Origin of the sequence: Streptomyces sp. NPDC005791, assembly GCF_042871485.1 — a bacterium.
Taxonomy (GTDB): Bacteria; Actinomycetota; Actinomycetes; order Streptomycetales; family Streptomycetaceae; genus Streptomyces.
In genome coordinates, this window is sequence record NZ_JBIAIP010000002.1 from 1 (window position 1) to 115343 (window position 115343).

The 115343-nt window shown below is 70.4% G+C and carries 98 protein-coding genes, 2 pseudogenes and 1 riboswitch (1 of these 101 running past the window's edge); of the genes and pseudogenes, 37 read left to right on the forward strand and 63 right to left on the reverse strand.

Annotated features, from left to right (window positions below; all coding sequences use genetic code 11):
• Window positions 1-400: 400 nt before the first annotated feature.
• The 3 genes from ACFYSH_RS04295 to thyX form a co-directional block, all read right to left on the reverse strand.
• Window positions 401-2086: a ribonuclease J gene (locus tag ACFYSH_RS04295; RefSeq protein ID WP_359475322.1), complete on the reverse strand. Its 1686-nt coding sequence runs from the start codon at window positions 2084-2086 to the stop codon at window positions 401-403.
• A gap of 139 nt (window positions 2087-2225) precedes the next feature.
• Window positions 2226-3125: a 4-hydroxy-tetrahydrodipicolinate synthase gene (gene dapA, locus ACFYSH_RS04300; RefSeq protein ID WP_359475325.1), complete on the reverse strand. Its 900-nt coding sequence runs from the start codon at window positions 3123-3125 to the stop codon at window positions 2226-2228.
• Window positions 3126-3276: 151 nt separating this feature from the next.
• Window positions 3277-4014 carry an FAD-dependent thymidylate synthase gene (gene thyX / locus ACFYSH_RS04305; protein ID WP_359475328.1) on the reverse strand — a complete coding sequence of 246 codons (738 nt, stop codon included), beginning with the start codon at window positions 4012-4014 and terminating at the stop codon, window positions 3277-3279.
• 175 nt (window positions 4015-4189) lie between these two features.
• On the opposite strand from thyX, the gene ACFYSH_RS04310 reads away from it, so the two are divergent.
• Window positions 4190-4429: a hypothetical protein gene (locus tag ACFYSH_RS04310; RefSeq protein ID WP_359475331.1), complete on the forward strand. Its 240-nt coding sequence runs from the start codon at window positions 4190-4192 to the stop codon at window positions 4427-4429.
• Between the two features lie 93 nt (window positions 4430-4522).
• Entirely contained in the window at window positions 4523-5074 is a 552-nt protein-coding gene (locus ACFYSH_RS04315) for a hypothetical protein (protein ID WP_359475334.1), read from the forward strand.
• A gap of 56 nt (window positions 5075-5130) precedes the next feature.
• Here the strand turns inward: ACFYSH_RS04315 and ACFYSH_RS04320 are convergent, their stop codons facing one another.
• The 6 genes from ACFYSH_RS04320 to eccD form a co-directional block, all read right to left on the reverse strand.
• Window positions 5131-5583, reverse strand: coding sequence for a hypothetical protein (locus tag ACFYSH_RS04320; protein ID WP_359475337.1), 453 nt, complete (start codon window positions 5581-5583; stop codon window positions 5131-5133).
• A gap of 14 nt (window positions 5584-5597) precedes the next feature.
• A complete protein-coding gene (gene dapB, locus ACFYSH_RS04325; RefSeq protein WP_359475340.1) occupies window positions 5598-6350 on the reverse strand; it encodes a 4-hydroxy-tetrahydrodipicolinate reductase in 753 nt (250 codons plus the stop codon).
• 22 nt (window positions 6351-6372) lie between these two features.
• The gene (locus ACFYSH_RS04330) at window positions 6373-7752 is read right to left on the reverse strand and encodes a pitrilysin family protein (protein WP_359475343.1); all 1380 of its coding nucleotides are present in this window, start codon (window positions 7750-7752) and stop codon (window positions 6373-6375) included.
• Entirely contained in the window at window positions 7749-9962 is a 2214-nt protein-coding gene (locus ACFYSH_RS04335; RefSeq protein WP_359475484.1) for a polyribonucleotide nucleotidyltransferase, read from the reverse strand. The genes ACFYSH_RS04330 and ACFYSH_RS04335 overlap by 4 nt, the downstream gene beginning before the upstream one ends.
• 271 nt (window positions 9963-10233) lie before the next feature.
• On the reverse strand, window positions 10234-10524 hold the full coding sequence (gene rpsO, locus ACFYSH_RS04340; RefSeq protein ID WP_003965855.1) for a 30S ribosomal protein S15: 291 nt from the start codon (window positions 10522-10524) through the stop codon (window positions 10234-10236).
• A gap of 176 nt (window positions 10525-10700) precedes the next feature.
• Window positions 10701-12203, reverse strand: coding sequence for a type VII secretion integral membrane protein EccD (gene eccD, locus ACFYSH_RS04345; RefSeq protein ID WP_359475487.1), 1503 nt, complete (start codon window positions 12201-12203; stop codon window positions 10701-10703).
• A gap of 244 nt (window positions 12204-12447) precedes the next feature.
• Here eccD and eccCa point away from each other — a divergent pair, with 244 nt between their 5' ends.
• From eccCa to ACFYSH_RS04375, 6 genes are all read left to right on the forward strand, one after another.
• Window positions 12448-16416, forward strand: a complete 3969-nt coding sequence (eccCa, locus tag ACFYSH_RS04350) for a type VII secretion protein EccCa (protein WP_359475346.1) — start codon at window positions 12448-12450, stop codon at window positions 16414-16416.
• Between the two features lie 154 nt (window positions 16417-16570).
• A complete protein-coding gene (locus tag ACFYSH_RS04355; protein WP_388750861.1) occupies window positions 16571-17047 on the forward strand; it encodes a hypothetical protein in 477 nt (158 codons plus the stop codon).
• Complete coding sequence (locus ACFYSH_RS04360; protein WP_359475352.1) at window positions 17047-19356, forward strand: hypothetical protein; 2310 nt, start codon at window positions 17047-17049, stop codon at window positions 19354-19356. The genes ACFYSH_RS04355 and ACFYSH_RS04360 overlap by 1 nt, the downstream gene beginning before the upstream one ends.
• A 3-nt stretch (window positions 19357-19359) precedes the next feature.
• Window positions 19360-19983, forward strand: a complete 624-nt coding sequence (locus ACFYSH_RS04365) for a hypothetical protein (RefSeq protein ID WP_359475355.1) — start codon at window positions 19360-19362, stop codon at window positions 19981-19983.
• A gap of 160 nt (window positions 19984-20143) precedes the next feature.
• A complete protein-coding gene (locus tag ACFYSH_RS04370) occupies window positions 20144-20746 on the forward strand; it encodes a hypothetical protein (protein ID WP_359475358.1) in 603 nt (200 codons plus the stop codon).
• 470 nt (window positions 20747-21216) lie between these two features.
• A complete protein-coding gene (locus ACFYSH_RS04375) occupies window positions 21217-22287 on the forward strand; it encodes a (+)-(1(10)E,4E,6S,7R)-germacradien-6-ol synthase (protein WP_359475361.1) in 1071 nt (356 codons plus the stop codon).
• Between the two features lie 132 nt (window positions 22288-22419).
• Here the strand turns inward: ACFYSH_RS04375 and ACFYSH_RS04380 are convergent, their stop codons facing one another.
• The 7 genes from ACFYSH_RS04380 to eccB form a co-directional block, all read right to left on the reverse strand.
• A complete protein-coding gene (locus ACFYSH_RS04380) occupies window positions 22420-22719 on the reverse strand; it encodes a WXG100 family type VII secretion target (protein ID WP_351276343.1) in 300 nt (99 codons plus the stop codon).
• Window positions 22720-22782: 63 nt separating this feature from the next.
• Entirely contained in the window at window positions 22783-23157 is a 375-nt protein-coding gene (locus ACFYSH_RS04385) for a WXG100 family type VII secretion target (RefSeq protein WP_359475365.1), read from the reverse strand.
• Between the two features lie 76 nt (window positions 23158-23233).
• On the reverse strand, window positions 23234-24493 hold the full coding sequence (locus tag ACFYSH_RS04390) for a S8 family serine peptidase (RefSeq protein ID WP_359475368.1): 1260 nt from the start codon (window positions 24491-24493) through the stop codon (window positions 23234-23236).
• Window positions 24494-24518: 25 nt separating this feature from the next.
• Window positions 24519-26240: a hypothetical protein gene (locus ACFYSH_RS04395; protein WP_388750864.1), complete on the reverse strand. Its 1722-nt coding sequence runs from the start codon at window positions 26238-26240 to the stop codon at window positions 24519-24521.
• A complete protein-coding gene (locus ACFYSH_RS04400) occupies window positions 26240-26692 on the reverse strand; it encodes a hypothetical protein (RefSeq protein WP_388750866.1) in 453 nt (150 codons plus the stop codon). The genes ACFYSH_RS04395 and ACFYSH_RS04400 overlap by 1 nt, the downstream gene beginning before the upstream one ends.
• A 164-nt stretch (window positions 26693-26856) precedes the next feature.
• Window positions 26857-28110 (reverse strand): type VII secretion-associated serine protease mycosin, encoded by a 1254-nt coding sequence (gene mycP, locus ACFYSH_RS04405; RefSeq protein ID WP_388750868.1) that lies wholly within the window; start codon window positions 28108-28110, stop codon window positions 26857-26859.
• Window positions 28111-28121: 11 nt separating this feature from the next.
• Window positions 28122-29654 carry a type VII secretion protein EccB gene (eccB, locus tag ACFYSH_RS04410; RefSeq protein WP_359475379.1) on the reverse strand — a complete coding sequence of 511 codons (1533 nt, stop codon included), beginning with the start codon at window positions 29652-29654 and terminating at the stop codon, window positions 28122-28124.
• 183 nt (window positions 29655-29837) lie between these two features.
• On the opposite strand from eccB, the gene eccE reads away from it, so the two are divergent.
• The 9 genes from eccE (at window position 29838) to ACFYSH_RS04455 (ending at window position 41531) form a co-directional block, all read left to right on the forward strand.
• On the forward strand, window positions 29838-31178 hold the full coding sequence (gene eccE / locus ACFYSH_RS04415; RefSeq protein ID WP_388750870.1) for a type VII secretion protein EccE: 1341 nt from the start codon (window positions 29838-29840) through the stop codon (window positions 31176-31178).
• Window positions 31175-31885, forward strand: a complete 711-nt coding sequence (locus ACFYSH_RS04420; RefSeq protein ID WP_359475384.1) for a hypothetical protein — start codon at window positions 31175-31177, stop codon at window positions 31883-31885. Before eccE ends, ACFYSH_RS04420 begins: the two co-directional genes overlap by 4 nt.
• A gap of 84 nt (window positions 31886-31969) precedes the next feature.
• A complete protein-coding gene (locus ACFYSH_RS04425; RefSeq protein ID WP_351276327.1) occupies window positions 31970-32203 on the forward strand; it encodes a DUF397 domain-containing protein in 234 nt (77 codons plus the stop codon).
• A 366-nt stretch (window positions 32204-32569) separates the two neighbouring features.
• A complete protein-coding gene (locus ACFYSH_RS04430; RefSeq protein ID WP_388750872.1) occupies window positions 32570-35404 on the forward strand; it encodes an SCO5717 family growth-regulating ATPase in 2835 nt (944 codons plus the stop codon).
• 196 nt (window positions 35405-35600) lie between these two features.
• Window positions 35601-37475: an ABC transporter substrate-binding protein gene (locus ACFYSH_RS04435; protein ID WP_388750874.1), complete on the forward strand. Its 1875-nt coding sequence runs from the start codon at window positions 35601-35603 to the stop codon at window positions 37473-37475.
• 3 nt (window positions 37476-37478) lie between these two features.
• Window positions 37479-38570 (forward strand): ABC transporter permease, encoded by a 1092-nt coding sequence (locus ACFYSH_RS04440; RefSeq protein WP_359475394.1) that lies wholly within the window; start codon window positions 37479-37481, stop codon window positions 38568-38570.
• The gene (locus ACFYSH_RS04445; protein ID WP_359475397.1) at window positions 38567-39487 is read left to right on the forward strand and encodes an ABC transporter permease; all 921 of its coding nucleotides are present in this window, start codon (window positions 38567-38569) and stop codon (window positions 39485-39487) included. The genes ACFYSH_RS04440 and ACFYSH_RS04445 overlap by 4 nt, the downstream gene beginning before the upstream one ends.
• The gene (locus tag ACFYSH_RS04450; protein ID WP_359475400.1) at window positions 39484-40545 is read left to right on the forward strand and encodes an ABC transporter ATP-binding protein; all 1062 of its coding nucleotides are present in this window, start codon (window positions 39484-39486) and stop codon (window positions 40543-40545) included. Before ACFYSH_RS04445 ends, ACFYSH_RS04450 begins: the two co-directional genes overlap by 4 nt.
• Window positions 40542-41531 carry an ABC transporter ATP-binding protein gene (locus tag ACFYSH_RS04455; RefSeq protein WP_359475403.1) on the forward strand — a complete coding sequence of 330 codons (990 nt, stop codon included), beginning with the start codon at window positions 40542-40544 and terminating at the stop codon, window positions 41529-41531. Before ACFYSH_RS04450 ends, ACFYSH_RS04455 begins: the two co-directional genes overlap by 4 nt.
• Here ACFYSH_RS04455 and ACFYSH_RS04460 read toward each other — a convergent pair.
• From ACFYSH_RS04460 to rimP, 10 genes are all read right to left on the reverse strand, one after another.
• The gene (locus tag ACFYSH_RS04460) at window positions 41528-42667 is read right to left on the reverse strand and encodes an XdhC family protein (protein WP_388750877.1); all 1140 of its coding nucleotides are present in this window, start codon (window positions 42665-42667) and stop codon (window positions 41528-41530) included. The two genes, ACFYSH_RS04455 and ACFYSH_RS04460, sit on opposite strands and share 4 nt — an antisense overlap.
• Before the next feature lie 79 nt (window positions 42668-42746).
• Window positions 42747-43700, reverse strand: coding sequence for a bifunctional riboflavin kinase/FAD synthetase (locus ACFYSH_RS04465; protein WP_359475408.1), 954 nt, complete (start codon window positions 43698-43700; stop codon window positions 42747-42749).
• A gap of 41 nt (window positions 43701-43741) precedes the next feature.
• Window positions 43742-47311, reverse strand: a complete 3570-nt coding sequence (locus ACFYSH_RS04470) for a trypsin-like peptidase domain-containing protein (protein ID WP_388750879.1) — start codon at window positions 47309-47311, stop codon at window positions 43742-43744.
• Window positions 47312-47520: 209 nt separating this feature from the next.
• Window positions 47521-48417, reverse strand: coding sequence for a tRNA pseudouridine(55) synthase TruB (gene truB / locus ACFYSH_RS04475; protein ID WP_359475413.1), 897 nt, complete (start codon window positions 48415-48417; stop codon window positions 47521-47523).
• Entirely contained in the window at window positions 48414-48878 is a 465-nt protein-coding gene (gene rbfA / locus ACFYSH_RS04480) for a 30S ribosome-binding factor RbfA (RefSeq protein ID WP_359475416.1), read from the reverse strand. The genes truB and rbfA overlap by 4 nt, the downstream gene beginning before the upstream one ends.
• Window positions 48879-48901: 23 nt before the next feature.
• A complete protein-coding gene (locus ACFYSH_RS04485; protein WP_359475419.1) occupies window positions 48902-49198 on the reverse strand; it encodes a DUF503 domain-containing protein in 297 nt (98 codons plus the stop codon).
• A 166-nt stretch (window positions 49199-49364) separates the two neighbouring features.
• Window positions 49365-52481 carry a translation initiation factor IF-2 gene (infB, locus tag ACFYSH_RS04490; RefSeq protein WP_359475422.1) on the reverse strand — a complete coding sequence of 1039 codons (3117 nt, stop codon included), beginning with the start codon at window positions 52479-52481 and terminating at the stop codon, window positions 49365-49367.
• A 148-nt stretch (window positions 52482-52629) separates the two neighbouring features.
• Window positions 52630-52908, reverse strand: coding sequence for a YlxR family protein (locus ACFYSH_RS04495; protein ID WP_014153747.1), 279 nt, complete (start codon window positions 52906-52908; stop codon window positions 52630-52632).
• Window positions 52909-53053: 145 nt separating this feature from the next.
• A complete protein-coding gene (gene nusA / locus ACFYSH_RS04500) occupies window positions 53054-54094 on the reverse strand; it encodes a transcription termination factor NusA (protein ID WP_359475425.1) in 1041 nt (346 codons plus the stop codon).
• A 2-nt stretch (window positions 54095-54096) separates the two neighbouring features.
• The gene (gene rimP / locus ACFYSH_RS04505; protein ID WP_359475428.1) at window positions 54097-54594 is read right to left on the reverse strand and encodes a ribosome maturation factor RimP; all 498 of its coding nucleotides are present in this window, start codon (window positions 54592-54594) and stop codon (window positions 54097-54099) included.
• A gap of 171 nt (window positions 54595-54765) precedes the next feature.
• On the opposite strand from rimP, the gene ACFYSH_RS04510 reads away from it, so the two are divergent.
• Genes ACFYSH_RS04510 through ACFYSH_RS04520 form a run of 3 tightly spaced genes read left to right on the forward strand, consistent with a single transcriptional unit; the run spans window position 54766 to window position 56744 of the window.
• Window positions 54766-55290: a hypothetical protein gene (locus ACFYSH_RS04510; protein WP_359475431.1), complete on the forward strand. Its 525-nt coding sequence runs from the start codon at window positions 54766-54768 to the stop codon at window positions 55288-55290.
• A 5-nt stretch (window positions 55291-55295) separates the two neighbouring features.
• Window positions 55296-55790: a ferritin-like domain-containing protein gene (locus tag ACFYSH_RS04515; RefSeq protein ID WP_359475490.1), complete on the forward strand. Its 495-nt coding sequence runs from the start codon at window positions 55296-55298 to the stop codon at window positions 55788-55790.
• A 36-nt stretch (window positions 55791-55826) separates the two neighbouring features.
• Window positions 55827-56744: an aminoglycoside phosphotransferase family protein gene (locus ACFYSH_RS04520; protein ID WP_388750882.1), complete on the forward strand. Its 918-nt coding sequence runs from the start codon at window positions 55827-55829 to the stop codon at window positions 56742-56744.
• A gap of 63 nt (window positions 56745-56807) precedes the next feature.
• Here ACFYSH_RS04520 and ACFYSH_RS04525 read toward each other — a convergent pair whose 3' ends face one another.
• From ACFYSH_RS04525 to ACFYSH_RS04585, 13 genes are all read right to left on the reverse strand, one after another.
• Window positions 56808-58508 (reverse strand): proline--tRNA ligase, encoded by a 1701-nt coding sequence (locus ACFYSH_RS04525; RefSeq protein ID WP_359475437.1) that lies wholly within the window; start codon window positions 58506-58508, stop codon window positions 56808-56810.
• Window positions 58509-58658: 150 nt separating this feature from the next.
• Window positions 58659-59234 (reverse strand): GNAT family N-acetyltransferase, encoded by a 576-nt coding sequence (locus tag ACFYSH_RS04530; protein ID WP_359475440.1) that lies wholly within the window; start codon window positions 59232-59234, stop codon window positions 58659-58661.
• A gap of 29 nt (window positions 59235-59263) precedes the next feature.
• On the reverse strand, window positions 59264-60109 hold the full coding sequence (locus ACFYSH_RS04535) for a GNAT family N-acetyltransferase (protein WP_359475443.1): 846 nt from the start codon (window positions 60107-60109) through the stop codon (window positions 59264-59266).
• A 141-nt stretch (window positions 60110-60250) separates the two neighbouring features.
• Window positions 60251-61408 (reverse strand): flavodoxin-dependent (E)-4-hydroxy-3-methylbut-2-enyl-diphosphate synthase, encoded by a 1158-nt coding sequence (gene ispG, locus ACFYSH_RS04540; protein ID WP_359475446.1) that lies wholly within the window; start codon window positions 61406-61408, stop codon window positions 60251-60253.
• A gap of 190 nt (window positions 61409-61598) precedes the next feature.
• Window positions 61599-62909, reverse strand: coding sequence for a site-2 protease family protein (locus tag ACFYSH_RS04545; RefSeq protein WP_359475449.1), 1311 nt, complete (start codon window positions 62907-62909; stop codon window positions 61599-61601).
• Window positions 62906-64168, reverse strand: a complete 1263-nt coding sequence (gene dxr, locus ACFYSH_RS04550; protein WP_359475493.1) for a 1-deoxy-D-xylulose-5-phosphate reductoisomerase — start codon at window positions 64166-64168, stop codon at window positions 62906-62908. Before dxr ends, ACFYSH_RS04545 begins: the two co-directional genes overlap by 4 nt.
• A 125-nt stretch (window positions 64169-64293) precedes the next feature.
• Window positions 64294-64929, reverse strand: a complete 636-nt coding sequence (locus ACFYSH_RS04555; RefSeq protein WP_359475452.1) for a hypothetical protein — start codon at window positions 64927-64929, stop codon at window positions 64294-64296.
• A 33-nt stretch (window positions 64930-64962) separates the two neighbouring features.
• Entirely contained in the window at window positions 64963-66201 is a 1239-nt protein-coding gene (gene aroA, locus ACFYSH_RS04560) for a 3-phosphoshikimate 1-carboxyvinyltransferase (RefSeq protein WP_388750886.1), read from the reverse strand.
• Window positions 66202-66279: 78 nt separating this feature from the next.
• Window positions 66280-68226, reverse strand: a complete 1947-nt coding sequence (locus ACFYSH_RS04565) for an acyl-CoA dehydrogenase family protein (protein WP_359475458.1) — start codon at window positions 68224-68226, stop codon at window positions 66280-66282.
• Window positions 68227-68545: 319 nt separating this feature from the next.
• Entirely contained in the window at window positions 68546-68767 is a 222-nt protein-coding gene (locus tag ACFYSH_RS04570; protein WP_359475460.1) for a hypothetical protein, read from the reverse strand.
• A 153-nt stretch (window positions 68768-68920) separates the two neighbouring features.
• Window positions 68921-70366, reverse strand: a complete 1446-nt coding sequence (locus ACFYSH_RS04575) for an aldehyde dehydrogenase family protein (RefSeq protein WP_388750888.1) — start codon at window positions 70364-70366, stop codon at window positions 68921-68923.
• Between the two features lie 159 nt (window positions 70367-70525).
• On the reverse strand, window positions 70526-72103 hold the full coding sequence (locus ACFYSH_RS04580) for a PucR family transcriptional regulator (protein WP_388750890.1): 1578 nt from the start codon (window positions 72101-72103) through the stop codon (window positions 70526-70528).
• Between the two features lie 103 nt (window positions 72104-72206).
• Window positions 72207-74576, reverse strand: a complete 2370-nt coding sequence (locus ACFYSH_RS04585; RefSeq protein ID WP_388750892.1) for an ATP/GTP-binding protein — start codon at window positions 74574-74576, stop codon at window positions 72207-72209.
• A gap of 245 nt (window positions 74577-74821) precedes the next feature.
• Here ACFYSH_RS04585 and gabT point away from each other — a divergent pair, with 245 nt between their 5' ends.
• Both gabT and ACFYSH_RS04595 read left to right on the forward strand, forming a co-directional pair.
• The gene (gene gabT / locus ACFYSH_RS04590) at window positions 74822-76162 is read left to right on the forward strand and encodes a 4-aminobutyrate--2-oxoglutarate transaminase (protein WP_359475472.1); all 1341 of its coding nucleotides are present in this window, start codon (window positions 74822-74824) and stop codon (window positions 76160-76162) included.
• A 421-nt stretch (window positions 76163-76583) separates the two neighbouring features.
• On the forward strand, window positions 76584-77120 hold the full coding sequence (locus tag ACFYSH_RS04595; RefSeq protein ID WP_388750894.1) for a phosphatase PAP2 family protein: 537 nt from the start codon (window positions 76584-76586) through the stop codon (window positions 77118-77120).
• Here the strand turns inward: ACFYSH_RS04595 and ACFYSH_RS04600 are convergent.
• A pseudogene (locus ACFYSH_RS04600) lies at window positions 77105-77338 on the reverse strand (chitinase); the annotation flags it as partial. The gene ACFYSH_RS04595 and the pseudogene ACFYSH_RS04600 overlap by 16 nt on opposite strands.
• A 253-nt stretch (window positions 77339-77591) precedes the next feature.
• On the opposite strand from ACFYSH_RS04600, the gene ACFYSH_RS04605 reads away from it, so the two are divergent.
• Together ACFYSH_RS04605 and ACFYSH_RS04610 are read left to right on the forward strand one after the other, a co-directional pair.
• A complete protein-coding gene (locus ACFYSH_RS04605) occupies window positions 77592-77747 on the forward strand; it encodes a hypothetical protein (protein ID WP_359475478.1) in 156 nt (51 codons plus the stop codon).
• A 121-nt stretch (window positions 77748-77868) separates the two neighbouring features.
• Window positions 77869-78291 carry a hypothetical protein gene (locus tag ACFYSH_RS04610; protein ID WP_359475481.1) on the forward strand — a complete coding sequence of 141 codons (423 nt, stop codon included), beginning with the start codon at window positions 77869-77871 and terminating at the stop codon, window positions 78289-78291.
• Here the strand turns inward: ACFYSH_RS04610 and ACFYSH_RS04615 are convergent.
• The 7 genes from ACFYSH_RS04615 to ACFYSH_RS04645 all read right to left on the reverse strand — a co-directional run bounded on the left by ACFYSH_RS04615 (window position 78270) and on the right by ACFYSH_RS04645 (window position 86458).
• Window positions 78270-79049 carry a helix-turn-helix transcriptional regulator gene (locus tag ACFYSH_RS04615; protein WP_359475496.1) on the reverse strand — a complete coding sequence of 260 codons (780 nt, stop codon included), beginning with the start codon at window positions 79047-79049 and terminating at the stop codon, window positions 78270-78272. The genes ACFYSH_RS04610 and ACFYSH_RS04615 overlap by 22 nt on opposite strands.
• Before the next feature lie 245 nt (window positions 79050-79294).
• Window positions 79295-80710, reverse strand: coding sequence for an FAD-dependent oxidoreductase (locus ACFYSH_RS04620; RefSeq protein ID WP_359472805.1), 1416 nt, complete (start codon window positions 80708-80710; stop codon window positions 79295-79297).
• Window positions 80711-80731: 21 nt separating this feature from the next.
• Window positions 80732-81535: an ABC transporter permease gene (locus tag ACFYSH_RS04625; protein ID WP_359472807.1), complete on the reverse strand. Its 804-nt coding sequence runs from the start codon at window positions 81533-81535 to the stop codon at window positions 80732-80734.
• Window positions 81535-82449 carry an ABC transporter permease gene (locus ACFYSH_RS04630; protein ID WP_359472809.1) on the reverse strand — a complete coding sequence of 305 codons (915 nt, stop codon included), beginning with the start codon at window positions 82447-82449 and terminating at the stop codon, window positions 81535-81537. Before ACFYSH_RS04630 ends, ACFYSH_RS04625 begins: the two co-directional genes overlap by 1 nt.
• Window positions 82446-83597, reverse strand: a complete 1152-nt coding sequence (locus ACFYSH_RS04635; protein WP_359472811.1) for an ABC transporter ATP-binding protein — start codon at window positions 83595-83597, stop codon at window positions 82446-82448. Before ACFYSH_RS04635 ends, ACFYSH_RS04630 begins: the two co-directional genes overlap by 4 nt.
• A 50-nt stretch (window positions 83598-83647) precedes the next feature.
• The gene (locus tag ACFYSH_RS04640) at window positions 83648-84895 is read right to left on the reverse strand and encodes a spermidine/putrescine ABC transporter substrate-binding protein (RefSeq protein WP_359472813.1); all 1248 of its coding nucleotides are present in this window, start codon (window positions 84893-84895) and stop codon (window positions 83648-83650) included.
• A gap of 48 nt (window positions 84896-84943) precedes the next feature.
• Complete coding sequence (locus tag ACFYSH_RS04645; RefSeq protein ID WP_388750899.1) at window positions 84944-86458, reverse strand: gamma-aminobutyraldehyde dehydrogenase; 1515 nt, start codon at window positions 86456-86458, stop codon at window positions 84944-84946.
• A 219-nt stretch (window positions 86459-86677) separates the two neighbouring features.
• Here ACFYSH_RS04645 and ACFYSH_RS04650 point away from each other — a divergent pair, with 219 nt between their 5' ends.
• On the forward strand, window positions 86678-87217 hold the full coding sequence (locus tag ACFYSH_RS04650; protein WP_388751253.1) for an NADAR family protein: 540 nt from the start codon (window positions 86678-86680) through the stop codon (window positions 87215-87217).
• 49 nt (window positions 87218-87266) lie between these two features.
• Here ACFYSH_RS04650 and ACFYSH_RS04655 read toward each other — a convergent pair whose 3' ends face one another.
• Window positions 87267-87977 carry a DUF4190 domain-containing protein gene (locus tag ACFYSH_RS04655; RefSeq protein ID WP_388750900.1) on the reverse strand — a complete coding sequence of 237 codons (711 nt, stop codon included), beginning with the start codon at window positions 87975-87977 and terminating at the stop codon, window positions 87267-87269.
• A 118-nt stretch (window positions 87978-88095) separates the two neighbouring features.
• Between ACFYSH_RS04655 and ACFYSH_RS04660 the strand changes: the two genes are divergently transcribed.
• The 6 genes from ACFYSH_RS04660 to ACFYSH_RS04685 all read left to right on the forward strand — a co-directional run bounded on the left by ACFYSH_RS04660 (window position 88096) and on the right by ACFYSH_RS04685 (window position 94001).
• Window positions 88096-89130 (forward strand): adenosine deaminase, encoded by a 1035-nt coding sequence (locus tag ACFYSH_RS04660; protein WP_359472821.1) that lies wholly within the window; start codon window positions 88096-88098, stop codon window positions 89128-89130.
• A 23-nt stretch (window positions 89131-89153) separates the two neighbouring features.
• Window positions 89154-89858 carry a glycerophosphodiester phosphodiesterase gene (locus ACFYSH_RS04665; RefSeq protein ID WP_388750902.1) on the forward strand — a complete coding sequence of 235 codons (705 nt, stop codon included), beginning with the start codon at window positions 89154-89156 and terminating at the stop codon, window positions 89856-89858.
• 51 nt (window positions 89859-89909) lie between these two features.
• A complete protein-coding gene (locus ACFYSH_RS04670) occupies window positions 89910-90716 on the forward strand; it encodes an SAM-dependent methyltransferase (RefSeq protein WP_388750904.1) in 807 nt (268 codons plus the stop codon).
• A complete protein-coding gene (locus ACFYSH_RS04675) occupies window positions 90716-91969 on the forward strand; it encodes a sensor histidine kinase (protein WP_388750906.1) in 1254 nt (417 codons plus the stop codon). Before ACFYSH_RS04670 ends, ACFYSH_RS04675 begins: the two co-directional genes overlap by 1 nt.
• Window positions 91966-92697 (forward strand): response regulator transcription factor, encoded by a 732-nt coding sequence (locus ACFYSH_RS04680; protein ID WP_359472827.1) that lies wholly within the window; start codon window positions 91966-91968, stop codon window positions 92695-92697. Before ACFYSH_RS04675 ends, ACFYSH_RS04680 begins: the two co-directional genes overlap by 4 nt.
• Window positions 92698-92786: 89 nt before the next feature.
• Window positions 92787-94001, forward strand: coding sequence for a serine hydrolase domain-containing protein (locus ACFYSH_RS04685; RefSeq protein WP_388750908.1), 1215 nt, complete (start codon window positions 92787-92789; stop codon window positions 93999-94001).
• Window positions 94002-94065: 64 nt separating this feature from the next.
• On the opposite strand, the gene ACFYSH_RS04690 is transcribed toward ACFYSH_RS04685, so the two are convergent.
• Window positions 94066-94602, reverse strand: coding sequence for a hypothetical protein (locus ACFYSH_RS04690; protein ID WP_359472831.1), 537 nt, complete (start codon window positions 94600-94602; stop codon window positions 94066-94068).
• Between the two features lie 108 nt (window positions 94603-94710).
• A complete protein-coding gene (locus tag ACFYSH_RS04695) occupies window positions 94711-96150 on the reverse strand; it encodes a gamma-aminobutyraldehyde dehydrogenase (protein WP_359472833.1) in 1440 nt (479 codons plus the stop codon).
• Between the two features lie 162 nt (window positions 96151-96312).
• On the opposite strand from ACFYSH_RS04695, the gene ACFYSH_RS04700 reads away from it, so the two are divergent.
• The 5 genes from ACFYSH_RS04700 (at window position 96313) to ACFYSH_RS04720 (ending at window position 101445) form a co-directional block, all read left to right on the forward strand.
• A complete protein-coding gene (locus ACFYSH_RS04700; protein WP_359472971.1) occupies window positions 96313-96819 on the forward strand; it encodes an Lrp/AsnC family transcriptional regulator in 507 nt (168 codons plus the stop codon).
• Window positions 96804-98183, forward strand: a complete 1380-nt coding sequence (locus ACFYSH_RS04705; RefSeq protein WP_359472835.1) for an aspartate aminotransferase family protein — start codon at window positions 96804-96806, stop codon at window positions 98181-98183. Before ACFYSH_RS04700 ends, ACFYSH_RS04705 begins: the two co-directional genes overlap by 16 nt.
• Window positions 98184-98409: 226 nt before the next feature.
• Window positions 98410-99147, forward strand: coding sequence for an ATP-binding cassette domain-containing protein (locus ACFYSH_RS04710; protein ID WP_359472837.1), 738 nt, complete (start codon window positions 98410-98412; stop codon window positions 99145-99147).
• Window positions 99129-100292, forward strand: coding sequence for a hypothetical protein (locus ACFYSH_RS04715; protein WP_359472839.1), 1164 nt, complete (start codon window positions 99129-99131; stop codon window positions 100290-100292). Before ACFYSH_RS04710 ends, ACFYSH_RS04715 begins: the two co-directional genes overlap by 19 nt.
• Window positions 100293-100326: 34 nt before the next feature.
• A complete protein-coding gene (locus ACFYSH_RS04720; protein ID WP_359472841.1) occupies window positions 100327-101445 on the forward strand; it encodes a Rossmann fold nucleotide-binding protein in 1119 nt (372 codons plus the stop codon).
• Window positions 101446-101468: 23 nt separating this feature from the next.
• Here the strand turns inward: ACFYSH_RS04720 and ACFYSH_RS04725 are convergent, their stop codons facing one another.
• The 9 genes from ACFYSH_RS04725 to rpsB form a co-directional block, all read right to left on the reverse strand.
• Window positions 101469-102491 carry an ABC transporter ATP-binding protein gene (locus ACFYSH_RS04725; protein WP_359472843.1) on the reverse strand — a complete coding sequence of 341 codons (1023 nt, stop codon included), beginning with the start codon at window positions 102489-102491 and terminating at the stop codon, window positions 101469-101471.
• A gap of 2 nt (window positions 102492-102493) precedes the next feature.
• Window positions 102494-104107: an iron ABC transporter permease gene (locus ACFYSH_RS04730; RefSeq protein ID WP_359472974.1), complete on the reverse strand. Its 1614-nt coding sequence runs from the start codon at window positions 104105-104107 to the stop codon at window positions 102494-102496.
• Between the two features lie 44 nt (window positions 104108-104151).
• On the reverse strand, window positions 104152-105246 hold the full coding sequence (locus ACFYSH_RS04735; RefSeq protein ID WP_359472845.1) for a thiamine ABC transporter substrate-binding protein: 1095 nt from the start codon (window positions 105244-105246) through the stop codon (window positions 104152-104154).
• 71 nt (window positions 105247-105317) lie between these two features.
• Window positions 105318-105434: riboswitch (TPP riboswitch) on the reverse strand.
• 77 nt (window positions 105435-105511) lie between these two features.
• Complete coding sequence (gene rlmN, locus ACFYSH_RS04740; RefSeq protein ID WP_359472847.1) at window positions 105512-106618, reverse strand: 23S rRNA (adenine(2503)-C(2))-methyltransferase RlmN; 1107 nt, start codon at window positions 106616-106618, stop codon at window positions 105512-105514.
• Window positions 106619-106721: 103 nt separating this feature from the next.
• Window positions 106722-107807, reverse strand: a complete 1086-nt coding sequence (locus ACFYSH_RS04745; RefSeq protein ID WP_359472849.1) for a phosphatidate cytidylyltransferase — start codon at window positions 107805-107807, stop codon at window positions 106722-106724.
• Window positions 107807-108364, reverse strand: coding sequence for a ribosome recycling factor (gene frr / locus ACFYSH_RS04750; RefSeq protein ID WP_351276217.1), 558 nt, complete (start codon window positions 108362-108364; stop codon window positions 107807-107809). Before frr ends, ACFYSH_RS04745 begins: the two co-directional genes overlap by 1 nt.
• 115 nt (window positions 108365-108479) lie before the next feature.
• A complete protein-coding gene (gene pyrH / locus ACFYSH_RS04755; protein WP_359472852.1) occupies window positions 108480-109256 on the reverse strand; it encodes a UMP kinase in 777 nt (258 codons plus the stop codon).
• Window positions 109257-109414: 158 nt separating this feature from the next.
• Complete coding sequence (tsf, locus tag ACFYSH_RS04760) at window positions 109415-110251, reverse strand: translation elongation factor Ts (RefSeq protein WP_359472854.1); 837 nt, start codon at window positions 110249-110251, stop codon at window positions 109415-109417.
• 101 nt (window positions 110252-110352) lie between these two features.
• Window positions 110353-111294, reverse strand: a complete 942-nt coding sequence (gene rpsB, locus ACFYSH_RS04765) for a 30S ribosomal protein S2 (RefSeq protein WP_359472856.1) — start codon at window positions 111292-111294, stop codon at window positions 110353-110355.
• A gap of 278 nt (window positions 111295-111572) precedes the next feature.
• Between rpsB and ACFYSH_RS04770 the strand changes: the two are divergent.
• A pseudogene (locus ACFYSH_RS04770) lies at window positions 111573-112061 on the forward strand (peptidoglycan DD-metalloendopeptidase family protein); the annotation flags it as partial.
• 158 nt (window positions 112062-112219) lie between these two features.
• Here the strand turns inward: ACFYSH_RS04770 and ACFYSH_RS04775 are convergent.
• The 4 genes from ACFYSH_RS04775 to ACFYSH_RS04790 form a co-directional block, all read right to left on the reverse strand.
• Window positions 112220-112777, reverse strand: a complete 558-nt coding sequence (locus tag ACFYSH_RS04775) for a helix-turn-helix domain-containing protein (protein ID WP_359472979.1) — start codon at window positions 112775-112777, stop codon at window positions 112220-112222.
• A gap of 97 nt (window positions 112778-112874) precedes the next feature.
• Window positions 112875-113711, reverse strand: coding sequence for an RNA polymerase sigma factor WhiG (gene whiG / locus ACFYSH_RS04780; protein ID WP_359472858.1), 837 nt, complete (start codon window positions 113709-113711; stop codon window positions 112875-112877).
• A gap of 260 nt (window positions 113712-113971) precedes the next feature.
• Complete coding sequence (gene dprA, locus ACFYSH_RS04785) at window positions 113972-115180, reverse strand: DNA-processing protein DprA (protein ID WP_388750914.1); 1209 nt, start codon at window positions 115178-115180, stop codon at window positions 113972-113974.
• Window positions 115177-115343, reverse strand: the final stretch of a protein-coding gene (locus ACFYSH_RS04790; RefSeq protein WP_359472860.1) for a YifB family Mg chelatase-like AAA ATPase. It continues 1456 nt past the right edge of the window; the window shows 167 of its 1623 coding nt (coding positions 1457-1623); the start codon falls outside the window, past its right edge — the gene reads right to left on this strand; it ends in the stop codon at window positions 115177-115179. Before ACFYSH_RS04790 ends, dprA begins: the two co-directional genes overlap by 4 nt.

Here is a 115343-nt window from a genome sequence, read left to right on the forward strand (position 1 = left end):
CCGGGGCCCTCCGGGCGCTTCCCTTCGTTCTTGCGTTTCCGACTCTATCAGACTCTTTCGTGTCCGATTCCCGGCCGAAGCGGGTTCCTGCTGTTTCGCTTTCCAGTTCTTCGCTTTCGCGTTTCCCTTTCCAGCGGTTCCAACCTTACCAGACTCATTTCGTTCCGTTTCCGGTCCGAATTTGATTCCGGCGGCCTTTGGAGTGGCCTTTGCCTTTCGGCTGATCCGACTTTATCAGAAGTTCTGAGTCGAATTCCCCGCCCCCTCGAAGGGCTCCCGGCGCACACGTGCGCCGCGTGCTTCCCGTTCAGGCGGAATCGCAAACGTACTGGAGCGGGGCGCCTCGATGCAAATCGAGGCGCCCCGCTCCTGGTCGGTGGCCTGACGGGAGCCGTCGGGGTCAGACCTCGACGACGACCGGAAGGATCATCGGGCGCCGGCGGTAGGTGTCCGACACCCACTTGCCCACCGTGCGCCGGACCAGCTGCTGGAGCTGGTGCGGCTCCATCACCCCGTCCTGGGCCGACTTGTTGAGGGCGTCCTCCACCTTGGGCACCACCGCGGTGAACGCACCGTCATCGATGCCGGAACCGCGGGCCTGGATGTGCGGACCGCCCACGATCTTGCCGGACGAACTGTCGACCACGATGAAGACCGAGATGATCCCCTCGTCGCCGAGGATGCGGCGGTCCTTGAGGGACGTCTCCGTGACGTCGCCGACCGAGAGGCCGTCGACGTACACGTAGCCGGCCTGGACCTTGCCGACGATCTTCGCCTTGCCGTCGACGAGGTCGACCACGACGCCGTCCTCGGCAATGACGATGTGGTCCTTCGGCACGCCGGTCAGCGCACCGAGTTCGGCGTTGGCCCGGAGATGGCGCCATTCGCCGTGCACCGGCATCAGGTTCTTCGGCTTGCAGATGTTGTAGAAGTACAGCAGCTCGCCGGCCGACGCGTGGCCCGAGACGTGGACCTTGGCGTTGCCCTTGTGGACGACGTTGGCGCCCCAGCGGGTCAGGCCGTTGATCACGCGGTAGACCGCGTTCTCGTTGCCGGGGATCAGGGACGACGCCAGGATCACCGTGTCGCCGGGAACGATCCGGATCTGGTGGTCCCGGTTGGCCATACGGGAGAGAGCGGCCATCGGCTCGCCCTGGGAACCCGTGCAGACCAGCACGACCTCGTCGTCGGGCAGGTCGTCGAGGGTCTTGACGTCGACGACCAGGCCTGCGGGCACCTTCAGGTATCCCAGGTCGCGGGCGATCCCCATGTTGCGGACCATGGACCGTCCGACGAAAGCGACCCGGCGGCCGTACTCGTGGGCGGCGTCCAGGATCTGCTGGATGCGGTGGACGTGGCTGGCGAAGCTGGCCACGATGATGCGCTTCTGCGCGTTGGCGAACACGGTCCGCAGGACGTTGGAGATGTCCTTCTCCGGCGGGACGAAGCCGGGGACCTCGGCGTTCGTCGAGTCCGAGAGAAGGAGGTCGATGCCCTCCTCGCTCAGCCGGGCGAAAGCGTGCAGGTCGGTGAGACGTCCGTCCAGCGGGAGCTGGTCCATCTTGAAGTCACCGGTCGCGACGGCCAGGCCCGCGGGAGTGCGGATGGCGACGGCGAGAGCGTCCGGGATGGAGTGATTGACCGCGATGAACTCGCAGTCGAACACGCCGATGCGCTCGCGCTGCCCCTCGATCACCTCGAGGGTGTAGGGGCGGATCCGGTGCTCCTGCAGCTTGGCCTCGATGAGCGCGAGGGTCAGCTTGGAACCGATCAGCGGGATGTCCGGCTTCAGCCGGAGCAGATACGGGACGCCACCGATGTGGTCCTCGTGGCCGTGCGTGAGCACGATGCCCTCGATGTCGTCCAGGCGGTCCCGGATGGTGGTGAAGTCCGGCAGGATCAGGTCGATGCCGGGCTGCTCCTCCTCGGGGAAGAGCACGCCGCAGTCGACGATGAGCAGACGGCCGCCGTACTCGAAGACCGTCATGTTGCGGCCGATTTCGCCCAGGCCGCCCAGCGGGGTGACCCGCAGGCCGCCCTTGGGGAGCTTCGGCGGGGTACCGAGTTCAGGATGCGGATGACTCAAAAGACTCTCCTTACCACGCGCGCCACGTACCGCTGAGGGCACGTGGCGCGTGTGTCATTCGTGCACTTGCTGTTGTCAGGTGGTGTTTCCGCCGCGAGTGTCCTCGCGTATTCAGTTGTGAAGTCTGTGTGGCCCGTGATCAGAGCTGTACCCCGCCGGCGGCCAGATCGATCTTGAGCTGGGCTGTCTCCTGCGCCGTGAGTTCCACCAGAGGGAGGCGCAGCGGACCGGCGGGCAGGCCCTGCAGGGTGAGCGCGGCCTTGGTGGTGATCACGCCCTGGGTGCGGAACATCCCGGTGAAGACCGGGAGCAGCTTCTGGTGGATCTCCGTGGCCTTCTGCACATCACCGCCGAGGTAGGCCTCGATGAGCGCGCGCAGCTCCGGGGTGACGACATGGCCGACGACGGAGACGAAGCCGACTGCGCCGACCGAGAGCAGGGGGAGGTTGAGCATGTCGTCGCCGGAGTACCAGGCGAGGCCGGACTGGGCGATGGCCCAGCTGGACCGGCCCAGGTCTCCCTTGGCGTCCTTGTTGGCGACGATCCTGGGGTGCTCGGCGAGTCGTACGAGCGTCTCTGTGTCGATCGGCACACCGCTGCGGCCGGGAATGTCGTACAGCATCACCGGTAGTCCGGTGGAGTCCGCTATGGCGTTGAAGTGCCGGAGGAGGCCTTCCTGCGGCGGCTTGTTGTAGTACGGCGTGACGGCGAGGAGGCCGTGGGCGCCGGTGCGCTCGGCGGTGCGGGCCAGCTCGATGCTGTGCCGGGTGTCGTTGGTGCCGACGCCTGCGATGACGTGGGCCCGGTCTCCTACGGCTTCGAGCACAGCCCTTACGAGCTGGTCTTTCTCCGTGTCGCTGGTGGTCGGGGACTCACCGGTGGTGCCGTTGATGACCAGGCCGTCATTGCCTGCGTCCACCAGATGGGCGGCGAGCCGCTGGGCGCCGTCGAGGTCGAGTGCGCCGTCCGCCGTGAACGGCGTGACCATAGCGGTGAGGACCCTCCCGAAGGGGGTCTGCGGAGTGGAGATCGGAGCCATGGGTAACACGCTACTCGTTGCTCGGCGCGCCGCGCTCCCTCGGGGGACGAGGAAGAGGAGCCCGGCACTGCCTGCTCGGGGGTTCAAGCAGTGCCGGGTCCGTTTGATCAGCCTAGATGAACTTCATGAAACGCCGCAATACGGACACCGCCTACGGGGCTACCCGTCCGTTCTTGTTGAACGCGGCATGAGTGAGTGGCATCAGGGTCTGCCAGTGCTGTTCCATCTGCTCGCCGACCATCTCGATCTCGCGCTGGGGGAAGGACGGCACCTTGGCCAGCTCGTGCTGCGTGCGCAGACCGAGGAAGTGCATGAGCGAGCGGGCGTTGCAGGTGGCGTACATCGTGGAGAACAGGCCGACGGGGAGCACCGCGCGGGCGACCTCCCGGGCCACCCCGGCGGCGAGCATCTCCTGGTACGCGTCGTACGCCTGGCGGTACGAGTCCTCCATGGCGCGGCTCGTGAGCTCGTGCTGCTCCGGGGTTCCCCCGACGAACTCGTACTTGCCGGGGCGCCCCTGCTGGATGAGCTTGCGGGACTCCCCCGGGACGTAGAAGACGGGCTCGAGCTCCCTGTAGCGGCCCGATTCCTCGTTGTACGACCACCCCACGCGGTGCCGCATGAACTCGCGGAACACGAAGATCGGTGCGCTGATGAAGAAGGTCATCGAGTTGTGCTCGAACGGGCTGCCGTGCCGGTCCCGCATCAAGTAGTTGATGAGGCCCTTGGAACGCTCGGGGTCCTTGGTGACCTCTTCCAGGGACTGCTCCCCGGCCGTGGACACACGGGCTGCGAACAGCACGTCGGAGTCGCTGGCCGCTGACTTCACCAGGTCAACGGTGACATCGCTGCGGAAGTGGGCCTTCGTGGGCTCGGGGGTGTCGGTCACCGGCGGGGGTCCTTCCAATGGCGTCGCTCGGGCGGCGTCCACTCTACGGGCCTCAGGGGCAGCAGCCGTCAGCGGGAAAATTTGGACGGGTTCGGCGATTCGGGGCACCGATCGGGCCTCTCGTACGTCTGACTCATTAGCAGCACCCGTCACAGAGTTCAAGGAGAGTTTCCTCATGTTCCGCCGGCGTGAATCCGTCCCGTTCTCGTTCGTTGCCGAGGCCGACCGGTTCCGCAGTAATGTCACTCCGCCTCCCCGGCGACGCGCCAGTCGCTCGCAGCTGGCCTCTCAGTGGCTCGTAGGGCTGACGCTGGTCGCCGGCTTCGCCGGGTCGCTGCTCCTCGGCCTGCCCGCTCTCGACACCGACCGGACGCCGTCCCACAGTCAGACGTCCGAGGCTTCGCGGCACCGCTGACTCGTACGGGCCCCCTGGGGTGGTCGGCCGGGGGGCTGCTCGGTAGCCTCACCGGGCACAGCAATCGAGCGTGCTTGCGAGTGAGGAACAGTCGTGCCCCTGCCCTTCCTGACGGCCGACCGCGCATTCGACGCGGACGCAGAGGACATCGCGCTGCCGTTCGACGACCACGACAGCTGGCGGCGGCCCTACCGCCCCGGCCCGTGGCGGGTCGCTGCGGCAGCCACCCTGCTGCTTCTGGCATCGTTCGTGCTGCTCGCCGCAATGATCATCACATTCACCGGGTCACTGTCCGGCGCCACCGCGTGCTTCGTGCTCGCCGCCGTGATGATCGCCTGCGCGCTGCGGCTCCTGCGGGTCGGTGCCTGGGTGAGCCGGCACGGCGTACGCCGGGTGGGCTTCTTCCGTACGACCACCGTGCAGTGGAAGGACACCGCCGCGGTGCGCACGGTGCAGCAGCCGGTGAAATGGCTCGGTCTCCCGCGCACCGTCCAGGGACAGGCGCTGCTCGTGGTGCGCATGAACGGCGAGCCGTTGGCGCCGCTGCTCACCGATCACAACGGGGACTTCCTGGCCCGCGCGGAGGCGTTCGAGCGCGCCACGGACTCGATCGAGGCCTGGGGGGACGAGTACCGCGCCCCCTAGGAGGGCGCGGTACTTCCCGCTGAGCAGAGAACACGCACAAGCCGGTACGGCGCCGCTCAGGCGCGTACCGGCTTGTTCGTGCGCAGGGCGATGGCACGCTGCATCGCCTTACGGGCCCGTGGGGTGTCCCTCGCGTCCTGATAGGCGACGGCCAGCCGGAACCAGCAGCGCCAGTCGTCCGGGCTGTCCTCGGTCTCCTCACGGCGCCGCGCGAACACGGCGTCGGCGGAGTCGCGGTCGATTCGTCCGGAGGGGGTGCGCACCAGCTCGTCGACGGGAAGGCCGCCCTCGGCGTCCAGTTCGGCGGCCAGGGCGTTGGCCCTGCGGACGAACTGGGTGTTCTTCCAGAGGAACCAGATCCCGATCACCGGCAGGATCAGCACCGCCACGCCGAAGGTGACCGTGAGCAGGGTGCCGTGCCGGATGAGCAGGACGCCTCGGCTGCCGGCCAGGACGAAGTAGAAGACCAGGACGGCAGCGGTGAGGACGTAGGTGAGCTTTGCGCGCATGGGGTTGGGCCCAGTCAGTTCAGGTCGAGGAAGTGTTCCAGGCCGAAGGTGAGGCCGGGAGTGGTCACCACGCGGCGGGTGCCGAGCAGGATGCCCGGCATGAAGCTGCTGTGGTGCAGCGAGTCGTGTCGGACGGTGAGGGTCTCGCCCTCGCTGCCCAGCAGGACCTCCTGGTGGGCGAGGAGGCCGCGGAGCCGGACCGAGTGGACCGGGATCCCGTCGACGTCCGCGCCGCGCGCTCCGTCCAGTGCGGTGACGGTGGCGTCGGGCTGCGGCGCCGCTCCCGCCCTCTCACGGGCCGCGGCGATCAGCTGGGCGGTGCGCGTGGCCGTGCCGGAGGGTGCGTCGGCCTTGTTCGGGTGGTGGAGCTCGATGACCTCGACCGACTCGAAGTAGCGGGCGGCCTGCTCCGCGAACTTCATGGTGAGCACCGCGCCGATGGAGAAGTTCGGTGCGATGAGCACACCGGTCCCCGACGAACCGGAGAGCCAGGTGCGGAGCTGCGCGAGCCGTTCGTCGGTCCAGCCGGTGGTGCCGACGACCGCGTGGATCCCGTGCCGGACGCAGAAGTCGAGGTTGTCCATCACCGATGCGGGTGTGGTCAGCTCGACGACCACCTGGGCGCCGGTCTCCGTGAGAGTGTCCAGCGTGTCACCGCGGCCGAGGGCCGCCACCAGCTCCATGTCGTCGGCGGCCTCCACGGCTCGTACCGCCTCGGACCCGATGCGTCCCTTGGCGCCGAGAACGGCCACGCGCAGCTTGCTCATGTGCTCTTTTCCTTACGGGTGGTCAGGAGATCGCTTCCTGGAGACGGTCGGCCTGCTTGTCCTTCAGCGGGCCGATGACCGAGAGCGAGGGCCGCTGTCCGAGGACGTCGGCCGCCACGGCACGGACCTCGTCGGGGGTGACCGCCGCGATCTTGGCCAGCATGTCATCGACGGACATCTGTTCGCCCCAGCAGAGCTCGCTCTTGCCGATGCGGTTCATGAGCGCGCCCGTGTCCTCGAGGCCGAGGACGGTGGATCCGGCGAGCTGGCCGACGGCCCGGCCGATCTCCTCGTCACCGATGCCCTCGCTCGCCACGCGGTCGAGCTCGTCGCGGCAGATCTTCAGGACGTCGTGCACCTGGCTGGGCCGGCAGCCCGCGTACACACCGAAGAGTCCGCAGTCGGCGAAGCCCGAGGTGTACGAGTACACGCTGTAGGCGAGCCCGCGCTTCTCCCGTACCTCCTGGAAGAGTCGGGAGCTCATGCCGCCGCCGAGGGCGGTGTTCAGGACGCCGAGTGCCCAGCGGCGCTCGTCCGTCCTGGCGAGTCCGGGCATGCCGAGGACGACGTGGGCCTGCTCGGTCTTGCGGTTCAGCAGTTCGACACGGCCCGTGGCGCGCAGGGCGCGGGAGCCTTCCCGGGGCGCCGTCGGGACGGCATCGGTACGGCTCAGGGCGCCGGCGCGCTCGAACGCCGTGCGGACCTGTCGTACGACCGTGGCGTGGTCGACGTTGCCGGCGGCGGCGACGACCAGGTGGGTGGGGTCGTAGTGCTTCTTGTAGAAGCGCGCGATCTGGCCGCGGTTCAGCGCGTTGACCGTGTCGACCGTGCCGAGGACCGGACGGCCCAGCGGGGTGTCGCCGAGCATGGTGTGCGCGAACAGGTCGTGCACGCAGTCGCCCGGGTCGTCCTCCGTCATCGCGATCTCCTCGAGGATGACGCCGCGCTCGGCGTCGACGTCCTCGGGGGCGATCAGGGAGCCGGTCAGCATGTCGCAGACGACATCGATGGCCAGTGGCAGGTCGGTGTCCAGGACCCGCGCGTAGTAGCAGGTGTACTCCTTCGCCGTGAAGGCGTTCATCTCGCCGCCGACCGCGTCGATCGCGGAGGAGATGTCGAGGGCGCTGCGCTTGGCCGTGCCCTTGAACAGGAGGTGCTCGAGGTAGTGCGTCGCGCCGTTGAGGGTGGGCGTCTCGTCGCGTGATCCGACGTTGGCCCAGATCCCGAAGGTGGCGGAGCGTACGGAGGGCAGCGTCTCGGTGACGACCCGGAGACCGCCGGGGAGGACGGTGCGGCGGACCGTACCGATGCCGTTGCTGCCCTTGAGAAGCGTTTGGGTACGGGCGACGGCCCGCGCCTCCGAAGAGGTGCGGGCCGTCGTCACGGAACTACGGGACGTCACTTGTCGGTGTCGTCCTTCGTCTCGTCCTCTTCACCCTCGATGACGGGGATGAGGGAGAGCTTGCCGCGGGAGTCGATCTCCGCGATCTCGACCTGGACCTTGGCGCCGACGCCGAGCACGTCCTCGACGTTCTCCACGCGCTTGCCACCGGCGAGCTTGCGGATCTGCGAGATGTGCAGCAGACCGTCCTTGCCGGGCATCAGGGAGACGAACGCACCGAAGGTGGTGGTCTTGACGACCGTACCCAGGTAGCGCTCGCCGACCTCCGGCATGGTCGGGTTGGCGATGGCGTTGATCGTGGCGCGGGCGGCCTCGGCCTGCGAGCCCTGCTGGGCACCGATGTAGATGGTGCCGTCGTCCTCGATCGTGATGTCGGCGCCGGTGTCCTCCTGGATCTGGTTGATCATCTTGCCCTTGGGGCCGATGACCTCACCGATCTTGTCCACCGGGATCTTGACGGTGATGATCCGCGGGGCGTTCGGGGACATCTCGTCCGGGACGTCGATGGCCTCGTTCATGACGTCCAGGATGTGCAGACGCGCGTCACGGGCCTGCTTCAGCGCGGCGGCCAGGACCGAGGCGGGGATGCCGTCGAGCTTGGTGTCGAGCTGGAGCGCGGTCACGAACTGCTTCGTGCCGGCGACCTTGAAGTCCATGTCGCCGAAGGCGTCCTCCGCACCGAGGATGTCGGTGAGGGCGACGTAGTGGGTCTTGCCGTCGATCTCCTGCGAGATCAGGCCCATGGCGATACCGGCGACGGCGGCCTTGAGGGGCACACCGGCGTTCAGCAGCGACATGGTGGAGGCGCAGACCGAGCCCATGGACGTCGAGCCGTTGGAACCCAGCGCCTCGGAGACCTGGCGGATCGCGTAGGGGAACTCCTCGCGCGACGGCAGCACCGGCACGATGGCGCGCTCGGCGAGCGCGCCGTGGCCGATCTCGCGGCGCTTGGGCGAGCCCACGCGGCCGGTCTCACCGACGGAGTACGGCGGGAAGTTGTAGTTGTGCATGTAGCGCTTGCGGGTCACCGGGGAAAGGGTGTCCAGCTGCTGCTCCATGCGGAGCATGTTGAGGGTGGTGACGCCCAGGATCTGGGTCTCGCCACGCTCGAACAGCGCCGAGCCGTGCACGCGCGGGATGGCCTCGACCTCGGCGGCGAGCGTACGGATGTCCGTGACGCCGCGGCCGTCGATGCGGACCTTGTCCTTGATGACGCGCTCGCGGACCAGCTTCTTGGTCAGCGCGCGGTAGGCACCCGAGATCTCCTTCTCGCGACCCTCGAAGGCCGGGAGGAGCTTCTCGCCCGCGATCTCCTTGATGCGGTCCAGCTCCGCCTCGCGCTCCTGCTTGCCGGCGATGGTGAGCGCCTTGGCGAGCTCGGTGCTGACGGCCTTGCTGAGCGCCTCCAGGACGTCGTCCTGGTAGTCGAGGAAGACCGGGAACTCGCCGGTGGGCTTGGCAGCCTTGGCGGCGAGGTCGGACTGGGCCTTGCAGAGCGCCTTGATGAAGGGCTTCGCGGCCTCGAGACCGGCGGCGACGACCTCTTCGGTCGGGGCCTCGGCGCCGTCCTTGACGAGCTGGATGGTCTTCTCGGTGGCCTCGGCCTCGACCATCATGATCGCGACGTCGCCGTCCTCGAGGACGCGACCGGCGACGACCATGTCGAAGACGGCGTCCTCGAGCTCGGTGTGCGTCGGGAAGGCGACCCACTGGCCCTTGATCAGGGCGACGCGGGTGGCGCCGATCGGACCGGAGAAGGGCAGGCCCGCCAGGATCGTGGAGGCGGACGCTGCGTTGATCGCGACCACGTCGTACAGGTGGTCGGGGTTGAGCGCCATGATCGTCTCGACGATCTGGATCTCGTTGCGCAGGCCCTTCCTGAAGGAGGGGCGCAGCGGGCGGTCGATCAGGCGGCAGGTGAGGATCGCGTCCTCGGAGGGCCGGCCCTCACGGCGGAAGAAGGAGCCGGGGATCTTGCCGGCCGCGTACTGCCGCTCCTCGACGTCCACCGTGAGGGGGAAGAAGTCGAGCTGGTCCTTGGGCCGCTTGGAAGCGGTGGTGGCCGACAGCACCATGGTGTCGTCGTCCAGGTACGCGACGGCGGAGCCGGCGGCCTGCTTGGCCAGGCGGCCCGTCTCGAAGCGGATGGTGCGGGTGCCGAAAGTACCGTTGTCGATCACGGCTTCGGCGTAGTGGGTCTCGTTCTCCACTAGTGATTTCTCCATACTCGTCGTCTTTCGTCCTGCCGCCCGTGTGGCGGAGGACGGTGCGGAGAAGCACACCGTGTGTGCGGGCCGGTCTTCGATCGAAGCTCCCGGGCGTTGTCCCGGGGGCCACTACCGAGGACCGGCGGCGGCCGTGGGGTGCCTCTCCTCGTTCTGGTGTTGTGCGTCCAGGTTACTGAGCCTGACCCCGGTCCCGCACGTACAGCAAAGGGAGCGGCCCCCTGGAACCGGGGTACCGCTCCCTCTCACAGCGTCCTTACTTGGCGCCGCCGGCCGCGCCACGGCGGATGCCGAGGCGGTCGACGAGCGCACGGAAGCGCTGGATGTCCTTCTTGGCCAGGTACTGAAGGAGGCGGCGACGCTGGCCGACCAGGATCAGCAGACCACGACGGGAGTGGTGGTCGTGCTTGTGCGTCTTGAGGTGCTCCGTCAGGTCCGAGATCCGGCGGGAGAGCATGGCGACCTGGACCTCGGGGGATCCGGTGTCACCCTCCTTCTGGGCGAACTCGGACATGATCTGCTTCTTCGTAGCGGCGTCGAGCGGCACGCGTACTCCTCTTGATGTTCGATGCGCCCACGAGTGCCCCTGGTCTTGATCTCAGGGGAGCTTCCATGACTCGGAGGCGAAGGTCCGATGAGCGCAGCCCCCAGGATGATCCGGGGACGCGTACACAAACGGCCACTGGCCAGAGTACCAGTCCTTCGGGGGGCCTCCGACGGGTGTCAGCTGGTGAGCGCCCGGATCGAGTGGTAGACGTCGAAAACGGCGAGGCACAGCGGCAGCAGCGTCAGGAGTACGCAGGTCTCGGCGATCTCCAGGAAACGCCCCCAGAAAGGGGTGACTCCCTTGCGCGGCACGATCAGTCCGATCGCGATGATCACCGCGGCGACTGCGGCGACCGCGGCGGTGAGCCAGATCGTACGGATGTCGAGTCCCGCGCTGTCGCCCGTGAGCGCCTCGCGGATCAGCTCGGTCGGCGGGTTGAGCGACAGTCCCAAACCGAGGAGTACGAGTGCGGCGAGGCCCGCGCCCAAGGCGCAGCCGACCTGAGCCGTGTAGCGGAACAGGTGGGCGCGCATCAGCATCGCGACGCCGGTGGCGAGTGCCAGCAGCTGGCCCCAGACGCTGTCCGAGAAGCCGAGCACCGCCGCGGCCCCCACGGCGACCAGCGCGCATCCGCCGACGAGACCGACGAGCAGTTCATGGCCGCGCCGTGCCTGGGCGGTGATGCGCTCGGCGTCGACCGGACCCTGGGGCGCCGGGTCGGACGTCCCGTAGTCGCCGACGGTGGTGCGGGGCGGCTCGAAGCCGATCGGAAGACGGGCGAAGCGGGTGGAGAGCCCTGGCAGGAAGGCGAGGAGCCCCACCGACAGGGGTGCGCAGACGGCCGCGGTCTCGGCTGGCTCCATGCCGGTCATGATCGCGACGAAGGTCACCAGTACGCCGATGACGGAGGCGAACACGAACGCGACGAACGTGCCGTCACCTTCGGGGGCGGCGATCATCAGGATCACCGACGCCACCAGCACGGCGGCGCAGGCGAGCAGGAACTGGAGCCTGCCGATCCCCTGTCCCGCGCCGAGCGGGAGGAGCCCGGCCCCGGCGACTGCCGCGTTGGCGAGTGCGCCGATCCCCAGCGCGATGGACGAACCGCGGTCCGCGTAGACACGCGCGCGTACACAGGCCAGCGCGAGGAGGAGCAGAGCGGTGACGGCGGCCAGGATGCCCGGCAGGCCGTGCATGTCGTGCCGGACGTCGGAGGTCCACAGCACGAAGCCGAGCAGGGCCAGCAGGACCGAGCCGCCGAAGAGCCCGGCCGAACGCATGAGGCCGTCGCCCCACAGAGTGCGGTCCCGGGCGACGGCCGTGGCGACGGCGTCGGAGACGTCGTCGAAGACGGCGGGAGGCAGCGACTCAGCGAAGGGCCGGAGGGACAGCAGCTCACCGTCGAGGACGCGCAGGCCGGCCAGCGTACGGCCGCTGTCGAGGACCGTTCCGTCGCGGCGCACCAGGTGGTACCCGACCGGGGCGCCCTGGGCGGGGCTCTGTCCCGACAGCCGGAGGATCTCCGGGTAGAGGTCGGCGACGGGAATGTCCTCGGGCAGCGCCACGTCGACGCGGCTGTCAGGCGCGACGACCGTGACCCGGCAGAAGCCGGTTCCGTTGCCGGCCGGAACTCCGGAACCCGGCCGTCCGGATCCGGTAGCCGCCGTTTGGGCCGTCATAGTCACGTGCTGCTCCCCCTCATGGTTCTCCTGGACCTCCTGCGTACACACCCTGGGACACGGTCTCCGCACGCGTCCCGAATGACCCATTTTTTTGCGGTAGTTAGCGGATGCGTACACGCGTCGCGACACCCTACCGCCCTCGGGTCACCGGGTACGCCAGTAGGATCCTCCCGCGTACGGAACCCGTCGCCACGGGGGCGCCGATAGGAACAGTTCCGTCCGGCAAGGGAATTGGTGAGCTGTGAGCCAGATCGTCGTCAAGCGCCCACCGCGGGCCCTCCCCTCCGAAGTTCCGGGCGAGCAGGTGCAGTTGCAACCTCCGCCCGAGTTGCCCCGGGGGCAGCAGGAGGGGGTGATGATGCAGTTGCTGCCGATGCTCGGCATGGGTGGTTCCGTCGTCTTCTTCTTCATGACGCCGAACCCGATCATGCGGATCATGGGCATGATCATGATCGCGTCGACGGTCGCGATGGCCATCGCGATGATCATCCGCTTCCGCCGCGGCACCCAGGGCCAGCTCGCGGACATGCGGCGCGACTATCTCAAGTACCTGACGCAGACCCGGCGCGCCGTACTGCGGACCGCCCGGCAGCAGCGTGACGCGCAGTTCTATCTGCACCCGTCCCCGGAGCAGCTGTGGGCGCTCGTGGCCGAAGGCAGCCGGGTGTGGGAGCGCCGTGTCGGGGACGCCGACTTCGCCCACGTACGCATCGGTCTCGGCAGCCAGGAGCTGGCCACACCGCTCGTCGCGCCCGACACCGCGCCGGTCGATGAGCTGGAGCCGCTGACAGCCGGGGCGATGCAGCAGTTCCTGACGACCCACAGCACGCTGGACGGGCTGCCGATGGCGGTCTCGCTCCGCGCCTTCTACCACCTGACGATCAGCGGCGAGGCGGAATCCGCGCGTGCCACGGCCCGCGCGATGGTCGGTGCGCTCGCCTCGCTGCACTCCCCCGAGGACCTGGTCATCGCCGTCGCGACCGGCCGGGACGCCGCTCCCCGCTGGGAGTGGACGAAGTGGCTTCCGCACGTCCAGGTGCCGGGAGCGATCGACGGCGCCGGCAGCCGCCGCCTGATCAGCACGAGTGTCGCGGAGCTGGAGGAGCTGCTCGCGGGCCGCCTCGACGGCCGGCCGCGCTTCCAGCCGGGCGGTCAGCCGATCCTCGACCTGCCGCACGTCGTCGTCGTCCTCGACGGCGAGTCCGTACCGGCGACGTCCGCGCTGGCGGCGGCCGAGGGCCTTCAGGGCGTGACGGTCGTCGAGATCGTCACGGGCCAGGTCAACGGAGCGCGCGGCGGTCTCTCCATCGTGGTCGATCCCCACTCGCTGCGGCTGGAGTCGGGGCACGGCCTGGTGTACGACGGTCTTCCCGACCTGCTGAGCCATGAGGCCGCGGAAGCACTGGCGCGGCAGCTGGCCCCGCTCCACGTGGCCTCCGGCGGGGACGACGACGAACCGCTGCTCGCCAACCTGGAGTTCACCGATCTGCTGAATCTCGGTGACGCGGCGTCGGTCGACGTCAGCCGGACCTGGCGGGCACGCTCGCAGGCGGAGCGGCTCCGGGTGCCGATCGGCGTGGGCGAGGACGGCGGCCCGGTGATGCTGGACCTCAAGGAGGCGGCGCAGGAGGGCATGGGGCCGCACGGCCTGTGTGTCGGCGCCACCGGTTCCGGCAAGTCCGAACTGCTCCGCACGCTCGTACTGGGCCTTGCCGTCACCCACACCTCGGAGACGCTGAACTTCGTCCTCGCCGACTTCAAGGGTGGTGCCACCTTCGCCGGTATGGCACAGATGCCCCATGTCGCAGCGGTGATCACCAACCTCGCGGACGACCTGACGCTGGTGGACCGCATGGGCGACTCCATCAGCGGCGAACTCAACCGCCGCCAGGAGATGCTGCGCGACGCCGGCAACTACGCCAACATCCACGACTACGAGAAGGCGCGGGCCGCGGGCGCCCCGCTGCAGCCCATCCCGTCGCTCGTCCTGGTCATCGACGAGTTCAGCGAGCTGCTGACCGCCAAGCCGGACTTCATCGAGATGTTCGTGCAGATCGGCCGTATCGGCCGTTCGCTGGGCGTCCACCTGCTGCTGGCCTCGCAGCGCCTCGAGGAGGGGCGGCTGCGCGGCCTGGAGACCTATCTCTCGTACCGGATCGGTCTGCGTACGTTCTCCGCCGGTGAGTCCCGTGCCGCGCTGGGCGTTCCCGATGCCTATCACCTGCCCAACGTCCCCGGTTCGGGCTATCTGAAGTACGGCACGGACGAGATGGTGCGCTTCAAGGCGGCCTACGTCTCCGGGGTGTACCGCTCCGGAGACCGGCCGGCCGCGTCCTCCGGTCCGCTGCCGGTGGACCGCAGGCCCGTGGTGTTCACCGCGGCTCCGGTGCCGGTGCGTTACGTACAGCCGACGGCGCCGACCGGCGTACCCGACGCGCGTACGTCCGAGGACGACGCCCTGGCCGACACGGTGCTCGACGTGATCGTGCGCCGGCTGGAGGGCCGGGGGGCCTCCGCACACCAGGTGTGGCTGCCGCCGCTGGACAACCCGCCGTCGCTGGACGAGCTCCTGCCGGGGCTCTCCCCCGTCGAGGGACGGGGGCTGACCCAGCCCGGGTTCGAGGGCGCGGGGCGTCTCGTCGTACCGCTGGGTGTGGTCGACAAGCCGTACGAGCAGCGCCGCGACACGCTCTACCGGGACTTTTCCGGTGCGGCGGGCCACATGCAGATCACCGGCGGGCCGCAGTCGGGCAAGTCCACGCTGCTGCGCACGCTCATCGCGGGCTTCGCCCTCACCCACACCCCGCAGGAGGTCCAGTTCTACGGGCTCGACTTCGGTGGCGGCGGCCTGTCCTCCGTCGCCGGTCTCCCGCATGTCGGAGGGGTCGCGTCCCGGCTCGACCCCGAGCGGGTGCGTCGTACGGTCGCCGAGGTGTACGGGATCATGGCGCGCCGCGAGGAGTACTTCCGCAGCGCGGGCATCGACTCCATCGCCACCTTCCGACGGCTGCGGGCGCGCGGCGAGATCTCGGTGACGGATCAGCCGTGGGGTGACGTCTTCCTGCTCATCGACGGCTGGGGCAACTTCCGCACGGACTACGAGGCCCTGGAATCGGCGGCCATGGACATCGCGCAGCGCGGTCTCGGTTACGGCATCCATCTGATCGTCACGGCGTCGCGTTCCATGGAGGTCCGGGCGAACCTGAAGGACCACCTGATGAACCGGCTCGAGCTGCGCCTCGGTGACGTCATGGACTCCGAACTGGACCGCAAGGCCGCGGTCAACGTGCCCGCCGGCGTGCCCGGACGCGGTCTCACGCCGGAGAAGCTGCACTTCATGGCCGCTGTACCGCGGATCGACGGCATCAACTCCGACAGCGACCTCTCCGAGGCCACGGCCGCCATGAACCAGGAGGTCGCCCGGCACTGGACCGCGGCGCCCGCCCCCGCGGTCCGTCTGCTGCCCCGCGAACTCCCGGCCCGCGAGCTGCCGTCGGGCTACGCCCAGCCGGAGCGGGGCATCGCGTTCGGTATCGACGAGAACAACCTGGAGCCTGTCTTCCTCGACTTCGAACGGGACCCCTTCTTCCTGGTGTTCGGCGAGAGCGAGTCCGGCAAGTCCAATCTGCTGCGCCTGCTCATCAAACAGCTGACCGAGCGGTACGACGGGAGCGAGGCCAAGTTCTTCGTCATCGACAACCGGCGAGCGCTCCTTGACGTCACCCCCGCGACGCACCTGGCGGAGTACGTGCCCATGTCCAACAACATGGACCACCACGCGGACGCGCTGTACGACCTCATGAAGCGTCGTACGCCCTCGCCCGAAGTCACCGCCCAGGAGCTCCGCGACCGCAGCTGGTGGAGCGGTCCGACGGTGTACGTGGTCGTCGACGACTACGACCTGGTGTCGACGTCCAGCGGTAACCCGCTGGCCAAGCTCACCGAGATGCTGCCGTTCTCCCGCGATGTCGGCGTGCGGTTCATCATCGCCCGCAGCACGGCGGGGGCGGGCCGCGCTCTCTACGAGCCCTTCATGCAGCGCATGCTGGAACTGGGTGCGCAGGGCCTGATGCTCTCCGGCGACCCCATCGAGGGAGACATCCTCGGCAACGTACGACCGCGCCCGATGCCCCCGGGGCGCGGGGTCTTCGTCACCCGGCGACGCGGTAATCCACTGGTGCAGTCCGGGCTCCTGGACGGACAGCGGTAACAGTGGGCGGGGCGGCGTGCTCCCACCGGTTCACGGTCGGGACGCGCTGCCCCGCCCTCCTTCCTTCCCTCACGCGGCGGACCACCGCCCGTATCCCGGCAGAACAACGATGCAGGAAGTCCGGCGTCGCCGGCACACACTGGAGGTTCCACCCATGGCATGGGCCGAGTGGGAGCAGCTGAAGGCCGACGCGGTCGCCAACAGCGGCGCGCATATGCAGCTCAACAAAGCCGGGGACGGTGGCGGTGGCGGTGGCGGCAAGAAGGGTGACCTCACGGTCAACGACACCGCCCTTTCGGACGTCCGTGACGAGGCTTCGAAGCTGAACACCCGACTGTGGAAAGAGGGGCGCGTAGCCGTCCCCACCAGCGAGACCGCCGCCGGCAACCTCACCAGTCAGGGGTTCGATCTCGGTGGTGCCCTCCAGCACGTGGCAGACCGATGGGACGTACAGCTCAAGTCCCTCATGGACGCGTGCGGGCATATAGCGAACCACATGGACTTCACGAAGTACGTGCATCAGGGCGACGATCAGTACGTCAGGAGCAGGGTCAGCAGCATCGCCGCGCTCGACCAGGCATTCGACGACCACAACGCGCCCAAGGGTGAGAAGAACAAGGCGGACAACTGATGGACCTCGAGACCCTGCGCTTCGCCAAGTTCGGGCAGCTGGACTCGGCCGTCACCGACTGGTCGACCATGGTGACCAACCTCGCCACCCTCAAAGGGGATGCCAGGGACGGTCTCAAGGCGAAAGCTGACAAGGCCGACTGGTCGGGCGAGAACGCCAATGTCACCAAAGGGTTCGTCGACAAGACCGTGCGCGAGTTCGAAGACGCCCACAAGCAGGCCAAGTCCCTGTGGAGCATCCTCAAGGACACGCGCGACGAGTTGAAGGTGTACCAAGGGCAGCTAAACGACGCCCTGGAACGCGGGCTGAAGAAGAACCTCACGGTCACCACGACAGGTGGTGGTGGTTTCACGGTCACGATGAACATCCACCCGGACCGTGCGGCCAAGGGGACGACTGTGCCCGACCACGGCCAGAGCGACGTCACAGCGCTCCGCGACGAGCTGCAGAAGATACTCGACAAGGCCACCGAGAGCGACCGCACGGGTTCCGCCGCCCTCAAAGCCCTTGCGGACCAGGCCGATCTCGGATTCTCGGGCGCCGAGTACAAGGACCGGGACACCGCGGCCGACGCGATCAAGCAGGCCGACGAGCTCTCGGCGCTCGCGAAGAAGAACCCCGAGGACCTCACGGTCAAGGAGTTCGACAAGCTGAATGCCGGGCTGGAGAAGATGTCGGGCGACGAACTGTTCTCCGCCCGCTTCGCGGAGAACCTGGGAGCCCAGGGAACGCTTGACTTCTGGGCGGGGCTGAACGACCCCCATCGCGCCTATGACATCGGCCGGCAGAGGGTCGACCAGTACGACGAACTGCAGAAGAACCTGAGCCTCACCCTGGCGACCGCCAGTCAGAGCGACACACAGGGAATGACGACCTGGAAGCGCGACATGGTGGATCTCGGCAGCCAGCCGATCTCCAAGAACTCCGGCACCCTGGGCTTCCAGGTGATGAGCAACCTGATGCGCTGGGGGAACTACGACAACAAGTTCCTGGATGACTACGGCAATGAGCTGATCAAGACCGAGAAGAAGTTCACCGACAACGGACGCCACGGCGCCTGGACGCACATGGGGATGGACCCTCTCCTCAACCGGACCGGTTCCGACTCGGGGTCGGACCCGATGACCGGCTTCATGAAGGCCCTCTCGAACAGCCCAGACGCTGCGACCGAGTTCTTCAGCGACACCTTCGTGACGAAGGACGAGGACCACGACTTCAAGGAAGACACCGACGGGGACGGCAACAAGGGGATGAGGGAGCTCAGCAACTTCGACTACCTCTTCGGGGAGCGTGACTGGCCGCAGGACCAGAACGACAAGGGTGACGACAGCATCGCCGGGCGGAACAACATGGCTCTGGCCCTCGAGGCAGCGACGACCGGTCACCCCGCCGGAGAAATGCCCACAGCGGATACGCCTGCACACAACGCACAGCAGGCAGCGCTGACGAAGAGCCTGATCGAAGCGATCTCGGAGAAGCCCGCTCTCCTGGGCGGCCACAGTTACATGTCCGACAGCATCGGGCAGATCGCCGCTGAATATATGCCCGATATTCATCGGTCGCTGAACGCGAACCAAGAAGGCGAGGAGAACCTCTTCCCCATCGCCGGATCTGCGGCCGCAGTGGACGAACCCGACACTGCCCGCTTCCTGTACATGCTGGGCCAGAATCCTGAGGGTTACGCAGCAGTCAGCGCCGGCCAGCACAGCTACACGACGCACCTGATGGAATACCACTTCCGGAACCCCGACGCTTTCATTACCGACCCCGGATTCTCACAGAACGATAACCTGAAGCAGACAATCACACTGACCGCTGAAGTGGCCGGGGAAATCCAGGGGACCATCGGGGCAGGCCGATCATACGAAGCAGAAGTCGAAGGAGGGGCGAAGGACGCTGACTACAACAAGGCGATCGAGGCAACGAGTACCTGGGTCGGAAGCGCTGTTGGCATCGGTATCGGCATAGGGACAGCTCCCATGCTCGGCCCTGGCGGGATCGTCGCAGGTGGAGTGGCCGGCACTGCGGCAGACACAATCATCGGCGCCCTTACAGAAGGCTCCATGAAGGATAGCTCGGGAGAAGTTATCTACCGCAACGGTCAAGAGATGGGTGCCACCAAGGTGTCGACCTACGAGCTTGTCGAGACGGCAGCCAAGGAAGCCGGCGAGCAGTCCGGAAACCCATCACCGAATATCGTCGCCTCTGTGGCGTCCGCCGCAGAAAAGGGATTCAACAGCGCCAGCGCCAACACTCATTCGTATATTGATGGTGAGGGAATGCCTGCAAAGCTCGAGGAGAAGAAGTAAGTCATGAGCAAAACTAAGGGCCGTATTATCACAGCCAGCCTGGTTGCAGCTGTAGCTTTGACGACCGGCGGCGCCTACCTGTTCGAACTTCCACCGTTCGAGGGCGTCGGGGACATTGAGGCAGGAGACGTCTGCGAGAATCTCGGCCCCCCAGACAAGGCCGTCCCCGCCATCCGAGAAATGGCACCTCCGGAACCAAGTTACTCGTTCGTCGAACAGAAGAATCAAGGATCGGTGGACTTCTTCTTTTCCGGATGCTCCGGCAGGACGGAAAACTCGGAGTTTCTGATCACCAGAACCGAACCCACCATGCTGGGAAACAGCACCTTCGAGTCCTGGAGCAGTGGGCCTGCAAGCAAGATGGTAGAGACCGAGAACCCGAAGAACTTCGACCGCTTCAACACTGCTGCGGACACGTGGGGAGTTGTGTCGAAGCGCAAGGCCGCAATAGTCACCCCTTGCTTCAGCCACGGCCATCAGGGCCTGACAACCATTGTCTTGTTGCGGAGTTCAGCAGAGCCGGAGAGAACAGCCGACAGGTACCGTCAGGAGTTGATCGATCTGGCGATCGGCACCGCTGAATTCGCACACAAGGACGCTGGCTGCACTCTCCCTTTCAAGGTTTAGCAGAGTGGCCCGCCGGGGGCTTCTCGCGTGGGCCGGCCTCCTGAGACAAGGAACCCACGACTCAGACAAACTTGCCGCGAAAGTCAGAAACGCCACTGCGGCTGCGATGTGACAGCTTTCGAGGTGCGGGGTACGAACTCCGGGAGTAGAGGACAGGGCATTGAATGCAATGGTCGTGGTCGTTTTCGTGCTGGCAACCGGACTCGTGGCCATGGGCTGCGTCAAAGCGGACCGGATCCGTGGGTGGCGCGAATCGTTCAATCCCTCGGCACCGGAGCTTTCCGGTTCAGCCTTTGTGGCCGCGCGCGTCGTCCTCTTCGGGATGGCGGGGATCGGCGTCTTCTCCGCGTTCCAGTTGATGGCCGTGTCCGCAGATGCGGAGTGGAGCGATGACGAACTGTCCAGTGCGGTCAGCCAGGCCACGGCAGAGCTGGACGGCACCTCCCGTCTCGGCGAGATCTTCGGTGACGACAGCGGCTTCAACCAGGAGTTCGCGAAAATGATCGAGGAAGAGGTCGTCGAGAACGGCGGTGGTGGCGCCCCGCAGAGTGGGGTGGACGCCGGCGCCGCAGCATCCAACAAGCCCTCCGACGCCGACTACACGGTCATGGCCTCGGGCGCGGACGCGGCTTTCTGCGTGCATGTCGTACGAACCCGGTCGAAGGACGGGGACTACGAGCCCCCTGGCGTGGCAGGCGGAGCCGGCTCGGTGACCATCCCGAAGTACGACTTCGCGGTGACGAGCCGTGAAGGCGAGTGCTGAGGGCGACCTGAGCCCGCTGTGCCGCTCCCCGGCCAAGGGGCCTCTTCCGCAGGCTCGATGGTGGGGCCTGGCCGGTTCCGGCCCTCTGGCGCGACCGCGACGTGTACCACGGCTACCGGCATCGGCGGCCGGCGCCCAGCACCGGGCCGCCGCCGGACTGTGCTCGGCCGGAGCGAGGACCGGCCGAGTCGGAACGTCGTACCCCACCGCCGAATCGGTGAATCCCGACATGGCAAGAGGCACTTTCGGGCCAACGGCACGCCGAGATCGGTCACCCGCAAGCGATGCGCGATCAACCGCTTTCCCACATCTCGCAGATGTCGACGACGTGGGCAGATTCCGGGCCCGAGGCTGGCAAGGACAGTCGTCCTCCAGCCAAGCAGGCTTGAAATGGTTGTACATGTTCCTCGTGTGCCTTGCTAACTTCCGGGGCTCAGAGGCATTGCACAGCACGTGTGAAAGGGCGATACATGACCTCCCCGACTTCAGCGCCGAAGATCCCTCAGCTGTGGGTCCCCCTCCCTTCGGGGATCCACCCGAGTTGGCGTGAGATCGACGAACGCTCGGCCGCCTGGCTCGATCGATTCGGTCTCTACTCCGACCGGACGCAACGCGAACGGCTGACGCGCATCTCCGTGGGGGAGATCACTGGTCGCGGTGCCCCTTCGGGCCGGCTCTCCGCGTTGCAGTGGACTTCGGACTTCCTCATGTGGCTCTTCGCGTTCGACGACGAGTTCTGCGACGAGGGTCCGGTCGCGGCCTCACCGGACGCCACCCTGCTCATCATCACCAGACTGCAGCGCGTCGTCGACGTCCCCTGGGTGGCGCCCACCGACGACAACTACAGCTCCGCGCTCCTCGAGTTACGCCTGCGGCTCGACGGTTTGACCACGCCCGTCCAGACCGCCCGCTGGGCCGCCAGCTTCCGCGCCTACCTCCAGGGCCAGATCTGGATGGCCGCCAACAGCGCCCAGGGGCGGATTCCCAGCCTCTCCGATCATCTGGCAGTCCGGCTCGACTCCTCCGGAGTCAAGATCTTCTCGACACTCAGCGAGATCATCCACGGATACGATCTCCCCGCGGCCGACTACGAGCGTCACGACGTCCGCGCGTTCGTCGAGGTATTCGCCTCGATCATCGGCTGGTCCAACGACCTGGTCTCCTACCACAAGGAAAGCCGGCGCAGCCAGGACGGATACGGGAACATCGTCGACCTGATCGCGTACGAGCAGAAGTGCACCGTCGACGAGGCCGTGACCGAGACCGCCATGATGCACACCCGCGCCATGGCTCTCTATCTCCGCCTCCGCGACCAGATCCTGCGCGAAGCCGGCCCTGAACTCCGCCGGTGGGTCACGGACTGCGACTCCTGGATCCGTGCCGACTACGACTGGTCCTTGACCACCCATCGCTACGTCAATCCGGAGGACCCCGCTGACCTTCCCGCAGGGAGCGCCGCCTCGCCCTTCCAGGAACGAGAAGTGGACCAGCCTCTGCCGATCACCAGCATCGCCTGGTGGTGGAATCTGGTGGAGGGCTGACGGCCTCGTGTCACTGCTGTGCGGCCGGCCGAGTACGAGGCGCTCGAGCCAGGGAATGACATGACACAGGTCAGGGTGGGCACCTCCCGTGCGTGCCCACCCTGACCTGTCTGCTCCGCTTCGCAGAGCGCTTTACTCGAAGTTGGCCCGCGCCCGCTTGTCGCCGCCCTGGTAGGCCGCACCTGCGTCGCGCACCTTGCGGGAGATCTCGGTCAGGGCCTTCTCGATCGCCTCGGCGTCACGGTCCCAACCGGCCCGCGACTGGTCGTACGCCGTCTTGGCCTCGCCCACCCAGAGCTCGGACGCACTGGCAACCACTCGCTTGATCGCCGCGAGGTCCTCCTGAAGCTGCCTGCTCTGCCGGTCGATGTCACCGGCGGCCTGCTCCAGGCTCGAATAAGTGACAACCATCGTGCCGTCGTTGGTCGGCATACGGTCCTCCAGTTCAATCTAGTTCGATGTGATGGTCCGTACGAGGTACGGATGCCGGAAGGCTCAGAGGGAGTTGAGCGCCGAGGGCGGAGGGGTGATCGCAGCGGTCCTGGCCTCCGCGCCGGCCGAGTGGCCTTCGACGACGTCGACACCCTGGAGGGCCGCCTTGATCTCGTCTTCGGTGTTGCCCGAAATGACGCGCGCCGCCTTGATGGCTTCCTGGAAGTTGGCCAGCCGGACGGCGATGTTGCCCATCCTCCGGTTGACTTCGTCCTGCTTACTGTTGAAGGCGGCGGCGCCAATGCCCTTCCAGGCGCCTTCCAGGCTGTCGATCGTCCCCTGCAGCGTCTTGATCTGGGCCTTCACGGAGTCGAATCGCCTGCCGAGCTCGTTCTCGATCTTGATGAGCGCATCATCTGAAAGCTTCTGATCTGCCATGGTGCTGGCTTCCCTTCTGGTGCTCTTCTTCGGTCCGGCACAAGCGCCGGGAGTGCGTATGAGGAACTACGGTCAGTCAGGCGGTACGCCGCCTGCGAGCCAGCAGGAAACCGCCGACGCCGAGTACGAGTACTACGGCCGCTCCACCGAGGATCAGGCCGAGTTGACTGTCGTCGCTCTTCTCCGTGCTGGAGCCTGCCATGGCTGTGTCCTCAGCCTTCTCCTTCTCCGCGGGCTGTGACGAAGCTGATGCGGATGCGGCAGGCGAGGCTGCGGAACCGGACGTCTTCTCCTTGGTGAGAGGGCTGATGTCCGGGGCGCCAGGGGAACCCGTGCCCTTGAGGATGTTGACAGCCGGGCGAATGATGCCGTGACCGAGGTAGTTACTGAGCGTGCCCTTCTCCCAGTCACCTCGCCCAGCGGTGTCGAAGAGAACGTTGAGGACCTGGTTCGCTGTCCACTCCGGGTGGGCGGACCAGATCAGAGCGGCGGCGGCTGACGTGATGGCCGTGGCGGCGCTGGTCCCGCCATTCCCCTGGCAGTAACGATCGAATTTCTCGTCGCACCAGAAAGGAAGGTCGTCACCGGGTGCAGCGATGTCCACGAAATCACCGTGCTGGGATGTCGCGGACACCTTGCCCTGTCGATCGGTCGCTCCGACACCGACGACTTCTGGGTAGGCTGCCGGGTAGATCGGCTTGTTGCCCTTTTCAGCCTCATTACCCACAGCCGAGAAGAAAAGCTTCCCCTTGCTGTGGGCGTATTTCACTGCTTCGATCTCTCGATCCATGGTGAATTCGCTGCCGAACGACATACTGATGATCTGCGCGTCACTGTCAGCAGCGGCCCGGATCGAGTCCGCAGTATCGTAAGCATTGACAGAATTGTCATTCTGGAACTGAGTGTCGGCGACTCTCATCGGGATGATCTTCGCTCCGGGAGCAAGGCCTTTCAGGCCCCCGCCCTGACCGGTGCCCGCGATCAGCTCAGCCATCGTGGTTCCGTGGCCGTTGTAGTCGTCGGTTTCGTCCCCGTCGGCTCCGGTGGCATCGAGGCCCTTGAGGACCTGCCCCTTCAGCGAAGGTGTCGACGAGTTGACTCCCGTGTCGATGACAGCGACCTTGATGCCCTCACCCGTAGTCGTCTTCCACATCTCTTCGGCGTACATGGGACCGAGGTACCACTGCTTCGACTGCGCGTCTGCGGCGACCGCGGCCGGGGCAGCCCCGGCGAATCCCAGACTCCAGGCAGCGGCCACGGCCGTCGTGCCGAGCAGGCGCCCTCTCAGTCCGAGTGGCATACGGCGTTTCCGGGTCTGGCTCATTCCTGCGGTCATCCTGACTTCCGAATCTTCCGTGTGTCTACTCGATCACCGGCGGTGCGGCTCTCCGCCGGCCGGCCTCCCACGTTTCTCTGTCTTCCGTCAGGTAGTCCGGGCGTGGCGTGCCGTCGTCCCGGTCCTCGTCCCCGGAATCCCTCCGGCCCGCAGGGCCACGTACAAGACCCGCGCCGCCTGCGGTGAACCCCTTCGCGCCGGCGCCCGGTCGCGCAGCGCCTCCTCGGGGCGTGCCCACGACGCCGTTGGTACTGGGAGTACCTCGCCCACCTGGGCGCGACGCGCTGCTCGTGCCTCCGGTTCCGATGACGCCCCGCTGGCCGAAGCCACCGGCCGAGCCGGCCGCCCGTGACGCTCCCCCGGATCCGATGACGGTGCCGCGCGGGACACCACGAGTACCCGTCGGCATCCCCGCGCCCGCAGCGGCCCGCTGTGGGGTGCCGCCGACGATGCCGCTTCGGCCTGCACTCGAGCCGGCAGCGCCGGGCGTACCTGCATGACCTGCTGCTACGGGCCTGCCTCCGGTGACGCCGGACCGGCCGGCGGCGGGGGTCTGCGGGCCGCCACCAGCACGTCCAGCGGCTCCGGAAGCCGAACCACCGGCCAGCGGTGTGGGACGCCCCATCGGGGGTCCGCTACGGCCGCTTGCTGCGGAGCCACCCCCGGAGGGGCCACCCGTTCGTACCTGACCGACAGCTTTGGGTGTGCCCGTTGCTGTCGGGGACGCCCGTGGGCTGCTGGTCACGGGGTTCACGAAGCCGTTCGCCATGGGCGGAGTGGAGCCTCCCCCAGGCGCGGGTGAGCTCGTACTCGGTTGCGGAGACGGCGTGCCGGGGGAAGTCACCGGGGCCGGCGGAGTGGCGACGCTGTTGATCTCGGTCGAGGTGCTCCGGTCCGGAACGGGCGCCACCGCCACAGGCGTCTCGTAGCCACGGCCGCTTGTCGAAGAGCCCTGACCGCCCGTCGTCGCGTGCGTCGTCCCGCCTCCGGCGTCCACGCTGCCGGACGACCCCGAGCCCGTCGACGATGCGGCGCCCGGCTCTTCCAGCCCGCGCCTTCCCTCCGACGGCCTGGGCATCGCCACATCGAGCTTCTTCTCGAACCGAGGCGGCTCCTGCGCCGCCAGGGTCTCCTCCGAGACCGCGTAGTACGAAGCCAGCCGGTTGGCCTGGTTGATGGCCTCCTGGCGGTCCTCCTCGACCTTCACCGCCGCCTCGTACTCCGCGTTGCCCTCGACCCGCTTCGGGGTCTCGACCTCGTCGGGGGTCTTACGGACAAGGCGGCTGTCACGCGGGGGGAGGGAGCTGCGTACGGAAGCGAGCCCCGTGCCCGCGACCGTGATCTGCGTACCTGCCACATCCGCGAAGGCGCCCAGCTTGTTGGCGTGGGCGACCAGGCCGTTGCCCCAGTCGCGGAAGGCGGTGCCGGACTCGCCACGCCAGTCGACGCCCTTGATGAAGGTCTCCAGCTCCTCCGCCGCTTCCTTGATCGCGTCCCTGGCCTGCCAGAGCGCCTTGCCCGCTTCTTCGAGCTGCTCCGGCTTGGACTGCTCGATCAGATCGATCATGGCGTTGAGCTCATGGCCTTCGAAGGAGGTCCGCCCCGAGAGGCCGGAGCCCCCGAAGGCCTCCATCACGTTCCCCACCACACGGCCGACGTCGGTGACGACCAACTGTCCCTGGACGCGTCCCTCGTCCTGCTTCTGCTGTTGCGCAGGCGTCAGTTCCGGCTGCTTCTCGTCGCTCATCAGCTGTCACCCAAGTCGTCGTAGGCAGAGCCGGTCCTGCTGTCGGAGCGAGGCTGCTCAGGCTGGTCCTTCTTCTCGCCCTGCGCCCGCTTCCGTTCCTCCTCGAGGTCCATCCGGATCTCGTGGAACCGCCGCCGGGTGTCGTCGTCGACGTTGTCGAAACCGACCGCCGCCGCGTGCACACCGAGGCTCAGATACTCGATCTGGTCGCCCAGGGACTTCGACAGCGTCACGAGCGATTCATGGACCCGGTTGTACTGGGTGTAAAGGCCATCCGCTTCTGCGAAGCAGGTGTTCTGGCCGCTGAAGGCGGTGCGCGACACTTCCTGTGCCGCGATCTTCGACTTGCCGGCCGGTGAGCTCTCGAGGTTCGCCAGCAACGTGTTCACGCTTTTCTGGAACTTCTCCAAGGCGCCTACCCCGCGCCGGAGATCCCCTTCGCCTTCAGTCACGCTGCTGCCCTTCCCCGTTTCCCCGTTTACTCCGTCCGGATCGCGTTGCTATTGCACCTGCGCGAACAGGACTGAGCCCATGGCATCACTGTAGCCAATGGTCCTGACAGGACCAACTGTCTTGTCCATCACGTGACTTCCGGCGTCACCGGTCGTTCCGCACCTCACGCACCGCCCGGTCGGCCCTGTCGCCGCTGTCTGTCGCGCATCGTCACGGCCGCGCCCGCGATGGTGGCGACCAGCACTCCCCCGCCGACCACGACATAGGTCGCGAGCCTGGCGTTGCGTTCGTCGGCGGTTTCGCCCAGGTGGATCGCTGCGGGGACCGGCGCCTCGCCCTTGCTCACGCCCTCGTGCGCCACCGGCTTCTCGATGGGCTTGTCGTCTTCGGTCAGGGCGCGCACGGGGTCCACGACGCCCCAGCCGACCAGACGGTCGTGGCCCGCGATCGAGCGCTCCGCCGTCTGCTCGATCTGGGCGACGATCTGCTCCTGCGTCCAGTCCTTGTGCTTGGCCTTGATGAGGGCCGCGACTCCGGCGACGTACGGGGCCGAGAAGCTGGTGCCGTTGTCCGAGCAGTGTCCTCCGCCCGGGACCGTGGAGATCATGTCCACGCCTGGCGCCGCTACACCCACGAAGTCACCGGACTGGGAGAAGGCCGCACGTTCGTTGTTGCGGTCCGAGGAGGCGACGGCCAGGACGCCGGCGTACGAGGCCGGATAGGTCTCCTTGACCTTTCCGCCCAACCCGTCGTTGCCGGCCGAGGCGACGACCACGATCTCCTTGGCCAGGGCGGCGTTCACCGCCTCCTCCAGGAGCGGCGTGGGCTTCACCGCGTTGGCCGTGTCCTGGGAGATGTTGATGATGTCCGCGTCCGCCTGGTCGGCGGCGTAACGGATGGCCCCCGCCAGGCTCTCCGCGGTCCCGTGGCCCTCGGCGTCGTTCTGCTGGATCGGGATGATCGTCGCGTCCGGGGCCAGGCCGGTGAATCCGGTGCCCTCCGCCTCGCGCGCGGCGATGATGCCGGCGACCTTGGTGCCGTGGCCGACCAGGTCCGTGGTGCCGTTCTCCTTGCCGCGCTCGACCTTGTTGCCGTTCTCGTCCTTGAGGTTCTTCGGCAGGAAGTTGCGGCCGCTCCCGGCGTCCACGGCCTTCGTCAGCTGAGCGTTCTTGACGTCGACGCCGGTGTCGATGACCGCCACCCGCACACCTTTGCCGGTGGACTGTTCCCACAGTTCGTCCATCAGCACGCGTTGCAGGGCCCAGGGACGGCCCGCGTACTTCTTCGAGGGGAAGGTGCACTGGGTGGAGTCGTCCGCGGCCGCCGTCGGCACCGGCAGCGTGACGAGGAGGACTCCGGTGGCGGCCACGGCTGTCAGCAGTCGCCGGGAGTGCGTGGAAGCGGGGTGCGTGGTCACGTCGTCGCTCCTCACGAGCCCTGCGGCTGGCGGGCGGCGCCCGTCGAGAGGCGAGGACCGGTCGGCAGGAAGGCTGACCAGGCGGCGGGGACGGGCGCGGGATCGACGTCCTTGTAACCGAGTTGACTCTGCGCCTGCCGTGCCTCCTGCCGCCGCTGGTCCCGCTCCTCCTTCGTGCCGGATTCACCGATGCCGGAGTCGTCCCCCACGCTGTCCCCGTTGGACTGCATGGCATAGCGCAGACCGGTGTCGGTCACCAGGAAGAGAGGGCCTGACGCAGGATCGGACCCCTTGAACTGACGGAAGAGCTGGCCGGATCCGGGGGTGACGTAGGCACTGCTGGAGCCGGTGGGGAGCGTGGCGGGAAAGACCGTCCCCACCCAGGTGCTGAGCGTGCCCGCTCCGCTCTCCTCGGAGACGCCGCGCAGGACGTTGCACACGGTGTTACGGCTTCCGCTGTCCGTGCTCGCGGAGTTGACGGGCGTCGGCTCGCTCGTGGGCCAGTCCCTCTCCTGTCCGAACGCCTCCCCGGGCTCGAAGGCTCCGGCGCTGACGTGCTTCGCCTTGCCGTCCGGGTTGAGGCTGACCAGCGCGCGACTGTTGAGCAGGAGTTTGGCGACGAAGTCGGACACAGGGGCGACCCGGCCTTCCAGGACCACGTACTGCTGCGTCCTGGTGCCGGCGGTGGCCGCGAGGATCCTGCCCACCTTGTCGTCCTCGGGCTGCAACTTTCCTGGAACACCCGCTTCGGCACCGGGAGTTCCCTCGATGGACGGGAAGGTGACGGCGTCCCCGGTGTGCAGCGTGGCGAGCCAGTCGGCGGACACCCGCTGGGGGGTGCGGCCCTGGTCGACCAAGGTGCGCAGCAGCAGCTCGTCGTTCTCCACCGCGTACGCCTTGCCCTTGGCGTCCACGAGGTAGCGGGTCCTGTCGGGGCCAGGGCCCTCGACGTACATCACTTCGCCGCCCCGCAGCTTGCCCGTGCCCTCGGTCCTCTTCTGCTCGCGCTCGGCGAAGACGAACGCGGCCTTCTGTATGGCCCTGCCGCCTTCGCCGGGCCGCTCGCAGACCGCCCAGCGCTTCGCGGAGCCGGCTTCGGTCTTGTCGGGCAGGCGGTCAGGCGCGTACGGGATGCCGAGGGTCGCACCGTGCGGGATCTTGCCGCTGTCGAGGATCGATTCGTCGACGTTGACGACCTTGCCCTTGTCCGGGGCGAGGAGGAGCTTGGCGCTGGACATGTTGAGCACCGGGTGGAGCTGCGTCTTGCCGTCGGTCTTCAACACCACGTAACGAGTAGTGGATTTGCTGGCGATGATGACGTTCTCGTAAGGGGTGTCCCATTTCTGGGGGGCGACCGGCTTGAACATCCCCCAGGCTCCGAACACCGCGAGGACGACCACGCCGACGATCGCTCCTGGCACCACCGCCCTCAGGGGGCGGGGAGCACCCTCTTCCGAGCCGGACGGGTGGGGCTGCAGGAACTGTGCGACCAACCTCCGCTTCGCGAAGGTGTAGGCATTGAGTTCGTCCCGCCGTGATGCCATGTGCGCGCTGCCCCTTCTCCCCAGTGGGCGACCAGGTTCCCACACCCTCCGTGGGCCGCTGCCCCCGATCGGGACCCCTACTATGCCTGTTGGCACTTGGCTCTCACCGCTCAGGTAGGGTGATCGCCCGATCAACGCCCGTGAAAAAAACGATGAATACGGACACGAGGGGGCAACGCGGCAATGGGTGCAGCGACGGGCGAGCGCACGAGGCGGTCCACCCACCGAACGTCCCGCTCTTCCCGGCGGCAACGCAGCAACGCGCCTGACGGCGCCGCCCCCCACCGGCCGGCGGACGCTCCTGCCGCGACCACCCTCCAGTCGATCTCCAGGACCGGCCGCGCCGGGCCCGCGCTGCGACAGATGGTGCTCATCGAAGCAGCCCTGGCAGTCGTCGTGGTCGGGGCGGCCCTCGGCGGTGCGTGGCTGGTCCCCGCCGGCGTGATCGCGTGCCTGCTGATCCTCCTCGCGGTGGTCCGCCGCCGTGGCCGGGCCATGCAGGACTGGCTTTCGACGGTGTCGTCCCTCCGCCGGCGCAGGCGTACGGTCGCGGCGCCCACCGCCGAGACGGAGCCGCAGCTGGCACCGGTGGCGGAGAACGTGCCGGGATTCGCTCCCTACATCTACGTGGACGGCGCCCGCCGCACCGTGGGCATGGTCGGGGACGGCACGTTCCTCACCGCGGTCGTGCGGGTCGAGGCGAGCGGTGAGTCGCTCCGTCAGGCAATGGGCGCCCGGGCTCTTCCGCTGTCCCTCCTGGGCGACGCGCTCTCGGTGGACGACATCGTGCTGGAGTCCGCACAGCTCGTGCAGCAGGTACGGCCCGCTCCGGCGCCGCACCTGCCGGAGCGGTCGGTCGCCCGGCTCTCGTACGCACCCCTCCAGGACCGGACCGGGGCGCCCGCCCTGCGGATGACCTGGGTGGCGGTGAAGCTGGATCCGGAGCTGTGCCGGGAGGCCGTGGAAGCCCGCGGTGGCGGGATGGGGGGCGCTCAGCGCTGTCTGGTGCGGGTAGCGGACCATGTGGCGAGCCGGATCACCGGCGCCGGGTTCCGGGCCTCGGTACTTGACCAGGAGGAGCTGAACTCCGCCGTGGCCACGTCGGCGTGCGCCAACCCCATCCTGTCGGCTCGCGCCGGACGCCCGGACGCGGCGCCTCAGCGGCGTACGGCGGAGACGGCCCGGGTCTGGCGCTGTGACGACCGCTGGCACACCACCTACGCGGTGGACCGCTGGCCCGAACTGGGCCGGGGTGCGACTCCGCTCCCGCGGCTCGTGTCGCTGCTGACCTCCGTACCCGCGTACGCGACGACGTTCAGCCTGACGGTGCGCCGCGGTGCGCACCAGGGCCGTGTGTCGGTCCGCGGCCATGTACGGATCACCGGCGGCTCGGACACCGAACTCGTCGGCGTACGAAGGACCTTGGAGCAAGCCGCACGGCATGCGGAGGTCGGCCTCGTACGGCTGGACCGTGAACAGCTGCCGGGTGTGCTGGCCACGCTCCCGCTGGGAGGCGCGCAGTGACGAACCGCATCGTGCCGAGGCGTGGGCTCCTGGGCCCTCGTCATGCCGGACATACCTTGGCCGCCGACCACTTGGGCGCGCTGTCGCTGCCGGTGGGTGACGACGGTGTGATCATCGGCGATGACGCCGAAGGACGCCCGCAGATGATCGGGTTCCACCGGCCGACGCCGTACGACGTCCTGTTGATCGGCGGTCTGTGGACCGCGCAGGTGCTTGCGCTGCGTGCGGCCGCTACCGGTGCGCGGGTGGCGGTCGAGACGGGACGCACCCAGGCGTGGACGACGCTGGCGCAGGCAGCGGGTGCCGGTCTCGAGTGCGTCTCGCTCCACGACGTGGGCCGGGTACCGCCGACCGGGGCGACCGTGGGCAGCCCGGTGGTGGTGGTGCGCGACTGCGGCATGCGTCCGCCCCGCGGCCGGGTGGTGTCCTCGCCGTGGCAGTCCGTGCTGACGCTGTTGCCCTATCTGAGCCCGGTGGCGCCCCGGTTGATGCGGGCGGCGACGCTCGTGGGCATTCAGCGCGTGTCGCCGGCCGAGGCGGAGCAGATCGGCCGGATCCTGGGACTCGCACGCGCCGAGAGCGAGGCCCTGCCCACTCTGGCGGACGGCGTCACCCTCTGGGTGGCGGGCCGCGAGCGACACTGGGTGATGACCGGCGCGACGGATGTCGAGACGGGACTGCTGGGCAGCGCTCGCAGGATGGACTGAATCCTGTCCTGTTCACCCCCCGGATCCGCCGCTTTTCAGGATCATGGACGGGGAACGACACAGTTCGACCGAAGGGACGTGCGCATGGGCACCCAGCAGGAAAAGGACGAGCTCTACGCTCTCGACATCTCGGATGTGGAGTGGCTGAGCGCGCCCGGTACCGAAAACGTGGAGGAACGGGTCGAGATCGCCCATCTCCCGGGAGGCGCGGTCGCCATGCGCTCGTCGCTGGATCCGGAGACCGTGCTGCGCTACACGGAGGCGGAGTGGCGCGCGTTCGTGCTGGGCGCGCGGGATGGTGAATTCGACCTCACGTAGACGGCCTTGGGGCGCGGGGGCGGCTGTCCGGGGGGCCGCCTCCGCACTCGCCCCCAGCGCCGCCTCCGGCCCCGCTTCCGAGCCGCCTGCGGCCCCGCCCCGGTACACGACAAATACCCCGTTCCTGCACGTTCTTCCGTACTCGCCCCGCACGAGGCCCGTACGTGACCTACGGGACAGTTGCCGCTGGGCGATACGGCCTGCCGTAGTGCGCCCCATGGCGATTAGGGTGGGTGGGGGCGCGGCAGAGGAACCTGCGGGCAGGCACTGCGCGTCGCAAGGGGGAGAGCCGGGCGGACCGGACATCGGGAACGGTCGCCCCCACCCACCACGGCACAAGGGTGCTCGACCACACCAGGAGGCAAAGTGAACGGCGATCGGGACGAGATCAACGGGGGATGGAACACGCCCGTCGACGAGTCGTCCGACGCGGATCCCGCCGAGATGACGGGTGAGTTCACCATCGACTACACCCCGCCCGCCTGGTACACGCAGAGCGCGCCGGGTGACTCGTCGGGAGGAGCGGGGTCGCACCTGGCGCCGCCTCCGCCACCGCAGGGTGCGCCGGTTCCCGTACCGGGGCTGCCGGCCTCCGGCGGATTCGAGCCCGGTCGGCAGCCGGCGGCGCCGTCCGAAGCCGCGTCCGCCGCCTCGTCCGAACCGCCCTCCCCTTCCTTCTCGCCCGCTCCCTCGGCATCGACGCCGGTCACCCCCGCGTCGGTCACCCCTGCGTCGGTCACCCCTGCGTCGGGCTCCGCGGAGCCGGACGCCGTGAGCGGCGCTTTCGGTGGCGGCGACGTGGAGAGCGGCGCCACCATGCGGTTCTCCCCTGCCGCGCTGAAGCAGGAGATCGCCGAACGCGACGCGGCCAAGGCGGAGGCGGAGCCCACCGCGTCCGGTACCGGCGATCGCGCCGGGCTCACGCCCCCGGCCCCTTCGCCCGAGACCCACGCCGCGGACCCGGCCGGCCCGGTGGACGACCAGGCTTCGGACGCGGACGGCAGGACCGACGCCGTGGAAGCGGACGCGGACGGGGCGCAGGATCCCGCACGGGCAGCTGACGGCGAGCCGGACCCGGAGGACGAACAGGCCGACGAGCCCGCGGACCTCGGGACGGACGCGCCGCAGGGCACGCCGCCGGGCGGCGCTCCGTCCGCCGTCGCTCCGCAGGGGGCCGCGCCGTCGGACGCACCCGCCCCGTGGTCGCCCGCGCCTCCGGCGCAGGGCGCTCTGCCGCCGCTGCCGCCGGCCTTCCAGCCGGCCGCGCCGCAGCCGATCACGCCTCAGCCCGCGCAGCAGTGGCCCGCGCAGCAGCCCGCGCCGCCCCCCGGGGTGCCGGGAGGCTACGGATTCCCGCAGGCCCCGACGCCGCCACCGCCCGCGCAGCCGTCCCCGTCGGCGCCCCAGCAGCCGGCTCACCCCAACGCGTCCGCGCCGCAGGGCGGTTACGGGTTCCCGCAGGCATCCCAGCAGGGCGGTTACGGGTTCCCGCAGGCACCCCAGCAGTCCCCCGCTCAGGGCGCGCCCCCACTGCCGCCGGGCGCCCAGCCTCAGGGCGGGTACGGGTTCCCGGCTCCGGGTACCGGGCAGCAGCCTCAGTACCCCTCCCAGGGAGCCCCGCTCCCCCCGCAGATCCCTCAGCAGACGGCCCAGGGGACGCCGAACCTGCCCGCTCAGCATCAGGCTGAGGCCTATCAGCCCCAGCCGCCGACGCCGCACGCCCCGCAGGTCCCGCCCGTCGACCCGCGCACGGGGGCCGCCTGGCCGACGCCGGTCACCCATGACCAGCGCGAGCGTTCCGTGCCGGGCGCCCCGCTCGGTTACACGGCCGCCGTCGAACTGTCGTCGGACCGGCTGGTCCGGGGCAAGCAGAAGGCCAAGAGCAGCCGTACCCCGTCCGCCGCCTCCCGCTTCAAGCTGGGCGGGAAGAAGGAGGAGATCGAGCGGCAGCGCAAGCTGGACCTGATCCGCACTCCGGTGCTCTCGTGTTACCGCATCGCGGTGATCAGCCTCAAGGGCGGGGTCGGCAAGACCACGACGACCACCGCGCTCGGTTCGACCCTGGCCACCGAGCGGCAGGACAAGATCCTCGCCATCGACGCCAACCCGGACGCCGGCACCCTCGGCCGACGGGTGCGACGCGAGACCGGGGCGACCATCCGCGATCTGGTCCAGGCGATCCCGTACCTCAACTCGTACATGGACATCCGGCGCTTCACCTCGCAGGCGCCCTCCGGCCTGGAGATCCTTGCCAACGACGTGGACCCGGCGGTCTCCACGGCCTTCAACGACGAGGACTACCGCCGGGCGATCGACGTCCTGGGCAAGCAGTACCCGATCATTCTCACCGACTCGGGCACCGGTCTGCTCTACAGCGCGATGCGCGGCGTACTGGACCTCGCCGATCAGCTGATCATCATCTCGACGCCGTCCGTCGACGGCGCCTCCAGCGCGTCCACCACGCTGGACTGGCTGTCGGCGCACGGCTATGCGGAATTGGTGCAGCGCTCCCTGACCGTGATCTCCGGTGTCCGCGAGACCGGAAAGATGATCAAGGTCGACGACATCGTGCAGCACTTCGAGACCCGCTGCCGCGGCGTGGTGGTCGTCCCGTTCGACGAGCACCTGTCGGCCGGCGCCGAGGTCGACCTCGACATGATGCGCCCGAAGACCCGCGAGGCCTACTTCAACCTCTCCGCTCTCGTCGCGGAGGACTTCCAGCGGGCCCAGCAGCAGCAGGGTCTGTGGACGACGGACGGCAGCAACCCGCCGCCGCAGTTCGCACCGCCCATGCCGGGAGGGCAGCAGGCACCCGGCCAGCAGCCGTACGCGCCCCAGCCCGGCCCGTCGTACCCGGGTCAGCCGTACCCCGGTCAGCCGCAACAGCCGTACCCGCCCCAGCAGCCGTACGGGGGACAGCAGCCGTACCCCGGTCAGCCGCAGCAGCCGTATCCGGGACAGCAGCCTCCGACGCAGCAGCCGTACCCGCCGTACCCCGGCCCGGGTGCGCAGAACAACAGCTGGCAGCAGCAGCCGCCCTCCCCGGCGCAGGCCGGCGGTCACCCGGCCGGGCCGCCACCGCCGCCCGCGCAACACGATGGCCAGGCACATCAGCAGGGACAGCCCGAACTGCAAGGCCCCGTTCCGCCGGCGGGATGGCAACAGCACCCCCCGCAGCCACCGCCGGCGCCTCAGCAGTAGGGCAGTAGAGGTCTGAACCAATGAGGGCCCGCACCGTGCAGACGGTGCGGGCCCTCATTGCATTCCCGCAGACCACACGCGGTTTGACGGACCGTTGACGCGACTCGACCGCCGCTGATAAACCTCTCCATCACCAGCTGGCGAACCAGAGATCATCCCGCCTTCACCGTGCGAGTCATGACGCGAGGTCCAGTCCATGGTCACAAGATTTCCTCCACACACCTCCCGCCCACGCGGGCGCCTGCGTATCCTTCTCGCCTCCGGAGTCGCCGCCCTGGCGCTGGCCGCCGGATCGGTCGTCCCCGGCAACCCGCTCGGCCCCGCCCCGCAGGAGGCGCAGGCCGCCGACGGGAAGTCGACACTCACGGTCGCGGTCGCGCAGAGCGTCGACTCCCTGAGCCCGTTCCTCGCGCAGCGGCTGCTCTCCACGAGCATCAGCCGGCTGATGTACGACTTCCTCACCAACTACGACGCCAAGGACAACCACACGATCCCGGGCCTCGCCACGGCGTGGGAGCCCTCGGCCGACAAGCTGACGTGGACGTACACCATCCGGGGCGACTCGAAGTGGTCGGACGGCGAGAAGGCCACCGCCGAGGACGCGGCGTGGACCTTCAACACGATGATGACCGACGAAGGAGCCGCGACCTCCAACGGCAGCTTCGTCTCCAACTTCAAGAAGGTGACCGCGCCCAGCCCCGACAAGCTGGTCATCGAGCTGAAGCAGCCGCAGGCCACGATGACGGCGCTGGATGTGCCCATCGTGCCCAAGCACGTCTGGGAGAAGGTCGGTGACTTCTCCACGTTCAACAACAACACGGAGTTCCCGATCGTCGGGAACGGCCCGTTCATCCTGACGGACTACAAGGTCGACCGCTATGTGAAGCTCGAGGCCAACAAGGACTTCTGGCGCGGCGCACCGAAGTTCGACGAGCTCGTCTTCCGTTACTACAAGGACCAGGACGCCGCCGTCGCCGCCCTCCGAAAGGGTGAAGTCTCCTTCGTCGCCGGCAGCCCGAGCCTGACCCCCGCACAGGCCGCGTCGTTGAAGAACGCCGACGACATCAAGGTGAACGACGCCCCCGGCCGGCGCTTCTACGCGCTGGCCGCCAACCCCGGCGCGCAGACCAAGGACGGCAAGAAGTTCGGCGACGGCCACCCCGCGCTGCTGGACCAGAAGGTCCGCCAGGCGCTGTTCATGGCCGTGGACCGCACCGCCATCATCGACAAGGTCTTCCAGGGGTACGCCATGGAGGGCGAGGGCTACATCCCGCCCCGCTTCGACTCGTACTTCTGGAAACCGTCTGCCGAGCAGAAGCTCGCCTACGATCCGGCGAAGGCCGCCGCCCTCCTCGACGAGGCGGGCTACGAGAAGAACAGCGCCGGCAAGCGGACGGGCAAGGACGGCAAGCCACTCGACTTCCGCATCCTGTGCCACGCGACGGACCCGAACGACAAGGCGGTCGGCAAGTACCTCCAGGAGTGGTGGGGCGAGCTCGGCATCGGTCTGAAGGTCGACTGCCGTGACAACGTCTCCGACCCCTGGTACGCCGGTGAGTACGACCTGGCCTTCGACGGCTGGTCCGTCAACCCGGACCCCGACTTCGTCATGTCGATCCACACCTGTGCCGCGCTCCCGGCCAAGGCGAAGGAGACGGCGGCGACCGACAACTTCATCTGTGACAAGCAGTACGACGAGCTCTACGCGAAGCAGCTGGCGGAATACGACCCCGCCAAACGGGCCGACCTCGTCAAGCAGATGGAGTCGCGGCTGTACGACACGGGGTACATGAATGTCATGGCGTACCCGAATGCCGTCGAGGCCTACCGCACCGACCAGATCGAGTCCATCACGACGATGCCGTCGGACGCGGGCAACATCTACGGTCAGGACGGTTACTGGAGCTGGTGGTCCGCGGTGCCGGCCGCCGGTGCGTCGGGCGACTCGTCCGACGGCAGCGACAGCTCCATCGGAGTCCTCGTCGGTGTCGGGATCGCCGTAGTCGTCCTCGCCGGTGGCGGGCTGCTGTTCGCCATGCGTCGTCGTTCCACCGCGGAAGACCGTGAATAGTCCATGAGCACAGAAAGCACACCCGCGCTCGTGAAGGGCGCGGCGGGCGTGGGCGCTGTGGAGACCGACGGTCCGGCTCCGGCCGGACCGTCGGCCCGCAGTCCGCGCGCCCGCAGCACGACCGCGTACCTCCGATATGCGGCGGGCAAGCTGGCCGGCGCGGCCGTCTCGCTGTTCGCCGTGCTCGTCACCAGCTTCTTCCTGTTCCGTCTGATCCCCGGCGACCCGGTCAAGCAGATGACCGGCGGCCGTCAGGTGTCGACCGAGCAGATCGCCGCGATGCGCGAGGAATTCGGCCTGGACCTCCCGCTGTGGCAGCAGTTCACCGCATACTGCGGCAAGGCCCTGACCGGGGACTTCGGTACGTCCTACCAGTTCCGCGCACCGGTCATGGACAAGATCAGCGAGGCGCTGCCGGCGACGCTGCTGCTCACCGGCACCGCGTTCGTGATCTATACGGCGATCGGCATCTGGCTGGGCGCCAGGTCCGCCTGGCGTAACGGTTCGGCAGGGGACCGCTTCCACACGGCCTTCGCGCTGACGTTGTACTCGGTGCCCTCGTTCTGGCTCGGGCTGCTCCTGATCATCACCCTGTCGGTCGGTATCGGGCCGATCCCCGGCATGTTCCCGACCGGGGGAATGGAGTCCGGCAGCGAGAGCGGATTCGCCTACGTCCTGGACGTGGCCCACCACCTCGTACTGCCGGTCATCACCCTCGTCGCGGTCGAGTACGCGCGCACCCTGCTGGTGATGCGCTCCTCGCTGCTCGACGAGATGGGCAGCGACTACCTGACGACGGCCCGCGCGAAGGGACTGCGCGACGACCTCGTACGCCGCAGGCACGCCGTCCCGAACGCGATGCTGCCGACGGTGACACTGCTCTTCGTCAACCTGGGCAACACGGTGGCGGGCGCCATCCTGGTGGAGACGGTGTTCTCCTGGCCCGGCCTGGGCGGTTTGTTCTACCAGGCGCTGAGCGTGCCCGATCTGCCACTGGTGCAGGCGCTGTTCTTCGTCTTCGCCGCCGCGGTGATCCTGATGAACACGCTCGCCGATGTGATCTATCCGCTCCTCGATCCCCGGGTGGGCCGATGACGACCACGACCGACACCGCGCCGGACATCAGCCCGCGCGCGCTGACCTGGACCCGCCGGCGCCTTGCGGCGGCCCGCTTCTGGCAGCAGTACCGCGGCCACCGGGCAGGCCTGGCGGGCCTCGCCGTGCTCGCACTGATCGCCCTGACGGCGCTGGCCGCCCCGCTGCTGGTGGGCGCGGGCTCGCTGAGCGTCACCGCCGCGCCGGGCGGCCCGCTGGAGTCACCGAGCGCCGAGTTCCCCCTCGGCACCGACCAGTTCGGCCGCAGCCTGCTCGCCCTGCTGGTGTGGGGGACGCGGGTCTCGCTGACCGTCGGCCTGCTCGCCGCGTTCCTCTCCGTGGCCATCGGGACCCTGGTGGGCATCACGGCAGGCCACTTCAGGGGCTGGTACGGCACCCTCGTCATGCGGATCACGGACTGGTTCCTGGTGATGCCGACGCTGGTGCTCGCCATCGCGCTGGCCACCGTGCTCTCACGCTCCCTCTGGACGACGGTGCTCGCCATCGGCGTGACGACCTGGCCGACGACCGCGCGGCTGGTGCGCGCCCAGACTCTGTCCGTGGAGTCGCGTCCGTACATCGAGCGCTCCAAGGCGCTAGGCGGCGGGCACAGGCACATCATGTCCCGCCACGTGCTGCCCAACGTGATGCCGCTGGTGCTCGCCCAGACCACGCTGGTGATCTCCACCGCCATCCTCACCGAGGCGACCCTCGCCTTCCTCGGGCTGGGCGATCCCACGATCGTCTCCTGGGGCGGACTGCTCCAGGACGCGCGTGAGGCCGGAGCGGTCAGCTCCGGCAACTGGTGGTACCTGGCTCCGCCCGGACTCGCCATCGCGGTCGTCGCCCTCGCGTTCACACTGTGCGGCCGTACCGTCGAATCCGTGCTGAACCCCAAGCTGGGGGTGTCCCGTTGACCGCCGTGAAGACCGAGAGGGTACCGAGGCCGGAGACCGGGCAGCCGTTGCTCGACGTCCGGAACCTGCATGTCACCTACGGCTCCGGGGCCTTCGCCGTCCCGGCCGTGCGGGGCGTCGACCTGCGGGTCGAGGCCGGCCAGAAGCTGGGCATCGCCGGGGAGTCCGGCTGCGGGAAGTCGACGCTGGCGCTCGCGCTGCTGCGGCTGCTGCCCCCGTCCGCGACTCTGAGCGGCGAGATCCTGCTGGACGGCGAGGACGTCCTCACCATGAAGTGGGGGCGCCTGCGCGCCGTGCGCTGGGCGGGGGCGTCGATCGTCTTCCAGGGCGCGATGCACTCGCTCAACGCGGTGCACCGCATCGGGGACCAGATCGCCGAACCGATCCTGCTGCACGGCCGGGGGACCCCGGCGGCCGCACGCAGGCGCGCCGGTGAGCTGCTGGAGCAGGTGGGGCTCCCGGCCGCGCGGGCGGACGCCTATCCGCACGAGCTGTCCGGCGGTCAGCGCCAGCGGGTGATGATCGCGATGGCACTGGCCTGCGACCCACGGCTGATCATCGCGGACGAACCGACCACCGCCCTCGACGTGATGATCCAGGCACAGATCCTGCGGCTGATCGAACAGCTCGTCAGCGACCAGGACCTCGGCCTGATCATGATCAGCCATGACCTGGCGGTGCTCTCCGACACCTGCGACCGGCTGTCGGTGATGTACGCCGGCCGGGTCGTCGAGGAGGGCCCGGCCAAGCAGGTGTACGGGAGCGCCAGGCATCCCTACGGCAGCGCCCTGTCGGCCGCCTTCCCCCGCGTCGGCGACCTCGCGTCACGACACGCGCCGCGCGGCCTGCCGGGTGACCCGCCCGACCCGTCGGCACTTCCCTCCGGCTGTACGTTCCATCCGCGCTGTCCGGCAGCACTCGACTCCTGCGCCACCGAGGACCAGGAGCTGCGGCCGGCCGGTCCCTCCCGGCGGGTGGCCTGTGTGCTGGTGGAACCGGAAGCCACCGCCACGCCCGGTCCGCACGGCGGTGCCGAGGAAGCAAGGAGCAGCAGATGACGACCACTCCCCCGACCCCCCTGCTGAGCGCCCAGGCACTGAAGGTCGCCTTCCCCGGCCGGCGCGGGGCGGCGACCGCGCGGGCGGTCGACGGGGTCGACCTCGACGTCCGGCCCGGCGAGATCGTCGCCCTGGTCGGCGAGTCGGGCTGCGGGAAGACGACCCTGGCCCGGTCCCTGCTGGGTCTGGTGCCGCCCACGGCCGGCCGGGTCACCTTCGACGGCGAGCCCCTGGCCTACACGGGCCGGGCCCTCAAGGCGTACCGCAAGCGGGTCCAGCTGGTGCTCCAGGACCCCAGCGGGTCCCTCAACCCCCGTCACACGGTGTACGACGCGGTGGCGGAGGGCCTGCGCATCCACGGTTACGCGGGCGACGAGCGGGCGGCTGTGTCCGGGGCGCTGGCGCGGGCGGGACTGCGGCCTCCTGAGCGCTTCTTCCTGCGCCATCCGCACGAGCTGTCCGGTGGTCAGCGCCAGCGCGTCGTGATCGCGGGCGCGCTGGTCCTGGAGCCGGAGCTGATCGTCGCGGACGAGCCCGTGGCATCACTGGACGCCTCCGTGCGCGGTGAGATCCTGGCGCTGCTGCTGCGGCTGCGTGACGAGCTGGGCCTCTCGGCGCTGGTGGTGACGCATGACCTGGGGCTGGCGTGGAACATCGCGGACCGGGTGGCTGTGATGTATCTCGGCCGGATCGTGGAGACGGGGGATGTCGAGCAGATCCTCACGGCTCCCCGGCACCCGTACACCCAGGCGCTGCTGTCCGTACTGCCGGAGGCGGGCGGCGAGCCGGTGATCCTCACGGGCGAACCGCCGGACCCCTCGAAGGTTTCGTCCGGCTGCCGGTTCCATGCCCGCTGCCAGGTCCTCGCCTCGGGCGAGGCGGAGCGCGCGGGCGTCGCGGACGCGTGCCGCACGATGGATCTTCCGGTGCTGGAGGGCGGCGGGCGGACCCAGGTGGCCTGTCACTGGGCGGCGGGCAGCCCTTAGGGCGGATTCGGTGAGGACGGCCGGGCCCCGGGCCGGGGGGCGTGGTGGATCGCGCCCGCAAGCTCACCCAGAGGGCGCCCCGTGCCGCCCCAGCGGTGCTGGATGATCTCGGCCGCGATGGACACCGCCGTCTCCTGCGGCGTACGGGCTCCCAGGTCGAGGCCGACCGGGGAGGCGAGGCGGGCCAGTGCCGCTTCGTCCACCCCGGCTTCCCGCAGCCGGGTGACCCGGTCGGCGTGGGTGCGCCGGCTGCCCATCACACCGATGTACGCGGCGGGTGTGCGCAGCGCGGCGACGAGCAGGGGCACATCGAACTTCGGGTCGTGGGTCAGGACGCAGACGACGGTGCGCGCGTCCACCGGGGTCGACTCCAGATAGGTGTGCGGCCAGGCGCAGACGACCTCGTCTGCCGTGGGGAAACGCTCCGGGGTGGCGAAGGCCGGGCGGGCGTCACAGACCGTGACCCGGTAGCCGAGGAAGGACCCGATCCTCGCGGTGGCCGCGGCGTGGTCGATGGCCCCGAAGACGAGCATGCGGGGCGCGGGAGCGTAGGTCTGGACGAAGACACCGACGTCCTGCATCCGGCGCTCGCCGTGCGCGCCGTACCGGGTGGTTCCGGTGACGCCCTGCGCGAGTTGCCCGCGCGCGTCGTCGGTGACGGCCGCGTCGAGCCCCGCGTCGCCGACCGAACCGCTGACCCGTCCGGCGAGGACCATGCGGCGGGCGCCCAGCGGAGCCGCTCCGGACACCACGGTGGCGACTGCGACGGGTTCCCCGGCGGCGATGGTGTCGACAAGCTCCCGCAGTTCGTCCCGGTCGGCCTCCGTGACGTAGGGCTGGACCAGGACGTCGATGGTGCCGCCGCAGGTCAGCCCGACGCCGAAGGCTTCGTCGTCGCTGATGCCGTAGGTGCGCAGCTGGGGCCGACGCGTGGTGAGCGTCTCGGTGGCGACCTCGTACACGTCGCTCTCCACGCAGCCCCCGGATACGCTGCCGGCCACCGTGCCGGTGGCGGTCACCGCCATCGCGGCGCCGGGGGCCCTCGGCGCGCTGCCTCGAACCGCGACGACGGTGGCCAGGGCGTAGGGCGTACCGGCCGTGTGCCAGTCGCGCAGTTCCGACAGCAGTTCACGCACGTGCGGGCTTCCTCACTGCTCGACGGCTTCTGCCCTCGACCATGCCCCGGTGCCCGCGTGCGCACCACAGGAGCGGGTGTCAGGCCCGTTCGTACGCCGCGATCAGCTCGCTGGAACGCTTCACATCGGCGGCCATCGCCACGAGCAGGTCGTCGATCGTCTCGAACTTCAGCATGCCCCGTACGTAGGCGAGGAAGTCCACCGCGACGTGCAGCCCGTACAGGTCGAGGCCGACCCGGTCGATCGCGTACGCCTCGACGGTGCGTTCCGTGCCGTCGAACTGCGGGTTCGTGCCCACGGAGATCGCGGCGGGCATCGCCTCGCCGTTCACCGTGAGCCAGCCGGCGTAGACGCCGTCGGCGGGGACGGCGGTGTGCGGCAGGGTCTCCACGTTCGCCGTGGGGAAACCGAGATCGCGGCCCCGCTGGGCGCCCCGCACGACGACGCCCTCGACGCGGTGCGGGCGGCCGAGAATCTCCGCAGCGCCCGCCACGTCGCCCTCGGCGATCAGGCGGCGGGTGAGCGTGGAGGAGAAGGGCTCACCGCCACCCGCTTCACCGCTCACGTAGAGGTCGATGACCTCGGTCTCGTAGTCGTACGTCGGGCCGAGCTCCGCGAGGTACGTGACGTTGCCCGCCGCCCGGTGTCCGAAACGGAAGTTCGGGCCCTCGATGACCAGCGCGGCGTGCAGCTTGTCGACAAGCACCTTCACGATGAAGTCGGCGGGCGAGAGCTGCGAGAACGCGGCGGTGAACGGCAGGATCAGCACCGCGTCCACCCCCAGCCCGGCCATGAGCTCGGCACGCCGTTCGTGCGGTGCGAGCAACGGCGGGTGCGTTCCGGGGCGGACGACCTCGCTGGGGTGCGGGTCGAAGGTGACGACGACGGAGGGCACGCCGAGCTCGCGCGCCCGCTCGACGGCCCGGCCGATGATCAGCTGGTGTCCGCGGTGCACCCCGTCGTAGGACCCGATGGTGACGACGCTGCGTCCCCAGCCCTCAGGGATGTCCTCCAAGCCACGCCAGCAGTGCACTGTGACCGCTCCTCGCCCGAACCTGTGTACGTGTGTGTCCCTTACGCAGGTCTAAGACTGCCATGCTCACGTCCTGCGGCCTGCATCGGCATCGGGATCTCGGACCGCGAACCGCCCAGCCCCTCCACCGTGCACCGGGCGCCGGGACCCACCACGGCGGCCCATTCCTGCGGGGCGTCCGCCAGCCAGCGGGTGACGAGGGCCGCGAAACCGGGGTCGGCCCGGGCGAGTTCCACGAGACCGCGGTCGAAGCGGGCCGCGCCCTCGGGTGTCCGCACGAGGAGCGTCCCGGTGCGGTGGACCAGGGCCCGGGTCCGGGCTGCGGGTCGGCGGCCGGAGCCGGCCGCGGCCGCCCGCAGCAGGGCGTCGAGGACCTCCGGGTCCCTGCCGGTGTCCTGTTCGAACTCGAGCAGGACCTCGAGCAGCTCGGCCCGCAGCGGCCTGGAAGCGGCGCTCCCCGGGGCGGCGAGCACCCGGACCAGCGCGGCGCGTACGGACGGTGGCGCGGGGCGGTCGCGCAGCAGCCCGGCCATCAGCGGCAACAGCAGCACCCGGGCGGCCGGGCTGTGCTCCAGCCTGAGGTCGACGTAGGCGGCTGCCTCAGGTCCGGCGTCCTCGCCGTGACGGCCGCGGCTGTCGACGTAGCCGCGGACGAGCCCCGGGGCGTGCAGGGCCAGGGCCGGGGTGTCCAGGGAGGCCAGCTCCCGCAGGACGTCGCCGGCGGCCTCACCGGGCAGCGACAGACGGGCCTGCAGGGCGGCGAGTACCGGCTCGGGGTGTGCGGCGAAGACCTCGGTGAGCAGGGTCACCGGCAGCCGGGGGTCTCCTGCGGCGAAGGCCCGCAGGGCCTGCGGCAGGTAGCGGCCCCCGGTCTCCGGATCCCGCACGAGGACGGTGAGCGCCTGGGCGCGTAGGGCCGTGTCGTCCGGCCGGGCCAGCAGGGCGAGCGCCGCGCCGCGCAGCAGGGCGCGCTCGGGGCCGGGAAGGGCGCGGGCCGCGGCGAGCGTGGCGTGGGCGGCCGCGGCGGCGCGCCGCGCGGGCCGCTCCTCGTCACGCGCCCACCGGTCCACAGCCCTGCAGAGGGCGGCCGGTTCGTCCTCGGCCAGGGCGGCGAGCAGTTCGGCGGCGCGCGGGTGATCGGTGTCGGCGAGCGCCTCGGTCAGGTCGTCGACGGCGAGGTCCCGGCGGGCGTACAGGAGGGCCTGCGCGGCGGAGGCCACGGTGAGCCGCATCGGCACGCCCTCCTCGGCGGGCAGCGGGCTCTCGTCGGTGAACCAGCGGCACAGCAGTGCCTGGACGGTCGTGGGGTGGGCGGCCAGGCGCCGGGACACGGCGTCCAGATAGCGTTCGGCGCCGTCCGCACGGGGCGCGCCGTCGGCGGGCAGGAGGCGGCGCAGCAGATCGATCCGGTCGTCCTCGGACAGCCGGATCCGGCGCCAGAACCACGGCCCGAACTCGGCGTACGGACCGAGCGGGGCGGGGCCGCCGCCGGACGGGGAACGCCGGGTGATCCGTCCGGCGAGCACCCGCAGCACCCCGAGGTAGGGCCGGGCGTCCGGCACCGTGAGCAGGCTCTCCCGGAGCAGGCGGGCCGCCCACCAGGCGGCCTCGGGGAGCCGCTCCCGCGCGCCGGGCAAGGACGGCAGGCGGTCCATCGCCTCGATGAGGTCCGCCATCCGGTGGGCCAGCGTCGCGTGCCCCTGGCGCCGCTCCAGCAGGAGCATCGCCTGGAGCACCGGGCCGATGCGATGGCGCGGCACGGGGAGGTTCCGCAGGGCCGCCGGGTCCTGCGGGCCGGGGGCGGGCTTCGCGGACGCCCCCTCCGCGTGCCGGCGGTGGACCAGCGAGTGGAGCGCCGCGTCCAGGTCGAGGTGCGCGCCCTGCACCCAGTCGCCCAGCTCCTCGTGGGCGAAGCGGTATCCCGCGCCCGCCGGGACCAGCAGCCCTTCGGTGAGGACCGCCGAGGCCCACCCCGTGCGCCAGGGGAAGATCTCCTCGAAGGCCGTCCTGTCCAGTTCCCCCTGTCCGGGCCCGAGACAGCGCCTGGCCGCCTCGTGGACCTGGCCGGCCACCTTCGCCGCCAGTCTGCGGACCGCCGTGCCCCGGAGCCGGGGTTCGGCCTGAGCCCCGATCCGGACCGCGATGCGGACGCAGGTGAGGTCGAGATGGGCGGCGAAGACCTCCTCGGTCCCGGGCCTGCCGGGCGCGTCGGGGGGCAGCGCGGCCCTCACCTCGGCGAGCAGGCGCAGGGTGAGGGGGTGCCGGTCATGACCCGGGGCGATCGCGCCGGGCGGGATGCCGTACCGCTCACGGGCCCGCTCGGCCTGTTCCGCCGTGAGGTCGCCGAGCCGGACGGCGGGAGGCGAGTCCCCCACGGAGCCCTCGGGCCGCTCCGGACGGTGCAGGGATCCGGGCGGATACAGCGCGCCCGCGGTCTCCCAGTGCTCGGGGCGGCAGGCGACGGCCATCCGCACCTCGTGGGCCCGGAGCCACTCGGCCGTCGCACCGGCCCACCCGGCGAGCCGGTGGGCCGGCAGGGGCGGCATCTCCTCGGGGCCGTCCAGGACGACCAGGAGCGGGTAGCCGGAGGCCGCGGCGAGGCGGGCCACCCGCTCGGGTGTGGCGGCCTCCATGTCCCCCTGGGCCCCGGCGGCGGTGATGATCCTCCCGGAGCGCCGCAGCGCCCGGGCCATCGCGTCGGTGACCGAGGTGTCGTCGGCCAGCAGGTCCGCTCCGCGCAGCCAGAGCGTCAGGCCCGGTACGGGCCCGCGGGCCCGGCGGTCGGCCAGCGCCACGAGCTCCGTGGTGCGGCCGCTCCCCGGAGCGCCGACCAGGCCCAGCACCGACCCGGTACCGGTCTCGAAGGCGATGAACTCCGCGCTGAGGCGGGGACGTTCGACGGTCTCCGTGCCGCAGGGCCGGCCGTCGGCATGGCCGAGCGAGGTCGCGGTCAGCTGGAGCGCGCCTGCGAGGTTGAGGTCGCAGCCGTAGCCGGGGACCGCGCTCGCGTTGCGCCGTAGGACCTCTTCCAGCGGCCCCGGGGCGCCCCGGGGGCTCAGTGGCAGCGCGAGCCCGGCGGTCTCGCGCCCCGCGCTCAGCGCGGTCGAGAGGACGCCCAGCACGGCCCCGGTGCGCGGGTCCGTCACGGGCCCGCCGACGGCGGCTCCGCCGGAGCGCAGCGCGTCCCGCCCGTCCGTGCCGAGGGCGAGCTCCAGCGCCTCGCGCACGGGGTGGGCACGTCCGCCCTCGGAGTACGTCGCCGGGGTCGTGCCGAGCACCCGCGCCTCGCGCCAGCCGTGGGCGGCGATCCGCACATAGGTGCCCGTCCCGATCTGCTCGCGTACGGCGATGGGGAGCGGCTCCACCCCCAGGCTCTCCTGGCCGCCGGTGTGCAGCAGGGCGAGGCCCAGAGCGGGCAGGGCGGTGATGTCGTCGGGGCCGACGGGGCAGCTGCGGCCGTCGGCGGCCCGCAGCGTCAGTGGCTCGGGGCGTGCGACAGCCTGATGACTGGTGACGACCGTGCCGCGGTCGTCCGCGACGAATCCGGTCCCCCGCGGCCGGCCGGCCTGATCGCAGATTCTCACAAGTTTCGACCGGTCCCCGCTGCCCATGGAGCGACGGTAGATCCCGGGGGATCTTCTTCGGAAACGCACGGGGCCGAAGCGCCCCCCTCACACCCCCCGGTCACTCCGAGCGCCCGCCCGTTGGGGTGAATCCGCGGGTTCGCGTGGACAGAGATGGTCAGGGGAGGGGGATCGTGGAGCGGGCGACCGGGGGTAGGCGCCCGCTCCACGATGGGCCGGCCGCACGGGGAAGCCCGTCAGGCGAAGACGGCGAGGCTCTTGGCCTTGCCCTTCTGCTCCTCGACGAGCACCAGGAACGTCCCGTCGGGGCCGAAGACCCCGACCGGTCCCGGCGGAAACGACGGCATGTCCACCCGTACGCCGTTGAGCAGCAGCTTGGCGCGCTTCTCGTCCACGTCCCAGCGCGCGAAGGCCGAGGCGGCCGCCTGGGCGACCGGCATCACGGTCAGCTCCTGCTGGTGCTGGTCGAGGGTGCGCGCCGCGTCCAGACCGTACGGTCCCACGCGGGTGCGCCGCAGCGCGGTGAGGTGTCCGCCCACGCCGAGCCCGGCGCCGAGGTCGCGGGCCAGGGCGCGGACGTACGTACCCGAGGAGCAGACGACGGAGACGACGAGGTCGACCACCGGGGTGCCGTCCTCCGCGACCGCCTCGCGGACGTCGTAGACCCGGAAGGACGAGATGGTCACCGGGCGGGCCGGGATCTCGAACTCCTCGCCGCCGCGCACCCGGGCGTAGGACCGCTTGCCGTCGATCTTGATGGCGCTGACCTTGGACGGCACCTGCATGATCGGGCCGCTGAGGGCGGCCACCCCGGCGTCGATGCCCTCCCGTGTCACGCCCGAGGCGTCGGTGGACGAGGTGATCTCACCCTCCGCGTCGTCGGTGACGGTGTCCTGGCCGAGCCGGATCGTACCGAGGTACTCCTTCTCGGTCAGGGCGAGGTGGCCGAGCAGCTTGGTCGCTTTTTCGACACCGAGTACGAGGACGCCGGTCGCCATCGGGTCCAGCGTGCCGGCGTGGCCGACCCTCCGGGTGCGGGCGATGCCGCGCATCTTGGCCACGACGTCGTGCGAAGTGAAGCCGGACGGCTTGTCGACGATGACAAGGCCGTCCGGCGTTTTGTTCTGCGTCATGCGGAAGGTGAGCCCTCGCCGTTCTCGTCGGACTCGTCGTCCTCGGGCTTGCGGTACGGGTCCGCCCCGCCGGCGTACGTGGCGCCCGAGGACGCCTCGCGGACCTTGGCGTCCGAGGCGCGTGCCCGGTCGAGCAGGTCCTCGATCGCCTTGGCGTTGTCCGGCAGGGCGTCCGCCACGAAGGCCAGGGTCGGGGTGAACTTCGTCCCCGCCGCGGCACCGACCGCCGAGCGCAGGATGCCCTTGGCGCTCTCCAGTCCGGCGGCCGCGCTGGCCCGCTCCTCGTCGTCGCCGTAGACCGTGTAGAAGACCGTGGCCTCCCGCAGATCGCCGGTGACACGGGTGTCCGTGATGGTCACGTGCGTGCCCAGACGCGGGTCCTTGATACCGCGCTGCAGTTTCTCGGCGACCACCACCTGGATGAGGTCCGCCAGCTTCTTCGCCCGCGCGTTGTCGGCCACTGGTCCGTCTCCTTAAGCCTTGCTCAATCGTCTTCGTCGCTGTGCAGCCGCCGTCGTACGGACAGCAGTTCCACTTCCGGCCGGCCCGCGATCATGCGTTCGCACCGGTCGAGTACGTCTGTGAGGTGTCCGGTGTCCCCGGAGACCACGGCAAGACCGATCTCGGCCCTGCGGTAGAGGTCCTGGCCGCCCGTCTCCGCGACGCTCACCGCGAACTTGCGCTGCAGCTCGGCGACGATCGGGCGGACGACGGCGCGTTTCTCCTTCAGCGACCGTACGTCGCCGAGGAGCAGGTCGAAGGACAGAGTCCCCACGTACATGTGTGTCCGGATGTCCCGCCGGTTCGGGGTCGCGCCCCGCCATCGCTTGGCGGGGACACCCAGAACCGTACACGGAACGGCCGGGGCCGATCGACGGAAATACGACCCGTCGACCGGCCCCGACTGTGGAGGTGGGCCCGGGGTCTCCCCCGGGCGTCCCCGTTGATCAGCCTCGCGGCTTCTCGCGCATCTCGTACGTCGCGATGACGTCGTCGATCTTGATGTCGTTGAAGTTTCCGAGGTTGATACCGCCCTCGAAACCTTCGCGGATCTCGGTGACGTCGTCCTTGAAGCGACGCAGACCGGAGATGTTGAGGCTCTCCGCGATGACCTTGCCATCGCGCAGCAGGCGCGCCTTGGTGTTGCGCTTGACCTCGCCGGAGCGGACCAGCACACCGGCGATGTTGCCCAGCTTGGACGAGCGGAAGATCTCGCGGATCTCCGCCGTGCCGAGCTCGACCTCTTCGTACTCCGGCTTGAGCATGCCCTTGAGGGCCGCTTCGATCTCTTCGATCGCCTGGTAGATGACCGAGTAGTACCGGACGTCCACGCCTTCGCGTTCGGCCATCTGCTCGGCACGCCCTGCGGCGCGCACGTTGAAGCCGATCACGATGGCGTCGGAGCCGGTCGCCAGGTTGATGTCCGACTCGGTGACCGCACCCACACCGCGGTGCAGGACCCGGATGTCGACCTCTTCGCCGACGTCGAGCTGGAGCAGCGAGGACTCGAGAGCCTCCACCGAACCGGACGCGTCGCCCTTGATGATGAGGTTGAGCTCCTGGACCAGACCGGCCTTGAGCGCCTCGTCCAGGTTCTCCAGGGAGAACCGGACACCCTTGCGGGCGAAGTTGGCGTTGCGCTCACGGGCGGCACGCTTCTCGGCGATCTGACGGGCCGTACGGTCCTCGTCGACGACCAGGAAGTTGTCGCCGGCACCCGGCACGTTGGTGAGACCCAGCACCAGGACGGGGGTCGAGGGACCCGCTTCCTGGACGTTGTTGCCGTTGTCGTCGAGCATCGCCCGGACACGGCCGTAGGCGTCGCCGACGACCATCGTGTCACCGATGCGCAGCGTGCCTCGCTGGACGAGGACGGTCGAGACGGCACCGCGGCCGCGGTCGAGGTGGGACTCGATCGCAATACCCTGCGCGTCCTGCTCCGGGTTGGCCCGCAGGTCGAGCGAGGCGTCGGCGGTGAGGACGACGGCCTCCAGCAGTGCCTCGATGTTGAGGCCCTGCTTGGCGGAGATGTCGACGAACATCGTGTCGCCGCCGTACTCCTCGGCCACCAGACCGAACTCGGTGAGCTGACCGCGCACCTTGGTCGGGTCGGCACCCTCGACGTCGATCTTGTTGACCGCGACCACGATCGGCACCTCGGCCGCCTTGGCGTGGTTCAGCGCCTCGATCGTCTGGGGCATCACACCGTCGTTCGCCGCCACCACGAGGATCGCGATGTCGGTGGACTTCGCACCACGTGCACGCATGGCGGTGAACGCCTCGTGACCCGGGGTGTCGATGAAGGTGATACGGCGGTCCTCGCCGTTGACCTCGGAGGAGACCTGGTACGCACCGATGTGCTGCGTGATCCCGCCGGCCTCGCCCGCGACGACGTTCGTCTTGCGGATCGCGTCCAGCAGTCGGGTCTTACCGTGGTCGACGTGACCCATGACGGTCACGACCGGCGGACGGGAGACCAGGGCCTCTTCGCCGCCCTCGTCCTCACCGAACTCGATGTCGAAGGACTCGAGCAGCTCGCGGTCCTCCTCCTCAGGGCTGACGATCTCGAGGACGTAGTTCATCTCGTCCGCGAGGAGCCTCAGTGTCTCGTCGGAGACGGACTGCGTGGCGGTGACCATCTCGCCGAGGTTCATCATCACGGCGACGAGCGACGCCGGGTTGGCGTTGATCTTCTCCGCGAAGTCGGTCAGGGACGCGCCGCGCGACAGCCGGACAGCCTGCCCGTTGCCGCGAGGCAGCATGACGCCGCCCACCGACGGGGCCTGCATGGCCTCGTACTCCTGGCGCCTCTGACGCTTCGACTTGCGACCACGACGCGCGGGACCGCCGGGACGGCCGAACGCACCCTGTGTGCCACCACGGGCACCCGGGCCGCCGGGACGTCCACCGAAGCCGGGACGACCGCCGAAGCCGCCGCCACCACCGGGACGGCCTGCGCCGCCACCGCCACCGGGACCACCGGGACGGCCGGCGAAGCCGCCACCGCCACCACCGGGACCGGCCGGACGGCCTGCGAAGCCACCGCCACCGGGACGACCGCCGCCGCCACCGGGACGACCGCCACCGGCGCCGGGACCACGGCCACCGCCGGGGCCGCCACCGGGACGCGGGCCCGCAGCGGGACGCTGCGGCATCATGCCGGGGTTCGGACGGTTACCCGAGGGGGCACCGCCCGGACGGGGAGCCTGCGGACGGGGCATGCCGCCCGGGGAGGGACGTGCGCCACCCTGACCCTGCGGGCGCGGGGCGCCGCCGGGACCACCCTGGGGGCGCGGGGCGCCGGGGCGCTCCTGACCGCCACCGGGGCGCGGGGCACCGCCGGGACGGGGCGCCTGGGGGCGCGCCATGCCGGTGGAACCGCCGGAGGTGAAGGGGTTGTTACCCGGACGGGGACCGGCCGGGCGGGAGCCGCCCGGGCGCGGTGCGTTCTGGCCCGCGGGACGTGCGGGGCGGTCTCCGCCACGCTGGCCACCGTCGCGGCCGCCGTCACGCTGACCGCCGTCGCGCTGACCGCCGGCCGGGGCCGGACGGGCAGGACGCGGTCCAGGGGTGGCACCCGCGGGACGCGGGGCCTGCTGGGGCGCGGCCGGCTGCTGGGCCGGAGCCGGAGCCGAGAATTCCGCGGCGGGCACCGGAGTGACCGGGGCGGGCTTCGGCGCGGGCTTCGGGCCCGGACGGGGGCCCGCAGACGGCGTGGACGGCGCGGAGGGCGCCGCGGGGGTGCTGCTCGCCGGAGTCTCGGCAGCGGCCGGCTTGGGGGCCGGTGCGCCGGGCTTCGGGGCGGCGGGACGTGCCGCAGCGGCCGGGGAGGGCGCTGCGGGCTTCGCGGGGGCGGCCTTGCGGGGCGCGCCAGGCTTTGCAGCGGACTTGCCGGCGTTGCCACCGGGACCCTGCAGTGCGTCAGTCAACTTGCGTACGACCGGCGCCTCGATCGTCGAGGACGCCGAACGGACGAATTCACCGAGTTCTTGGAGCTTGGCCATGACGACCTTGCTCTCCACCCCGAACTCCTTGGCGAGTTCGTATACCCGGACCTTAGCCACTTCGCTCCTTTTAGGTCCGGGTTACCGCCGGACCGTCGCTACTTCATGGGCGTACTCATCGCGTACTCATCGAGTGCTCATCGCAATCTCGACCTACTTCCAACTCGCGAGGTACCTGACCGCACGGGGACCCGTGCCGTTCACTTTCTTACGGTGTCACCCGTTCGACGAACCGCTGCAGTGCGGCGGAATCGAACGGCCCCTTGGCCTTGAAGGCCCGGGGGAACGCCCGGCGGCGAACCGCCAGGTCCAGACAGACGGAGGCGGGGTGTACGTATGCACCCCGGCCGGGCAGCGTACCGCGTGGATCGGGGACAACTTCTCCCTCGTCCACCACGATGCGCAGCAACTCGCTCTTGGCCGCTCGCTCCCGGCATCCCACACAGGTTCGCTCGGGGCAAGCGCGGGCGTGCGTCCGGCCAGACACGCTAAGTCTACCTCCCCGCACCGACCTCACCCCTTCGGGGCAGAAATCGAACGGATGTTGTCGTGATCTCAGCGCCACAGCGCCTTGATCTATTCCTTCGGACCGCTCCCGGACCGCCTTCGGGCGGTCCGGGTCAGGTCCGGGGTCAGCCGCGCTCGGACCGCTCCCGGGCGCGCTCGGCGCGCTCACGGTCCGCGGCATCGCGCTCGGCCTCGGTCTCGGTGTCCGGGCGGATGTCGATGCGCCAGCCGGTGAGCCGGGCGGCCAGGCGGGCGTTCTGCCCCTCCTTGCCGATCGCCAGCGACAGCTGGTAGTCGGGCACGGTCACCCGGGCGGAGCGCGTCCCGAGGTCCACGACCTCGACCTTGCTCACCCGCGCGGGTGACAGGGCGTTGGCGACCATCTCGGCGGGGTCGTCCGACCAGTCCACGATGTCGATCTTCTCGCCGTGCAGCTCGGCCATGACATTGCGCACACGGCTGCCCATCGGGCCGATGCAGGCGCCCTTCGGGTTGAGACCGGCCCGGGTGGAACGTACGGCGATCTTGGTCCGGTGGCCGGCCTCGCGGGCGATGGCCTCGATGACGACCGAGCCGTCCGCGATCTCCGGGACCTCCAGGGCGAAGAGCTTCTTCACCAGGTTCGGGTGGGTGCGCGAGAGCGTCACGGAGGGACCGCGCACACCCTTGGCCACCCGTACGACGTACGTGCGCAGGCGCAGGCCGTGGGTGTACTCCTCGCCAGGGACCTGCTCCTGCACGGGCAGGATCGCTTCCAGCTTGCCGATGTCGACCAGGACGTTCTTCGGGTCCTTGCCCTGCTGGACGACGCCCGTGACGACGTCACCCTCATGGCCCGCGTACTCACCGAACGTCCTGTCGTCCTCGGCGTCGCGCAGCCGCTGCAGGATGACCTGCTTGGCGGTGGTCGCGGCGATACGGCCGAATCCGGACGGCGTGTCGTCGAACTCCTTGGGCTCCTGGCCCTCCTCGAGCTCGGCCGGGTCGTCCTTCGCCCACACCGTGACATGACCGCCGGCGTCCAGCTCGACGCGCGCACGGCGGTGGCTTCCCTCGGTACGGTGGTACGCGATGAGGAGGGCCGACTCGATCGCCCCGACGAGCACGTCGAAGGGGATCTCCTTGTCCTGCGCCAAGCCCTTCAGAAGCTTCACATCGATGTCCACGGCTACGCCTCCTCTTCCTTCTTGTCCTTGCGGTTGAATTCGATCTCCACGCGCGCCTTGGCGATCTCGTCGAAGGCGACACGGCGCGACGTGGGCTTGCGGCCCTTGACGCCCGGCACTTCCAGATCGAGTCCCTCGTCGTCCACCGCGAGGATGCGGGCCACCAGCTCGCCGCCCTCGCCCAGGGTGAGCCTGGCCAGCCGGCCGGTGGCGCGTACGTAGTGGCGGTGCTCGGTCAACGGGCGGTCGGCGCCCGGAGAGCTCACCTCGAGGACGTACTCGCCCTCGCCCATGGCGTCGGTCTCGTCCAGCGTCTCGGAGATGACGCGGCTGAGTTCCGCGCAGGTGTCGAGCTCCACGCCGTCCTCGGAGTCCACGATCACCCTCAGCACCCGGCGGCGGCCCGCACGGGAGACCTCGATCTCCTCGAGGTCCAGATCCTTGGCGCCGACGAGCGGCTCCAGCAGTTCGCGCAGCCTGTCGCTCTGGGTGGTGCTCATCCGGGTGACTCCTCGGCCGCGTGTGCTGTTGTGGGGATCGTCGCGTGTCAGGTCAAAGGGTATCCGGTCCGCAGGGGTGTTGCCGTCCCCCTCCCGCCCGGCCGCAGGTACGCTCACCTTCGGTGATCACTTCAGGTCAAAAACTGTCAGAAATCAGGCTGAAGGAGACAAGTGCGCCGCACGGGGATGACGCGCAGGGGTGCGTTCACCGCTACGGGAGCAGTCGCCCTCGGTGCGGTGCTGACAGGCTGCGGAAGCGGGCAGGAGGCACGGACGGCCCCGGGTGGCACGGCGGCCCGGACCGCCTCGCTCCGAGCGGCAACAGCCCTGCGGGCGGCCGCCGCCCGTGACAGCGCCTCGCTGCTCGCCCGCTACGAACAGCTCGCGGCCTCCCACCCGGTGACCGAGGCCGGACTCGCACCCCTGGGTGCTGCCATACGGGAGCACCTGACGGCCCTGGGCGGCCCGGCGAAGGCCGCGAGCGGCTCGCCCGCCCCCGCCCCGCCGGCTGCCGCCACGAACGCGCGTGCGGCTCTGAGGGAACTGGCCGCCGAGGAGCGCCGGGTGGCCGACGGCCGCGCCACGGCCCTGCTGGCCGCCGAACCGGAACTGGCCAGGCTGCTGGCCTCGATCGCCGCCGCCGGTTCGGCCCACGCGTACCTGCTGACCGAACTGGCCAAGGAGTCCCCGGCATGAGCGGCATGACACAGGCGGCCGGAACGGACGACGGCGAGCGAACGCTGCGGGCCACACAGGCCGCACTGGCCGCCGAGCACGCAGCGGTGTACGGGTACGGGATGCTGGGCGGCCGTCTGGAGGGCGACCGCCGCGGTGACGCGACAGCCGCCGCCGACGCCCACCGCGCCCGGCGTGACGCGCTCGTACGGACGGTGCGCGACCAGGGCGGTACGCCGGTGGCGGCCCACGCCGCCTACGCTCCGCCCTTCGCCGTGCGCGATCCCTCGAGCGCGATGCGGCTCGCCGCGGTGCTGGAGGACCGGGTCGCGGGCGTGTACTCCGATCTCGTACGGGCCGCACGGGGGCCGCTGCGGCAGGAGGCGGCGGGCGCGCTCCGGGAGGCAGCGGTGCGCGCGGTGCGCTGGCGTGGCACCGGCGTAGCCTTTCCCGGGCTCACCGAGAAGGCCGCCCCGCCGGACGACACGGCGAAGGCCGGCGCCACGGGCATCACGCGCTGAGCCACCGAGCACGCTCTGAAAGGGAACAAGGCACGTATGGGTTTCGAACCGCCGCAGCGTCTGGTGCGAGCGCTCGGCGAGACGTACGGGGACGCGGCCGCCGCCGAGTGGCTCGGGCGGCTCCCCGCACTCACCGACGACGCGCTGTCCGCACACGCCGTCTCCCTCGACCGGGTGTGCGCTCCGGGCGGGCGCAGCAGCCTCGTCCTCCTGGTGCGCCGGGAGGACGGCTCACCGGCCGTGCTGAAGATCGCGCCCCCTGGTGCCGCTCCCGCACTCGAGCGGGCGGCGCTCGCACACTGGAACGGCTGGGGTGCCGTCGAGCTACTGGCCGCACCGGGCGGCGGTGCGGTGCCGGACGAGGCCCTCCTGCTCGAACGGCTGCACCACGAGATGTCCCTGCGCTCCCTCCCCGAGGCGAAGGCACTGCTGGAGGCCGCCGGCACGGTGCGGCGGCTGTGGGTCGAGCCGCCGGCCGGCCACTCCTTCGAAACCGTCGTGGAGCGCACCGCACGCCAGGTGGAGCCGATGAGGACCGCCACGGCGCAGGACCCGGCGCTCGAACCTCTCGTCTCCGCCGCCCTGGCCGCCCGCGAGGAACTGGTGCAGGACTCCCCCGAACTTTTCCTGCTGCACGGCAACTTCCGCCAGAGCAAGGTCCTGTCGGGTGAGCGTGCCCCCTGGCTGGCGGTCGGTCCCGAGCCGTTGACCGGCGAGCGGGCGTACGACCTGGCGCGGCTGGTGCGTGACCGGGTCGAGGACCTGATCGCCTCGCCGGGCGGCGCCGTGACGGCCCGTCGCCGGGTCAAGAAGCTCGCGGAATCGCTGGAGGTCGACCATGCGCGGCTGCGCGGCTGGACGCTGTTCCGGGCCGTCGAGTCCGGCACACGGGCGCTGACGGCCGGACGCAGGCAGGACGGCGAACTGTCCCTCGAGTTCGCGGGCTGGCTGTAGCCTCCCGCACGAAAGAGGGCCCCGCGCGGTGTGCGCGGGGCCCTCTCTGCTGTCCGGTCGGTGTCAGCCCCGGTCGGTCAGGCGGGCGATCGCCTCGTCGACGGTGAGCTCCTCCCGCTCGCCCGTGCGGCGGTCCTTGAGCTCCAGGACGCCCTCGGCCGAACGGCGGCCGGCGACAAGGATCTTCGGGACGCCGATGAGCTCGGAGTCGGTGAACTTCACGCCCGGCGAGACGCCGGCGCGGTCGTCGACCAGGACGCGCAGCCCCGCGGCGTTGAGCTTCTCGGAGACGTCGAGGGCCAGTTCGGTCTGCAGCGCCTTGCCGGCGGCGACGACGTGCACGTCGGCCGGGGCGATCTCGCGGGGCCAGCACAGGCCCTTGTCATCGGCGGTCTGCTCGGCGAGTGCGGCCACCGCGCGGGAGACGCCGATGCCGTAGGAGCCCATCGTGACGCGGACCGGCTTGCCCTGCTGGCCGAGGACGTCGAGGTTGAAGATGTCGGCGTACTTGCGGCCCAGCTGGAAGATGTGGCCGATCTCGATGGCGCGGTCCACCTGGAGGCCGGCCCCGCAGTTGGGGCAGGGGTCGCCCGCCTCGACGACGACGACGTCGAGGTGGTCGTCGACCTCGAAGTCGCGGCCCGCGACGACGTTCTTCGCGTGCGTGCCCTCCTTGTTGGCGCCCGTGATCCAGGCGGTGCCCGCGGCGATGCGGGGGTCGGCGATGTACCGGACCTTCTCCAGGCCCTGCGGGCCGACGTAGCCGCGGACCAGGTCGGGGCGGCCCACGAAGTCCTCGGCGGTGACGAGCTCGACGACGGCCGGGGCGAGGTGCTCGCCGAGCTTGCCGAGGTCGACCTCGCGGTCGCCGGGCACGCCCACGGCCACGATCTCGCCGTCGACCTTGACCAGGAGGTTCTTCAGGGTGGCCGAGGCCGGGACGCCGAGGTGGGCGGCGAGGGTCTCGATGGTCGGGGTGTCGGGGGTGTCCAGCTCCTCGACCGGCCCGGTCGCCGAGGCGTCGGCGGGGGTGGCCTTGTAGGTCACGGCCTCGGTGTTGGCGGCGTAGTCGCAGTTCGGGCAGTCGACGAAGGTGTCCTCGCCGGCGGGCGCGGGTGCGAGGAACTCCTCGGAGGCGGAGCCGCCCATGGCCCCGGAGACGGCGGAGACGACGCGGTGGTCGAGACCGAGGCGCTCGAAGATCCGGATGTACGCGGCGCGGTGCAGCTGGTACGCCTCGGCCAGACCCTCGTCGGTGGTGTCGAAGGAGTACGAGTCCTTCATCTGGAACTCGCGGCCGCGCAGCACGCCGGCGCGGGGGCGGGCCTCGTCGCGGTACTTGGTCTGGATCTGGTAGAGGATCACCGGCAGGTCCTTGTAGGACGAGCACATGTCCTTGACGACCTGGGTGAAGATCTCCTCGTGGGTGGGGCCGAGGAGGTAGTCGGCGCCCTTGCGGTCCTTGAGCCGGAACAGCAGGTCGCCGTACTCGTCGTACCGGCCGCTCGCCTCGTACGCCTCCTTGGGCAGCAGCGCGGGGAGCAGGACCTCCTGGCCGCCGATGGCGTCCATCTCCTCGCGGACGACGCGGGTGACGTTCTCCAGCACCTTCTTGCCGAGCGGCAGCCAGGACCAGATGCCGGCCGCGGTGCGGCGTACGTAACCGGCGCGGACGAGGAGCTTGTGGTTGAGCGTCTCGGCGTCCGCCGGGTCGTCGCGCAGTGTCTTGATCATCAATCGGGACATGCGCTGGACCTGGGCCATGATGAACTCCTGCTCGCAAGGGTGGTGAGCCCGAGGTTAGCCGGGGGGCCCGCGCGGGCGGAAATCGATTCCTCGGACCGTCCGGCGCATGAGGGGCGGCGGGCGGCGTCGCGGGGCCGGGCACGCACATCTGCCGGGTGCCGGACGGTCTCAGCCGCGGAGCAGCGGAAGGGGCGCCCCCATCACCGCGTACGGCTTGGGCGCGCTCGGGAAGAGCACCTGCCGGGCCAGGTCCCGGTAGCCCAGGGCGCGGTAGAGACCGCGGGCGGGGCTCTCGGTGTCGATCGCGGAGAGGATGGAACGGGGCAGGCCGACCCCGTCCGTGATGGTGGTGATCAGGCTCCGGCCGATGCCGCGCTGCTGGAACGCCGGGTGGACGTGGAGTTCGGTGATCACGAACGAGTCGTCGAGCCAGCCGTCGGACCCGGTGGCGCGCAGATACGGTTCGACGACGCTCGACCACCAGTGCGTACGGTCGTTCGGCAGCCCGTAGACGAATCCGACGAGCCTTCCGTCGGCGGCGGTGGCCCCGAGGGCACGGGCCTGCGGGTGGTCGAGGTGCCGCAGCACGATGTGGCGGCGTACGTCGATCTCGTCCTGGGTGAGGCCGAAGGCGACGGCCTGCACGGCGAGCGCCTCGTCGACGCGGGCGGCGAGGTCGAGCGGTCCGACCACGATGTCGGGGGTCCCGGAGCCCCACGGGGGCGTGGGGGTTGCTGCTGCCATGCCGGAACCCTACTGGCCGTGCCGTCCGGTCAGAACAGCACGCTCATGAACGCGCCCGTCTCGCGGAAGCCGACGCGGCGGTAGGCCTTGCGCGCGGCGGTGTTGTAGTCGTTCACATACAGGCTGACGACCGGTGCCACATCGCTGAGCGCGTAGCGCAGGACGGCCGCCATGCCTGTCTCGGAGAGTCCCTGGCCCCGGACTTCGGGTGCGACCCAGACGCCCTGGATCTGGCAGGCGTGGGAGGTGGCCGCGCCGATCTCGGCCTTGAAGAGGACCTTGCCGTCCTCTATCCGCGCGAAGGACCGGCGGCTGGTGATCAGTTCGGCGACCCGGGCCTGGTAGAGCAGCCCGCCGTCACCGGCCAGCGGTGAGATGCCGACCTCCTCGGTGAACATGGCCACGCAGGCCGGCATGAGGACGTCCATCTCGTCCTTGCGGACCCGTCGCACGAGCGGGTCGGCCGTCACCTCGGCCGAGGGACGCTCGGTGACCATGAGGGGCTGGTTGGGCCGCACCTCGCGGGCGGGGCCCCAGCTGGGTTCGAGGAGGCGCCACAGTTGGGCCGTGGGGCCGGCCGGGCCGACGATCGAGGAGCAGCGGCGGCCGGCCCGCCGGGCGCGGTCGGCGAAGGCCCTGACGGCCTCGGGGGTGGCACAGATGGGCACGAGGTTGGCGCCGGAGTAGCAGAGTGAACGCAGTCGTCCGTCGGCGTACCAGCCCCACATCTCGCCGCCGAGGCGCCAGGGGTCGAGTCCGGCGATCTGGACGCGGGAGGTGACGAACGCGTTGTCCACGGGTTCGCTCTCGAGGATGGCGAGCGCGGCGGGGAGTTCGCCGGGGTCGAGGACCCGGGTAGTGGTCTGCGTCAACACTGGGGCCTCATCGAACGGTCTGCTGATGTCCGCACTGTAACCGACAGGGCTGTGGGGTGCCGCCCCGGAGGGCACTGCCGGCGGCAGGAGACACGTCTGTGCCCCGCGGGCACGGCCTGCGGGGCACAGAGGGGCGGGAGGTCAGCCGGCGATGGAGACCTGGGGCTCGCCCGAGGCGATGCCGTCCTTCTCCATCTGCTCCGCGATCTTCATGGCTTCCTCGATGAGGGTCTCCACGATCTTCGACTCCGGGACGGTCTTGATGACCTCGCCCTTCACGAAGATCTGTCCCTTGCCGTTGCCGGACGCCACGCCCAGGTCGGCCTCACGGGCCTCCCCGGGTCCGTTCACGACACAGCCCATCACGGCGACCCGCAGCGGGACCTCCATGCCCTCCAGACCCGCGCTGACCTGGTCGGCCAGCTTGTACACGTCCACCTGCGCACGACCGCACGACGGGCACGACACGATCTCCAGCCGGCGCTGCTTGAGGTTCAGCGCCTCCAGGATCTGCAGGCCCACCTTGACCTCCTCGGCCGGAGGGGCCGACAGCGAGACCCGGATCGTGTCCCCGATGCCCTCCGAGAGCAGCGCGCCGAACGCCACGGCGGACTTGATCGTCCCCTGGAACGCCGGGCCCGCCTCCGTCACACCCAGGTGCAGCGGGTAGTCGCTCTGAGCCGCCAGCTGACGGTAGGCGTTCACCATGACGACCGGGTCGTTGTGCTTGACCGAGATCTTGATGTCCCGGAAGCCGTGCTCCTCGAACAGCGACGCCTCCCACAGCGCCGACTCCACGAGGGCCTCGGGCGTCGCCTTGCCGTACTTCTTCAGCAGCCGCGCGTCGAGCGAGCCCGCGTTCACGCCGATGCGGATGGGAGTGCCCGCGTCCCCCGCCGCCTTCGCGATCTCCTTGACCTTGTCGTCGAACTGCTTGATGTTGCCCGGGTTCACCCGGACCGCCGCGCAGCCCGCGTCGATCGCGGCGAAGACGTACTTCGGCTGGAAGTGGATGTCCGCGATCACGGGGATCTGCGACTTCTTCGCGATCGTCGCCAACGCGTCGGCGTCGTCCTGCGTCGGGCACGCCACCCGCACGATCTGGCAGCCCGACGCGGTCAGCTCCGCGATCTGCTGCAGCGTCGCCCCGATGTCCGACGTCCGCGTCGTCGTCATCGACTGGACCGACACCGGTGCGTCCCCACCGACCGCCACCGACCCGACCTGGATCTGGCGGCTGACCCGTCGGTCGGCGAGCTTGGTCGGAACGGCCGGCATTCCGAGAGAAATCGCAGTCATGCGCTGAGCATCCCCAAGGTGTGGATGAGTGTGGATCGAGGGCCCGAGAACGGCGGGCTCCAGGCTTCGAGGTTACGGCACCGGAGGAGAGCGGGACGCACCCCTGCCGTCGAATCACCGGATGGGTGGCGGCCGGGCACCACGTGTGTGGCCGGCCGCCACCCTTGAGACGTGTGAGGCGGGTGAGACATCAGGTGATCTTCACGGGATTCACGATGTCGGCGACCAGGACCAGCAGCGTGAAGCAGATGAAGATCCCGGCGACGACATAGGCGACCGGCATGAGCTTCGCCACGTCGAACGGACCGGGGTCGGGGCGCTTGAAGACCTTGGCCACGTTGCGGCGCAGTGCCTCCCAGAGCGCACCGGCGATGTGCCCGCCGTCCAGCGGAAGCAGGGGCAGCATGTTGAACAGGAACAGCGAGAGGTTGAAACCGGCCAGCAGGAACAGCATCATCGCGATCTGGTTCTGGGCCGGGACGTCGAGATTCATCACCTCGCCGCCGATCCGGGCCGCGCCGACCACGCCCACCGGTGAGTCGTCGGCGCGTTCGCCGTCGCTGAACGCCGCGTTCCACAGATCGGGGATCTTTGTGGGCAGGGCGATGATCGAATCGACGCCGTTCTCGATCATGTCACCCATGCGGACCACCGAGTCGCCGAAGGAGAGCGGCAGGATCTCCGTCCTCGCGGCGAAGCCGAGGTATCCGGCGCTGACGTACTGGTCGGGGACGACCTCGCCGTCGGCGTCCTTCTTGGCGACCGCGTTCTTCTTCAGCACGGCGTTCAGGGTGTGTTCCTGACCGTCGCGCCGCACGGTGACGGTGGCGGGGCCGATGGTCTGCCGGATCCTGTCCGAGAGGGTGGCCCAGTCGTCGATCTTCCGGCCGTTGAAGGCGACGATCGTGTCGCCCTCCTTCAGGCCCGCGGCCTTGGCCGGCGAGACGGGGTCCGAGGTCTTGCAGGTGTCGCGGTTCTCGCTCTGCGCGATCACACACTGCTGGACGCCCGCGACCTCGGTGGTCTGTGTCTGGAAGCCGAAGGTCATGGCGACGCCCATGAAGATCGCCACGGCCAGGACCAGGTTCATGAAGGGCCCGGCGAACATCACGATCACGCGCTTCCACGGCTTGCGCGTGTAGAAGAGGCGCGTCTCGTCGCCCGGCTCGAGCTCTTCGAAGGCGGCGGACCTGGCGTCCTCGATCATGCCGCGCCACGGTGACGTGGAGCGCGCCTCGATCCGGCCGTCGGGTCCCGGGGGGAACATGCCGATCATGCGGATGTAGCCGCCCGCGGGGATGGCCTTGATGCCGTACTCGGTGTCGCCCTTCTTGCGCGACCAGATCGTCGGACCGAAGCCGACCATGTACTGCGGCACCCTGATGCCGAAGAACTTGGCCGTCGAGAGGTGCCCCAGTTCGTGCCAGGCGATCGAGAACAGCAGACCTACGGCGAAGATGGCGATCCCGAGGATCGTCATCAGGATCGTCGTCATGCTCATGCGTGCGCCTCCGCTGTCGCTTCCGCCGAGAGTTCGCGCGCCCTGGACCGGGCCCACGTCTCCGCCTCGAGGACGTCCGCGACCGTCAGTGAAGTTCCCGTGGCAGGGGTGCCGTGTTCGGCGACCACCGCTGTGACCGTATCCATGATTCCGTTGAAGGGCAGCCGTCCCGCCAGGAACGCGTCCACGCACTCCTCGTTGGCGGCGTTGAACACCGCTGGGGCGGTGCCGCCCAGGGTGCCCACGTGCCGGGCGAGCCCGACGGACGGGAAAGCCTCGGTGTCGAGCGGGAAGAACTCCCAGCTGGAAGCCTTCGTCCAGTCGAAGGCGGGGGCCGCGTCCGGGACCCGCTCGGGCCAGCCGAGACCGATCGCGATGGGGCCCCGCATGTCGGGCGGGGTCGCCTGCGCGAGGGTGGAGCCGTCGGTGAACTCCACCATCGAGTGAACGTACGACTGGGGGTGGACCACGACCTCGATGCGGTCGAACGGGAGGTCGTAGAGCAGATGCGCCTCGATGACCTCCAGCCCCTTGTTGACCAGCGTCGCGGAGTTGACCGTGATGACCGGGCCCATGGCCCAGGTCGGGTGCGCCAGGGCCTGCTCCCGGGTCACGTCGGCCAGCTCACTCCTCGTACGCCCGCGGAACGGGCCACCGGACGCGGTCACGACGAGCTTGCGCACGTCGGCCCGCTTCCCCGCGGCCAGGGCCTGGAAGAGCGCGGCGTGCTCGGAGTCGACCGGGATGATCTGGCCGGGGGCGGCGAGCGCCTTCACCAGCGGACCGCCGACGATCAGCGACTCCTTGTTGGCCAGGGCCAGGGTGCGGCCCGCCTTCAGCGCGGCGAGTGTGGGGGCGAGGCCGATCGAGCCGGTGATCCCGTTCAGCACGGTGTGGCAGTCGCTCGCGGCGAGTGCCGTCGCGGCGTCGGGGCCGGCCAGGATCTCCGGGAGCGGTTCTCCCGTCCCGTAGGCGTCACGCAGGGCCTCGCGGAGCGCCGGCACCTTGTCCGCGTCGGCCACCGCGACCGTACCCACCCGTAGCTGCCGCGCCTGCTCGGCGAGGAGATGGACCCTGCCGCCCGCGGCGGAGAGCGCGGTGACGCGGAAGCGGCCGGGGTTGCGCAGGACCAGGTCGACGGCCTGGGTGCCGATGGACCCGGTGGAGCCGAGGATCACCAGATCCCGGCGGCCTTCCGAAGCGTCGAAGACGAGATGCGGATCGGCGAGGGGTGCGGGGCTGTCGCTCATGCCCCCCATTGTTGCGGCAACGGCTGTGCGCGCCGACAGTGCGTCCCTGTCGGCGCGTGCCACGGCCCGAGGACCTCGCGCGCGCGCCGTGCGGGCGGGCCCGGGGCCGACCCTGCCGCCGCCCGGTGGGCCCGTCATTTCTCCATGGGGTGGGCGCACAGCTGCTTCAGCTCGGGGCTGTGGTCCAGATACAGCAGCCAGTCCCTGCCCCAGCACTGCTCGCGGGCCGACACCCAGAACTCGGCCTCGTCCGAGCTGCAGTCGACCACCTCCAGGTCCTGTTCCGGCCACTCGGCGTTGTTGCGCCCGCAGTCACCGGCGGTGAAGACGGCCCGCTCCGTCGGCACCAGCCGGGGCACGACCACCGCGCCGAGGCCGATGACCAGAGCCGCCGTGATGACCAGCGCGGGCAGCCGGAACAGGACCCGGCGGCCAGGTGCGAGCTGGGGGCGCAGGTTGCCCACGGGGTGGGGCAGGGCGCGGATCCGGGAGCGGGCGCCGATGTTCAGGGCGAGGGTGACCGGGGCGGCGAACACGGACAGCAGGCCCCACCAGCCCTGCCACAGGGTGTCCGAGGTCATCCTGCGGTAGGTGGCGGTTCCGCAGGTCCGGCAGAACGCCCCCTCCTTCGTCAGGAAGCGCAGGGTGACGACGAGCCCGCGGTGTCCGCGCACGACGGCGTGGACAGCGGGGATCGCCCCGCAGATTCCGCAGGCCAGGGGTGCCCCGTAGCCATGGGCGGCGTAGGGCGGCGGGGACGGCATGGCCATGAGTTCTCCCGAAGACGAGGGGGCCGGGAAACCCTATCCGGCGCCGCCCGCCGCGAACTGTGCGAACTCCGCATGGAATTGTGGGTAGGTCTTCCGTACGCAGCCGGGGTCGTCGTAGCTCATCCCGGGCGTGCGCAGTCCGGTGACGGCGAACGACATGACGATGCGGTGGTCGCCGTGGGTGACGATCTCGGTGGGACACGGGGCTCCGGGGTGGATCTCGATCCAGTCGGGCCCGGTGTGCACGGTGACGCCCATGTTCCGCAGGTTCTGCGCACAGGCCTCCAGCCGGTCGCACTCCTTCACCCGCGTGTTGGCGACGTCCTCGATCCGTACCGGCGAGGTGGCGAACGGCGCGATCGCGGCGAGCGTGGGCATCGTGTCGGAGATGTCACGCATGGTGACCGTCAGTCCGGAGAGCCGACCGGATGACCTGACGGTCGTGGAGTCCGCCGTCGTACGGACGTCGGCGCCCATGCGGCGCAGCACGTCGGTGAAGCGCAGGTCGCCCTGGAGCGCGTCCGTTCCGAGGCCGGGGACGGTGACCTCACGGCCGGTGAGGGCGGCCGCGGCGAAGAAGTAGCTCGCCGTGGACGCGTCGGGCTCCACGGCGTACGTGGTGGCGCGGTATCCGCCGGGAGGGACGGTGAAGGTGTTCCCCTCCCGGGCGACCTCGACGCCGAAGCTGCGCATCATCGCGAGGGTGATGTCGATGTACGGCGCCGAGACGAGCTCCGTGACGTCGATCCGGAGGCCTTCGGCGGTGAGCGGGCCGAGCATCAGCAGAGCGGTGAGGTACTGGGACGATTCCCCCGCGTCGAGAGTCAGTTCGCCACCCTTGACGCCCGACGCCTCGACGGTGAGGGGGTGGTGCCCCTCGGCCCCTTCGTGGCGCAGTTCGACGCCGAGGGCGCGCAGGGCCTCGGTCAGCGGCGCGAGGGGCCGGCGGCGCATCTGCGCGGAGGCGTCGAAGCGATAGGTGCCGGAGGCCGCCGCCGCGACCAGCGTCGGGAGGAAACGTGCGGTGGTCGCGCCGTCACGGCAGTGGACGTCGGCGTCCGTGGTGGCGGGTCCGGAGGGGCGCCCCTCGATGTGCCATCGGTCCGGCTCGCGGCTGACCTCGTATCCGAGGCGGGTAAGCCCTTCGGTGAACCCCTCGGTGTCGTCCGAGCACAGGGGGCGCAGGAGAGTGGTGGTGCCGTCCGCCGCCGCTGCCAGGAACAGGGCGCGGGCGGTGACGGACTTGGAGCCGGGGATGTCGATGACGGTCACGGGCGCACATTTTGCCCTGCGCCGTGCATGTCCGCGGGGCGCGTCCAGGCAGTGGACGCGCCCCGCGGGGTGCCGGGTTCAGCGGACGGTGCGGTGGACGTCGTCCCCGGTGGCCGGGCCGGGAGTCGCGTCGGCGATCCAGGGGCCGTCGCCGCTGGGATCGATGACGCCTTCCTCCAGCCAGGTGTAGGTGCCGGAGAGGACGCCGTCGACGACGCGCTTGTCGATGTCGTCGGTGTTGGACCAGAGCCGGTTGAACAGCTCCTCGACCCGGATGCGGGACTGGCGGCAGAACACGTCGGCGAGCTGGTACGCCTCGCGGCCGTGGTCGTCGTCGGCGCGCAGGTGTTCGGCCCTGACGCAGGCGGCGCTCATCGCGAAGAGTTCGGCGCCGATGTCGACGATCCGGCCGAGGAAGCCCTGTTTGGTCTCCATGCGGCCCTGCCAGCGGGACATGGCGTAGAAGGTGGAGCGGGCCAGCTTGCGGGAGGCGCGCTCGACGTACCGCAGGTGCGTGGAGAGGTCGGGGTGCCCGGAGACGCGGAACTCGCCGTAGGCGCTGGGCCGCTGGCCGGGGCCGCTGACCAGCTTGGGGAGCCAGCGTGCGTAGAACCCGGCGGCGTTGGCGCCCGCCCGTGCCTTGTCGGAGAGCGGCTTGTCGGGGTCGATGATGTCGCCCGCGACCTTGAGGTGGGCGTCGACGGCCTCGCGGGCGATCAGCAGGTGCATGATCTCCGTGGAGCCCTCGAAGATCCGGTTGATCCGCATGTCGCGGAGCATCTGCTCGGCGGGGACGGCGCGTTCGCCGCGGGCGGCGAGCGAGGCCGCGGTCTCGAAGCCGCGTCCGCCGCGGATCTGGACGAGTTCGTCGGAGATCAGCCAGCCCATCTCCGAGCCGTACAGCTTGGCGAGCGCCGCCTCGATGCGGATGTCGTTGCGGCTTTCGTCGGCCATCTGGGAGGAGAGGTCCACGACCGCCTCGAGGGCGAAGGTGGTGGCGGCGATGAAGGAGATCTTCGCGCCGACCGCCTCGTGCCGCGCGACCGATCTGCCCCACTGCTCGCGGACCGCCGACCATTCACGGGCGATCTTCAGGGACCACTTGCCGACGCCGACACACATGGCAGGCAGCGAGAGGCGACCGGTGTTGAGCGTGGTGAGGGCGATCTTGAGGCCGGCGCCCTCGGGGCCGATCCGGTTGGCCGCGGGGACGCGGACCTGGTGGAAGCGGGTCACCCCGTTCTCGATGCCGCGCAGGCCCATGAAGGCGTTGCGGTGCTCCACGGTGATGCCCGGGGAGTCGGCCTCGACGACGAAGGCGGTGATGCCGCCCTTGTGGTCCTCGGACTCGGGGACCCTGGCCATGACGACGAGCAGGTCGGCGACGACGCCGTTGGTCGTCCAGAGCTTCACACCGTCCAGGACGTAGTCGTCCCCTTCGGGCACGGCCGCCGTCGCGAGCCGGGCCGGGTCGGACCCGACGTCGGGCTCGGTGAGGAGGAACGCGGAGATGTCCGTACGCGCGAGGCGGGGCAGGAAGGCGTCCTTCTGCTCCTGTGTACCGAACATCTTCAGCGGCTGCGGTACGCCGATGGACTGGTGGGCGGAGAGCAGCGCGCCGATCGAGGGGCTCGCCGAACCGGCCAGTGCGAGCGCCTTGTTGTAGTACACCTGGGTCAGACCCAGGCCGCCGTACCTGGTCTCGATCTTCATGCCGAGGGCGCCGAGCTCCTTGAGGCCGTTGATCACCTCGTCGGGGATCCGGGCCTCGCGCTCGATGAGGGCGCCGTCGACATGGGCCTCGCAGAATTCGCGCAGCCGGGCGAGGAAGGCCTCGCCGCGCCGTACGTCGTCCGGGGCGGGCTGGGGATGGGGGTGGATCAGGTCGAGCCGGAAGCGTCCGAGGAAGAGTTCCTTGGCGAAACTCGGCTTGCGCCAGTCCTGTTCGCGGGCGGCCTCGGCCACCTGCCGGGCTTCGCGCTCGGTGACTTTGGGGGCCTGGGGAATGTCGGATGGGGCGGACATGAGGAGCTCACCTCGCCGCGAGTCGGGGTAGGGGTCGGGCCGTACACGTGCCGATCGGTACCACTCGTCCGTATCTACCCGATCCGCCTCGGCCCCACCACCCCGGCGGCGGGCTCCCGGCGGCGTACGGAAGTGGCCGGAGCCCTCGCGCGGTGGGCCCTTCGCTACGCCCCGGCCCGCGGTCGCACCTCGCGCGACGTACCGAGGGGCACCCGCCGGGAACCGCGAGCACTCCGCCGGTCGGGCGACCCCGCCGCGGTCGCCCGTCCTCAGGCGGCCCACCGGCGCGGCGTGCGGCCGCGCCGGTGGGGGCCCCGCCTCAGTCGAAGACGTAGGTGGTGCCGAGCACCGCCGCGTGCTCCAGCACGTCCTCCAGGGGGTCGTCGATCTGCCCGGTCTGGATGAGACCGAAGTGCGGCGCGTTGTGCGCGTTGGTGTGCGTCTCGTCGGCGTCCGCCGCTCCGGCGGACAGCCCCACGGCCAGCAGAGCGGCGCCGCACCCGAGGGACCCTCGGAGCAGTGCGCGCGTCCGGTTTGACATCACTTGATGACCTCGTCTTCTTCTCATCGGATGTGTCCACCCGCTCATAGCCCTAACCACTGAACGGGCCCGAGGTCACGCAAGATCATCCGTCGGGGGCGGGTTCACCGCCCCGCGCCCGCCCGCGACGTGTCGGTCCGTTCCCCGCCCCGCCTACAGGGCCAGACCGGTGAGGACGAGCACCCGCTCGTAGGTGTAGTCGTCCATGGCGTAGCGGACGCCCTCACGGCCCACTCCGGACTGCTTGGCGCCGCCGTACGGCATCTGGTCGGCACGGTAGGAGGGCACGTCGCCGATGATCACGCCGCCCACCTCGAGTGCGCGGTGGGCGCGGAAGGCGGTCTGCAGGTCGTGAGTGAAGACGCCCGCCTGCAGTCCGTACTTCGACGCGTTGACGGCGGCGAAGGCCTCGGCCTCGCCCTCGGTCCTCTCGACGTACAGGACCGGGCCGAAGACCTCCTCGCCGGCGATCGTGGTGGTGCCGGGGAGGTCGGTGAGGACCGTCGGGGCGTAGGTGGCGCCGTCGCGCTTGCCGCCGGTCAGCAGGGTGGCGCCGGCGGTGACCGCCTCGTCGACCCAGGACTCGACCCGGCGGGCGGCGTCCTCGCTGACCAGCGGGCCGACGTCGGTGGCCGCGTCGGAGGGGTCGCCGGTCACCAGGGCCTCGACGGCCGCGACGATCTTCGGGACGAGCCGGTCGTACACCGAGGCGTCCGCGATGACGCGCTGCACCGAGATGCAGGACTGGCCGCCCTGGTAGTTGGAGAAGGTCGCGATGCGGGTCGCGGCCCAGTTCAGGTCTTCCTCGGAGGACCAGTCGCCGAGGACGACCGCCGCGCCGTTGCCGCCGAGCTCCAGGGTGCAGTGCTTGCGCGGAACGGACTCCATGATCGCGTAGCCGACCGGGCCCGACCCGGTGAAGGAGATCACGGGGAGCCGCTCGTCCTGGACCAGCGCGGGCATCCTGTCGTTGGGCACGGTCAGCACGGACCAGGAGCCGGCCGGGAGGTCCGTCTCGGCCAGCAGCTCGCCCAGGATCAGGGACGAGAGCGGCGTGGCCGGCGCCGGCTTCAGGATGATCGGGGTGCCTACGGCGATGGCCGGGGCGACCTTGTGGGCGCTCAGGTTGAGCGGGAAGTTGAAGGGCGCGATGCCCAGGACGGGGCCGCGCGGGAACCGCCGGGTCAGCCCGAGACGGCCTGTGCCGCCGGCGTCGGTGTCCAGCCTCTGGGCGTCGCCGCCGTTGAAGCGTCGGGCCTCCTCGGCGGCGAACCGGAAGACGGAGACGGCGCGGCCGACCTCACCGCGGGCCCACTTGACGGGCTTGCCGTTCTCGGCGGAGATCAGTTGGGCGATCTCCTCGGTGCGCTCGGTGAGGCGGCGTACGACATGGTCGAGTGCCGCGGCCCGCACGTGCGCCGGGGTCGCGGCGAACTCCTCGCGCACGGCGTGCGCGGCGGCGACGGCCTCCTCCACCTGGGCGTCGGTCGGCACGGCGACCGTGCCGACGAGACGGCCGTCCCAGGGGTTGGTGACGTCGAAGCTGTCCTCGCCGGTGGCCTGGCGGCCGGCCAGCCAGAAGGCGTGGGTGGAAGTCATGGCGGTCCGGCCCTTCAGGGGGTGGTGTACGACGATCGCCGGGCCTCGCGTGGACACCCGTGGGCCCCACCGTAGGGCGCCCCGGCGCGGATGTGGTTTGTCCGCGGTGGAGCGGAGGCGGCGCCTGGTGCACCGGTTTGTAGTGACCGAAGGAGAGGGCTACTGCGCGCCCGCGGAGGAGGCCGTCGCCTTCAACGCCAGCCACAGCTCCATCCGGACGTCGGGGTCGTCCAGCGAACGGCCCAGGATCTCCTCGACCCGGCGCATCCGGTAACGCAGGGTGTGGCGGTGGACACCCAGGTCGGCGGCGGCGGCGTCCCACTGGCCGTGCCGGGAGAGCCAGGCGCGCAGGGAGGCGGCCAGATCGCCGCGGCCCTTCGCGTCGTGTTCCCGTAGCGGGCGCAGCATCCCGTCGGCGAAGGCGCGTACGGCGTCGTCGGCGAGGAGCGGCAGGACGGAGCCGGCCGCGAGCTCCTCGTGCTCGACCAGGGTCCTGCCCCGGCGGCGTGCGACGGAGAGCGCCTGTTCGGCCTGCTTGTACGCGGCGGAGACGGCGATCGGCCCGGAGGGGGCGGACATGCCGATGACCGCCTCGGTGTCGTCGGCGCCCGGCTCGCGCGCGGGACGGTCGTCCACAGCGCGGGCGTGGGCCGCGCAGGCCTCGACCGCCGCGCCGCCGTCCGCGGCCAGCACCACGAGGCGCTCGCCCTCGGGCACCGTCAGCAGGGCTTCGCCGGACCGGGAGGCGGCGGCCTCCATCGTCTCGGCGAGCAGCTCCGTCCCGGAGGGGGCCGGCGCCTCGGCGATCAGCAGCCGCAAGGGCGCGTCGAGCAGCCCGCCGTACAGGTCCCCTGCGACGGCCCGGGCGTGGTCGGACTCCCCCGCCAGCAGCATGCGCAGGACCGCCGCGCCGAGACGCTGCTCCGCGCTCTGGAGCGCGCGGGAACGGGCCGTGGTCAGGGTCAGCAGGGCGACCGCGGAATGCACGGCGTAACGCTCGGCCGTACCGAGCGCCGCCCCCGTGCCGACGGCCAGCGCACCACGGTTCCGCCGGCCGGCGCCCAGGGACTGGAGTTCGACCCGGTCGGCGCTGTCGCTGTCGCCGACGACCGCGCTGGCCGGGGCGGGGCGGTCCCGCAGCCGCTCCACCTCGGGGGTGAGCCGGGCGGCGCGGCGGGCGGCCCAGTCGGGCGCCGCGGCGACGACGGCGCCCGCGGAGTCGTACAGCGCGGCCCATCCGTCGACGTGCGCGGCGAGGCGGGTGAGCAGCTCCGCGGGGCCGTCGCCCGCGACCGCGGCCCGGGTCAGTTCCCGCTGGGCCTCGAAGCCGGCCGTGACCGAGCGGTACTGGTCCGCGGCGATCGCCGCGGACACCGCCTTGCTGATGGCGAGGAACGGCGTGCGCCGGGGCACTTCCAGGAGCGGCAGCCCCGCCTCCTCGGCGGCGTCCACCAGGGCGTGCGGAATCTCCTCGTAGGTGACGCCGACGCCGAAGCCGATCCCGGCCACCCCGGCGCCGACCAGCCGCTGTACGTACCGGCGCATCGTCGCCGGGTCCCGGGCGTCGAGGTTGGTCGCGGTGACGAGGAGCAGCTCACCGCCGTCCATGTACGGGACCGGGTCGGCGAGCTCGCTGGCGTGCGCCCACCGCACGGGTGTGCCGAGCCGGTCGGCTCCCGCCCGGGCGGCGAGCTTGAGCGACGGGTGCTGGACGAGCGAGGCGAGAGTGGGAGGCATGGGACCGCCGGACCTCTGGGAGTCGACTGCGCCGTCCCGTACAGACGGCCGCATCCGATTCTGCCAGGACGGCAGGGTGCCTGTGACCGGCGCACGTCGGGTCTCAGCCGCCCAGGTCGACCAGGAGCGGGGGAGCGTGCTCGCCGTCCACGGTCGTGAGCGACAGGACCGCGTGGCCGGCGGGGAGCTCGTAGGCGAGCGCGGAGGCGGACCAGCGCTCGCGTTCGACCTGGCGCACGGTCACGGCGTCCCTGGTCACCGCCTTGCCGGTGACGAGCTTGCGCAGCCCGTGCAGGGCGCGGGTGAACGGCTGGTCCGCGAAGACCGCGTGCTGGGCGACCTCGCGGGTCTCCACCCACTCCTTGCCCCAGGCCTCGGCGAAGCGCTTGCCGTCCCAGGTGTTGACCCCGTTGAAGGCCATGCAGCAGCCGACGGCACCGAGCAGCGGGGTATGGAGCACCTCGGGGACGTCGTCGACGGTACGCAGCGTCAGGACCGCTCCCGCGTTGACCGACCGCAGCCGCCGGATGCCCCGGACGGTCTCGGCGGTGATGGTCCGGGTGGCGTCGTCCAGGACCAGGCAGACGAAGAGCGACCGGTCGGTGCGTGCGGCGGCGATCGCCGTGAACTGGGCGAGGACGAGTCGGGTGAGCAGCCGCGACGCCTCGGCGTGCGCCCGCTCCGGGAGGTCGATCCTGACCCGGAGCGGCAGGTGTTCGAGGGAGCGGAGCGAAAAGGGCCGTGCCTCTTCCCCGGTGGCGAAGAAAGGCGCGAAAGCGGGCCGGTCGAGCAGCGCGATCCGGTCGGCGAGCGCGGGCCCCGGGTCTCCGGCTCCGCCCTTCTGCCGGGTGAGTGCGTCCAGCTCCCGCAGCATGGCCTGGTGGCCTCCCGCTCCGAGGGCCTCCCGCAGCGCGTCGACCGCGGCGAGGTCGCCGTCCACGAGCTCCCGGAGCGCGGACACCTCGGGGAAGCACCCGTGGACGGCTCGGTAGGGGCCGAGCACCTGGGCGAGCACGGTGGCGGCGCGCCTGCTGTCCAGGTGGGCCACATCACCGACCAGCCCCTCCGCCAGCACACTCGCGGCCTCGTCGGGGTCGGTCGTACCGCCGTACAGGTCGAAGTCGTACACGGAGGACGGGTCACCGATCCGCACCACCACGTCGAACGCGTCGTCCGGGCCGAGGTCGCCCCCGGCTCCTCCGACGGCGAGCACCGCGGCCCGGCCGGCGAGTGCCTGCAGGGCGAGCGATTCGACGACCGGCCGCACCAGCCGGGCGGACTTACCCGCCCCCGGTGGGCCGACCGCCAGCAGCGAGGTGCCCAGCAGGGCGGGTTCCAGGGCGATGCCCGAGCCGCGGCGGGCGTACGGGTTGTGCGGGTCGTCGGCACAGCTGCCGAGCCTGACCTGGCCGGTGAGCAGATCGTGCCGGGCGGTCCGGCGCGGCAGGTCCCGGGCGCCGGAGGGGTGGAGCGCGGCGGCGCCGCCCGTGCGCAGGACGGCCTCGGAGAGCGCGGCGAGGCGCTCCGGGTGCCCCCTGCCCACCGTCCAGGCGTGACGCAGGCGAGCGACGTCGACATCGTTCATCCGGCCGGTGCGCACCTCGGCGGTGAGCGCCTCGGCGGCGTCCGTCCGCCCCGCCGCGCGGAGCTCCGGCCATTGCTCGGGAGTGGGGGCGTCCGGCTGCGCGGAAGGAGCCTGGGCCGCCGGGGCGGCGCCCTTGCCGAACCACTGGGCGGCCGGCGCCCGCCAGTGGCCGAGGCGGGCGAACGGCCAGAGCACGCCGAGGGCGATCACGGTGTAGATCACGTTGACGACGGTCTGGCTCTGGTAGATCTCGCCGCCCGCGACCGAGGCGACGAGGATCAGCACCGGCCGGACGACCGGCACGCCGTCCTTCCACACGAGGAGCTCGGCCAGGGCCCCGCCGGCGGCGGTCGCCAGTGCCAGGAAGGGCTGCCCCCGGCCTGCGACATGACGCCGGAAGATCTCGGACCAGTTGCCGAGGCGCCCGCATCCGTAGACCAGAAGTCCGAAGAGGACGGCCTCGTAGACCGTGAGGGCGTCGGCGCCCTCGATCGTCCGGGGCCCGCCGAACGTACCGGCGTACCACCAGTCGCCGGGAGTGAACAGCTTCAGCGGGACGAGCCGATAGGGGATGTACCCGTTGCGCCAGAGCGACCACAGGAGCAGTCCGCTGAGTACGGAGATGAGCACCCCGACCAGCAGCGAGCGGTCGGACACCCCCTCGGGCTTCTCGGGCGGGCGCGGTGTGTGCCCGTAGCGCCATACGCCCGGTTCGGCCACGGGGCGGGGGGTGCGCAGCCATTCCTCGACACCGGCCCCCTCCCCCGCCGGGCGGCGTGGGTACGGGGCGTACGAGGGAGGCGGTGGCGCTGCGGGCGGTGGCCCGGCAGGGCGGGGCACCCGGTCCGCGCCCGTGCCCCGTGCGTCGTACGTGCCTTCGGTGTCCATGAAGTGCTGCCCCCTGACCAGCCAGGTCCCGCCTTCTGCACCGGCCAATCTAGTGCCCGCGCGCCGGGAGTTCAGCCATGCGGCCGCATGGCCCGGGGAGGTCTCGCCCGCAGACCTCGTCCGGCCACCTGTCCGCCGCGGACAAGGACACGCCCCCACCACTCCCGATCGGAGCATGACCGCTGCCCGCACCCGCCCCTAGCCTGCAGAAACAGAAGCGTCCGAAACACCCCCAGGAGCCCCTCATGTCCGACATCCCGCAGGAGCGCCGCCTCGTCACCGCCATCCCCGGCCCGAAGTCGGTGGAGCTGCAGGCCCGCCGTGTCGCGGCGGTCGCCGCAGGTGTGGGTTCCACGCTGCCGGTCTTCACCGCCCGGGCGGGTGGCGGAATCATCGAGGACGTGGACGGCAACCGGCTGATCGACTTCGGTTCCGGCATCGCCGTGACCTCGGTGGGCGCCTCCGCCGAGGCGGTCGTACGCCGCGCGTCGGCGCAGCTCGCCGACTTCACCCACACCTGTTTCATGGTCACGCCGTACGAGGGGTACGTCGAGGTCTGTGAGCAGCTCGCCGAGCTGACGCCGGGCGACCACGCCAAGAAGTCGGCACTGTTCAACTCGGGCGCCGAGGCCGTCGAGAACGCCGTGAAGATCGCCCGTGCGTACACCAAGCGCACCGCGGTCGTCGTCTTCGACCACGGCTACCACGGCCGGACGAACCTCACCATGGCGCTGACGGCGAAGAACATGCCGTACAAGCAGGGCTTCGGTCCGTTCGCGCCCGAGGTGTACCGCGTGCCGGTGGCGTACGGCTACCGCTGGCCGACCGGCGCCGAGAACGCCGGCGCAGAGGCGTCCGCGCAGGCCATCGACGAGATCACCAAGCAGATCGGCGCGGACAACGTCGCCGCGATCATCATCGAACCGCTCCTCGGCGAGGGCGGTTTCATCGAGCCGGCCAAGGGCTTCCTGCCGGCGATCGCCCGGTTCGCGAAGGACAACGGCATCGTCTTCGTCGCTGACGAGATCCAGTCGGGCTTCTGCCGCACCGGACAGTGGTTCGCCTGCGAGGACGAGGGCATCGTGCCGGACCTGATCACCACGGCGAAGGGCATCGCGGGCGGCCTCCCGCTGTCCGCGGTCACCGGCCGCGCCGAGATCATGGACGCCGCTCACGCCGGCGGCCTCGGCGGAACGTACGGCGGGAACCCGGTGGCCTGCGCGGGCGCGCTCGGCGCCATCGAGACGATGCGCGAGCTGGACCTCAACGGAAAGGCCAAGCGCATCGAGGAGGTCATGAAGGCCCGCCTCGCCGAGATGCAGTCGAAGCTTCCGAACGGCGACCGCATCGGGGACATCCGCGGCCGTGGCGCCATGATCGCGATCGAGCTGGTCAAGCCGGGCACCAAGGAGCCCGACGCGGCCGCCGCGGGAGCACTGGCCAAGGCCTGCCACGCGGAGGGCCTGCTGGTCCTGACGTGCGGCACCTACGGCAACGTCCTGCGCTTCCTGCCGCCGCTCGTCATCGGCGAGGACCTGCTCGACGAGGGCCTGGACATCATCGAGCAGGCGTTCGCGAGGCTCTGACACACGCGAGGACACAAGCGAACCGCCCCGGCGCCGGGGGGCGCCCCCACGGGCGGCGCCCGGCCGGGGGTGGAGGCGTGTGAAGAAGGTGTGCGGGGGCGATGGCGGGATACCTTTGTGACTTCCGGTGCCTCCTTCCACTGACGTACGGTTTTCCCAGATGAGTGAAACACCCCGCCCGCAGGGGACTGCGGGTGATGCCGGGCCGGGGCTCCCCCAGCGCCGTCCCGGCCGTGCCATCGCGCACACCGCTGGAGCCTCGGGCTCCGGGACTCCTCACCGATCGGATGGCCGCTCGCCCCACACCCCCCGGGGCGCGCGGCAAACCGATCCGACCGGCCACCTCGGAACACTCCCCCCTGTTCCCCGGTGGCCGGTTCTTCTCGTCGCCGGGGCCGGCACGCTGCTGGCGCTCTTCCTCGTGATCACCTGGCAGGTGCTGACCGACGGCCCGCTGCTCGATCCCGACGAACGCCTCGGCCTGGAGCTGGCGGGACGGGGTCCTGCCCCGCTCGCGGACCTCTTCGCCGATCTCGGCAACATGCAGGTCGCCCTGCCCGTGCTGGCGTGCGCGGTGCTCCTCGCCTGGTTCCGCCGCGCCCGGCGTGCCGCGCTGTACGCCGTTTCGACCATGGCCGCCGTCCCGGCGCTCGTCGTCCCGCTCAAGCTGTGGACGGATCGTCAGGGCCCGCTGACGGAAGCGACGGGCTACTACCCCTCGGGTCATACGACCACGGCGATGGTCGCGTACGGGGCCGCCGCCCTGCTGCTCGCCCCGTACATGAAGCGGTCATGGATGACGCTCGTCGCCGCCGTCCTGCTGACGGCGGCGACGAGCGTCGGTCTGGTGCTGCGCGGCTACCACTGGCCGCTGGACGTGGTGGCCGGCTGGTGCGTGAGCGGGGTGCTGCTGCTCGCTCTCCGGGCGGGCTCCAGGAGCGGTCAGCCGCCGAAGTAGGCGTCGAAGTTCTCCGAGAACTCCCGGTTGTTGAAGCGGTCCCAGTTGATGGACCAGGTCATCAGCCCGCGCAGTCCGCTCCATGTGCCGTGTGTCTGGTAGCCGCCGCAGTCGGTCTTCTTCGTCAGGCAGTTCAGCGCCCTGGTGACCTCGGCCGGCGAGGTGTGGCCGTTGCCCGCCTGGGTGGACGCCGGGAGGCCGAAGGCGACCTGTTCGGGCACGGGCGCGCCGACCGCCGCTCCGCTGCCGCCGGTGCAGCTCCAGCCGTCCAGTCCCGCCTCGAATCCGCCGTTCCGCGCCAGATCCGCGTCGGCGGCTCCGGCGGCCGGTGCCGTGGCGACCAGGGCACCGGCTGCGAGCAGGGCGGCGGAGAAGACCGTCAGGAGTCCGGAGAGGCGGACGGATGGTCTGGATCCGGTGCGTTCCACAACAGCCTCCGCGCAGAGGAGAACTGAGCCGTCGGCGCGCAACATGGTCCAGACCAATCAGGTCGTCAAGACCTCCGGCGATGCCTCACCCTGCGCCGCGGCCGGCTACGGCCTCATGGAGGGCCAGCTCCAGGAGTGCCGCGTCGGTGAGCGTGAGGGGGCGGAGCCGGATCATGACGCGGGTCGGGCCACCCGGTGACAGTGACCCCGGTCACGCATCCGCGCCCGGCGGCCAGGAGCCCATTCCCTGTGGGGAATTGCCGCTCTCCGCCGCACGCCGCAGGATCTGGTGCGTGAACGCCCCCGGTGAGGAGAAGTGCATGACCGAGATCGACCCCCAGTGCCTGGCTGACCGCTACATCGCCCAGTGGACGGTGGCCGACGCCGCCGAACGCCGCGCGGCCGTCGAGCGGCTGTGGGCCGAGGACGGCACCCACGTCCTCCGGCCGCCGGTCGAGATCCGGGAGGCCGCCGCGCAACTCGGCTTCGGTCACACGGCTCTGGAGGCCCGGGGCCACGATGCCATCGAGGCCCGGGTGGCCCGGAGCTACGAACGCTTCGTCGAGGGACAGGGTCTGACCTTCCGGCCCCGTGCCGATGCGGTGCGCCTCCATGGCGTGGTCAGGTTCGGCTGGGACACGGTGTCCACCGCGACCGGCGACGTCGTGGGTGGTGGCTCGGAAGTCCTGCTGCTGGACGACGACGGCCGGATCCGGACCGACTACATGTTCCCCGGCCCCTGATCCGTGACGGCGGAAGGCGCCGGCCCGGCGGCGGCCCTGAGCACCTCGGCCGTCTGCGGGTCGGCCGGCAGGAAGGCCTCGAGTTTCAGCTCGGCGAGCGTCACGTCGACGGCGGTGGCGAAGGTCGTCACCGTCGTCATCAGGCTCAGTTCGCCGCGTGAGGACCGCAGTCGGAGCGGTACCGCGAAGCCGAGCCGACCTGCGGACGGGCCCAGTTCGGGTACGTACGCGGTGAGTTCGGCGCGCAGTTCGTGCTGGCGGCCGAGGCGGGCCAGGATGTGGCGTGCCCACTCGGCCAGGTTGCGGACGCGAGGGGCCACACCGTCGGGGTGCAACGCGAGACGGTAGACGTTCCTCCCCGGGCCCACCAGTCCCGGCGCCGCTCCCTCGGTGATCAGATCGAACGCGGTGTTCGCGGCGATCAGGTCACCGCGCCGGTCCACGACCAGCGCCGGGTAGGGCAGATGCCCGACGAGGATGTGGTCGATGGCCGCACGGACGGGGGCCAGCTCCGGGTCGTCCAGCGAGCTCTCGGGGTAGACGGGGGCGTAACCGGCGGCCAGCAGCAGTTCGTTGCGCTCCCGCAGTGGCAGCTCCAGCGACTCGGTCAGCCGCACCACCATGTTCCGGCCGGGAACCGACCTGCCCGATTCGATGAAGCTGAGGTGGCGCTGGGTGGTGCCCGCCCGCAGCGCCAGGTCGAGCTGGCTGATGTGCAGGCGGGTACGGCGTTCACGAAGCGCACGGGGAAAGTCCACGCACCTGTTGTAGCGGCGGGGGGGGGGGGGGGGCGGGGGCGGGGGCGGGGGGGGCGGGGGGGGGGGCGGCCGGGCCGGGGGCGGCGGGGGGGGGGGGGGGGGCGGGCCGCCCGCGCCGGGGGGGGGGGGCCGCGCGGGGGGGGGGGGCGGGGCGGCCCCCCCCCCCGCGCCCCCCCGCGCCGCCCCCCCCCCCCCCCCCCCACCGCCGGTCGCGGTTCCGCGGCGGGCCCGGCCGGTTCACCCGCTCAGCTGTCGAAGCCGAGCCCCATCCGGTCCATGGCCCGGAGCCACAGATTGCGGTGCCCGTCGTGACTGTCGGCACGGGCGAGGGACCTCTTGGTGAGTTCGATGCCGACCCAGGCGAACGGCTCGGGCGGGAAGGGCACCGGCTTGGAGCGGACCATGTCGAGCGCGGTCCGCTCGGTTTCCCGGCCCGACAGCAGGTCGAGCATGACCTCGGCTCCGAAACGCGTGGCCCCGACGCCGAGCCCGGTGTATCCGGCGGCGTACGCGACCCGTCCGCGATGGGCCGTGCCGAAGAACGCGGAGAAGCGGGAACACGTGTCGATCGCACCGCCCCAGGCGTGGCTGAACCGTAGGCCGGACAGCTGCGGGAAGCACTCGAAGAACTGCTCGGCGAGCTTGAGGAACGTCTCCGGGCGCTGGTCCAGGGAGGCGTTCAGCCGGCCGCCGTACGGATAGACGGCGTCGTACCCGCCCCACAGGATCCGGTTGTCGGCGGAGAGCCGGAAGTAGTGGAACTGGTTGGCGCTGTCCCCCAGCCCCTGGCGGTCGTTCCAGCCGACCGAGGCGAGCTGGTCCGTGCTCAGCGGCTCCGTCATCAGCGCGTAGTCGTACACCGGGACCGTGTACGGGCGCACCCGCCGCACCAGCGACGGGAAGATGTTCGTGCCGAGGGCGACGTCGCGGGCGAACACCCTGCCGTACGGGGTGCGCACCGCCACGCCCGCTCCCGACCGGGCGAGCTCGAGGCCGCGGGTGTGCTCGTGGATCCGTACGCCGAGGCCGAGGCAGGCCTCTTTGAGCCCCCAGGCGAGCTTCGCGGGATGCAGCATGGCGACGCCGCGCCGGTCCAGCAGGCCGCCCAGGAATGTCGGCGAGTCGACATGGGAGCGCACCTGGTCGCGGTCCAGGAACTCGAGCCCGCCCAGACCCAGTTCCTCGGTCCTGCGGTGCCATGCGCGGAGTTCGTCGAGCTGGTGGGGCTGTGTGGCGACATCGATCTCGCCGGTGCGCTCGAAGTCGCAGTCGAGGGAGTAGCGGGCCACGGCGGACTCGATGGCGTCGAGGTTCCGTGCGCCCAGTTCCTCCAGCGTGCCGATCTCGTCCGGCCAGCGCTCCAGGCCGTTGGCCAGGCCGTGGGTGAGTGAGGCCGCGCAGAATCCGCCGTTGCGGCCCGAGGCCGCCCAGCCGACCTCGTGGCCCTCGATGAGGACGACGTCGCGCCCGGGGTCGCGTTCCTTGGCGAGCAGCGCGGTCCACAGTCCGCTGTATCCGCCGCCGACGACCAGGAGGTCGCATCGTGCGTCACCGGTGAGTGCGGGAAGGGCACCGGGCTTTCCCGGGTCGTCGAGCCAGTAGGAGAGGGGGCGTGCGTCGGAGAGCGAGTGTGCGGCAGTACGCATGGCATCCGGGGCCATGGTTTCCAACTCCTTCGAGTGCTACTTTCCCGCGTTGCTCTGGCGCCGGTTCGCGATGAGCTGGCCGGCGAGGACCACCGCCACGGCGATGACGAACATGGCCGTGCCGATGACGTTGATCTGCACGGGCGTTCCACGCTGCGCCGATCCCCAGACGAACATGGGGAACGTCACCGTGGAGCCCGCGTTGAAGTTGGTGATGATGAAATCGTCGAAGGAGAGCGCGAAAGCGAGCAGCGCTCCCGCGGCGATCCCGGGGGCGGCGATCGGCAGGGTCACCCGGAGGAACGTCTGCACGGGGCCCGCGTACAGGTCGCGGGCGGCCTCCTCCAGCCTCGGGTCCATCGACATCACGCGTGCCTTGACAGCGGTCACCACGAAGCTGAGACAGAACATGATGTGGGCGATCAGCACGGTCCAGAAACCCAGCTCGGCGCCCATGTTGAGGAAGAGGGTGAGCAGCGAGGCGGCCATGACGACCTCGGGCATCGCCATCGGCAGGAAGATGAGGGAGTTGATCGCGCCGCGGGCCCGGAAGCGGTAGCGGACCAGCGCGAAGGCGATCATCGTGCCGAGCACGGTCGCGCCGGCGGTGGCCCAGAAGGCGATCCGCAGCGAGAGCGAGAGTGAACCGCAGAGGTCGGCGACGCCGCAGGGGTCCTTCCAGGCGTCCAGGGAGAACTCCTGCCAGGCGTAGTTGAAGCGCCCTTCGGGCCGGTTGAAGGAGAAGGCCATGACGACGATGTTCGGCAGGATCATGTAGGCGAGGGTCAGCAGACCCGCGATCACGACCAGGTTCCGGCGGAGCAGGCGGAGCAGGGGCATCAGACCAGGTCCTCCGTCCCGGAGCGGCGGATGTAGGCGGTGACCACGAGCAGGACGACCGCCATGAGGATGAACGAGAGCGCGGCCGCCGTCGGGTAGTCCAGGACCCGGAGGAACTGGCTCTGGATGACGCTGCCGACCATCTTGGTGTCGGTGGAGCCGAGGAGTTCCGCGTTGACGTAGTCGCCGCTGGCCGGGATGAACGTCAGCAGGGTGCCGGAGACGACCCCGGGCATGGACAGCGGAAGGGTCACCTTGCGGAAGGTGGTGGCGGGGGTGGCGTACAGATCGCCGGCGGCCTCGTGGAGCCGGCCGTCGATCCGCTCCAGCGAGGTGTAGAGGGGGAGGATCATGAACGGCAGGAAGTTGTACGTCAGCCCGCAGACGACGGCCATGGGGGTGGCCAGGACCCGGTTGTTCCCGGTCCAGCCGAGCCACGCGGTGACGTCCAGGACGTGCAGGGTGTTCAGCACGTCGACGACCGTGCCGCCGTCCGCGAGGATCGTCTTCCAGGCCAGCGTCCGGATCAGGAAGCTGGTGAAGAACGGTGCGACGACCAGCACGAGCACCAGGTTGCGCCACCGTCCGGCCTTGAAGGCGATCAGGTACGCGAGCGGGTAGCCGAGCAGCAGGCACAGGAGCGTGGCGGTGCCGGCGTACAGGACGGACCGGAGGAACTGCGGGTAGTAGTCCGCGAGGGCGTCCCAGTAGGTACGGAAGTGCCAGGTGACCTCGAAGCCCTTCTCCAGGGATCCCGTCTGGACGGAGGTCGACGCCTGGTAGACCATCGGCAGCGCGAAGAACACGACCAGCCACAGGATGCCGGGGAGCAGCAGCCAGTAGGGGACGAGCCGTCTGCGGGTGGACGGTTTGCGGACCACGGCCTGCGCGGGGGGCGCCTTCGTGACGCTCACGCCACCTCCTCCAGGCCTTCCGTGCCGGCGTCGACGGACTGGTCCGCGTCGAGTCCGAAGGTGTGCTCGGGGTTCCAGTGCAGGACGACGTCGGCGCCGGGGACGAGCCGGCTGTCGCGCTCGATGTTCTGCTCGTAGACCTGGAGGGCCGTGCCGACCGGGCTCTCGACGACGTACTGCGTGGAGACGCCGATGAAGCTGGAGTCGGTGATGCGGCCGTTGACCCGGTTGCGGCCCTCGGGTATCGCCGCCGCGTCGGCGGTGTGGGTGAGGGAGATCTTCTCGGGGCGTACGCCCACGAGCAGCGTGTCCCCGCTCCGGGCGCCGGCCGCGCACCGCCCGCCGGGCAGCCTGAGCTTCCCGCCGCCGGCCGTGACGACGACGTCCGTACCCGTGGAGACGATCTCCCCCTCGATGAGGTTGGAGGTGCCGAGGAAGTTCGCCACGAAGGTGGTCCGGGGGTTCTCGTAGAGGTCGGCGGGGGCGCCCAGCTGCTCGACGCGTCCGCCGTTCATCACCGCGACGGTGTCGGCCATGGTCATGGCTTCCTCCTGGTCGTGGGTGACGTGGATGAACGTGATGCCGACCTCGGTCTGGATCCGCTTGAGTTCGAGCTGCATCTGGCGGCGCAGCTTGAGGTCGAGGGCGCCCAGGGGCTCGTCGAGGAGGAGGACCTGGGGGTGGTTGATGAGCGCGCGGGCCACGGCGACGCGCTGTTGCTGGCCTCCGGAGAGCTGGTGCGGCTTGCGCCGGGCGAAGTCACCGAGCTGGACGAGGTCCAGCATCTCGCCGACCTGCTTCTTCACGGACTTGATGCCGCGGCGGCGCAGCCCGAAGGCGACGTTCTCGCTGACGTCGAGGTGCGGGAAGAGCGCGTAGCTCTGGAAGACGGTGTTCACGGGCCGCTTGTACGGGGGCAGGCCGGTGATGTCGCGGCCGCCGAGCGAGACCGTGCCGGTGGTCGCCTCCTCCAGGCCGGCGATCATGCGCAGGGTGGTGGTCTTGCCGCAGCCGGACGCGCCGAGCAGCGCGAAGAAGGAGCCCTGTGGGACGGTGAGGTCGAGGGGGTGCACTGCGGTGAAGGAACCGTAGGTCTTGCTGATCCCGGTGAGACGGACGTCGCCGCCCTCTGTCTGCTGCTGTGTCATGGGTCGCGGTCCCAGTGGTGTCGGGGGAGAACGGGAGGGGGACGGGCCGGTCAGGCGCCGATGAGCTCGGCGAACTTCTCCTCGTACGCCGTCTCCTCCTCGGAGCTGAGGGAGCGGAAGGCCCGCGACTTAGCGGCCATCGCCTTGTCGGGGAGGATCAGCGTGTTGGACGCCATCGACTCGTCGATCTTCGCCAGTTCGCCGGCGACCCCGTCCACCGGGCAGACGTAGTTGATGTAGGCGGCGAGCTGGGCCGCGACGGGGAGCTCGTAGTAGTAGTCCATGAGCTTCTCGGCGTTGGTCTTGTGCCGGGCCTGGGCCGGGACCAGCATGTTGTCGCTCGACGTGATGTAACCGGCGGACGGGACGGAGAACTTGATCGCCGGGTTGTCGGCCTGGAGCTGGATGATGTCCCCTGCCCAGGCCACACAGGCCGCGATGTCGCCCTTGCTCAGGTCCGCGGTGTAGTCGTTGCCGGTGAAGCGGCGTATCTGCTTCGTGTCGACGCCCTTCTGCATCCGGCCGATGGCCGCGTCGTAGTCGGCGTCCGTGAACGACGCCGGGTCCTTGCCCATGTCGAGGAGCGTCATGCCGACCGAGTCGCGCATCTCGGAGAGGAACGAGACCTTGCCCTTGAGCCGGGGGTCGTCGAGCAGCTGGGTGACGGAGTCGACCTTCCGGCCGCCGGTCGCCTTCTCGTTGTAGGCGATGACGGTGGGAATGCCGGTCCACGGATAGGAGTAGGCGCGGCCGGGGTCCCAGTCGGGCGTACGGAACTGGGCCGACAGGTTCGCGAAGGCGTGCGGGAGGTTCGCGTGGTCGAGCTTCTGCGCCCAGCCGAGCCGGATGACGCGCGCTGCCAGCCAGTCCGTGACGATGATCAGGTCGCGTCCGGTGTCCTGGCCCGCGGCGAGCTGCGGCTTGATCTTCCCGAAGAACTCGACGTTGTCGTTGATGTCCTCGGTGTACTTGACCTTGATCCCGGTGCGTTTCGTGAACGCCTCCAGGGTCGGACGGCTCTTCCCGTCCTCGCCGACGTCCATGTACTCGGTCCAGTTGGAGAAGTTGATCTGCTTCTCCGCTGCCGAGCGGTCGTCGGAGGCCGCGGCGTCCCCTGGCCGTCCGGCGGGCGGGATCCCGCACGCGGTCAGCGCCCCGAGGCCGCCGATTGCGAGGGCCGCGGTGCCCGACGCCCGGAGGAGGGAACGGCGGGTGAGGGCGCCCCTGCCGTTGGTGAGGCTGCGCCTCATGGCGGCCAGCTGCGGCGCGGAGAGGCGCTCGGGCTCGTACTGCTCCATACGCGTGTGCCCTTCCGGGTGGGTGGGGCCGCCGTGTGGCGGCCGCTGCTATCGGTCCCCGAAGACGGTGCGGTGCCAGTCCTTGGAGGCCACCGCGGTGTTGTCGTACATGACGTGCTTGACCTGCGTGTACTCCTCGAAGGAGTACGACGACATGTCCTTGCCGAAGCCGCTGGCCCTGTACCCGCCGTGCGGCATCTCGCTGATGATGGGGATGTGGTCGTTGATCCACACACAGCCCGCCCTGAGTTCGCGGGTGGCGCGGTTGGCCCGGTACAGACCGGTGCTCCATGCGGAGGCGGCCAGTCCGTACGGGGTGTCGTTGGCGAGGCGGATGCCCTCGTCGTCGGTGTCGAAGGGCAGCACGACCAGGACGGGGCCGAATATCTCCGAGGTGACGATCTCGCTGTCCTGGGCTGCGCCCGTGATGAGGGTCGGCCGGTAGTAGGCGCCGGCGGCGAGTTCGCCTCCGGGAGCCTCACCGCCGGTGACGACGGTGGCGTAGGCGCGGGCCCGGTCGACGAATCCGGCGACCCGGTCGCGCTGCTGATGGCTGATCAGCGGACCGAGGTCGGTGGACGGGGCGAACGGGTCCCCGAGCCGCACGCTCTCCATCAGGGCGGCGACCCCGCTCACGAACGCGTCGTAGAGGGGGCGCTGGACGTAGGCCCGGGTGGCGGCCGTGCAGTCCTGGCCGGTGTTGATGAGGGAGCCGGCGACGGCTCCGTGGACCGCGGCGTCGAGGTCGGCGTCGTCGAAGACGAGGAAGGGGGCCTTGCCGCCGAGCTCCAGGTGCAGCCGCTTGACGGTGGCGGTCGCGAGTGCGGCGACCCGCTTGCCGACGGCGGTGGATCCGGTGAAGGAGGTCATCGCGACGTCGGGGTGGCTCACGAGGTGTTCGCCCGCGTCCGCACCGGCGCCGCAGACGATGTTGATCACGCCGTCGGGGAGGCCGGCCTCCGTGGCCGCCTGCGCGAACATCAGCGAGGTCAGCGGTGTGATCTCGGAGGGCTTCAGCACGATGGTGTTGCCCGCGGCGACGGCCGGGAGGACCTTCCAGGCCGCCATCTGGAGCGGGTAGTTCCAGGGCGCGATCGAGCCGACGACCCCGAGGGCCTCGCGGCGTACGTAGGAGGTGTGGTCGCCGCTGTACTCGGCGGCCGACTTCCCTTCGAGGTGGCGGGCGGCGCCGGCGAAGAACGAGGTGTTGTCGACCGTGCCGGGAACGTCGAACTCGGTGGACAGCTTGAGGGGCTTTCCGCACTGCAGTGATTCGGCGTACGCGAAGTCCTCGGCCCGGCCCGCGAGTACGTCGGCGAAGCGGTGCAGCGCCTGGGACCGTTCGGCCGGGGTGAGCCCGGACCAGCCGGGGAACACGTCGCGGGCGGCGGCCACGGCGGCGTCGACGTCTTCGGTGCCCGCCGGTTCGTAGCGCAGGACCGTTTCTCCTGTGGCGGGGTCGACCACGTCCTGGTGGCGTCCCGATGTGCCGGGGCGCAGCCGTCCGCCGATGTACTGCGCACCCTCGGCGAAGCGGTCCCGCACCTGGAAAGCGTTACCCATGACGTTCTCCTCCGCTGCCCCCCGTGACCAGGGGCGGCGTAGCTTCTTGTCGAATTGAGTGCCGATCCTGACAGAGCGCACCTCTACCAACAAGTGATTCCGTTGTTTCCTTTTGGTTACGCAACGGAATCTGTCGACGATGTGTCTTGTGCGTACGGAAATCCCTGTACCGGGTGTCGGTGGCGGATGCCAGACTCGGCTGCCATGGGACAGGAACACATGGACGGCCTGCTGGAGCGCGCCGCCCGCGGGGAGAACGTGAAGTACCTGCCGTTCTGGGGGCATCGGGCCCGCTCGGACGGCAGGCTCGGGGAGAGCTGTCTCAGTCAGTGGTGGCCTTCGCCGTTCACGGTCGATGCGGTGACCTACGCCTCGGCCGAGCACTGGATGATGGCCGGCAAGGCCCGGCTCTTCGGGGACGCGGAGGCGGAGGCCCGGGCCGTGGCGGCGAGCAGCCCGGCGGCGGCGAAGAAGGTGGGCCGGCTGGTCAGGGGCTTCGACGACGACGTATGGGCACGGGAAAGGTTCGCCCTGGTCGTCGAGGGCAGCGTCCACAAGTTCGGTCAGGACCCGGCGCTGCGGGCGTACTTGCTGGGGACCGGTGAGCGCGTGCTCGTCGAGGCGAGTCCGATGGACCGGATATGGGGCATCGGCCTCACCAAGGACGATCCGCGCACCGCGGACCCGGCCGCCTGGCGAGGTCTGAATCTGCTGGGCTTCGCACTGGTGGAGGCGCGGACGCGGCTGCGCGCGGGGTGACACGGCGCGCGGCCGGGCCCGGGACGCGCTCCCCCGGCCCGGCCACGGGTCAGCTCGTGCTGCCGACGACCAGCGACGTGGCGTAGGGGTCGTCGTAGTCGTACTCGTAGTCACTGCCCGACTCGTCGTTGGCGACGGCCCAGATCAGGAATCCGAGGAAGACCGCGCTGATGACGATCGAGATCGATCCCAGGATGATCCCGGCGAGTGCCATGCCCCCGTTGGTCGCCTCTCCGCGCTTGGCGCGGCCCCGGCCGATGATGCCGAAGATCAGGGCGAGGATGCCGAGGACGACACCGAGCCCCCACATGCAGAAGCCGGCCACGGCGATGATGCCGAGGACCATCGCCGCGATCCCCAGCCCGTTCGCGGGCGCCGGGCCCCAGGGCTGCTGGCCGCCGTAACCGGGGTAGCCCGGGTAGCCGTACGCGGCCGAGGGGGCGGCAGGCGCGGCCGGATAGCCGTACGCGGCCGAGGGCGCCGCAGGAGCGGCCGGGTAACCGTAGGCCCCCCCCGGCCCGTTGGGCCCGGCCGGCGGCGGGGGCACCGGAGGCTGCTGCGGGCCGAACGCTCCGGCCGGCCCGGGTATGGGACCGGTGCCCGCGTCGGCACCCGGCACCGATATGACCGTGGGCTGGTCGTGCACGGCGGGCGGGACCGCGTCCGCGGGCTGCTTGCCGAGCTCGACCCTGCTGTCCGGCGGAGCCCACGGATCGCGCGGCGCGCCCTCGCCCCCGGGCTGCTGTGTGTTGTCTGACATGGGCCTCCCCCATCGTGGTTCCGCCATGCTACGGCCCGGCATCCACCCGCAGGGCCCCGCCTACGATGATCGGTGCGGCCGGGACGCCCGGCCGTGAGAAGAGACCCGGGAGTATCCGATGAACGACCTGCATCCCTTCATCGCGGGGCTGCCCAAGGCCGAACTGCATGTCCACCACGTCGGGTCGGCCTCGCCCCGCATCGTGGCCGAACTGGCGGCCCACCACCCCGACTCCAAGGTCCCCACGGACCCGGAGGCACTGGCGGACTTCTTCACCTTCACCGACTTCGGGCACTTCATCGACGTCTACCTCTCGGTGGTGGACCTGGTCCGCACCCCCGAGGACGTCCGGCTGCTGACCTTCGAGATCGCCCGGGACATGGCTCGGCAGAACATCCGGTACGCGGAACTGACCGTCACCCCGTTCAGCTCGGTGCGCCGGGGGATCCCGGAGCAGGGCTTCATGGAGGCCATCGAGGACGCCCGCAAGGCCGCGGAGTCCGAGCTCGGTGTCGTCCTGCGCTGGTGCTTCGACATTCCGGGCGAGGCCGGTCTCGAGTCCGCCGAGGAGACCACCCGGCTCGCCGTCGACCTGCGGCCCGAGGGCCTGGTCTCCTTCGGCCTGGGCGGACCCGAGGCCGGCGTGGACCGCCCACAGTTCAAGCCGTACTTCGACCGTGCGATCGCCGAAGGGCTGCACTCCGTCCCGCACGCCGGGGAGACCACGGGCCCGCAGACCGTCTGGGACGCGCTGACCGCGCTCCGCGCGGAGCGCATCGGCCACGGGACCAGCTCCACCCAGGATCCGCGGCTGCTGGCCCACCTCGCCGAGCACCGCATCGCCCTGGAGGTCTGCCCGACGTCGAACATCGCCACCCGGGCGGTCGCGGACCTCGACCGCCACCCGATCAGGGAGATGGTGGAGGCGGGCGTACTCGTCACGGTCAACAGCGACGACCCGCCCATGTTCGGCACCGACCTCAACAACGAGTACGGGGTGGCGGCCCGGCTGCTCGGCCTGGACGAGCACGGAGTGGCCGATCTGGCGAAGAACGCCGTGGAGGCCTCGTTCCTGGACCCGGCCGGCAAGCGGACACTGGCCGCCGAGATCGACACGTACACGACGAACTGGCTGCGGGCTCCCGGCCGGTGACGCCACCGGTCACAATGACCGGCATGACCACCACCGTCACCGCCGTGGCCCACCGCGGCGATCCCTACCGTGCCCGCGAGAACACGCTCCCCTCGATCCGGTCCGCCGTGGAACGGGGGGCTGACGCGGTCGAGATCGATGTCCGCGTCACCCGGGACGGGGTGCCCGTACTGCTCCACGACTCCACGCTGGAACGTCTGTGGGGCCACGGCACCCGACTCGACCGTCTGACCCGGAAGGAGTTGACGGAAGCGACCGGTGGCGGGGTGCCCACCCTGAGCGAGGCACTGTCCGCCGCCGGAGACCGCCGGATCATGGTCGACCTGCCGGGCGCGACCGACGCGTCCGTACGGGAGATCATGGGGGTGGTGCGCGAGTGCGGGGCGCAGGAACGTGTGTACTACTGCGCGGACACGCACGCGATGCTGAAGGTGCGTGCGGCCGATCCGTCGGCCGAGATCGCGCTGACCTGGACGACGCTCGCGCCCCCACGCGCCGTCCTGCTCGAAGCGGTGCGGCCACGCTGGCTGAACTACCGTTTCGGGCTGCTGAGCCGCGAACTGGCCGACCGGGTCCACTCCGACGGGCTGCTGGTATCGGCCTGGACGGTGGACACCCGGCGCACGATGCGCCGGCTCCTCGCGTACGGCGTCGACTCGATCACCACCAACCGGATCGACGCGCTCCATGCCCAGCTGGCCAACTCCCCATCGATACACGCCTCTTGATCGACCCGGCATCATGGGCGGTCCGTACCGTCCGTGACCCCAGGAGCAGACGTGACCGAGCCCGGCCCCCGTACCGCACCGCCCCGTGTCCGCGCCGACGTCGCCCACAACGCCCGGGTGTGGAACCACTGGCTGGGCGGCGGCGACAACTACCCCGTCGACCGTGCGGTGGGTGACCGGGTCACCGGCATGTACCCGAGCATCGGCGAAGTGGCCCGCGCCGACCGGGCGTTCCTCGGCCGGGTGGTGCGCCATCTGGCCGGCGACGCGGGCATCGGCCAGTTCCTGGACATAGGCACCGGGCTGCCGACCGCGGACAACACGCACGAGGTCGCCCAGCACACCGCGCCCGACGCGCGCGTCGTCTACGTCGACAACGACCCGATCGTCCTGGCGCACGCGCGCTCGCTGCTCTCCAGCTCGCCCGAGGGTGCCACCGAGTACATCGAGGCGGACGCCCGGGATCCGGAGCGCATCCTGCGCGCGGCCGGACGAACCCTGGACCTCCGGCGCCCGGTCGCGGTGATGATGCTGGGCATCCTCAACTTCGTCCTGGACACGGACGAGGCGCGGGGCATCGTGACGAAGCTGATGGCCGCCCTGCCGTCCGGCAGCCATCTCGTACTCACCCATCCCACGCTGGAGCTGGGCGGTGAGGGCAACGAGGCCGCGATGCGTTTCTGGAACGAGAACGCCACTCCGCCGATCACCGCTCGCAGCCGCTTCGAGTTCACCTCGTTCTTCGACGGCCTGGACATCCTGGAGCCGGGCGTCGTGTCCTGCTCCCGCTGGCGGGCGGACCCCGCGGGCCGGACCCCCGAGGTCGCCCAGTTCGGCGCGGTGGGCCGGAAGCCCTGATGCAGGGAGCCCTGAGGAAGGCCCGGGCACGAAGACCGGGGGCGCACCGGCCCGCGTACGAGTCGTGGGCCGGTGACGTCCTCGTCGCGCTGCTGGTGCAGGCCGCGGTGACCATGCCGTTCGTGGTGCCCCGGTCGGCCGAGCTGCCTCCGGCCACCTGGGCGGCGTACGGGCTGACGACGCTGACCGTGCTGCCCCTGGTGGCCCGCCGCCAGGCTCCGGTCACCGTGCTGCTCGCGGTGCTCGCAGCGGGCGCGTTGTACAGGTTCATGGTGGACGGCCCGGGCCAGCCGCTGCCGTACACCGGGCTCGTGGCGTTCTACACGGTCGCCGAGCTGTCCGTCCCCCGGCGGCGGCTCGCCGTCGCCGTGCTGGTCCTGGCGGCGGTGTTCCCGTCGGTGGCGTGGAACACGGGGGAGGCCAGGGAGCTGCTGTTCTCGCTCTTCGTGTTCGCGGCGGCGTACGCCTTCGGGCGGTTGACCCGCACCCGCAAGGAGTACATCCGGGCCGTGGAGGACCGTACGCGGCAGCTGGAGGTGACCCGGCAGGTCGAGGCCGAGCGGGCGGCCGCGCGGGAGCGCGCAAGGATCGCCCGGGAGATGCACGACGTGCTGTCCCACGCGGTGAGTCTGATGATCGTGCAGGCGGAGGCAGGCCCGGTGGCCGTGCGTACAGCGCCGGAACGGGCCGAGGCCGCCTTCGACGCCATCTCGGAGACCGGCAGGGACGCGATGGTGCAACTGCGGCGGATGCTGGGGGTGCTGCGGGAGGACGCCTCGGAGGACACCCCGTCGCCGCGTGCCCCGCAGCCCTCGCCGGCGGACCTGCCGGCCCTGCTGGAGCGGGTACGGTCCGGCGGGCTCGAGGTCGTGTACACGGTCACGGGACGCCCCGGCGCCGTGCCGGCGGCAACCGGGGCCACGGTGTACCGGATCGTGCAGGAGGCCCTGACCAACGTCGTCAGACATGCCCGGGCGACCTGTGTGACGGTGGAACTGGCCCACGGTCCGGGGGACGTGACCGTGACGGTGACGGACGACGGGGCCGGACCCGGCGCGACTGCCGGCCTGGCGGCCGGCGCCGCCACGGGGACGGGGGCCGACGCGACCACGGGGATGGGGCTCATGGGCATCCGTGAGCGGGCCGCCGCTCACGGCGGGACGGCCGTGGCGGGCGCGGGCCCCGGGGGGCGGGGGTTTCAGGTGCTCGTCGCCCTGCCCCTTGTAACCTCCGGGGAGGGGGTGGGGAGTTGACGATCCGTGTGGTGGTGGCGGACGACCAGGAGCTGGTGCGGAGCGGCTTCGCGATGATCCTGGACGCGCAGCCGGACATCGAGGTGCTCGCCGAGGCGGGGGACGGCCGGCAAGCCCTGGACGCGGTGCGCCGGATGCGGCCGGACGTCGCTCTGCTGGACATCAGGATGCCGGTCATGGACGGCATCGAGGCCTGCCGGGCGATCAGCGGCCTGGGCGGATGCCGCACGGTCATGCTGACCACCTTCGACTCGGACGACTACGTCTACGAGGCGCTGCACGCGGGTGCCAGCGGCTTTCTGCTGAAGGACGTCAGGCGGGACGACCTGGTGCACGCGGTGCGGGTGGTGGCGGCCGGGGACTCGCTGGTCGCACCGTCCGTGGCCCGCCGGCTCATCGCCGAGTACACCTCGCGTCCGGGCGCGTCCCGGCACGCGTCCGGGCCTGCCCGGCTGGACGTGCTCACCGCCCGTGAGCGGGAGACGCTGCTGCACCTGGCTCGGGGGCTGTCCAACGCGGAGATCGCGACGGCCCTGGTGCTCAGCGAGCACACGGTGAAGACCCACGTCGGCAACGTCCTGTCGAAGCTGGGGCTCCGGGACCGCATCCAGGCGGTGATCTGCGCGTACGAGACGGGCCTCATCACTCCCTCGCCCGAGGGAGACGCCGTTCCGCCCTCCCCCGCGCGGGTGAGGCGATCTCCCCCGCACGACCCCTCGCTCGGGTGATCCGCGCGCGCCTTCGGATCAAGAGGATGGAGTCATCGATCCGTCACGGACCCTGAGACGTCACGGACTTCACCTCCCGGAGGCACCTGATGAACCCGCGTACCCGCACACTCCTCGCTGCGGCACTCGCCCTCGGAATCGCGGCAGGCCCTGCCGCTCCGGCCGCCTTCGCCCAGGTCACCGCCGTTCCGGCCGAGGCGGGCGTGCACACCCTGCCGCCCGCCGGCGCCACCGCGCTGAGGGCGGCGATCGCCGGCCTGCCCGCCGACGACGCCACCGCGGCGCTCGTCCGGGTGGGCGGCACCGACGGCAGCTGGCGGGGCAGCTCCGGCGTGCACGATCTGGTCTCCGGCCGTCCCGCCGATCCGGCGGCGCGTTTCCGGGCCGGGTCGGTCACCAAGGTCTTCACCGCGGCCACGGTCCTGCAGCTGGCGGGCGAGCGGAGGCCGGACGGTGCGCGGAAGCTGGACCTCGACCGTACCGCCCGGCACTACCTCCCCGATCTGATCCCCGCGGCGTACGGGCAGATCACCGTCCGGCAGCTGCTCGATCACACCAGCGGGATACCCGCGGCGCAGGGGCCGGGCGACACACTGGAGGAGTGGTACGCCCACCGTTTCGATCTGCAGACACCACGGGCGATGCTCGCGGCGGCCACCGCGCAGGCACCGGAGTTCGCTCCTGGCCGCAGCCAGCACTATCTCAACATCAACTACACGGTGCTGGGGCTGCTGATCGAGCGGGTGACCGGCGACTCGTACGCGCATCAGGTGGGCGAGCGCATCCTGCGTCCGCTGGGGCTGCGCTCCACGTCGTTCCCAGGCACCGACCCGCGGATCCGGGGGCCGCACAACCACGGGTACCAGGTCTTCGACGCACCGGGCGGCGGGACGGAGCTGCGGGATGTGACGGTGTGGGGGGTGACCGACGGCTGGGCCGCCGGGGACATCATCTCGACCACGGCCGATCTGGAGCGCTTCACCCAGGCCCTGTTCTCCGGCGAGGTCGTGCGCGGACCGTTGCTGGAGGAGATGTTCACCCTGCCCGCTTCCTCGGTGCGTACGTACCGGACGGGTGAGCCCGCCCAGTACAGCGCGGGGCTGAGCGTGATGACCCTGGGCGGGCGTGAGGTCTGGGGCAAGACCGGCGGCCGTTGGGGCTACAACACAGCGGTGGCGGCCACCCGTGACCTGTCCAGGACCCTGGTGTACAGCGTCAACTCCGTCGACGCGAAGGGCCATGACAGGAACGCCACGGCGATGGACATCGTGGTGGCGGCCTTCGGGACCCCGAAGGCCGGCTGAGCGTCCCGCGCCGGGCACCGCGCCGGCCGCCCGTCAGGCCGCCACGGTGCCGTCCCGCCGGTCGTCACGCCGACGCGGTGCCGACCGGCCGGGTGTGCGCCACACCGGTCAGCGTCTCCAGGCGCTTGATCATGCGGTGCACGACGAACAGGGGGATGACGCCGAAGACTCCGAAGGACATGTCGATGACGCTCCACCAGAAGGGGATGTCCCGGATCGGCCCACAGATCAGGGCGAGCGGAATGATCCCGGCACAGGCGATCATGCCGAACTCGATCACCCAGATGTTGCGGACCGGGTCGCGGTAGGGGCCGTAGAAGGCAACTGCGATGACGAGGTGGGCGAAGGCCAGCCAGTCGGTGCCGTACAGCACGAAGGGATGGTTCGCGTCGGCCTCGTCGAGACCGGTCCTGACCCGGGTGATCCACTCGGTCAGGGCCGGGAAGTGCTCGGGCACGGGGGAGGCGGAGGAGTTCAACAGGTCCTCGGCCCAGTGGAGTTCGGTGACGAGCGGGAAGGCTGTGAGCCCGCTCAGCACCAGACAGACGATGAAGACGACCAACCAGACGCGTATGCGCCGCAAGAGGGCTCGCTCGCTCATGGCCGCAGCGTACGCCCGCCATGAACGCGTTCAAAAAGTGGGGGGCGGCACGCACGCGGAACGGCCCCGGGCTGAGCCCGGGGCCGTGCTCGCGCCGCTGCGCGGGGGTCAGTCGTCGAGCGACGTCATGACGTGCTTGATCCGGGTGTAGTCCTCGAAGCCGTACGCGGAGAGGTCCTTGCCGTAGCCGGACTTCTTGAACCCTCCGTGCGGCATCTCGGCGACGAGCGGGATGTGGGTGTTGATCCACACGCAGCCGAAGTCGAGCTTCTTGGACATCCGCATCGCGCGGGAGTGGTCCTTGGTCCACACCGAGGAGGCCAGGGCGTACTCGACGCCGTTGGCGTACTCGACGGCCTGGGCCTCGTCCGTGAAGGACTGGACGGTGATGACGGGGCCGAAGACCTCGTGCTGGACGATCTCGTCGTCCTGCCGCAGGCCCGAGACGACGGTCGGGGCGTAGAAGTAGCCCTTGTCGCCGACCCGGTGACCGCCGGCCTCGACCTTGGCGTGCGCGGGGAGCCGCTCGATGAAGCCGCTGACCTGCGCCAGCTGGTTGGCGTTGTTGAGCGGGCCGTACGCCACGTCCTCGTCGTCCGGCAGGCCGGTCTTCGTGTCGGCCGCCGCCTTGGCGAGCGCGGTGACGAACGCGTCGTGGATGGACTCGTGGACCATGACGCGGGTGGCGGCCGTGCAGTCCTGGCCCGCGTTGAAGTACCCCGCCTCGGAGATGCCCTCGACGGCCTTGGCGATGTCGGTGTCCTCGAACACGACGACGGGGGCCTTGCCGCCGAGCTCCAGGTGGACCCGCTTGACGTCCTTGGCGGCGGACTCGGCGACCTGCATGCCGGCCCGCACCGACCCAGTGATGGAGGCCATCGCGGGGGTCGGGTGCTCCACCATCGCGCGGCCGGTCTCGCGGTCGCCGCAGAGGACGTTGAAGACGCCCTTGGGCAGGATCCGCCCGATGATCTCGGCGATCAGCACGGTCGACGCCGGAGTGGTGTCGGACGGCTTGATGACGACGGTGTTGCCGGCGGCGAGCGCCGGGGCGAACTTCCACACGGCCATCATCAGCGGGTAGTTCCACGGCGCGACCTGCGCGCACACGCCCACCGGCTCGCGGCGGACGATGGAGGTGAGGCCCTCCATGTACTCGCCGGCCGAACGGCCTTCGAGCAGCCGGGCGGCGCCCGCGAAGAAGCGGATCTGGTCCACCGCGGGCGGGATCTCCTCGGTACGGGTGAGCCCCAGCGGCTTGCCGGTGTTCTCGGACTCCGCCGCGATCAGGTCCTCGGCCCGCTCCTCGAAGGCGTCCGCGATCTTCAGCAGTGCCTTCTGGCGCTCGGCGGGCGTCACGTCGCGCCAGGCGGGGAACGCGGCGGCCGCGGCCTCCATGGCGGCATCGACGTCGGCCTGCCCGGACAGCGGCGAGGTCGCGTAGACCTCTTCCGTCACCGGGTTGACCACATCGATGGTCCGCCCGTCCGCGGCGTCCCGGAACTCTCCGTTGATGTAGTTGCGCAGACGGCGCACCTCGGTGGTCACAACCACCCCTCCTGTCAGCTGTCCGATGGGTGAGACCCCAACACTAGACCGTCGGGTGACGCTTTCGACATACCCACCCGCCGCGAACTTCGGATTCAGTGCTATTCGGATGCCCAGACGACGAATTTCATCGATTCGGGCTTGCCAGACAGACGAAGCTCGGTGCACAGTGGGGGCGTGGCCAGTCGCAGCGCAGACTCCAGGACCGGGAACGGATCGTCCCCAGCGGTCGATGCCGTGTCCCTCGCAATCATCGAGCAGCTTCAGGAGGACGGGCGCAGGCCGTACGCCGCGATCGGCAAGGCCGTGGGCCTCTCCGAAGCGGCCGTGCGCCAGCGTGTCCAGAAGCTGCTCGACCAGGGCGTGATGCAGATCGTCGCCGTCACTGACCCGCTCACCGTGGGGCTGCGGCGCCAGGCGATGGTCGGTATCAACGTCGAGGGCGACCTCGACCCCGTGGCCGAGGCCCTGTCGGCCATGGCCGAGTGCGAGTACGTGGTGATGACCGCGGGCTCCTTCGACCTCATGGTGGAGATCGTCTGCGAGGACGACGACCACCTGCTGGAGACGATCAACAAACGCATTCGGGCCATTCCCGGTGTGCGCTCCACCGAGAGCTTCGTCTACCTCAAGCTCAAGAAGCAGACCTATATGTGGGGAACCCGATAGCCGTGAGCAAGGACCTCAGCCGAACCGCGTACGACCACCTGTGGATGCACTTCACCCGCATGTCTGACTACGAGAACGCGCCCGTTCCCACCATCGTGCGTGGCGAGGGCACCTACATCTACGACGACAAGGGCAAGCGCTACCTCGACGGTCTCTCCGGCCTGTTCGTGGTCAACGCCGGGCACGGCCGTCACGAGCTCGCCGAGACGGCGTACAAGCAGGCGCAGGAGCTGGCCTTCTTCCCGGTGTGGTCCTACGCCCACCCGAAGGCCGTGGAGCTCGCCGAGCGGCTCGCCGACTACGCCCCGGGCGACCTCAACAAGGTCTTCTTCACCACGGGCGGCGGAGAGGCCGTGGAGACCGCCTGGAAGCTGGCCAAGCAGTACTACAAGCTCAAGGGCAAGCCGACCAAGTACAAGGTCATCTCACGCGCGGTCGCCTACCACGGCACCCCGCAGGGCGCCCTGTCGATCACCGGTCTGCCCGCGCTGAAGGCCCCGTTCGAACCGCTGGTCCCCGGCGCGCACAAGGTGCCGAACACCAACATCTACCGCGCCCCGCTCTTCGGTGACGACCCGGAGGCCTTCGGCCGCTGGGCAGCCGACCAGATCGAGCAGGAGATCCTGTTCGAGGGCCCGGACACCGTCGCCGCGGTCTTCCTGGAGCCCGTGCAGAACGCCGGCGGCTGCTTCCCGCCGCCGCCCGGCTACTTCCAGCGCGTGCGGGAGATCTGCGACCAGTACGACGTGCTGCTCGTCTCCGACGAGGTCATCTGCGCGTTCGGCCGCCTCGGCACGATGTTCGCCTGCGACAAGTTCGGCTACGTGCCGGACATGATCACCTGTGCCAAGGGGATGACCTCGGGCTACTCCCCCATCGGCGCCTGCATCATCTCCGACCGGCTGGCCGAGCCGTTCTACCAGGGCGGCAACACCTTCCTGCACGGCTACACCTTCGGCGGCCACCCGGTCTCCGCGGCGGTCGGTCTCGCCAACCTCGACATCTTCGAGCGCGAGGGCCTCAACCAGCACGTCCTGGACAACGAGAACGCGTTCCTGACGACGCTGCAGAAGCTGCACGACCTGCCGATCGTCGGCGACGTCCGCGGCAACGGCTTCTTCTACGGCATCGAGCTGGTGAAGGACAAGGCCACCAAGGAGACGTTCACCGACGAGGAGACCGAGCGCGTCCTGTACGGCTTCCTCTCCAAGGCGCTGTACGAGAACGGCCTCTACTGCCGGGCCGACGACCGTGGGGACCCGGTCGTCCAGCTCGCGCCGCCGCTGATCTCCGACCAGTCGACCTTCGACGAGATCGAGGGCATTCTGCGCGGTGTCCTGACGGAGGCCTGGTCGAAGCTCTGACCGGCACCGGCCCGCCGCCGACATGACGCGCGGCGGACATCGCCCACAAACCACGCGGCCCGGATACACCCGTTCGAGTGAGAACGGGTGTATCCGGGCCGCGTGCTGTCCCGCCACCTCGCTCCGGCTGCCTAGCGTGCCGAGTGACCGATCGGCCTTGTTCTCGTTGTATTCGTTCTCCCCCGTGCGGGGGACGGGAAATCTGATCCGAACCGAGGTGTACGCCATGGTGGCCCCGCCCGACAACGACGTGATCTGGGCACGTTCCCTGCACCACTCCCACAACGGATCGCCGGGGCTCAGCGGTGTCTCGCTCGGTGTCCGCGAGGGCGAGATCCTCGCCGTGACCGGACCCCGTGGGAGCGGTAAGACGACACTGCTGTACTGCCTCTCCGGCCAGCTCGTGGCCCAGGAGGGCGAGGTCTGGTTCAACAGCGTGCCCGTGCACACCATGGGCCCCCGGCTTCGCGCACAGCTCCGCCGGGACAGATTCGGCTGGATCGCGGCCGAGCCCCAGCTCGTGCCCGAGCTCAGCGCCTGGGAGAACACCGCGCTGCCGCTGCTGCTCCGGGGCGTCTCGCACCGGACGGCGAAGAGAGCCGCCTCCGAGTGGCTGGAACGCCTGGACATCGGTCCGCTCGCCCAGAAGCGGCCTCACACCCTGCTCCAGTCGCAGCGCCAGCGGATCTCCGTGGCCCGCGCGCTGGCCGCCTCGCCGTCCGTGATCTTCGCGGACGAGCCGACGGCGACACTGCACCTCGCCGAGCGCGCACACCTGCTGCGCACCTTCATGACCGCGGCACGGTCCCACGGCATCACCGTCGTGCTCGCCACCCACGACGCGGAGGTCGCCGCGCTGGCCGACCGTGTGGTCGGCCTGCTGGACGGCCGCCGCGTCACCACCGTCTCCCTGCCCTCCGCGTCCGATCCGGAAGGCCGCTCGGCGTGCTCGCTCTCCGTCTGACCCGCGGCTCACATCCCCTGGTCCTGATGCGGCGTCTGCTCCTGGCCACCGCGTCGGCCGGGGTGGGCTTCCTGCTCCTGTGCACCCTCGGCTACGCCTCCGGGCACCCGGCGCACGCGTCGGGCTCCGTACTGCGGCTGCTGTGGTGCGCCGTGCCGCTCGCCGCGACCGTCCGGTTCGCGGTGGCGGTCGCGCGTACGGATCCGAGTACCCGCCCGCGGCCCGGGCTCTTCGCCGCCGGTCTGGACCCGGCCCGTCTCTCCGTGCTCGCGGCGATCTCTACGGCGGTGTCCACCACACTGGGATCGGTGGTGGCGCTGCTCTTCTTCCTCCATCTGCGCGGCGATCTGACCGGTCTGCCGTTCGACGGCGGTGCCGCCGAGTTCCTTGGCGCGGGCACCCCGATGCCCCTCGCCGCCGCACTCACCCTGCTGGCCCTCGTACCGCTGGCCTCGTCCGCGGCCGGCGGGCTCGCGCTGCGCTCCAGGCGGGTCGCACCGTCCGAGGCCCAGGAGACCGAGGCGGACCTCGCGCCCGCCTCGGCTCCGACGGGGCTGCCCTGGGGCGTGGCCCTCACGGCGGTCGGACTCGCGGTCGAGGCGTACGCGAGCCGCGGCACGGCGGGCAACCCCTTCCCGCTGCCGGGCCGGCTGGACTCCACCCCGGCCGCCGTGCTCGCGGGCTGGACCCTCACCGCGACCGGCCTGGCGACGGCCGGCCCGGGCCTCACCCATCTGTGCGGACGGCTGCTCCAGGCGGTGCGGCCCGGTGCCGTACGGCTGCTGGCGGGCAGGGTTCTGATGGACGAGGCGACCCGTATCGGCCGCCCGCTGGGAATCGTCTGCGCGGTGCTGTCCGGGGTGATCGCGGCATCCGTCCTGCACACCGACGGAGCTCGTCCCTTCGGACCGCTCACCGCACTCGGCGCCGTACTCGTCCTCGGCTGCACCACGGCGACCCTGCTGACCACCGCACTGGAGGCCAGGCAGGCCCGTGCCCGTACGGCCAGGACCCTGCTGCGGCTCGGTGCCCCGGCCTCCGCGCTCCGGTCCGCCGCAGCCCTGCGGGCGCTGGTGCTGCTGCTCGTCCTCGGACCACTGACCTGGGCGATCGCGGAGCTGGCGGCACTGCCTCTGACGGGGTGACACCTGCCGCCGGGGCGGTCCGTAGCATGGCGGCGTGGACACCACGGACGAGTACACGTACGCGCCAGGCGTCGAGATCGAGACGCTCACGGCATTCGACCAGGCAGTCGCGGCCGGGACGCTCGCCGGTCACCGCGTCCAGGCCGTCGACCTGACGGACCGGAGCGACGCACTGCTCACGACCGGAACCCAGGGCGCCGTCTTCCTCGGCTGCCGCATGGCGCCCCGCGCCGAGGCGAAGATACGCGCGGACGGGGCGTTCGTCTTCCCGCCGGTACCCGGCCTCCCCTTCGACCCGTACCGGGGACTGCTGTACACCCCCGACGCCCTCTACGAGGGTCTGGTGGAGGGCGGTTACGGGGCGACGCCCGACGCGCGGGCGTACGACTGGTTCCAGCTGACCAAGGCGAACGGTGACGTCTTCGCCTCGATGCTGCGGGCCCTCCACGACGACGCCGTCTCCGACGCCCTGGACGAACACCTCGTCGGGGCCCGTGTGGTGGGCGTGATGGGCGGCCACGCGATGGCCCGCGGGTCCGAGGAGTACCGCGGCGCGGCCGTGCTCGGCAGGGAACTGGCCCGCAGCGGTCTGACCGTGGCGACGGGCGGTGGCCCGGGTGCCATGGAGGCGGCCAACCTCGGTGCCTACGCGGCTCCGCACTCCGACGCGATGCTGGTCAAGGCCTGCGAGCTCCTGGCGGCGGAACCGTCGTTCAGCCCGTCGATCACCGCATGGGTGAGGGCCGCCTTCTCCGTACGGGAACGCTGGCCGGACGGCGGTTCCTCGGTCGCGATCCCCACGTGGTTCTACGGCCACGAGCCGCCCAACGCCTTCGCCGACCACATCGCCAAGTACTTCGCGAACGCGGTGCGCGAGGACGGGCTGCTGGCCCGCTCGACCGCCGGTGTGATCTTCCTGCCCGGTGCCGCCGGGACCGTGCAGGAGATCTTCGACAACGCGACGCCGAACTACTACGAGTCGCGTTCCGCGCCCACGCCGATGGTCCTGGTCGACCGTGCGCACTGGACGCGGAAGCTGCCCGCCTGGCCACTGCTGGAAGCGCTCGCGGCAGGCAGGTCGATGGAGTCCCGTATCGCGCTCGTCGACACGGTGGAGGAGGCGGCCGGCGCCCTCGCCCGGCTGACGGGCTGATCCCCGGCCGGACTCCGGAGCACTCAGGCCGGGGGGAGGACCACCGTCTCCGCCGGGTCGAAGGTCACGCCCACCACGGCCCCCTCCTCCGGGGTGTCCCGCAGCGCGCACTCCGCCTCCAGGGCCGGCCCGTCACCGGGGTGCAGGGCGACGGTGACGTGGTGGCCACGGAAGGTGCGTACGCCCACGGTGCAGCGCAGGCCGTCCTCGGTGCGGCCGATCCGGACGCCACCCGGCCGCACGAGCAGTTCGCATTCGCCCTGGGGCGATCCCTCGGACACCGGCACCTTGCCCCAGGCGGTGTCGGCGGCCGTCCCGGTGACCGTGGCGTCCACCAGGTTGTCGAAGCCGAGGAAACGGGCGACGAAAGCCGACGCCGGGTGCTGCCAGACCTGCAGCGGGGTGCCCACCTGGGCGATCCGGCCGTCCCGCATGACCACGACCCGGTCGGCGAGTGCGAAAGCCTCGCCCTGGTCGTGGGTGACGGCGAGGACCGTGGTGCCCAGCCGGCCGAAGAGCGTGCGCAGTTCGACGACGAGCCGTTCGCGCAGGCTGCGGTCCAGCTGGCCCAGGGGCTCGTCGAGCATCAGCAGCTTGGGACGGGGCGCCAGGGCCCGGGCGAGCGCCACGCGCTGCTGTTCGCCGCCGGACAGGGAGGCGACGGCACGCCGGTCCGCCCCGGGCAGGCCGACCAGGTCCAGGAGCGCACCGGCCCTGCGGTCGCGTTCGGCGCGGGGGACGCCGTGCATCCGCAGTCCGAAGGCGACGTTGGCGCCGACATCCCGGTGCGGGAACAGCTGGTGGTCCTGGAACATCAGGCCGAGCCCGCGGCGGTGGACGGGCAGCGGTGCCTGGTCGACGCCGTCGAGGAACACCCGTCCGCCGTCCAGGGGCTGCAGCCCGGCCACGGCCCGCAGAAGCGTCGACTTGCCGCTGCCGCTCGGCCCCAGCACACAGACGACCTCGTGGTCCTCGACCTCCAGGTCCACCGCGTCGAGCGCGGTCCGCTTCCCGAAGCGGACCGTGGCGGACTCCACTGCCAGCATCTCTAGAACTCCCCGGATCGGTCGGTGCGGATACGTTCGAGCAGGAGCAGCGACACCGCGCAGACCAGCATCAGAATCGTGCTGAGGGCCATCGCCTGGCCGTAGTTGAGCTCTCCCGAACGCCCCAGCAGCCTGGCCACGGCGACCGGCAGGGTGGGGTTGTCGGGGCGTGCGATGAACACGGTCGCGCCGAACTCACCGAGCGACACGGCGAAGGCGAAGCCGGCTGCCACCAGCACTGCCCGCCGTACCAGCGGGAGGTCCACCTCGCGCCAGGCCCGCAGCGGCGAGGCACCGAGCACCGCGGCGGCCTCCCGCAGCCGTTCGTCCACGGCACGCAGGACGGGCAGCATGGTCCGTACGACGAAGGGGACGCCCACCAGCGCCTGGGCGAGCGGGACCAGGATCCAGGACGTGCGCAGGTCGAGCGGCGGCTTGTCGAGCGTGATGAGGAAACCGAAGCCGACGGTGACCGCCGACACCCCGAGCGGCAGCATCAGCAGGGCGTCGAAGCCCCGCACCAGTCTGCCTGCCCTCCGGGTCAGCGCGGCGGCCGCGAGGCCGCCGATCACGAGGGCGAGGAGCGTCGCGACCAGGGCGTAGCGCAGCGAGTTACCGATGGCGTCGAGCGGCGGGACCAGGAAGGTGGAGCCGTTGGCGTCGGCGGACCGGAGTGCCCGGTAGAAGTCGAAACCGTAGCCGCCGGACGTGTCCAGGGAGCGTTCCACCAGCACGCCGAGCGGCAGCAGGACCAGAAGCAGCACGGTCAGCAGTACGCCGGCGAGCAGCGCCCGCTGGCCGGCTCCGCGGGGCGGCCGGGAGGTCTGCGCCGGGTCGACGAGCTTCAGCGCCGTCTCCCGGCGCCGTACGGTCCAGGCGTGTACGGCGAGGATCGCGCCGACCGCGGCGAACTGCACCAGGGTCAGCACCGCGGCCGTCGGCAGGTCGAGCAGCTGGGCGGTCTGCCGGTAGATCTCCACCTCCAGCGTGGAGTAGGCCGGACCGCCGAGGATCTGGACGACACCGAACGAGGTGAAGGTGAAGAGGAAGACCATCAGAGCCGCGGCGGCCACGGCCGGTCCCAGCGCGGGCAGGGTCACGCGCCGCCAGGTGGCGACACGGCCGGCCCCGAGCACCCGGGCGGCCTCTTCCTGGCGGGGGTCGAGCTGTGACCACAGGCCGCCGACGGTCCGTACGACGACCGCGTAGTTGAAGAAGACGTGGGCGAGCAGGATCGCCCACACGGTCGTGTCGAGACGGACTCCCCAGAGCTCGTCGAGGAACCCGCCGCGCCCCAGCAGTGCCAGGAACGCTGTGCCCACCACGACGGTCGGCAGGACGAACGGCACGGTCACCACGGCGCGCAGCAGTTGCTTGCCGGGGAAGTCGAAGCGGGCGAAGACGTAGGCACCGGGCAGCGCGATCAGCAGGGTGAGCACGGTCGAGGCGAGGGCCTGCCAGGTCGTGAACCAGAGGACATCGAGGATGTCCGGCCGGCTCAGCACCGCCCCGATCCTGCCGAACTGCCAGTCGCCGTCCGGCTTCAGCCCCCGGCCGACGATCGCGACGACCGGGTAGGCGAAGAACAGGGCGAAGAACAGGACGGGCACGGCCATGAGGCCGAGCCGCACCGCGTTCCCCCGCCAGGCGGGCCGCGCGACTACTTCACGACGAGCGAGGACCATGACTGGACCCACTGCTCACGGTTCTTGGCGATCTTCTCCGGGGCCACGGTCGCCGGCTCGTCGACGGTCGCACCGAACTTCGTGAAGAGTTCCGGGAGCTTCGCGTCCTTCACCACCGGGTTCACGAACATGTTCAGCGGCATGTCCTCCTGGAACTGCTTGCTGATCAGGAAGTCCAGCAGCGCCTTGCCGCCCGCCTCGTTCTTCGCGCCGTCCAGCAGGCCGGCGAACTCGATCTGGCGGAAGCAGGTGCCGGTGGCGACACCGGTCGGGGCCTCGGCGGGCTGTGGATCGGCGTACAGCACCTCGACGGGCGGGCTGGAGGCGTACGAGACGACGAGCGGACGGTCGGCCTCGGCCTTCTTGCCGCCTGCGGAGCCGGAGAACTCCTCGTTGTACGCCTGCTCCCAGCCGTCGACGACCTTGACGCCGTTGCTCTTCAGCTTCTTCCAGTAGTCCTGGTAGCCGGTCTCGCCGTAGGTGGCGACGGTGCCGAGCAGGAAGCCGAGGCCGGGCGAGGAGGTCGCGGCGTTCTCGGTGACGAGGAGGTTCCTGTACGCGGGCTTCAGCAGGTCGTCGAAGGACGTCGGCGGGTCGAGCTTCTTGTCGGCGAAGTACTTCTTGTCGTAGTTGACGCAGATGTCACCGGTGTCGACGGGCGTCACCCGGTGCTCGTCCGCGTCGAGCCGGGTGTCGGCCGCGACACGGTCCAGGCCCTTCGCCTCGTACGGCCTGAACAGACCGTTGTCCAGGGCCCGGGAGAGGAGCGTGTTGTCGGCGCCGAAGAACACGTCACCACGGGGTGAGCCCTTGGTCAGGATCTCCTGGTTGAGCGCGGCTCCGGCATCACCGCTCTTGAGCACCTTGACCGTGTAGCCGGTCTCCTTCGTGAACGCCTTCAGGACGGCGTCCGAGGCGTTGAACGAGTCGTGACTGACCAGGGTGACGGTCTTGGAACCGGCTCCCTCGCCACCGGAGGCCTTGTCGTCGGAGCCGCCGCAGCCCGCGAGCGCGGTGACACCGAGCGCGGCGGCAAGCGCCGTCGCCGCGTACTTCGTGGTGGTGTTCATGTGATTCCTCCTGGAGGTGACCAGGAAGAGACGCGGCCCTGCCCGCTCGGTGAGCGGGCAGGGCGCAACAGCTTGAGTAAGGTCCGAACTTCCTACCCGGAATGACCCGGGCGAGGTTCAGAGGGTCTGCGGCCGACCTGTCCTCGGTGCCGCACTCTCAGCGCTGTGGCGCTCCCCTGTCGGAATATGAAGTTGATTTCGGGCCAGGCTACACCGGCCGGATCACGCCGTACCGGCCGGATCGTGCCCCGCCCTGGGTGCCGCCTCAGCGCTCGGAGGCCGCCAGCTGCCCGCAGGCACCGTCGATCTCCTGGCCGCGGGTGTCCCGGACGGTCACCGGGACACCGTGGGCCGCGATCGCCTCGACGAACGCCTTCTCGTCCTCGGGCCGTGAGGCGGTCCACTTCGAGCCCGGGGTCGGATTCAGCGGGATGAGATTGACGTGTACCCGCTTGCCCTTGAGCAGCCGGCCCAGCAGGTCGCCCCGCCACGCCTGGTCGTTGATGTCGCGGATCAGCGCGTACTCGATGGAGATGCGGCGGCCCGACTTCTCCGCGTACTCCCACGCGGCGTCCAGGACCTCGCGGACCTTCCAGCGGGTGTTCACGGGCACGAGGGTGTCGCGCAGCTCGTCGTCAGGGGCGTGCAGTGAGACCGCGAGCCGGCACTTGAAGCCCTCGTCGGCGAAGCGCAGCATGGCCGGCACCAGGCCCACCGTGGACACGGTGATCCCGCGCTGCGAGAGACCGAGGCCGTCCGGCTCGGGGTCCGTCAGCCGCCGGATCGCCCCGACGACGCGCTTGTAGTTGGCGAGCGGCTCGCCCATGCCCATGAAGACGATGTTGGACAGCCGTGCCGGCCCGCCCGGGACCTCGCCGTCACGAAGCGCGCGCATGCCGTCCACGATCTGGTGCACGATCTCGGCGGTCGACAGGTTGCGGTCGAGTCCCGCCTGCCCGGTGGCGCAGAACGGGCAGTTCATCCCGCAGCCGGCCTGCGACGAGATACACATGGTCACCCGGTCCGGGTACCGCATGAGGACGGATTCCACGAGGGTGCCGTCGTGCAGCTTCCAGAGCGTCTTACGGGTGGTGTCGTCGTCACAGCTGATGTGGCGCACGACCGACATGAGGTCGGGGAACATCGCCTCGGCGAGCTTGTCCCGCGACGCGGCCGGGATGTTGGTCCACTCCGCCGGGTCGTGCGCGTACCGCGTGAAGTAGTGCTGCGACAGCTGCTTGGCACGGAAGGGCTTCTCGCCGGTCGCGGCGACTGCTTCCTTGCGCTCGTCGGGGGTGAGGTCGGCGAGGTGCCGCGGCGGCCGCTTGGCTCCACGGGGCGCGACAAAAGTGAGTTCTCCGGGCTTAGGCATGGTTCATCCAGTGTCGCAGACATACGAGTAAGGGCCCGCCGCCCTGTGGACGACGGACCCCTACGCGCAAAACCCCAGGTCAGTAAGTGTCTACGAGGCCTGATCAGCCGGAGCCGACGAACAGCACCAGCAGCAGCCACACGACCGGCGCGCTCGGCAGGAGCGAGTCGAGCCGGTCCATGATGCCGCCGTGGCCGGGCAGCAGCGTGCCCATGTCCTTGATGCCGAGGTCCCGCTTGATCATGGACTCGCCCAGGTCCCCCAGCGTGGCGCTGGCGGCGACGGCGAGACCCATCAGCAGCCCCTGCCACCAGCTCCCGCCGTCGATCAGGAACTCCATGCACAGGGCGCCGGCCACCATCGCGAAACCGATCGCCCCGAGCAGTCCCTCGCGGGTCTTCCCGGGGCTGATGCGCGGTGCCAGTTTGTGCGTGCCGAAGCGCCAACCGACGGCGTACGCACCGGTGTCGCTGACCACGGTCAGCAGGAGGAAGGTCAGGACACGCCACGCACCGTCGTCCGCGGTGAGCATCATGGCGACGAACGTCGCCAGGAACGGCACGTAGAACACGGCGAAGACACCCGCCGTGACGTCCTTGAGGTAGCCCTCGGGCGGCTTCGTCATCCGCCACACGAGCACCGCGAGGGCCGTGAGGGCCATGGCGACCCAGGCGCCCTCCGCCTCCCGCACATAGCCGGCGACGACCATGGCGGCGCCGCCGACGGCGAGCGGCACGAGGGGGACGTCGATGCCCTTGCGCTCCTTGAGGCGGGAGGTGAGCTCCCAGAGACCGACCACCACCGCCAGCACCACGACACCGACGAAGACGGCCTTCACGACGAAGAGCGACCCGGCGACGACCGCGCCGAGCCCGAGACCGACCCCTATGGCGGCACGCAGATCACGCCCCGCGCGCTTCTTCTGCGGCGGGGGTGACGGCAACGGGGTGGACATGGGCTCCGGCTTCTCGTCACGGAACAGGGGGCCACTGACGCGCGCGGCGTCCCTGTTCCGGTCGTCGCGGTCGTCGGCGTCTCTACCTGCGTCGGGAACGTCCGGCACGATGGGCATGGGCCGAGTCTGCTGGGCGCCGTGCACATCGTAAGCAGGACCCGCCGGGGCGGCCCCCATCTCGGGCGCGCCCCAGTAGCCGGCTCCCTGCGGGGCGCCCCGGGAAGAGTCGTTCATCAGACTTCGAGCAGCTCGGCTTCCTTGTGCTTGAGCAGCTCGTCCACCTGTGCGACGTACTTCGCGGTGGTGTCGTCGAGCTCCTTCTCCGCACGGCGGACCTCGTCCTCGCCGGACTCCTTGTCCTTGACGAGCTTGTCGAGCGTCTCCTTGGCCTTGCGGCGGATGGAGCGGATCGAGATCTTGGAGTCCTCGGCCTTGGTCTTGGCGACCTTGATGAACTCCTTGCGACGGTCCTGCGTGAGCTCGGGGAACGTCACACGGATGATGTTGCCGTCGTTGCTCGGGTTGACCCCGAGGTCGGAGTCACGGATCGCCTGCTCGATGTTGCGCAGCGCGGTCTTGTCGAACGGGGTCACCACGGCCATCCGCGGCTCGGGGACCGAGAACGAGGCCAGCTGGTTGATCGGGGTCAGCGCGCCGTAGTAGTCCGCGACGATCTTGTTGAACATCGCCGGGTGCGCACGGCCGGTGCGGATCGCGGCGAAGTCCTCTTTCGCGACCACGACGGCCTTCTCCATCTTCTCCTCGGCCTCGAGGAGGATTTCTTCGATCACCACGTGCTCCTGCGTGTCTTGAGCGGACCCGGCATCGTCGGGTCCTGCGGATCCTGCGTCGCGTCCTCACCTGCACGGTGTCCGACCGGCAGGCCGTTGTCCATCGTTGGGGCCGTCAGGCCCGGGTGCTCTCGTCGCTCACCAGCGTGCCGATCTTCTCACCCTTGACCGCGCGGGCGATATTGCCCTCCGTGGTCAGTTCGAAGACCAGGATCGGGAGCTGGTTGTCCCGGCAGAGCGTGATGGCGGTGGCGTCGGCGACCCTGAGGTCGCGGGCGATCACCTCGCCGTACTCCAGGGCGTCGAACTTCACCGCGTCGGGGTTGGACTTCGGGTCGGAGTCGTAGACCCCGTCCACGCCGTTCTTCCCCATCAGCAGCGCCTCCGCGTCGATCTCCAGAGCGCGCTGGGCGGCGGTCGTGTCGGTGGAGAAGTACGGCATTCCCATACCGGCCCCGAAGATGACGACGCGCCCCTTCTCCAGGTGCCGTACGGCACGGAGCGGGATGTACGGCTCCGCGACCTGGCCCATGGTGATGGCGGTCTGGACGCGTGAGTCGATGCCTTCCTTCTCCAGGAAGTCCTGCAGTGCCAGGCAGTTCATGACCGTGCCGAGCATGCCCATGTAGTCGGAGCGCGCCCGGTCCATGCCGCGCTGCTGGAGCTCGGCACCGCGGAAGAAGTTGCCGCCGCCGATGACGATCGCGATCTCCGCGCCGTCGCGCACGACGGCCGCGATCTCACGCGCGATGGCGTGCACGACATCCGGGTCCACGCCCAGACCGCCGCCGCCGGCGAACGCCTCACCGGACAGCTTCAGCATGAAGCGGCCGGAAATCTTGTCGTCGTCGCGTTTGTGGTCGCCCTGGGTGGCGTCCGCGCCCTTGTTCATGGGAATTCTCCTCGTGCACATACGAAGAAGGCCATTGCCGGTGGGTCTGTTGTCCCTCAGCGGCAATGGCCTCCTCGTCAGATCTGCGGTCGTCCGGCTGGGTGCGGCCGACGACTGCACCAGACCCTATCGGGGTCCACCGTTGTTCGCGGACGGACTCAGATGCCGACCTTGATACGCGCGAAGCGCTTCAGGCTGACACCGGCCTCGTCCAGGACCTTCTGGACGGACTTCTTGTTGTCCAGCGCGTACGGCTGGCCGAGGAGGGTGGCCTCCTTGAAGAAGCCGTTGACGCGACCCTCGACGATCTTCGGGAGCGCGGCCTCGGGCTTGCCCTCGGCGCGCGTGGTCTCCTCGGCGACGCGGCGCTCGGCCTCGACGACCTCGGCGGGGACGTCCTCGCGGGACAGGTACTTCGGGGCGAAGGCGGCGATGTGCTGCGCGAGGCCCTTGGCCAGCTCGGCGTCGGCCTTGTCCAGCTCGACCATCACACCGATCTGCGGCGGCAGGTCGGGCATGGTGCGGTGCATGTACACGGAGACGTACGCACCGGTGAACTGCGCGAAGCGGTCCAGGACGATCTTCTCGCCGAGGTTGGCGTTGGCCTCGTCCACGTACGCCTGGACGGTCTTGCCGGGCTCGATCTCGGAGGCGAGGAGCGCCTCGATGTCGGCCGGGGAGGTCGCGGCGACGTGCGCGGCGAGCGTGTTGGCGACGGCCTGGAACTTGTCGCCCTTGGCGACGAAGTCCGTCTCGCACTTCAGCTCGACCAGAACGCCGGACGTCTTGTCCTCGGAGACGAGGGAGACGACGGCACCGTTCTCGGCGGAACGGCCTTCGCGCTTGGCGACGCCCTTCTGGCCCTTGATACGGAGGGCCTCGACCGCGCCGTCGACGTTGCCGTCGGCCTCGTCGAGGGCCTTCTTGCAGTCCATCATGCCGGCGCCGGTGAGCTCGCGGAGCTTCTTGACGTCAGCGGCGGTGTAGTTCGCCATGAGTCTGTTTCTCTCTCGAAGTCTGAAAGATCTACGGGTGAACGGCGGGGTCGGTGCTGGTGCACCGGCCCCCGCCGTCATTCAGCCGTGACTGACGGGTGTCAGGCCTGCTCGGCGTCCGCGGCCGGAGCCTCGGCAGCGGGGGCCTCGACCTGCTCGGCAGCCTGCTCCTCGGCAACGGCAGCCGGCTTGGCGTCCTCGGCGGCGTCCTTCTCGGTCTCGACCGAGGACTGGACCTCGGCCGAACCCTCGGCGTCCGCCTTCTTGTCGCCCGTGAGCAGGTCGCGCTCCCACTCGGCGAGGGGCTCGCCGGCGGCCTTCTCGCCCGGCTTCGAGTCACCGGTGGCGGCACCGGAACGGGCGATGAGGCCCTCGGCCACGGCGTCGGCGATCACGCGGGTGAGCAGGGTGACGGAGCGGATCGCGTCGTCGTTGCCCGGAATCTTGTAGTCGACCTCGTCGGGGTCGCAGTTGGTGTCGAGGATCGCGACGACCGGGATGTGGAGCTTGCGCGCCTCACCGACGGCGATGTGCTCCTTCTTGGTGTCGACGATCCAGACGGCGCTCGGCACCTTCTGCATCTCGCGGATACCACCGAGGGTCTTCTCCAGCTTGGCCTTCTCGCGGGAGAGGACCAGGAGCTCCTTCTTGGTGAGGCCCGAGGCGGCCACGTCCTCGAAGTCGATGAGCTCGAGCTCCTTCAGACGCTGAAGGCGCTTGTAGACGGTGGAGAAGTTGGTGAGCATGCCACCGAGCCAACGCTGGTTGACGTACGGCATGCCGACGCGCGTCGCCTGCTCGGCGATGGCCTCCTGGGCCTGCTTCTTGGTGCCCACGAACATGATGGAGCCGCCGTGGGCGACGGTCTCCTTGACGAACTCGTAGGCGCGGTCGATGTACGACAGCGACTGGAGCAGGTCGATGATGTAGATGCCGTTGCGCTCGGTGAAGATGAAGCGCTTCATCTTCGGGTTCCAGCGACGGGTCTGGTGACCGAAGTGGACGCCGCTCTCCAGCAGCTCCCGCATCGTGACGACGGCCATGGCCGTACTCCTTGAGGTTCTCGGTTGCCGCGACCGCAGGATTGCTGTCGCGCCTGACGCCCCGACGCGCCGTTCCACGAGGGACCGAGGAGCGCGGCCACCGTCCGCAGAGAGGGAGGTGGCGGGGCGTGCGAAGTCGACCCGGTGACCCGGATCGCCAGAAGAAGTGTACGGGACCCGTCGGGTGCCGGGTGACGGCGATGTCCACAACCGCCCGGTCGTCCACAGATCCGGACCGTGATCCCCGCGGGACGGGGCTTCGGGGGATCGTTTCCGTCATGTGCCGCCCACCTGGAAAAACCTCCGGTCGCCCCCGTGTCGCCCTGCCGGACGCGGTGCCCGCCGCGCCGCACGTGGCCCTGCCGGCCGCGCTGCCGGCCGCGCTGCTGGCCGCGCTGCTCGTCGTCCTGCTCGGGCCGGCCACCGCCAGGGCCGAGACGGGAGCACCGCCCCGCGGCGACCGCGTCTGGCCGCTCGCGGGCCGGCCCCTGGTCGTACGGGGCTGGGAGCCGCCCGTCGGTCCGTACGGGCCGGGCCATCGCGGCGTCGACCTCGCCGCACCGCCGGGCACCCCGGTACGGGCGGCCGCTCCGGGCCGGGTCGCGTTCGCGGGGCCGGTGGCGGGGCGCGGGGTGGTTTCCGTCGACGTGTCCGGGAGCGGGGAGCCGCCGCTCCGCTTCACGTACGAGCCGGTGCGGGCGCGGGTCGCCGCAGGCGACGCGGTGGTCGCCGGGCAGGTGGTGGGGGTGGTCGGGGCGGAGCCGTCCCACTGCGCCTCCGGCTGCCTGCACTGGGGGTTGCGGCGCGGGAACGTCTACCTGGATCCGCTGTCGCTGCTCCCTCCGTCACTGCGGCGACGGGGGCCGTCCCGGCTGTTGCCGGTGTTCGGCGTACCGCTCCCGGAGGCGGGCCGCGGGCCCGCTGCTCAGCCCCGGACTCCGCGCAGGACCATGGCCACGGCCGTGTCCGCGACAGTGCCTGGTTCCTCCGCCGCGCCCAGCTCGATCCTGCGCACCGCGGCGTCCACGGAGCCCTGCAGCAGCATGGCCGCGAGCCTCGGCTCGGTGTGGCCCAGGTCGGCGAGCGCCTCGACGATCATGGCGATCAGTCCGCCGTGCGCCGCGCGGATCTTCTCCCGCGCGCCCGCGTCCAGCTCGCTCGCGGAAATGGCCACGACCGCGCGATGCCGCCGGTCTCCGACCAGGTCGAGCTGCCTGCGCACATAGGCCTCGATCTTCGCCTCGGGGGCCTCGGCCCGCTCCATCGCGTTCTCGACCTCGGCGGCCCAGACGGGGAAGTCGACGGCGCAGAGCTCCTCGACCACAGCGGCTCGGGAGCGGAAGTACTCGTAGACGGAGGACCTGGCGAGGCCGGTGCGCTCGGCGAGAGCGGGGAAGGTCAGCGCCTCCGTACCGCCCTCGGACAGCAAGGAGCGTGCGGCGTCCAGGAGGGCGCCGCGCTGCATGGTCCGGTGCTCGGCCACGGAGGCCGCTCGAATCCTGGGCACGCCTCCACTCTACGGCGGCGACGGATCGTAGGGGGGTCCGCGTCTGCGGCCGGGTGGCCGAAGCCGCTCCGGCTCAGCGTCCGGAGTCGGCCAGCTTCGCCCGGAGCTGCAGCACCGACTTGGTGTGGATCTGACTGACCCTGCTCTCGGTGACACCGAGCACATTGCCGATCTCGGCCAGTGTCAGCCCTTCGTAGTAGTAGAGCGTGACCACGGTCTTCTCCCGCTCCGGGAGTGTGTTGATGGCGCGGGCGAGCAGCCGCCTGAGCTCGCGGTCCTCGGCGACCTCGACCGGGTTGTCGGCCGCCGTGTCCTCCAGCGTGTCCATCAGACTCAGCCGGTCGCCGCCCTCGCCGCCGACATGCAGCAACTCCTCCAGGGCCACCACGTTGGCGAGCGACAACTGGCTGAAAACAGCGTGCAGTTCCTCGATGGCGACACCCATCTCCGCGGCGACCTCCGCCTCCGAAGGCGTACGCCGCAACTGTGCCTCCAGCGTGGCGTAGGCGCGCTCGACGTTGCGGGCCTTCTGCCGCACCGACCGGGGGATCCAGTCCAGCGCCCGAAGTTCGTCGATCATCGCGCCGCGGATCCTGGTGATCGCGTAGGTCTCGAACTTGATGGCTCGCTCGATGTCGAACTTCTCGATGGCGTCGATCAGCCCGAAGACACCGGACGAGACGAAGTCCGCCTGCTCCACGTTGGACGGCAGTCCCACGCTGACCCGGCCGGCGACGTACTTCACCAGGGGTGAGTAGTGCAGGATCAGCTGCTCGCGCAGCCTCTCGTCACCAGTGGTCTTGTACGAACGCCACAACTCGTCGAGCGAGGTGGGGGCGGGAGGGCGCACAGTGCCACGCGCAGCCGGTGGTACTGCCGCGCGGTCAGACCCGGAGGTGTGCTGGGGCATGTGGTGCCTTGAGCCGTTCTGCTGTGAAGTGCTGGGACGTGTCTCTGGGGCGGATTCCTCGTGAGCGTAGCGTGACTGAGGTGTTGCGGTGCGCTCAGGACGAACGAACCGTGAGGTGTGATCACCCCCGAATTCGCCGCCGTCGACCCTGTCCACCGACAGGGCCGACGGCGAGGGCCGCACCGCTCACACCGCCCCCGGAGGCCTGACAGGGTGTTGCCGAGGTCACCGGCTTCACCTTTTCACCCGAATGCTCCGGGTCAAGTACCGCCTCGCCGCACGCCCTCATCGGGTGTCCGTCCCTGCGTCAACCGCCACCCCCCGCCCTCACGTTCGACGAACCCCAGTGAGTTCAGTTCGTACAAACGACCGAGGGCTTCATCCGTCGACGTCCCGGCACCCCGGGCCACGTCACGCCCGTCCACGGCACCCGTCCACGGCAGTGCGTCCAGCACTCGTGCGGAGACGGCATCGAGGCGGTCCCTGGGCAGGACCGGACCGCTTCTGGCCGGGGCCAGAGCACCGATCTCCCCTACCAGTTCGACGATTTCGGCCGCATCCGTGACCAGGACGCCCTCGCCGCGCAGGAGTTCATGGACCCCTGCCGAGAGGCCGCTGGTGGCGGGGCCCGGCACTCCCATGGTGAAACGGCCCAGCCGGAGGGCGTTCCTCGCGGTGACCAGTGAGCCGCTGCGGTATTCGGCCTCCACCACCACCGTCCCTCGCGTGAGTGCCGCGATCACCCTGTTCCGCAGGATGAATCGGCTGCGCGTGGGATGGTCCGAGGGCGGCAGCTCGCCCACGATCAGTCCCTGTTCCACGATGCGTCCGATCAGCTCGGCATGTCCCCGTGGATAGGCCACGTCAACGCCGCAGGCCAGTACCGCCATGGTCGCCCCACCTGCGGCCAGCGCTCCGCGATGGGCGGCGCCGTCCACCCCGAACGCCGCACCGGAGACCACGACCCAGCCCCGCTCGGCCAGCCCCGACGCGAGCGTCGCCGCCATGTGCGCCCCGTAGGGCGTGCAGGCCCGGGCGCCGACCACGGCCACCGAGCGCAGCGCCCAGAGGCGCAGGTCGATCCGGCCGCGCACCCAGAGCCCGATGGGCCGTGCGTCACCGAGGTCGTCGAGCTGGCTCGGCCACTCCCGGTCACCCGGGCAGACGAACCGCCCGCCGATCGCGGCCACGTCCGCCAGGTCCCGCCCGGGGTCGGCGCCCGCCGCACGCAGGCGGTAACCGGCGAGCCGGGGCTCCGTCATCCCCTTGAGCGTCAGCGCCGATCCGTCCGTACCGGCGAGACGCCGTATCAGCTCGACCGGCCCGATCTCGCGGATCCAGCGGCCACCCCGCTCGTCCCCCGGCTCGAACACCCGGGTGAGGGCGGCCCTCGCCAGCCGCTCCCGTGCACTCGAGCCGTGGGCGGACCCCGACCGCTCCTGCCCGGCGGCGCCCTGCGGCGCGCTCACAGGGCACCCGCCTGCATCGGGGCTCCCCGCTGGATGCCCGTCCTGAGCTCCAGTGCCACCGCGACATCGGAGGCGTCCGGGCGGTCGGCGGCCCTGAGGTCCGCCACGGTCCAGGCCACGCGCAGGACCCGGTCGAGGCCACGGGCCGTGAGAACGCCACGCT

What these genes read in the sequence shown, in the direction of transcription:
- ACFYSH_RS04725 (WP_359472843.1), bottom strand. Translation starts at nt 102,491, where the DNA reads ATGCTGGCAGTGGAGTCCGCCACGGTCCGCTTCGGGAAGCGGACCGCG.
- ACFYSH_RS04525 (WP_359475437.1), bottom strand. Translation starts at nt 58,508, where the DNA reads ATGGCCCAGGTCCAGCGCATGTCCCGATTGATGATCAAGACACTGCGC.
- ACFYSH_RS04575 (WP_388750888.1), bottom strand. Translation starts at nt 70,366, where the DNA reads ATGACTTCCACCCACGCCTTCTGGCTGGCCGGCCGCCAGGCCACCGGC.
- ACFYSH_RS04530 (WP_359475440.1), bottom strand. Translation starts at nt 59,234, where the DNA reads ATGGCAGCAGCAACCCCCACGCCCCCGTGGGGCTCCGGGACCCCCGAC.
- tsf (WP_359472854.1), bottom strand. Translation starts at nt 110,251, where the DNA reads ATGGCGAACTACACCGCCGCTGACGTCAAGAAGCTCCGCGAGCTCACC.
- ACFYSH_RS04425 (WP_351276327.1), top strand. Translation starts at nt 31,970, where the DNA reads ATGGGCACCCAGCAGGAAAAGGACGAGCTCTACGCTCTCGACATCTCG.
- ACFYSH_RS04365 (WP_359475355.1), top strand. Translation starts at nt 19,360, where the DNA reads ATGAGCAAAACTAAGGGCCGTATTATCACAGCCAGCCTGGTTGCAGCT.
- ACFYSH_RS04440 (WP_359475394.1), top strand. Translation starts at nt 37,479, where the DNA reads ATGAGCACAGAAAGCACACCCGCGCTCGTGAAGGGCGCGGCGGGCGTG.
- ACFYSH_RS04355 (WP_388750861.1), top strand. Translation starts at nt 16,571, where the DNA reads ATGGCATGGGCCGAGTGGGAGCAGCTGAAGGCCGACGCGGTCGCCAAC.
- ACFYSH_RS04485 (WP_359475419.1), bottom strand. Translation starts at nt 49,198, where the DNA reads ATGTACGTGGGGACTCTGTCCTTCGACCTGCTCCTCGGCGACGTACGG.
- ACFYSH_RS04320 (WP_359475337.1), bottom strand. Translation starts at nt 5,583, where the DNA reads ATGCGCGCAAAGCTCACCTACGTCCTCACCGCTGCCGTCCTGGTCTTC.
- ACFYSH_RS04745 (WP_359472849.1), bottom strand. Translation starts at nt 107,807, where the DNA reads ATGAACGACTCTTCCCGGGGCGCCCCGCAGGGAGCCGGCTACTGGGGC.
- ACFYSH_RS04585 (WP_388750892.1), bottom strand. Translation starts at nt 74,576, where the DNA reads ATGGACACCGAAGGCACGTACGACGCACGGGGCACGGGCGCGGACCGG.
- ACFYSH_RS04645 (WP_388750899.1), bottom strand. Translation starts at nt 86,458, where the DNA reads ATGGGTAACGCTTTCCAGGTGCGGGACCGCTTCGCCGAGGGTGCGCAG.
- whiG (WP_359472858.1), bottom strand. Translation starts at nt 113,711, where the DNA reads ATGCCCCAGCACACCTCCGGGTCTGACCGCGCGGCAGTACCACCGGCT.
- ACFYSH_RS04650 (WP_388751253.1), top strand. Translation starts at nt 86,678, where the DNA reads ATGGACGGCCTGCTGGAGCGCGCCGCCCGCGGGGAGAACGTGAAGTAC.
- ACFYSH_RS04605 (WP_359475478.1), top strand. Translation starts at nt 77,592, where the DNA reads ATGGTCCAGACCAATCAGGTCGTCAAGACCTCCGGCGATGCCTCACCC.
- ACFYSH_RS04310 (WP_359475331.1), top strand. Translation starts at nt 4,190, where the DNA reads ATGTTCCGCCGGCGTGAATCCGTCCCGTTCTCGTTCGTTGCCGAGGCC.
- rlmN (WP_359472847.1), bottom strand. Translation starts at nt 106,618, where the DNA reads ATGCCTAAGCCCGGAGAACTCACTTTTGTCGCGCCCCGTGGAGCCAAG.
- eccD (WP_359475487.1), bottom strand. Translation starts at nt 12,203, where the DNA reads ATGACGGCCCAAACGGCGGCTACCGGATCCGGACGGCCGGGTTCCGGA.
- eccB (WP_359475379.1), bottom strand. Translation starts at nt 29,654, where the DNA reads ATGGCATCACGGCGGGACGAACTCAATGCCTACACCTTCGCGAAGCGG.
- ACFYSH_RS04735 (WP_359472845.1), bottom strand. Translation starts at nt 105,246, where the DNA reads ATGAACACCACCACGAAGTACGCGGCGACGGCGCTTGCCGCCGCGCTC.
- ACFYSH_RS04520 (WP_388750882.1), top strand. Translation starts at nt 55,827, where the DNA reads ATGGGTTTCGAACCGCCGCAGCGTCTGGTGCGAGCGCTCGGCGAGACG.
- ACFYSH_RS04455 (WP_359475403.1), top strand. Translation starts at nt 40,542, where the DNA reads ATGACGACCACTCCCCCGACCCCCCTGCTGAGCGCCCAGGCACTGAAG.
- ACFYSH_RS04635 (WP_359472811.1), bottom strand. Translation starts at nt 83,597, where the DNA reads ATGACACAGCAGCAGACAGAGGGCGGCGACGTCCGTCTCACCGGGATC.
- ACFYSH_RS04690 (WP_359472831.1), bottom strand. Translation starts at nt 94,602, where the DNA reads ATGAGCGAGCGAGCCCTCTTGCGGCGCATACGCGTCTGGTTGGTCGTC.
- ACFYSH_RS04470 (WP_388750879.1), bottom strand. Translation starts at nt 47,311, where the DNA reads ATGGGCAGCGGGGACCGGTCGAAACTTGTGAGAATCTGCGATCAGGCC.
- ispG (WP_359475446.1), bottom strand. Translation starts at nt 61,408, where the DNA reads ATGACTGCGATTTCTCTCGGAATGCCGGCCGTTCCGACCAAGCTCGCC.
- eccE (WP_388750870.1), top strand. Translation starts at nt 29,838, where the DNA reads ATGGGTGCAGCGACGGGCGAGCGCACGAGGCGGTCCACCCACCGAACG.
- ACFYSH_RS04385 (WP_359475365.1), bottom strand. Translation starts at nt 23,157, where the DNA reads ATGGCAGATCAGAAGCTTTCAGATGATGCGCTCATCAAGATCGAGAAC.
- ACFYSH_RS04395 (WP_388750864.1), bottom strand. Translation starts at nt 26,240, where the DNA reads ATGAGCGACGAGAAGCAGCCGGAACTGACGCCTGCGCAACAGCAGAAG.
- ACFYSH_RS04640 (WP_359472813.1), bottom strand. Translation starts at nt 84,895, where the DNA reads ATGGAGCAGTACGAGCCCGAGCGCCTCTCCGCGCCGCAGCTGGCCGCC.
- ACFYSH_RS04435 (WP_388750874.1), top strand. Translation starts at nt 35,601, where the DNA reads ATGGTCACAAGATTTCCTCCACACACCTCCCGCCCACGCGGGCGCCTG.
- ACFYSH_RS04445 (WP_359475397.1), top strand. Translation starts at nt 38,567, where the DNA reads ATGACGACCACGACCGACACCGCGCCGGACATCAGCCCGCGCGCGCTG.
- gabT (WP_359475472.1), top strand. Translation starts at nt 74,822, where the DNA reads ATGTCCGACATCCCGCAGGAGCGCCGCCTCGTCACCGCCATCCCCGGC.
- dapA (WP_359475325.1), bottom strand. Translation starts at nt 3,125, where the DNA reads ATGGCTCCGATCTCCACTCCGCAGACCCCCTTCGGGAGGGTCCTCACC.
- dapB (WP_359475340.1), bottom strand. Translation starts at nt 6,350, where the DNA reads ATGAGCAAGCTGCGCGTGGCCGTTCTCGGCGCCAAGGGACGCATCGGG.
- ACFYSH_RS04570 (WP_359475460.1), bottom strand. Translation starts at nt 68,767, where the DNA reads ATGTCAAACCGGACGCGCGCACTGCTCCGAGGGTCCCTCGGGTGCGGC.
- dxr (WP_359475493.1), bottom strand. Translation starts at nt 64,168, where the DNA reads ATGGGGGGCATGAGCGACAGCCCCGCACCCCTCGCCGATCCGCATCTC.
- pyrH (WP_359472852.1), bottom strand. Translation starts at nt 109,256, where the DNA reads ATGAACAAGGGCGCGGACGCCACCCAGGGCGACCACAAACGCGACGAC.
- ACFYSH_RS04665 (WP_388750902.1), top strand. Translation starts at nt 89,154, where the DNA reads ATGACCACCACCGTCACCGCCGTGGCCCACCGCGGCGATCCCTACCGT.
- ACFYSH_RS04610 (WP_359475481.1), top strand. Translation starts at nt 77,869, where the DNA reads ATGACCGAGATCGACCCCCAGTGCCTGGCTGACCGCTACATCGCCCAG.
- truB (WP_359475413.1), bottom strand. Translation starts at nt 48,417, where the DNA reads ATGACGCAGAACAAAACGCCGGACGGCCTTGTCATCGTCGACAAGCCG.
- ACFYSH_RS04580 (WP_388750890.1), bottom strand. Translation starts at nt 72,103, where the DNA reads ATGCCTCCCACTCTCGCCTCGCTCGTCCAGCACCCGTCGCTCAAGCTC.
- rimP (WP_359475428.1), bottom strand. Translation starts at nt 54,594, where the DNA reads ATGAGCACCACCCAGAGCGACAGGCTGCGCGAACTGCTGGAGCCGCTC.
- ACFYSH_RS04545 (WP_359475449.1), bottom strand. Translation starts at nt 62,909, where the DNA reads ATGAGCATGACGACGATCCTGATGACGATCCTCGGGATCGCCATCTTC.
- ACFYSH_RS04380 (WP_351276343.1), bottom strand. Translation starts at nt 22,719, where the DNA reads ATGCCGACCAACGACGGCACGATGGTTGTCACTTATTCGAGCCTGGAG.
- ACFYSH_RS04685 (WP_388750908.1), top strand. Translation starts at nt 92,787, where the DNA reads ATGAACCCGCGTACCCGCACACTCCTCGCTGCGGCACTCGCCCTCGGA.
- ACFYSH_RS04555 (WP_359475452.1), bottom strand. Translation starts at nt 64,929, where the DNA reads ATGGCCATGCCGTCCCCGCCGCCCTACGCCGCCCATGGCTACGGGGCA.
- ACFYSH_RS04375 (WP_359475361.1), top strand. Translation starts at nt 21,217, where the DNA reads ATGACCTCCCCGACTTCAGCGCCGAAGATCCCTCAGCTGTGGGTCCCC.
- ACFYSH_RS04730 (WP_359472974.1), bottom strand. Translation starts at nt 104,107, where the DNA reads ATGGCCGTGCCCGTCCTGTTCTTCGCCCTGTTCTTCGCCTACCCGGTC.
- ACFYSH_RS04660 (WP_359472821.1), top strand. Translation starts at nt 88,096, where the DNA reads ATGAACGACCTGCATCCCTTCATCGCGGGGCTGCCCAAGGCCGAACTG.
- ACFYSH_RS04515 (WP_359475490.1), top strand. Translation starts at nt 55,296, where the DNA reads ATGACACAGGCGGCCGGAACGGACGACGGCGAGCGAACGCTGCGGGCC.
- ACFYSH_RS04390 (WP_359475368.1), bottom strand. Translation starts at nt 24,493, where the DNA reads ATGACCGCAGGAATGAGCCAGACCCGGAAACGCCGTATGCCACTCGGA.
- ACFYSH_RS04655 (WP_388750900.1), bottom strand. Translation starts at nt 87,977, where the DNA reads ATGTCAGACAACACACAGCAGCCCGGGGGCGAGGGCGCGCCGCGCGAT.
- ACFYSH_RS04565 (WP_359475458.1), bottom strand. Translation starts at nt 68,226, where the DNA reads ATGTCCGCCCCATCCGACATTCCCCAGGCCCCCAAAGTCACCGAGCGC.
- ACFYSH_RS04360 (WP_359475352.1), top strand. Translation starts at nt 17,047, where the DNA reads ATGGACCTCGAGACCCTGCGCTTCGCCAAGTTCGGGCAGCTGGACTCG.
- ACFYSH_RS04710 (WP_359472837.1), top strand. Translation starts at nt 98,410, where the DNA reads ATGGTGGCCCCGCCCGACAACGACGTGATCTGGGCACGTTCCCTGCAC.
- rpsB (WP_359472856.1), bottom strand. Translation starts at nt 111,294, where the DNA reads ATGGCCGTCGTCACGATGCGGGAGCTGCTGGAGAGCGGCGTCCACTTC.
- ACFYSH_RS04625 (WP_359472807.1), bottom strand. Translation starts at nt 81,535, where the DNA reads ATGCCCCTGCTCCGCCTGCTCCGCCGGAACCTGGTCGTGATCGCGGGT.
- ACFYSH_RS04675 (WP_388750906.1), top strand. Translation starts at nt 90,716, where the DNA reads ATGCAGGGAGCCCTGAGGAAGGCCCGGGCACGAAGACCGGGGGCGCAC.
- ACFYSH_RS04620 (WP_359472805.1), bottom strand. Translation starts at nt 80,710, where the DNA reads ATGGCCCCGGATGCCATGCGTACTGCCGCACACTCGCTCTCCGACGCA.